The organism is Providencia rustigianii DSM 4541 (genome assembly GCF_000156395.1).
In the GTDB taxonomy this organism is placed as follows: Bacteria; Pseudomonadota; Gammaproteobacteria; order Enterobacterales; family Enterobacteriaceae; genus Providencia; species Providencia rustigianii.
Map to the genome: position 1 here is coordinate 939,291 of NZ_GG703817.1, position 115,343 is coordinate 1,054,633.

82 protein-coding genes (2 of these 82 cut by a window edge) are annotated in these 115,343 nt (G+C 40.5%); 32 read left to right on the forward strand and 50 right to left on the reverse strand.

From position 1 onward, the window contains the following. Positions 1 to 243 carry the final stretch of a YccS family putative transporter gene (gene yccS, locus PROVRUST_RS04590; protein ID WP_126436604.1) on the forward strand. It extends 1,908 nt beyond the left edge of the window, so the window shows 243 of its 2,151 coding nt (coding positions 1,909–2,151); the start codon falls outside the window, past its left edge; its stop codon occupies positions 241 to 243. Between the two features lie 70 nt (positions 244 to 313). Here yccS and PROVRUST_RS04595 read toward each other — a convergent pair whose 3' ends face one another. Beyond that, positions 314 to 916, reverse strand: coding sequence for a TfoX/Sxy family DNA transformation protein (locus PROVRUST_RS04595; RefSeq protein ID WP_006813544.1), 603 nt, complete (start codon positions 914 to 916; stop codon positions 314 to 316). A 234-nt stretch (positions 917 to 1,150) separates the two neighbouring features. Between PROVRUST_RS04595 and sulA the strand changes: the two genes are divergently transcribed. Together sulA and ompA are read left to right on the forward strand one after the other, a co-directional pair. Continuing rightward, positions 1,151 to 1,672 carry an SOS-induced cell division inhibitor SulA gene (gene sulA, locus PROVRUST_RS04600; RefSeq protein ID WP_039854297.1) on the forward strand — a complete coding sequence of 174 codons (522 nt, stop codon included), beginning with the start codon at positions 1,151 to 1,153 and terminating at the stop codon, positions 1,670 to 1,672. A gap of 354 nt (positions 1,673 to 2,026) precedes the next feature. Further along, positions 2,027 to 3,088 (forward strand): porin OmpA, encoded by a 1,062-nt coding sequence (gene ompA / locus PROVRUST_RS04605; protein WP_006813546.1) that lies wholly within the window; start codon positions 2,027 to 2,029, stop codon positions 3,086 to 3,088. A 142-nt stretch (positions 3,089 to 3,230) separates the two neighbouring features. On the opposite strand, the gene matP is transcribed toward ompA, so the two are convergent. Next, positions 3,231 to 3,692, reverse strand: a complete 462-nt coding sequence (gene matP / locus PROVRUST_RS04610) for a macrodomain Ter protein MatP (protein ID WP_006813547.1) — start codon at positions 3,690 to 3,692, stop codon at positions 3,231 to 3,233. 173 nt (positions 3,693 to 3,865) lie between these two features. Here matP and PROVRUST_RS19150 point away from each other — a divergent pair, with 173 nt between their 5' ends. The 3 genes from PROVRUST_RS19150 to fabA all read left to right on the forward strand — a co-directional run bounded on the left by PROVRUST_RS19150 (position 3,866) and on the right by fabA (position 6,590). Then, entirely contained in the window at positions 3,866 to 4,042 is a 177-nt protein-coding gene (locus tag PROVRUST_RS19150) for a GhoT/OrtT family toxin (protein ID WP_071599532.1), read from the forward strand. 195 nt (positions 4,043 to 4,237) lie between these two features. After that, complete coding sequence (locus tag PROVRUST_RS04615) at positions 4,238 to 5,974, forward strand: AAA family ATPase (RefSeq protein WP_039854298.1); 1,737 nt, start codon at positions 4,238 to 4,240, stop codon at positions 5,972 to 5,974. Between the two features lie 97 nt (positions 5,975 to 6,071). Further along, entirely contained in the window at positions 6,072 to 6,590 is a 519-nt protein-coding gene (fabA, locus tag PROVRUST_RS04620; RefSeq protein ID WP_006813549.1) for a bifunctional 3-hydroxydecanoyl-ACP dehydratase/trans-2-decenoyl-ACP isomerase, read from the forward strand. A 126-nt stretch (positions 6,591 to 6,716) separates the two neighbouring features. Here the strand turns inward: fabA and rmf are convergent, their stop codons facing one another. The 6 genes from rmf to rlmKL all read right to left on the reverse strand — a co-directional run bounded on the left by rmf (position 6,717) and on the right by rlmKL (position 14,733). Next, the gene (gene rmf / locus PROVRUST_RS04625; RefSeq protein WP_006813550.1) at positions 6,717 to 6,887 is read right to left on the reverse strand and encodes a ribosome modulation factor; all 171 of its coding nucleotides are present in this window, start codon (positions 6,885 to 6,887) and stop codon (positions 6,717 to 6,719) included. Between the two features lie 308 nt (positions 6,888 to 7,195). Further along, entirely contained in the window at positions 7,196 to 7,750 is a 555-nt protein-coding gene (pqiC, locus tag PROVRUST_RS04630; protein WP_006813551.1) for a membrane integrity-associated transporter subunit PqiC, read from the reverse strand. Next, positions 7,750 to 9,399, reverse strand: a complete 1,650-nt coding sequence (pqiB, locus tag PROVRUST_RS04635; protein WP_006813552.1) for an intermembrane transport protein PqiB — start codon at positions 9,397 to 9,399, stop codon at positions 7,750 to 7,752. Before pqiB ends, pqiC begins: the two co-directional genes overlap by 1 nt. Continuing rightward, positions 9,396 to 10,670 (reverse strand): membrane integrity-associated transporter subunit PqiA, encoded by a 1,275-nt coding sequence (pqiA, locus tag PROVRUST_RS04640; protein WP_071599533.1) that lies wholly within the window; start codon positions 10,668 to 10,670, stop codon positions 9,396 to 9,398. Before pqiA ends, pqiB begins: the two co-directional genes overlap by 4 nt. Positions 10,671 to 10,704: 34 nt before the next feature. Next, positions 10,705 to 12,612 (reverse strand): ABC transporter ATP-binding protein, encoded by a 1,908-nt coding sequence (locus PROVRUST_RS04645; RefSeq protein WP_006813554.1) that lies wholly within the window; start codon positions 12,610 to 12,612, stop codon positions 10,705 to 10,707. A gap of 12 nt (positions 12,613 to 12,624) precedes the next feature. Continuing rightward, complete coding sequence (gene rlmKL, locus PROVRUST_RS04650; protein ID WP_006813555.1) at positions 12,625 to 14,733, reverse strand: bifunctional 23S rRNA (guanine(2069)-N(7))-methyltransferase RlmK/23S rRNA (guanine(2445)-N(2))-methyltransferase RlmL; 2,109 nt, start codon at positions 14,731 to 14,733, stop codon at positions 12,625 to 12,627. Between the two features lie 98 nt (positions 14,734 to 14,831). Here rlmKL and PROVRUST_RS04655 point away from each other — a divergent pair, with 98 nt between their 5' ends. Continuing rightward, positions 14,832 to 15,956: a YcbX family protein gene (locus tag PROVRUST_RS04655; RefSeq protein WP_039854300.1), complete on the forward strand. Its 1,125-nt coding sequence runs from the start codon at positions 14,832 to 14,834 to the stop codon at positions 15,954 to 15,956. A 179-nt stretch (positions 15,957 to 16,135) separates the two neighbouring features. Here PROVRUST_RS04655 and PROVRUST_RS04660 read toward each other — a convergent pair whose 3' ends face one another. From PROVRUST_RS04660 to pepN, 3 genes are all read right to left on the reverse strand, one after another. Further along, complete coding sequence (locus PROVRUST_RS04660) at positions 16,136 to 16,681, reverse strand: cell division protein ZapC (protein ID WP_006813557.1); 546 nt, start codon at positions 16,679 to 16,681, stop codon at positions 16,136 to 16,138. A 274-nt stretch (positions 16,682 to 16,955) separates the two neighbouring features. Then, positions 16,956 to 17,966, reverse strand: a complete 1,011-nt coding sequence (gene pyrD / locus PROVRUST_RS04665; RefSeq protein WP_006813558.1) for a quinone-dependent dihydroorotate dehydrogenase — start codon at positions 17,964 to 17,966, stop codon at positions 16,956 to 16,958. A 293-nt stretch (positions 17,967 to 18,259) separates the two neighbouring features. Continuing rightward, a complete protein-coding gene (gene pepN, locus PROVRUST_RS04670; RefSeq protein WP_006813559.1) occupies positions 18,260 to 20,878 on the reverse strand; it encodes an aminopeptidase N in 2,619 nt (872 codons plus the stop codon). A 458-nt stretch (positions 20,879 to 21,336) separates the two neighbouring features. Between pepN and pncB the strand changes: the two genes are divergently transcribed. From pncB to PROVRUST_RS04690, 4 genes are all read left to right on the forward strand, one after another. Beyond that, a complete protein-coding gene (gene pncB, locus PROVRUST_RS04675) occupies positions 21,337 to 22,551 on the forward strand; it encodes a nicotinate phosphoribosyltransferase (protein WP_006813560.1) in 1,215 nt (404 codons plus the stop codon). Positions 22,552 to 22,760: 209 nt separating this feature from the next. After that, the gene (gene asnS / locus PROVRUST_RS04680) at positions 22,761 to 24,161 is read left to right on the forward strand and encodes an asparagine--tRNA ligase (protein ID WP_006813561.1); all 1,401 of its coding nucleotides are present in this window, start codon (positions 22,761 to 22,763) and stop codon (positions 24,159 to 24,161) included. A gap of 561 nt (positions 24,162 to 24,722) precedes the next feature. Beyond that, entirely contained in the window at positions 24,723 to 25,835 is a 1,113-nt protein-coding gene (locus tag PROVRUST_RS04685) for a porin (RefSeq protein ID WP_282666980.1), read from the forward strand. 305 nt (positions 25,836 to 26,140) lie between these two features. Next, on the forward strand, positions 26,141 to 27,331 hold the full coding sequence (locus PROVRUST_RS04690) for an amino acid aminotransferase (RefSeq protein ID WP_039854302.1): 1,191 nt from the start codon (positions 26,141 to 26,143) through the stop codon (positions 27,329 to 27,331). A 59-nt stretch (positions 27,332 to 27,390) separates the two neighbouring features. On the opposite strand, the gene PROVRUST_RS19540 is transcribed toward PROVRUST_RS04690, so the two are convergent. The 9 genes from PROVRUST_RS19540 to cmoM form a co-directional block, all read right to left on the reverse strand. After that, the gene (locus tag PROVRUST_RS19540; protein ID WP_006813565.1) at positions 27,391 to 37,638 is read right to left on the reverse strand and encodes an anthrax toxin-like adenylyl cyclase domain-containing protein; all 10,248 of its coding nucleotides are present in this window, start codon (positions 37,636 to 37,638) and stop codon (positions 27,391 to 27,393) included. A gap of 221 nt (positions 37,639 to 37,859) precedes the next feature. Then, positions 37,860 to 38,507: an MBL fold metallo-hydrolase gene (locus PROVRUST_RS04700; protein ID WP_006813566.1), complete on the reverse strand. Its 648-nt coding sequence runs from the start codon at positions 38,505 to 38,507 to the stop codon at positions 37,860 to 37,862. A gap of 39 nt (positions 38,508 to 38,546) precedes the next feature. Further along, positions 38,547 to 39,095, reverse strand: a complete 549-nt coding sequence (mepK, locus tag PROVRUST_RS04705; protein ID WP_006813567.1) for a peptidoglycan L,D-endopeptidase MepK — start codon at positions 39,093 to 39,095, stop codon at positions 38,547 to 38,549. Positions 39,096 to 39,411: 316 nt separating this feature from the next. After that, on the reverse strand, positions 39,412 to 41,139 hold the full coding sequence (gene ldtD / locus PROVRUST_RS04710; protein WP_006813568.1) for a L,D-transpeptidase: 1,728 nt from the start codon (positions 41,137 to 41,139) through the stop codon (positions 39,412 to 39,414). 352 nt (positions 41,140 to 41,491) lie between these two features. Beyond that, positions 41,492 to 42,205, reverse strand: a complete 714-nt coding sequence (gene aphA / locus PROVRUST_RS04715) for an acid phosphatase AphA (RefSeq protein WP_006813569.1) — start codon at positions 42,203 to 42,205, stop codon at positions 41,492 to 41,494. Between the two features lie 182 nt (positions 42,206 to 42,387). After that, the gene (gene mukB, locus PROVRUST_RS04720) at positions 42,388 to 46,827 is read right to left on the reverse strand and encodes a chromosome partition protein MukB (RefSeq protein WP_006813570.1); all 4,440 of its coding nucleotides are present in this window, start codon (positions 46,825 to 46,827) and stop codon (positions 42,388 to 42,390) included. Beyond that, positions 46,824 to 47,552, reverse strand: a complete 729-nt coding sequence (gene mukE / locus PROVRUST_RS04725) for a chromosome partition protein MukE (RefSeq protein WP_006813571.1) — start codon at positions 47,550 to 47,552, stop codon at positions 46,824 to 46,826. The genes mukB and mukE overlap by 4 nt, the downstream gene beginning before the upstream one ends. Continuing rightward, complete coding sequence (gene mukF / locus PROVRUST_RS04730; RefSeq protein WP_006813572.1) at positions 47,533 to 48,858, reverse strand: chromosome partition protein MukF; 1,326 nt, start codon at positions 48,856 to 48,858, stop codon at positions 47,533 to 47,535. Before mukF ends, mukE begins: the two co-directional genes overlap by 20 nt. Continuing rightward, positions 48,855 to 49,643: a tRNA uridine 5-oxyacetic acid(34) methyltransferase CmoM gene (gene cmoM / locus PROVRUST_RS04735; protein WP_006813573.1), complete on the reverse strand. Its 789-nt coding sequence runs from the start codon at positions 49,641 to 49,643 to the stop codon at positions 48,855 to 48,857. Before cmoM ends, mukF begins: the two co-directional genes overlap by 4 nt. Before the next feature lie 292 nt (positions 49,644 to 49,935). Between cmoM and elyC the strand changes: the two genes are divergently transcribed. Then, positions 49,936 to 50,742, forward strand: a complete 807-nt coding sequence (gene elyC / locus PROVRUST_RS04740; protein ID WP_006813574.1) for an envelope biogenesis factor ElyC — start codon at positions 49,936 to 49,938, stop codon at positions 50,740 to 50,742. A 62-nt stretch (positions 50,743 to 50,804) separates the two neighbouring features. Here elyC and kdsB read toward each other — a convergent pair whose 3' ends face one another. The 13 genes from kdsB to seqA all read right to left on the reverse strand — a co-directional run bounded on the left by kdsB (position 50,805) and on the right by seqA (position 65,988). Beyond that, entirely contained in the window at positions 50,805 to 51,551 is a 747-nt protein-coding gene (gene kdsB, locus PROVRUST_RS04745) for a 3-deoxy-manno-octulosonate cytidylyltransferase (RefSeq protein WP_006813575.1), read from the reverse strand. 4 nt (positions 51,552 to 51,555) lie between these two features. Continuing rightward, a complete protein-coding gene (locus PROVRUST_RS04750; RefSeq protein ID WP_006813576.1) occupies positions 51,556 to 51,735 on the reverse strand; it encodes a Trm112 family protein in 180 nt (59 codons plus the stop codon). 145 nt (positions 51,736 to 51,880) lie between these two features. After that, on the reverse strand, positions 51,881 to 52,096 hold the full coding sequence (locus tag PROVRUST_RS04755) for a cold-shock protein (RefSeq protein WP_006813577.1): 216 nt from the start codon (positions 52,094 to 52,096) through the stop codon (positions 51,881 to 51,883). Between the two features lie 408 nt (positions 52,097 to 52,504). Then, positions 52,505 to 53,479, reverse strand: coding sequence for a tetraacyldisaccharide 4'-kinase (gene lpxK / locus PROVRUST_RS04760; protein WP_006813579.1), 975 nt, complete (start codon positions 53,477 to 53,479; stop codon positions 52,505 to 52,507). Further along, the gene (gene msbA / locus PROVRUST_RS04765; RefSeq protein ID WP_006813580.1) at positions 53,472 to 55,220 is read right to left on the reverse strand and encodes a lipid A ABC transporter ATP-binding protein/permease MsbA; all 1,749 of its coding nucleotides are present in this window, start codon (positions 55,218 to 55,220) and stop codon (positions 53,472 to 53,474) included. Before msbA ends, lpxK begins: the two co-directional genes overlap by 8 nt. A 38-nt stretch (positions 55,221 to 55,258) precedes the next feature. Beyond that, positions 55,259 to 57,574, reverse strand: coding sequence for a DNA internalization-related competence protein ComEC/Rec2 (locus PROVRUST_RS04770; RefSeq protein ID WP_071599534.1), 2,316 nt, complete (start codon positions 57,572 to 57,574; stop codon positions 55,259 to 55,261). Between the two features lie 309 nt (positions 57,575 to 57,883). Further along, positions 57,884 to 58,171, reverse strand: a complete 288-nt coding sequence (gene ihfB / locus PROVRUST_RS04775) for an integration host factor subunit beta (protein WP_006813582.1) — start codon at positions 58,169 to 58,171, stop codon at positions 57,884 to 57,886. A 54-nt stretch (positions 58,172 to 58,225) separates the two neighbouring features. Beyond that, a complete protein-coding gene (gene rpsA / locus PROVRUST_RS04780) occupies positions 58,226 to 59,899 on the reverse strand; it encodes a 30S ribosomal protein S1 (RefSeq protein WP_006813583.1) in 1,674 nt (557 codons plus the stop codon). A gap of 171 nt (positions 59,900 to 60,070) precedes the next feature. Next, on the reverse strand, positions 60,071 to 60,757 hold the full coding sequence (gene cmk / locus PROVRUST_RS04785) for a (d)CMP kinase (protein WP_006813584.1): 687 nt from the start codon (positions 60,755 to 60,757) through the stop codon (positions 60,071 to 60,073). Positions 60,758 to 60,953: 196 nt separating this feature from the next. Continuing rightward, positions 60,954 to 62,228, reverse strand: coding sequence for a 3-phosphoshikimate 1-carboxyvinyltransferase (gene aroA / locus PROVRUST_RS04790; RefSeq protein WP_006813585.1), 1,275 nt, complete (start codon positions 62,226 to 62,228; stop codon positions 60,954 to 60,956). Positions 62,229 to 62,367: 139 nt separating this feature from the next. Beyond that, positions 62,368 to 63,456: a 3-phosphoserine/phosphohydroxythreonine transaminase gene (gene serC, locus PROVRUST_RS04795; protein ID WP_006813586.1), complete on the reverse strand. Its 1,089-nt coding sequence runs from the start codon at positions 63,454 to 63,456 to the stop codon at positions 62,368 to 62,370. 292 nt (positions 63,457 to 63,748) lie between these two features. After that, entirely contained in the window at positions 63,749 to 65,383 is a 1,635-nt protein-coding gene (gene pgm / locus PROVRUST_RS04800; RefSeq protein ID WP_006813587.1) for a phosphoglucomutase (alpha-D-glucose-1,6-bisphosphate-dependent), read from the reverse strand. 56 nt (positions 65,384 to 65,439) lie between these two features. Next, entirely contained in the window at positions 65,440 to 65,988 is a 549-nt protein-coding gene (seqA, locus tag PROVRUST_RS04805) for a replication initiation negative regulator SeqA (RefSeq protein ID WP_006813588.1), read from the reverse strand. Between the two features lie 224 nt (positions 65,989 to 66,212). On the opposite strand from seqA, the gene PROVRUST_RS04810 reads away from it, so the two are divergent. From PROVRUST_RS04810 to PROVRUST_RS04845, 8 genes are all read left to right on the forward strand, one after another. Further along, positions 66,213 to 66,989, forward strand: a complete 777-nt coding sequence (locus tag PROVRUST_RS04810; protein ID WP_006813589.1) for an alpha/beta fold hydrolase — start codon at positions 66,213 to 66,215, stop codon at positions 66,987 to 66,989. Between the two features lie 201 nt (positions 66,990 to 67,190). Beyond that, on the forward strand, positions 67,191 to 69,278 hold the full coding sequence (locus PROVRUST_RS04815; protein WP_006813590.1) for a peptidase domain-containing ABC transporter: 2,088 nt from the start codon (positions 67,191 to 67,193) through the stop codon (positions 69,276 to 69,278). Positions 69,279 to 69,295: 17 nt separating this feature from the next. Further along, positions 69,296 to 70,624: an HlyD family type I secretion periplasmic adaptor subunit gene (locus tag PROVRUST_RS04820; RefSeq protein WP_039854306.1), complete on the forward strand. Its 1,329-nt coding sequence runs from the start codon at positions 69,296 to 69,298 to the stop codon at positions 70,622 to 70,624. Positions 70,625 to 70,627: 3 nt separating this feature from the next. Next, entirely contained in the window at positions 70,628 to 72,718 is a 2,091-nt protein-coding gene (locus PROVRUST_RS04825) for a type I secretion system permease/ATPase (RefSeq protein WP_006813592.1), read from the forward strand. A 173-nt stretch (positions 72,719 to 72,891) separates the two neighbouring features. Continuing rightward, positions 72,892 to 73,185, forward strand: a complete 294-nt coding sequence (ybfE, locus tag PROVRUST_RS04830) for a LexA regulated protein (RefSeq protein ID WP_006813593.1) — start codon at positions 72,892 to 72,894, stop codon at positions 73,183 to 73,185. 152 nt (positions 73,186 to 73,337) lie between these two features. Continuing rightward, a complete protein-coding gene (gene fldA / locus PROVRUST_RS04835) occupies positions 73,338 to 73,865 on the forward strand; it encodes a flavodoxin FldA (RefSeq protein WP_006813594.1) in 528 nt (175 codons plus the stop codon). A 229-nt stretch (positions 73,866 to 74,094) separates the two neighbouring features. Further along, positions 74,095 to 74,541 (forward strand): ferric iron uptake transcriptional regulator, encoded by a 447-nt coding sequence (gene fur, locus PROVRUST_RS04840; protein ID WP_006813595.1) that lies wholly within the window; start codon positions 74,095 to 74,097, stop codon positions 74,539 to 74,541. Positions 74,542 to 74,973: 432 nt separating this feature from the next. Continuing rightward, positions 74,974 to 75,498, forward strand: a complete 525-nt coding sequence (locus tag PROVRUST_RS04845) for a bactofilin family protein (protein ID WP_248696622.1) — start codon at positions 74,974 to 74,976, stop codon at positions 75,496 to 75,498. An 87-nt stretch (positions 75,499 to 75,585) separates the two neighbouring features. On the opposite strand, the gene ansB is transcribed toward PROVRUST_RS04845, so the two are convergent. Further along, positions 75,586 to 76,629: an L-asparaginase 2 gene (gene ansB / locus PROVRUST_RS04850; protein ID WP_006813597.1), complete on the reverse strand. Its 1,044-nt coding sequence runs from the start codon at positions 76,627 to 76,629 to the stop codon at positions 75,586 to 75,588. Between the two features lie 216 nt (positions 76,630 to 76,845). Between ansB and ycaO the strand changes: the two genes are divergently transcribed. The 5 genes from ycaO (at position 76,846) to PROVRUST_RS04875 (ending at position 84,322) form a co-directional block, all read left to right on the forward strand. After that, entirely contained in the window at positions 76,846 to 78,600 is a 1,755-nt protein-coding gene (gene ycaO / locus PROVRUST_RS04855) for a 30S ribosomal protein S12 methylthiotransferase accessory factor YcaO (protein ID WP_006813598.1), read from the forward strand. Between the two features lie 331 nt (positions 78,601 to 78,931). Further along, on the forward strand, positions 78,932 to 79,789 hold the full coding sequence (gene focA, locus PROVRUST_RS04860) for a formate transporter FocA (RefSeq protein WP_006813599.1): 858 nt from the start codon (positions 78,932 to 78,934) through the stop codon (positions 79,787 to 79,789). An 89-nt stretch (positions 79,790 to 79,878) separates the two neighbouring features. After that, positions 79,879 to 82,161, forward strand: a complete 2,283-nt coding sequence (pflB, locus tag PROVRUST_RS04865; RefSeq protein WP_006813600.1) for a formate C-acetyltransferase — start codon at positions 79,879 to 79,881, stop codon at positions 82,159 to 82,161. A gap of 257 nt (positions 82,162 to 82,418) precedes the next feature. Next, positions 82,419 to 83,186 (forward strand): pyruvate formate lyase 1-activating protein, encoded by a 768-nt coding sequence (pflA, locus tag PROVRUST_RS04870; RefSeq protein WP_050767605.1) that lies wholly within the window; start codon positions 82,419 to 82,421, stop codon positions 83,184 to 83,186. A gap of 302 nt (positions 83,187 to 83,488) precedes the next feature. Continuing rightward, on the forward strand, positions 83,489 to 84,322 hold the full coding sequence (locus PROVRUST_RS04875) for a BPSS1780 family membrane protein (protein WP_006813602.1): 834 nt from the start codon (positions 83,489 to 83,491) through the stop codon (positions 84,320 to 84,322). 172 nt (positions 84,323 to 84,494) lie between these two features. On the opposite strand, the gene serS is transcribed toward PROVRUST_RS04875, so the two are convergent. The 5 genes from serS to lrp form a co-directional block, all read right to left on the reverse strand. Beyond that, the gene (serS, locus tag PROVRUST_RS04880) at positions 84,495 to 85,787 is read right to left on the reverse strand and encodes a serine--tRNA ligase (protein WP_006813603.1); all 1,293 of its coding nucleotides are present in this window, start codon (positions 85,785 to 85,787) and stop codon (positions 84,495 to 84,497) included. Positions 85,788 to 85,890: 103 nt separating this feature from the next. Beyond that, positions 85,891 to 87,234, reverse strand: a complete 1,344-nt coding sequence (locus PROVRUST_RS04885; protein ID WP_006813604.1) for a replication-associated recombination protein A — start codon at positions 87,232 to 87,234, stop codon at positions 85,891 to 85,893. A 25-nt stretch (positions 87,235 to 87,259) separates the two neighbouring features. Beyond that, on the reverse strand, positions 87,260 to 87,880 hold the full coding sequence (lolA, locus tag PROVRUST_RS04890) for an outer membrane lipoprotein periplasmic chaperone LolA (protein ID WP_006813605.1): 621 nt from the start codon (positions 87,878 to 87,880) through the stop codon (positions 87,260 to 87,262). 88 nt (positions 87,881 to 87,968) lie between these two features. After that, complete coding sequence (locus PROVRUST_RS04895) at positions 87,969 to 91,688, reverse strand: DNA translocase FtsK 4TM domain-containing protein (protein WP_006813606.1); 3,720 nt, start codon at positions 91,686 to 91,688, stop codon at positions 87,969 to 87,971. Between the two features lie 425 nt (positions 91,689 to 92,113). Beyond that, positions 92,114 to 92,608 (reverse strand): leucine-responsive transcriptional regulator Lrp, encoded by a 495-nt coding sequence (lrp, locus tag PROVRUST_RS04900; RefSeq protein ID WP_006813607.1) that lies wholly within the window; start codon positions 92,606 to 92,608, stop codon positions 92,114 to 92,116. A gap of 536 nt (positions 92,609 to 93,144) precedes the next feature. Between lrp and trxB the strand changes: the two genes are divergently transcribed. The 6 genes from trxB to infA all read left to right on the forward strand — a co-directional run bounded on the left by trxB (position 93,145) and on the right by infA (position 100,867). Next, positions 93,145 to 94,107, forward strand: coding sequence for a thioredoxin-disulfide reductase (gene trxB, locus PROVRUST_RS04905; protein WP_006813609.1), 963 nt, complete (start codon positions 93,145 to 93,147; stop codon positions 94,105 to 94,107). 142 nt (positions 94,108 to 94,249) lie between these two features. After that, positions 94,250 to 95,932, forward strand: a complete 1,683-nt coding sequence (locus PROVRUST_RS04910) for a DUF7057 domain-containing protein (RefSeq protein ID WP_006813610.1) — start codon at positions 94,250 to 94,252, stop codon at positions 95,930 to 95,932. A 333-nt stretch (positions 95,933 to 96,265) separates the two neighbouring features. Beyond that, the gene (cydD, locus tag PROVRUST_RS04915) at positions 96,266 to 98,032 is read left to right on the forward strand and encodes a heme ABC transporter permease/ATP-binding protein CydD (RefSeq protein WP_006813611.1); all 1,767 of its coding nucleotides are present in this window, start codon (positions 96,266 to 96,268) and stop codon (positions 98,030 to 98,032) included. Between the two features lie 2 nt (positions 98,033 to 98,034). Further along, the gene (gene cydC, locus PROVRUST_RS04920; RefSeq protein ID WP_006813612.1) at positions 98,035 to 99,777 is read left to right on the forward strand and encodes a heme ABC transporter ATP-binding protein/permease CydC; all 1,743 of its coding nucleotides are present in this window, start codon (positions 98,035 to 98,037) and stop codon (positions 99,775 to 99,777) included. Positions 99,778 to 99,785: 8 nt separating this feature from the next. After that, entirely contained in the window at positions 99,786 to 100,505 is a 720-nt protein-coding gene (gene aat / locus PROVRUST_RS04925; protein ID WP_006813613.1) for a leucyl/phenylalanyl-tRNA--protein transferase, read from the forward strand. A gap of 143 nt (positions 100,506 to 100,648) precedes the next feature. Further along, positions 100,649 to 100,867 carry a translation initiation factor IF-1 gene (gene infA, locus PROVRUST_RS04930; protein WP_006813614.1) on the forward strand — a complete coding sequence of 73 codons (219 nt, stop codon included), beginning with the start codon at positions 100,649 to 100,651 and terminating at the stop codon, positions 100,865 to 100,867. 64 nt (positions 100,868 to 100,931) lie between these two features. Here the strand turns inward: infA and clpA are convergent, their stop codons facing one another. Beyond that, positions 100,932 to 103,217, reverse strand: a complete 2,286-nt coding sequence (gene clpA, locus PROVRUST_RS04935) for an ATP-dependent Clp protease ATP-binding subunit ClpA (protein WP_006813615.1) — start codon at positions 103,215 to 103,217, stop codon at positions 100,932 to 100,934. A gap of 31 nt (positions 103,218 to 103,248) precedes the next feature. Beyond that, positions 103,249 to 103,569 carry an ATP-dependent Clp protease adapter ClpS gene (gene clpS, locus PROVRUST_RS04940; RefSeq protein WP_006813616.1) on the reverse strand — a complete coding sequence of 107 codons (321 nt, stop codon included), beginning with the start codon at positions 103,567 to 103,569 and terminating at the stop codon, positions 103,249 to 103,251. Between the two features lie 625 nt (positions 103,570 to 104,194). Here clpS and PROVRUST_RS20485 point away from each other — a divergent pair. Continuing rightward, positions 104,195 to 104,476, forward strand: coding sequence for a DinI-like family protein (locus PROVRUST_RS20485; RefSeq protein ID WP_006813617.1), 282 nt, complete (start codon positions 104,195 to 104,197; stop codon positions 104,474 to 104,476). Positions 104,477 to 104,516: 40 nt separating this feature from the next. Here the strand turns inward: PROVRUST_RS20485 and PROVRUST_RS04950 are convergent, their stop codons facing one another. The 9 genes from PROVRUST_RS04950 to PROVRUST_RS04990 all read right to left on the reverse strand — a co-directional run. Beyond that, positions 104,517 to 106,085 carry a phage tail fiber protein gene (locus PROVRUST_RS04950; RefSeq protein WP_006813618.1) on the reverse strand — a complete coding sequence of 523 codons (1,569 nt, stop codon included), beginning with the start codon at positions 106,083 to 106,085 and terminating at the stop codon, positions 104,517 to 104,519. 61 nt (positions 106,086 to 106,146) lie between these two features. Then, on the reverse strand, positions 106,147 to 107,163 hold the full coding sequence (locus PROVRUST_RS04955; protein WP_006813619.1) for a DUF6453 family protein: 1,017 nt from the start codon (positions 107,161 to 107,163) through the stop codon (positions 106,147 to 106,149). After that, complete coding sequence (locus PROVRUST_RS04960) at positions 107,160 to 110,426, reverse strand: TipJ family phage tail tip protein (protein ID WP_006813620.1); 3,267 nt, start codon at positions 110,424 to 110,426, stop codon at positions 107,160 to 107,162. The genes PROVRUST_RS04955 and PROVRUST_RS04960 overlap by 4 nt, the downstream gene beginning before the upstream one ends. A gap of 2 nt (positions 110,427 to 110,428) precedes the next feature. Continuing rightward, the gene (locus PROVRUST_RS04965) at positions 110,429 to 111,085 is read right to left on the reverse strand and encodes a tail assembly protein (protein ID WP_071599535.1); all 657 of its coding nucleotides are present in this window, start codon (positions 111,083 to 111,085) and stop codon (positions 110,429 to 110,431) included. Continuing rightward, a complete protein-coding gene (locus PROVRUST_RS04970) occupies positions 110,989 to 111,717 on the reverse strand; it encodes a C40 family peptidase (RefSeq protein ID WP_006813622.1) in 729 nt (242 codons plus the stop codon). The genes PROVRUST_RS04965 and PROVRUST_RS04970 overlap by 97 nt, the downstream gene beginning before the upstream one ends. Positions 111,718 to 111,725: 8 nt before the next feature. Beyond that, positions 111,726 to 112,424 (reverse strand): phage minor tail protein L, encoded by a 699-nt coding sequence (locus PROVRUST_RS04975; protein ID WP_039854314.1) that lies wholly within the window; start codon positions 112,422 to 112,424, stop codon positions 111,726 to 111,728. 65 nt (positions 112,425 to 112,489) lie between these two features. Next, on the reverse strand, positions 112,490 to 112,903 hold the full coding sequence (locus PROVRUST_RS18975) for a superinfection immunity protein (RefSeq protein WP_006813624.1): 414 nt from the start codon (positions 112,901 to 112,903) through the stop codon (positions 112,490 to 112,492). A gap of 71 nt (positions 112,904 to 112,974) precedes the next feature. Continuing rightward, on the reverse strand, positions 112,975 to 113,301 hold the full coding sequence (locus tag PROVRUST_RS04985) for a phage tail protein (protein WP_039854317.1): 327 nt from the start codon (positions 113,299 to 113,301) through the stop codon (positions 112,975 to 112,977). 81 nt (positions 113,302 to 113,382) lie between these two features. Beyond that, positions 113,383 to 115,343, reverse strand: the 3' portion of a protein-coding gene (locus PROVRUST_RS04990) for a phage tail tape measure protein (RefSeq protein ID WP_006813626.1). It continues 1,012 nt past the right edge of the window; 1,961 of the gene's 2,973 nt are visible here — the last part of the coding sequence; the start codon falls outside the window, past its right edge — the gene reads right to left on this strand; it ends in the stop codon at positions 113,383 to 113,385.

Here is a 115,343-nt window from a genome sequence, read left to right on the forward strand (position 1 = left end):
GATAATTTAGCGTTATTGAATGATGCGATTTGCTATATTGAATCCTCAATCCAAGTGACCTCTCTAGACCCTGCGATTGTGGATGAAAAATCAGAACATTTGAGACAAAGCCTGCTAAATAGGATTGACCATATTTCCAGTGACGATGATGAAAAAACTATACTTATCATGGAACAAACCAAACTACTGGTTGAGCTAATCCCTGAAATAAAATCCATGATTCAACAAATTAGTTTGTCATAAAATAAACTGATGAGCGGGTATTAAAATCCTAATAAGGCGATATACCCGCTCCTTTTGTACCTACTAAGCACTAACTCACGTTATTAAACCATTTGATCAACTCTTGCTTTGCTCGAACAGGTAAAACTTCGCTGTGACATCCCTCTATTGCAGCCGCTAATCCTATTAATAACTTAACACTTAGAGTTTGTTTTCCATGTTGTTTAAGCTTTAAAAAACAGGCTTTTGCCCCTATCATAACGAGCTCTTCAGCACGAAATATTCCTATTTTACCTAATGCACGCTCCATCGACATATTCATATTGGGAAGATCTTTGATACGTACCGTTGCTGATGCTTTCTTTTGCGCTTCTTCATGTGCTGAACGATAAGCCAATTCAATAATATGACTCAATATTTCCACATTTGACCAAGCATTCTCTGGTAATTGATAATAACGTAACTCTAATGGAACCCCTTTTTTGCTGTATATCAGACGGTTTAAGCCTACTGACTCAAAATAACTTCGAGCAAACAAACATCCCCGCACATAAAATTGCCCATCTAATACCAGTCCTACTAAAATATTGTTGATACATAAGCAGTATCCACCAAAATGATTTCTCTTTTTTAACTCACCAAATTGCTTCAGCGTTTCTTGTAAAAGAGAATTTTTTTCCTTCTGTAATGACATATTTCTCAGTTCCTTCTGTTACCAAAATCACCATCTTCCTTGAAAAAATAAACGATAAAACTCTTTGCTTTTACAAACAATTACGACCTCTTAATTTTGAGAGTTTCAGTCATAAATGCCAAGCATAACTCAGATAAAAACCCCAAAGTTGCGAAGCGCTTTGTAAAAATAGCCTTGATATTGGATAAATATACAGTTACTGTATGTTCATACAGCATTGTAACGAGGTGAATTATGAGTATCTATTCTTGGAACAACACTACAGAACATTCTCTTAATAGTTATACGCAAGCGATCCCATCTACGGGTAATGTAAGCGACTCAATGCAACAAGGTATGGTTAGTGAATTGGTGTATGATGAACAGCACCCAATTATGGACTGTATACTGCTGCCAATGCTACGTCAGCTTGGTATTCAATCACGCTGGTTACTGTGGTTAAGCCCCAATAAGAAATTAAGTAAGAATTGGTTAGAACAAGCAGGTCTTCCGGTTAATAAAATCATGCAACTTAATCAAATGCACTCAATTAACTCTGTTGATGCCATGGAAAAAGCCTTGAGAAGTGGTAATTACAGCGTCGTATTAGGATGGTTGCCAAAAATAAATGAACAAGATTTTATTCTTTTGCAAGCCGCTGCCAAAGAAGGTCATTCTATCGGATTCATCATGCGCCCAGAAAAAAATTATAATATGGCTACGACGGAGCTAAGACCACAAAATCATTTAAAGATTCATTCTAGAAGCTATCATTAACTCAGAATAAGATTTATCTTACCAAACTTTACCTTTTGTAATATTTAAGTAAAAACAACACTAAAAAGCATTGTAGATCAATTGGATAGAATACATTAGGATTATAGCCAAAATATATATATCTCTATGATTTTTACACTAAAAAAAGACTTTTTTTAACCTTTCTTGCTGGCTCTACTTGTATCTTTTGGAGTTCGTTGTAGACTTTAGCCTGTTAAGCTTATGGCATTATTTTTTTACTTTTCGTAAATTTTTGTGGATAATGCCAGCTGAACCTAGCAATTAAATTAAACCAATGGCAAATAATAAGGCTCACGAGGCCAAGCCAATATTGGATGATAACGAGGCGTAAAAATGAAAAAGACAGCTATCGCGGTAGCAGTAGCGGTTGCAGCGTTTGCAACTGTTGCGCAAGCAGCTCCAAAAGATAACACTTGGTATACTGGTGGTAAATTAGGTTGGTCTCATTATGAGCACGCTAAATTTACTGATGAAGCTGGTGATACTGTTGGTACCGGCAAAAAAACTCGTGACCAATTAGGTGCGGGTCTGTACGCAGGTTACCAATACAACCAGTACATGGGCTTCGAAATGGGCTATGACTGGTTTGGTAAAATGAAGTATAAAGGCACAAACCCAGGAAGCGTGTCTTCAATGGGTGTGTCTTTAACTACTAAACTGAGCTATCCAATCATGGAAGACTTAGACGTTTATACACGTCTGGGTGGTATGGTTTACCGTACAGAAGCTAAAGTTAACAATTCAGGTAAAGAAACTGACACTGGCGTTTCTCCAGTTTACGCACTGGGTGTTGAGTATGCTATTACTCCAGAATTAGCAACTCGTTTAGACTACCAGTGGGTTAGCGGTATGGGCGACAAAGACAACATCGGTGTTAGCCCAGACAACGGCATGCTGAGCGTTGGTCTTGCTTACCGTTTCGGTCAAGAAGCAACTCCAGTTGTAGCTCCAGCAGTTGTTGCTGAGCCAGCAGCGCCAGTTGTTGAAAACAAACGTTTCACTCTGCGTTCAGACGTTCTGTTTAACTTCAACAAAGCATCTCTGAAACCAGAAGGTCAGCAAGCGCTGAACGAACTGTACAACGAACTGAGCAACATCGATCCAACTCAAGGTCGCGTGTTAGTAGTTGGTTTCACAGACCGTATCGGTTCACAAAACTACAACCTGCCACTGTCACAAAAACGTGCTCAGTCAGTAGTAGATTACTTAGTTGCTAAAGGCGTTCCAGCAAGCGCAATCGCTGCTGAAGGTCGTGGTAAAGAAGATCCAGTAACTGGTAACAAATGTGACGCAGTTAAAGGTCGTGCAGCTCTGATCGAATGTTTAGCACCAGACCGTCGCGTTGAAATCGAAATTCAAGGTACAACTGAAGTTGTAGCTCAACCAGGCGCTTAATTTATAGCCCTAGTTTGAATTTTGAACTGAATATAAAAAACCCCAATTTATTGGGGTTTTTTTTTGATTAAAATTTTTAATTCCAACCTATCTATCGCTCTTTTTTATTATTATTTTTGCTACATGACTCCTAACATACACATTACTTCTCTTTGCTTTCCCCTAAGATCGCCTGTAGATCGTTCTTCAATAAACTCATTTGGCTTTCATATTTATCTTTATGCTCAGCATCTTCAATTAACTGAATAATCGTCTCTGAAAGCGTTTTATTACGCTTTGAGGCAAGATTTGACAGCCGCTGCCATACCGAATAATTTAAATCGATAGATTTTTTCCGCGTATGTGGATGCTCCGCATTAAAATGACGCTTACGTCTTGCCCTGATACTTTGTTTCATGCGGTTATCAAGCTGAGGATCCATATGATCTGTAATCCACTTCAATACAGACACTGGGCTATTTTCCATTTTCAACAACAGCTCAATAGCTTCTTGCTCCGCACTTCTCTCTATATAGCGGGTGATTGTTTCTCCACCCCTGGATTTTTTTACCAGATATTCCCATTTCCAGCCACATTCAAGATTTTCAAGCTGCTGATATTTCATAATTTTTCCTGAAGAAAATCACACTTACCATTATATTAGCAATATTATAAGAAAAATGCTCAATGTGGATGACATTAAACCTAGCGCCAAAAAGCCAACATAAAGAAAATAACAGTAATTGAAAAAAGTAGTGTACAATTCGGATCCATACGTTAACAAATTACTAAAATCGCATGTCCACTTTTGAACACATACTCCTCATCTATGGGATTGGAGGCGTATGCTCTATGTTATTCACCCTGCTGGTAACCAAAGATCCTAATTTTTATATGAGACTACTGAGTGCCATACTTATTGGCTTAACATGGCCTATGAGCTTACCAGTCGTACTTATGTTTTCTTTATTCTAATCGATATTTCAACAATTATTGCTGCAAGATTGGCTCCTAAAGGCTAATATAACAATCTTGACTTTAAGGTATCTTAAGGTCACTAATTTGCCTGAAACCGTATATAAAACAGACAAAATCGAAATAAACTCAGGTATACGCGCCCAGCTAATTGGCAGGCATTATTGATAACCATACTAATAGCAGATAATTATAGTGATCAGTCAAGAACTAACATGGCAAGGCCTAACGCCTAACTTATCGTCTTTCCAGACAAAATTTGTCTCTTCAGCGACTTTAACACCTTCAACGCTGTCTGATATCCAGCCAAGATTATTTGATGGAATGCAGCGTTTCGTTCACGAATATGCACAAACACGTTTTATGTTCATCAAGTCTGATGAAAGCGAAGAATACTTAAAATTTTTCGCGGACTCGATCACGCCATTATTAACTGAAACTAAAACGATACACGGAGATTATCAACTCTCTGAGGGCAAGCTGTCATATCAATGGAAAAGTGATATTCAAAGCCGATTCTCTACCCGAGACAAAATAGCCTATCGTGAATGGATAGAACCAGAGCAGCTGTTTGGCTATATCACTCCGACGATGAATTTAGTTCCTGGTTTACTACATCAAATTAATGGGGGCGTACTAGTCATCTCCGCGAGCGCTTTCGTAACTCAACCATTGATGTGGACTCGCTTAAAAAATATGGTGATGCGCCGTCAGCTAGAGTGGCTACCATACAGTGAGAATCAAACCCTACCGATTGATGTTGAGCCTCATCCACTGGAACTGAAAGTTATTATTGTCGGAGATCGGCTGACTCTTGAAGAGTTTGAGCTGGCTGCACCTGAATTATTTGAAAGTGCCATTTATGGTGAATATGAGCCATTAATGTTCTTTGAAGATGAAGATCAATTAAGTCTATGGATGAACTTCGTCAAATTCATTATCAACAAAAATAAATTACCTGAGATTGCTGCAGATGGCTGGCCTTCATTAGTCATACAAGCGGCTCGTAGCTGTGAAGACAAATATAATCTTCCTCTTGATATTCACTGGTTAACACGACGTTTAACAGATGCATCCCATTATTCCACTGAAGGCTTATTGACCCGCGATTCATTTGCTCAAGCAGAAGAAAACCGATTATGGCGTCATAGCTTCCTTGTAGAACGGAATCAGGATGACATCCTGCAAGAACAAGTACTCGTTAAAACAGAAGGTGAAATGGTTGGGCAAATTAATGGCTTATCCGTTTTACAATATCCAGGATATCCTGATGCTATTGGTGAACCTTCGCGGATCACTTGTGTGGTTCATCTCGGGGATGGAGAATTTACCGATGTAGAGCGTAAAGCTGAATTGGGTGGAAATATCCACGCGAAAGGCATGATGATCATGCAAGCTTACCTCAACTATGAATTAAAATTGGAGCAACCACAGCCATTCTCCGCATCTATTGTTTTTGAACAGTCATACGGTGAAGTTGATGGCGATAGCGCCTCATTGGCTGAGCTATGCGCATTAATTAGTGCATTATCATTACAACCCATCGACCAACAAATTGCCGTAACAGGCTCCGTTGACCAATTTGGTTATGTCCAGCCAATTGGGGGAGTAAATGAAAAAATCGAAGGATTTTATGATATTTGTGACAAACGTGAATTAACGGGTAATCAAGGCGTCATTATTCCAATGTCTAATGTTCGCCACTTATGCCTAAAAGAAGACGTTATTGATGCAGTGAAAGAAGGCAAATTTCATATTTGGCCTGTGGAACATGTTGCTCAAGCAGTCACCCTTCTCACTAAACAGCCCTATTTTGAGCAGCAAGTTGAAGGTGATAATGTACACCTGTTAGCTTTAATTCAAGAACGCATAAATCAAGCCAACTCGCCTGATAAAGCAAGATTACCTTGGTTTTTAAAATGGCTTGGCTAAGTAAATATTGAGTAAATTTTAGCAGATCGGAGTTGTTCAGCGTACAAGTGTAAGCTATCCTGTTGGCTTACACATAGATAAAGGCTATCTGAAGATCATGGTTGATAAACGCGAATCCTATACAAAAGAAGATTTAGAGGCTTCTGGAAGAGGCGAATTATTTGGGGAAAATGGTCCTCCGCTACCATCAGGTAATATGTTGATGATGGATCGTGTCATCAAAATGACCGAGGATGGTGGTACATTCAACAAAGGCTATGTAGAAGCAGAACTGGATATCAATCCAGACCTTTGGTTCTTTGGCTGTCATTTTACGAATGACCCTGTCATGCCGGGCTGCTTAGGTCTTGATGCAATGTGGCAACTAGTTGGTTTTTACCTTGGCTGGTTAGGCGGAGAAGGTAAAGGTCGCGCTCTCGGCGTTGGTGAAGTTAAATTCATCGGTCAAGTATTACCTACTGCGAAGAAAGTCACTTACCGTATCAATTTTAAACGTGTGATTAACCGTAAATTGATTATGGGATTAGCTGATGGTGAGGTTCTTGTTGACGGTAAACTGATTTATACCGCAAATGACCTGAAAGTCGGTCTATTTAAGGATACGAGCGCGTTTTAATTATCCGCTTATCCCTAAAATGCAAACCTCCGCAAATGCGGAGGTTTATAATTGGATCGATTGTTCTAAATTAACTCCCCGAAACGGTTCAAGTTTTTAATCTAAAAAATCATAATGACTGGTAAGCTAAACGGCAACTGCCGCTCTATCCTCCATCGCTTTTCGCCAGCCACCGAGCCAATGCGAGCGCGCATCAATTGCCTGATATGGGCATAGCTCTTTAGAACGTCCCGTTAAACCTGCTTGATAACCTCGAGATAAAGCTCTTTCTAAACGGTCTCGCTTCTGTCTTTTCATGCCTTACTTCCCTCATCATTAAAATGGAAAAGAAAACAGTATCTATTTTCAGAATAGATACACTATACAAATAACGTTCGTTGATGAGAAAAGCAAGTAAAGAATTTTATATTAATGTCATAAATGCTGTAAATGTGATGTGTGTGGAGTGGTATTTATAACTGGCTGATATTTCAATAAATACTATCTTAATCATTATTTATCATTCAGTTATACTAAATTAAATATTTTATTCTTAACCATTGAAATAAAAATGCACCACGTTTTTAGCGCAGTGCATTTTATTCAAATCGAGTCATCAATAAGAATTATTTCTTACTAATCTCTTTAGCAATATCACTGGCGACTTGTTGCCAACCACTCGCTAAAGTGCGAACTAATTCTGGATACCCATCTTCCGATTGGTCTAATTGGATATCAAAATTACGACGTACAATACTGTCACCTTGGATTAAGGTCCAAAATCCTTGAACTAGTACCTTACCATCATAGCGACCATTAAATGCCGTTAACGTAATATCTAACGTCTCAGGCGAATTTTGTAAGGGTTGCAATGAAATTAATCGGTCAGGTAATGCAGCCGATAATTCACGAACCATTGACTGGCCTAGCTGCTGCTCTAAAGGACTCGCCCATAAATGTGCACTCGCATTGGTATAAGCAACATCCGATGTTTGATATGTAATCCCATTAGAGGTCAATACATCAGATAAAGTCACTCGCTGTAACCAAACCTGACCTTTGCCCATCACCACCGCTTGTTGTGCCTCAGGCGCTTTCATCGGTAGTTGGTAATACATTTTTTCTGGGGTGCTACTGCATGCAGCCAACAGTAAAACAGCGATTGATAATAAATATCTCATTACTTTTTCACTCCTTTAGGCACAACGTCCTTGGTTGGCTCAGCTTCGAAAACTAATGCATTGCTCTTGTTATTTAACGTACGTAATAATGGCTGAACTTCACGTAAAACTTGATCTAAACGTTGCATGTCATCGACCATTTTATTGTAGGCAGGTGAACCCGGTTGGAAACCTTGCATCGTTTTATTCATTTCCTGCAACGATTTTTGCATATCTCTCGGTAAACTTTGGAATTCTTTGCTATTCATCAGTTTATTCAACTGAGTAAACATCTGATTCGCTTCTTGAACCAGTTTTTGACCTTCTGCTAATGTTTGTGTCGTTTGCTTCAGCATTGGCTCAATTGGCATATTGTTGATCTTATCAAGAACCGCAATAACCTTCTGTTGGATTTGCGCTAAGCCACCGCTGTGGGTTGGGATGATTTTATAACCGGCAATCACATATGGTCCTTTATATTCAGGAACATCAGGAATGAAGTCTAGGTCAATATAGAGTGCCCCAGTTAATAAATTGCCTGATTTTAATGACGCTCTCAGCCCATTTTTCATTGCCAGATTCAATTCATTTTTTAGATTGAAATCTTTGCCAACATCTTGAGCAAAACGTTCCGGCTCAATATGAATTAGCACTGGAATTCGGAAATTATTATCCAGTGTTTGATCTAGACCCGGCGTATAGAAAGGCACTTGAGCTACGGTACCTAGGCGAATGCCTCGGAATTCAACGGGTGCCCCCGGCTGTAGTCCACGAACCGAGTCTGAGAAAAACAGGACAAAATCTTGGTATGTCGTGTACAGAGAATCTTGAATACTTGTTTGATTGTCAAATAGCTGGAATTCAGCATTCTCTTTAACAGCGTCACCTGGAATCCAACCTTGTGGAACATCAAAGCTCACGCCGCCAGTCAATAATGTCGCTACAGAACCCATGGAAACATGAACCCCTTGGGATGACATATCGAATGCAATACCGCTATCTTTCCAGAAGCGCACATTGCTACTAATCAATTTGTCATAAGGAGCATTAATAAATAATTGGTAGCGCATATCACGCTTATCCATGTCGAAACTACTGGTTTCAACCGAGCCGACACGATATCCGCGAAATAAAACGGGGTCTCCGGCATTAAGCTGCCCGGCCTTATCACTCGACAAAATGATCCGTTTGCCTTTTGCATCTGGTGAAGCTAACGGAGGTGTATCCAATAGCGTAAATTCGAAATGTTCTTTTGAGGCAAGTCCCGGCTGCAATTCTATATATGCACCGGAGAGCAAGGTTCCAAGACCTGAAACGCCATCACGGCCAATGGTCGGTTTCACAATCCAGAACGCGGAATCTGTACGCAGTAAGTCTTCCATTCCACTGTTTAGTCTTGCCTTAATGATAACGCGACTAAAATTAGAATCTAAGGTAACGCTTTCCACGACCCCGATATCAACACTGCGACTTTTAATTTTTGTTTTACCCGCTTCAACCCCTTCTGCACTGTAAGTGATCAACGTCACTTCAGGACCTTGATGGCTAAAATGGTAAAACAGGATCCAAGCACCAATTAATAAAGTTACAATCGGGATCACCCATACTGGTGACCAACTTTTTAACTTACTCACTTTGGCATTGCCCTGTGGTGTTTCTTGATCTGTCACCCTGTAGCTCCTTCTTGTTCAACAGTCTTAACTGCACTTCTCTTCTCACAACGATCCCATGTTAAGCGAGGATCAAAGGTCATTGCCGAAAACATCGTTAAAATCACGACCACACCGAAGAATATCACTCCCGGTGCAGGGACGATGTTCATAAGTTGCCCCATTTGAACCAATGCAGTCAAAATGGTAATCACAAACACATCAATCATTGACCAGCGGCCGACATATTCCACTAGCTCATAAATAAAATGCATTCGATGAGGATCGCGATTTCCAAAGCCTTTTGAATCAAGGCACAACCACGCAATCCCAATCATTTTTAATGTTGGAACCATAATACTGGCAATAAAGATAATCATCGCAACAGGAAATGAGCCATCTTCCCAAAGCAACAATACGCCATCCATGATAGTAGAGTGGATATCACTCCCCAGCGTATTAGTCGTCATCACTGGCAATACGTTAGCCGGAATATAAAGCAGGATCGAGGTGAATAGCAGCGCTAGCGTCCACTGTATACTTTGGTTTTTACGTACACCACCATGGGAATGGCAACGAGGACACTGAGATTGGTCGGCGGGCAGAATTGCTGTGCATACTAGACATAGCCTTGCATCTTGACTGATCCCAGTCTGCCCGACTTTCAGCGGCTTATGCAGCTTCGGTGCAGCTTCAATGCGATTCCATAACCAGTGACGATCCAAACATTGGAAAGCACGAACTTGCATCATGCAAAATGCACAATACGGTAAAAAGCTCGCCCCAATACCAATATCACCATAGGCGATTAATTTGACAAAACTGACTAATACACCCGCCAAAAAAATCTCGGCCATACACCAAGACTTCATTTGAAATAGAATGCGGGTAATCACTACTTTTACCATTTTGGGCAAGTGAACTTGTAACCCTAAAAGGATAATAGTCACCATGCAAAATGCAGGAATAATTAAGGAAAAAAGGAGAAAAAACAGTGCTAAACCGCTATATCGAGTGCCTAATATAATTTCGACGATTTGAATCATCGAAATTTCATTTTCAATCCCCGCAGCCCCCATTTTTACAAATGGGAAAAAACACGCAACCACCAGCATAATTAATGCACTAAATGCATATGCTGCGGGCTGTTTATAGGGATACCGCCACTTAGATATTAGCGTCGTTTCACAGCGCGGACACGTGGCTTTATTGCCCTGTTCCAATTCAGGAACGGCAACCATCATGTCACACTGAGGACAGAGCACATGTTCATGGGACGCATGGGAACACAAGGTGTTTTTTCTCCTTTATATTTTTTATCGTTTATTAGCTATTTTTCAATAGCTCTAGCTCCTGCCAACGATCAAACGCCTGTTCTAATTCCTGCTCTTTAGCGGCGAGAGTACTTAAGGCCTTCTCAGTCACATCATGAGGCTGATTAAAGAAATCTGCATCCCCAATTTGAGCTTGAAGCGCTTCGATATCCCCTTCAAGTTGCTCTAATTTTGCGGGTAACAGCTCAAGCTCACGCAGTAAGTTATAACTTAATTTATTTGTGCGCTTCGGTGCTTCTTTTGATTTTGTCTCTTTTTCTGACGTCGCTACTTTACTTGTTTGCTCAGATTTCAGACTCACGGTTTGTGCTTTTTGTTTTTGAGCGTCGAAATATCCACCAACAAAACGTTTAATTTCACCGTTACCATCGAAAATCCAGCACTCGGTAACACTGTTATCCACAAACTCTCTATCATGGCTAACAAGCAAAACAGTACCTTGATAACCATCGACTAACTCTTCCAACAATTCTAACGTTTCAACATCGAGGTCATTGGTTGGTTCATCAAGAATCAATAAGTTACTTGGTTTTAAAAATAAACGAGCCAGTAATAGCCGATTACGCTCACCACCGGATAAGGCTCTGACTGGAGTCATCGCCCGTTTTGGTGGGAACATAAAGTCTTGTAGATAACCCAATACATGGCGAGGTTTTCCATTAACCATCACTTCTTGCTTACCTTCAGCAAGGTTATCCATGACAGTTTTGTCTGGGTCTAAAGCTGCGCGATGTTGATCAAAATAAGCAACTTCTAATTTCGTTCCACAATGCACGCGCCCACTATCTGCTTGCAAATCACCCAACATCAAACGTAACAGTGTGGTTTTACCACAACCATTCGGCCCCACCAATGCAATTTTATCACCACGTAATACTTGTGCAGAAAAATCCTTAACTAAAACTTTTCCATCAACTTGATAATTAACATTTTCAAGTTCAAATACAATTTTACCTGAACGAGCCGCTTCGCCCACTTGCATACGAGCAGTCCCCATGACTTCACGGCGTTCTGAACGTTCATTTCGTAATGCTTTTAATGCTCGAACTCGACCTTCGTTGCGGGTACGTCTCGCTTTAATTCCTTGGCGTATCCAAGTTTCTTCTTGGGCCAATTTGCGGTCAAATTCTGCATTTTGCATCTCTTCAACGCGTAAAGCTTCTTCTTTACTAATCAGATAATCGTCATAGTTACCCGGCCAAGAAGCAAGCTGACCACGATCTAAATCGATAATGCGTGTTGCCATGTTGCGGATGAATGAGCGGTCATGGGAAATAAATACAATGCTACCTTGGAAATCTTTCAAAAAGGTTTCCAGCCACAAAATAGTTTCGATATCTAAGTGGTTCGTTGGTTCATCTAAGAATAAGACGCGAGGATTGCTCACTAGCGCTCGTCCTAATGCTGCTTTACGTAACCATCCACCCGATAGAGAGGATAATTCCGCATCCGCAGGTAATCCCAGTTTTTTCAATACATCATTGATGCGAGAATCTAGTAACCATAAATTTAAATTATCTAAAACTTCTTGCAGATCCGATAATTTATTTAAATTCTTTTCGCTTGGGTCTGTTTCCACTAATTTAAGTTGATGATGGTAATCCTTGAGGTATTTCGCCTGCTCAGCAACACCTTCGGCAACAAAATCAAAAATAGTTCCTTCCACATTACGCGGTGGATCTTGCTGTAAACGAGCAACAATCAGATCTTGTTCGTAAATCAATTGACCATCATCTAATGGTTGTTCTTTGGTCAACACGCGCATTAGAGTTGATTTCCCAGCCCCATTACGCCCGACTAAACAAACGCGTTCATTATCTTCAATATGTATTTCAGTATTATCTAACAAGGGTGCATCACTGAATGCCAGATATGCACCAGATAAATTAATTAAAGCCATTAATCCTATTCCTTACTCTGCGTGGCTAATTAACCAGCAGTTATGTATTTGACGGTTACGTGCGAAATCTTCTGAACGTGTTTTAGCCGTGATTTCTTGTGCTTTTAAGCCAAGCTCGTTCAATGCATCCATATCCATTTTGAATCCACGCTTGTTGTTTGAGAACATAACGGTTCCCCCACGACGTAGCATACGTTTTAAATGGGTTATCAGTTGTACATGGTCACGTTGAACGTCAAAAGTTCCATCCATACGTTTTGAGTTAGAGAACGTAGGTGGGTCGATAAAGATCAAGTCGAATTGCTCATCCGAATTCGCTAACCAACTCAAGCAATCCGCTTGCATTAAACGATGCTGGCGACCTGTTAATTGGTTGGCTTGTAAGTTTTTCTCTGCCCACTCTAAATAAGTACGGGACATGTCGACGGATGTCGTACTTTTTGCCCCACCTAAACCAGCATGAACCGTTGCTGTGCCGGTGTAGCAGAATAAATTTAAGAAGTCCTTACCGCGACTCATTTCCCCTAATAGGCGACGAGCAATCCGATGGTCAAGGAATAACCCTGTATCGAGATAGTCAGTTAAGTTAACCAGTAACTTAGCGTTATACTCGTTCACTAAAAAGAAATCGTCTTTCTGTGCTAATTTCTCATATTGCTGCTTACCTTTTTGACGCTGACGCGTTTTTAACACTAATTGATTTGATGTCAGCTCAAGCACATTCATGGTCGCAGTGATCACATCGAATAGACGCTGGCGAGCTTTACGCTCATCCACCGTTTTAGGTGGTGCATATTCTTGGATCACCACTTTGTCACCGTAAATGTCAACCGCGACATTATATTCAGGTAAATCGGCATCATATACACGGTAACAATCAACGCCCTGTTGTTTTGCCCACTTGCTCAATTTTTTGTAATTCTTACGGAGACGGTTCGCAAAATCAGGGGAAATTTCAGCAACTGTTTCTGAAGGAACATCGGCTAATTGGTAATTTTTCTGTACACAATCCAATGGGCCATTTTTCGCTTTAAATTCGCGTTCTGAACGTAGCTGTAAACAGCTTAATAACTCTGGTGACCCACTAAAAATCGACAAACGCCAGCCAGGGAAACGGGCTTTAGCAACCCGACCAAGTTGGCTGTGCAATGCAATTAAGGCAGGCTCACTTTCCAGACGTTCTCCGTATGGAGGGTTGCTGAGAATTGTTCCCTTAATATCTGTTTTTACTGGATTTTCCAGTGCTGCGGCATCACCATGATTAAAGGTAATTAAATCTTGTAAACCTGCACGACGCGCATTAGCACGCGCCATATCTAACACACGCTTATCGATATCAAAGCCATAAAAACGTGAAGTTGTCTCTTTTAAGCCCTGACGAAAACGAACTTGTGCTTCGGTCACTACTTCACGCCATAATTCAGGATTATGTTTTAACCACGCATTGAATCCCCAATGCTGACGATATAAACCGGGCGCTCTATCCGCAGCCATCATCGCCGCTTCAATTAATAACGTTCCTGAGCCGCACATTGGGTCAATCAGTGGGGTATCTTTTTGCCAACCAGAACGGTTAACAATCGCCGCCGCTAATGTCTCTTTTAATGGCGCCTGACCTGCAAGATCGCGATACCCACGAATATGCAGTGAGTCACCGCTGAGGTCTAATGCAACACTCGCGCGTTCTTTATTCAAATAAACGTTAACGCGAATATCTGCTTCTTGGCGTGCCACATCAGGACGTTGGTCTAATTTGCGAACAAAGCTATCCACGATGGCATCTTTGACTCTCAATGCACCGTATTGGCTATTGCGGATCTCTTCGTTAGTTCCCGTAAAATGCACCACAAATGTGTCATTCACAGAGAATATTTCTGACCAGTCGATTGCTTGCACACCAAGATATAAATCAAGGTCATTGTAGACATCAAAATCATTCAGAGGTAATAGAATACGGGATGCCAATCTGCTCCACAGCAGACTCTGATACATCACCCGGTCATCAGCCTGAAAATAGACACCCCCTTGTGCAATTTTGCACTGGCTAGCTCCAAGAGCTTCCAATTCCGTTTTCAGTAGTTCTTCCAGGCCTCGAGCTGTGCTGGCAAACAGAGAATTCATAGTATTTATTACCGATTTCGATGAAAAATTGTTGCGCATTATAGCTAATCTCATGCACTTGTCATAAAGTTGCTGAACAACAATTATAGGATTAAAAAATGATCACGCTTTCGCGCCTTTATACACACCCGGTCAAATCAATGAGAGGCATCCGCTTATCCCACGCATTTGCAGATACAAGCGGGCTAACATTCGATCGTAACTTTATGGTCACCACATTAGAGGGTAAGTTTATCACTGCGCGAAAATATCCGCAGATGTTACTATTTACGCCCGCGATGCTCAATAATGGGCTCTATCTCAGAGCACCAAATGGCGAAAGTGCTAGCGTATTGTATCAGGACTTTGGTCAGAAACAGAGTCCCACAGAAGTTTGGGGGAATCATTTTCATGCACTTATTGCCCCTGATGCAATAAATACTTGGTTAAGTACCTTTTTTGATGAGCCAGTACAATTACGTTGGCTAAGTCCTGAGCTATCTCGCCGCGTCAAAAAACACCATGAAGTCCCCCTCTCTTTTGCCGATGGTTACCCTTTCTTATTAATCAATGAAGCCTCAGTGCAAGAGTTACAACGCCGCTGCCCAGCGAGTATTAAACTTGAGCAATTCCGTGGGAACTTAATTATTACGGGTGCTAAACCCTTTGAAGAAGATACATGGCAACGAGTCCAAATCGGCGAAATTATTTTTACATTGGATAAGCCTTGTAGCCGCTGTATTTTAACCACAGTCAGCCCAGAAAAAGGCATCAAACATCCTAATGCAGAACCTTTAGCAACCTTGCAAACATTCCGAATGGATGACAGTGGCGATGTTGATTTTGGTCAAAATTTGCTCATTGAAAATACTGGCGTGATCCGGGTAGGTGATACTCTGACTGTACTCGAAACGAAATCTGCAAAGCAATATCCACTACGAGAAAGAGAGGTTCCAGTTGCGCAGACCACTCAAGTATCGCCGAGTAAAATTAGTTTAATGTTTGAAGAGACTGAATATGAAGGAAATACGGAGCACGTAATTCTTGAACAGCTGGAATACCATGGTTTATCCATTCCTTATTCTTGCCGCGCTGGGATTTGTGGTCGTTGTCGTATCTCGCTCATAGAGGGCGAAGTCACGCCGTTAAAGCAAAGTGCAATAAAGGAAAATGGTGATATTCTCGCCTGCAGTTGTATCCCCAAAAGTGCGATTAAGTTGGCATTTATGAAAAATCAAAACTAGTATCTAATGCCCAATAATCCCATTAAAGAATTTATTTTTCTAATGGGATTAGAAAATGAGATAAATTAAAAATATTACTATTTTCATATCACAGATAAGTAACAATTTTTATAGCTTTATATTATCTACCCATCTCTTTTTCAAATAATCTATTTCTGACCATGATCATTCATGATCTATTAAATAGCATTTACATAAAGCTGACGCTTACTCTTAGATTGATAATGCGCCATTCGATCATTCATGATCTTAATTGGATCGCAAAACCGTAAAGTTCGATCGGGTAATTCAAGTGATGACTCAGCTAATAAACATAAACTTGCAGAAGCACCTGCTTCAGCAATAATAAATGTTGAATAGGTATTCGTATTTTCTAAGCAAACTTGAATTAACTGACCTTGAGTTGGCGCATCAATATAATGAAACGATTTAAAATACCAACTTTTCGGCATCTGAGGTTTTAAAAAACGATAAGCAACAAGACTATTTAAGACTAATTCAGCGCGTTCTTCATGACTAATATTTAGCCTCTTTGCCTGCTCATCAAATAGATAAAATTCCCCAGCATCTTCAATACTAAAAGGCATTTCATTACGTGCAAAAGACGTTAGCATTTTAGCTGGAAAACACGACCGGAATATCATGCCGTTGGCGAGATCTAACATCACTCTGTCATGGTCACGATCAAAATACCAACGCCAATGATCATCAGGTTTAATATTCATAAACGATCCTTTAGCGATTTTATAGGCAAATAAAATTTTAAGTTGATCCTTAATTAGGATCTTACCTAAACATAAACTTAATTATATCCTAGCGCCTAAAAGATTAAGACATACGACAGACTGATTAACATAGGCAAACTACGCAGGTAAATAAATTACTAAATAAAAAATATATGCGTAACCTGTCACTTCATGGATATAAAACTAGGTTTAATATTAATATAGGATAAAAGGGGGAATAAATAAACCCCCTTGTATAATAAATCATCATTTTTTAGATATGATTAACAATATTCTTTATTAATTTTGGTCCATGATAAATAAAACCAGAATAAATTTGGATTAATGAAGCACCCGCTTCCATTTTTTCTCTTGCTGCGGTTAATGAATCAATTCCGCCCACACCAATAATAGGAAGCTTGCCATTTAATTCGCGAGAAATAAGTTTAATCACTTGGGTACTTTTTAATTGTACCGGACGACCACTTAATCCCCCAGCTTCATTACAGTGATTTAAACCTTGAACTAATGAGCGATCTAGCGTGGTATTCGTGGCAATAACGCCATCGATATTATGTCTTACCAAGCTATCTGCCACTTGAATAATTTCTTCTTCTGTTAAATCAGGGGCTATTTTCACTGCAACTGGAACATATTTTTGATGCAATGATTGCAACTCAAGTTGCTTAGCTTTAATACCACTGAGTAAGTCATCCAGTGCTTCGCCATATTGTAATGTACGTAAACCCGGAGTATTCGGTGATGAAATATTAATCGCAATATAACCTGCATGGGTATAAATCTTATCCATACAAATCAAATAATCATCTTTACCCTGCTCAACTGGCGTGTCTTTATTTTTACCGATATTAATCCCGAGAATCCCACCGTAAGTTGATTTTTTGACATTCTCAACGAGGTTATCAACACCTTTATTGTTGAACCCCATTCGGTTAATAATCCCTTCAGCTTCCACCACTCTGAAAAGCCGTGGCTTATCATTACCCACTTGCGGGCGTGGGGTGACCGTGCCTATTTCTATAAAACCAAACCCCATCGCACCAAATGCATCAATGCATTCGCCGTCTTTATCTAAACCTGCGGCTAAACCTAATGGATTTTTAAAGGAAAGTCCCATGCATTGAACGGGTTTGGTAGCAACAGATTGACGGAGAAGAAATTGGAGAGGGGAATTATTTAAACGCTGAAGCTGGCGGAACGTTAACTCATGGGCTTTTTCAGGATCAAACTGAAAGAGTGCCTTTCGGGCAAGATGATATAGCATATCTATTAACCTATTTTCTGTCTAAGTGCGATTGAAGACAAATCTCTCAGTGCGGACCGGACTACTTAAATGCTTGGCGCGCGAAAAAACACTCACTAAACTAAGTTTATGAGCATGAAATGAGAGTGGTTTGATAAAACGCCTGCTAGGGTAACCGATATATAGGGTAATAATCCATGAAAATATCACTAAAAGTGCTATTTGATTGATTTCGATCCAATCTGGGGGATCCCTTATCAATAAAAAGCCCCTAAGTATCACTACCTAAGGGCTGTAACTGCTCAGAAACTTAATTAGCTTTCTAATGCCTTACTAATTTTTTCAAACAAATCACCCGATAAATTTTCTAGGCCTTTTAATTTTTCAAGCACATCACGCATTAAGCCTTGGCGCTTCGCATCATAGCGCTTTAAACGGATTAGTGGCTCAATCAGTCGAGAGGCAACTTGTGGGTTACGTGTATTCAGATCTACTAAAATTTCATACAGGAACTGATAGCCGCTGCTATCTTCTGCATGGAAATTAACAGGATTTCCTGACGTAAATGCCCCCACTAATGCACGAACTCGGTTCGGGTTAGTCATACTAAACGAACGGTGATTTAACAGTTTCCGTACTGTGTTAACCGTATCTTTGGATGGGTTCGTTCCTTGCAACGTAAACCATTTATCCATGACTAAACCATCATGGTGCCAACGATCATCAAAATCTGCCATCAGCGTTGCGAGGCATGGCAAGCCAGCTTCATTCGCTGCAGTTAATGCCGCTAATGAATCAGTCATGTTATCCGCACCACGATACTGTTCTTCAACCAGCTTATTCGCAAATGCATGATCTTCTGCTGCCGCTAAATATTGCAAACACGTATTACGCAATGAACGTAAAGCGATGTCTTTATGCTCAACACGATACTCCGCAATATTAATAGAACGATAGACTGCTAACAGTTCATCGAACATTTCATTCGCTAACGTGCTATGTATAAAATCAATAACGGAGTGGATCGCTACCGGATCAATCACAGTAAATAGCTCTGCAATCTCATTTTCCGATGGTAACGTTAAGATCAATGCCGCTAATGCAGGATCGATTTGTTCATCGAGCAAGATTGCTCGGAATGCATCGACAACATGCTCTGGCAGAATTAATGCTTCACCTTTATGCAATCTTTCTACATTGATTTTAGCGTAGTTATTGATTAATTGTTGCGCCGCATCCCAACGAGAAAATTCATTGCTAGCATGCTGCATTAAGAATGCTAATTGCTCATCGGTATAAGGATAATCCAACTTCACTGGCGCAGAAAACTCACGTAATAAAGAAGGCACCGGATGCGAGGTTACATGATCAAAAACAAAGCTTTGCGATGCTTGAGTCACGTTCAATACGGAGTTTACGGGACTACCTTCACGCATTAATGGGATCACTGAACCGTCTTCGCCATAAAACTCAACATCTAATGGGATGTGTAATGGCTGTTTATCCGCTTGATCCGCTGTTGGTGGCGTCATTTGGCTGACATGCAATGTATATTGTTGTTTTTCTGGTGAATATTCATCGCGCACTGTTAATACTGGCGTACCCGACTGGCTGTACCAACGACGGAATAGAGAAAGATCTACATTCGATGCATCTTCCATCGCTTGTACAAAATCATCACAGGTTGCTGCACTACCATCATGACGATGAACATATAGCTGAATACCTGCTTGGAACATCTCTTCGCCAAGTAGGGTATGGATCATACGAATGACTTCAGAACCTTTCTCATACACAGTGAGTGTATAGAAGTTATTCATTTCGATAACTTTTTCTGGGCGAATTGGGTGTGCCATTGGGCTAGCATCTTCCGCAAATTGCGCCGCACGCATCACTTTAACATTATTAATACGGTTAACGGATCGAGAGCCTAAATCTGAACTAAATTCTTGATCGCGGAATACGGTCAGCCCTTCTTTTAGACTCAATTGGAACCAATCACGACAAGTAATACGGTTACCCGTCCAGTTATGGAAATATTCATGGCCAATTACTGATTCAATATTCAGATAATCTTTATCCGTAGCCGTTTCGCTCTTCGCTAAGACATATTTAGAGTTAAATACATTGAGACCTTTATTTTCCATTGCGCCCATGTTGAAAAAATCAACTGCTACAATCATATAGATATCAAGGTCATACTCTAATCCAAAACGCTCTTCATCCCATTTCATTGCATTTTGTAGGGATTTCATTGCCCACGGAGCACGGTCTAGATTGCCTTTATCAACAAACAGCTCTAAGGCAACTTCACGTCCTGTACGCGTCACGAAGACATCACGTAGAACATCAAAATCACCCGCAACTAGCGCAAATAAGTAACTTGGTTTTGGGAATGGATCTTCCCATTTAACCCAATGACGCCCATTGTCTAACTCACCTTCAGCAATACGGTTACCATTGGATAATAAATAAGGATAGCGAGCTTTATCTGCCGTAATAGTGGTAGTGTAACGAGCTAAAACATCTGGACGGTCTAAATAGTAAGTAATGTGACGGAAACCTTCAGCTTCACATTGCGTACATAACGCATCACCAGAAACATATAACCCTTCTAAGGCACTATTTTTCTCAGGGCTGATTTCATTCACAATGCGGAGCGTAAATGCTTCCGGTAATGATTCAATAATTAGCTTACCCTGCGCTTCTTTATATTGTGTCCACGGTTGCCCATCTACTTCAAGGCTAAGTAAGCTTAAATCTTCACCCGCTAACTCAAGGGTTGATGACTGAGGATTAAGGCGTTTTACCTCACTCACTGCTGTAACGATGGTTTTGGCGGGATCAAGGTCAAAATCAAGAGAAATTTCTGTAATGGTATAATCAGGCGCTTGATAATCCTGACGATATTTTGCTTGTCTTAACTGAGTCATAGATAACCTTTTTTGGTTCGTTATATCCGTGTCATAGTCTCTTATTGCTATATACAATACTATAAGACGTGGCAATGTGAATGGGTTTGAGAAACATTTGCATCACAAAAATCGATGTTTTTCTATTATGTCCTTCCAAATTTATACCGTGAGTATCCAACTTTGTGGCAAGCGAGTTTGCTTGTTGGTGCTATTGCCCTATCAAATATTAATTTACATGTTAGTATCATTAAGTGATTATTGTTCTTAACATGTTATTCCATTATCAATGGGACGGCCCTTAAACCAATAATCCCATTTATAGCGTTGAACTCAAAAATTAATTGGGTGGGTTAAAGTTGAATAATCCTCATACAACATAGAGATAGAATAACACTTCAATCTTTTGGTAAAGCGGGTATACTTTTTCAACTTTAACGATTTAGCAATTAGTAAGCTCCGCGAGGAACTCTGCGCGCATGAATTTAGACGTAACACCGATTATTACATCACTGCTTGATACTGATGCTTATAAGCTTCACATGCAACAAGCTGTTTTTCACCAATACAACCAAGTCCCTGTTGTTGCTGAATTTCGCTGTCGTAGCAGTGATATTTTAGGTGGTTATGCCAACGAGATTAGACAGCAAGTTCAATTAATGGCTCAGCTTTCTCTCTCGGATGACGAATTTGGCTATTTACGTACTTTGCCATTTTTCACCGATGATTATCTCGCATGGCTAAAAACATTCCGTTTTAATCCCGATCAGGTGGTAATCAGTGTTGCTAATGATGGGCAACTTGCTATCCGCATTCATGGTCCATGGCGTGAAGTGATTATGTGGGAAGTTCCTCTTCTTGCATTGGTCAGTGAAATCGCCCAAAGAGATAGACACCCTACAATTTCCAGCCAAGATGCTGTGAATCAGTTGCGTAAATTACTAGCACTGTTTTATCAGGAAGCTTCAGGGCATCACCTCGATCTTTCAGGCTTTAAGCTAATGGATTTTGGTACGCGTCGCCGTTTCTCTTATGAAGTGCAATCCGCCATTGTTGCCATGCTTAAGCAAGAGTTTCCGTACTTAGTTGGTACCAGCAACTACAAGCTGGCGAGAGAACTTGACTTATCCCCTGTAGGCACGCAAGCCCATGAGTGGTTCCAAGCGCATCAGCAAATCAGCCCAGAACTTGCCAATAGCCAACGTGAAGCGCTACAAAGTTGGTTAGATGAATATCCAAATCATCTTGGCATCGCACTAACCGACTGTATTACGATGGATGCATTCTTACGGGATTTTGATGGCGAATTTGCAAAACGCTATCAAGGACTGCGCCATGATTCTGGGGATCCTATCGAGTGGGGAGAAAAAGCGATTGCTCACTACCAAAAACTCGGCATTGACCCACACACGAAAACATTAGTGTTTTCTGACAATTTGGATCTACAAAAAGCATTAGAATTATATCGCTATTTCCATCAGCAAATTAATCTGGTATTTGGTATTGGCACCAGACTGACCTGCAATATTCCCAATGTGGTCCCGCTTAATATCGTGATTAAGCTGGTGGAGTGTAATGGTAAGCCCGTTGCTAAATTATCGGATAGCCCCGGTAAAACCATCTGTGAAGATGATGAATTTGTTAATCAGCTACGCAAAGCTTTTGACCTTCCTAAAATGGAAAAAGCCTGCTAAAACCAAATTAATAGCCCGATAACGATTTTTTACTTGTTTCCTGTCGAATGGCAAGTAACATAGCAGATTACCCCTGAAATATGGGATTTCGGAACCGATGTCGGGTTTACTGGTTTTATTCCTATAATGGCACGTCACTATTGACGATACTAAAGCAGTAAACCCCGTCATCTCATCTTGTTAACATTATTTAAAAGAGAGTAATTTTTATGATCGTTGCGCCTGTAGTCGATGTACTGCAAGGCCGTGTGGCGGTGGGCACTGAAGTCACCGTTCAAGGCTGGGTACGTACAAGGAGAGATTCAAAAGCTGGTTTTTCTTTCCTCGCCGTTTATGACGGTTCATGCTTTAACCCATTACAGGCTATCATCAATAATAATTTACCTAATTATAATGACGAAGTCCTGCATTTGACCACTGGCTGCTCTGTTGAGGTCACGGGTGTTGTTGCCGAATCTCAAGGTCAAGGTCAATCTTTTGAACTGCAAGCAACAGCGATTAAAGTGGTTGGCTGGGTTGAAGATCCTGATACTTACCCAATGGCACCAAAGCGCCACAGCGTTGAGTTCCTACGTGAAGCTGCTCACTTGCGCCCACGCACTAACTTAATCGGTGCTGTTGCCCGTGTACGTCATACCTTAGCGCAAGCTCTGCATCGTTTCTTTGACGAACAAGGCTTCTTCTGGGTATCTACCCCTCTGATCACCGCTTCTGATACTGAAGGTGCGGGTGAAATGTTCCGTGTATCCACGCTGGATTACAACAATTTACCGCGTACAGATAAAGGCGAAGTGGATTTCAGCCAAGATTTCTTTGGTCGCGAAGCGTTCTTGACTGTTTCTGGTCAATTGAACGGTGAAGCTTACGCTACCGCATTAAGCAAAGTGTATACTTTCGGTCCAACTTTCCGCGCGGAAAACTCCAACACCAGCCGTCACTTAGCCGAATTCTGGATGTTAGAACCTGAAGTGGCTTTCGCCAACTTAGATGATATCGCAGGTTTGGCAGAAAAAATGCTGAAATATGCCTTTAAAGCGGCATTAACTGAGCGCCGTGATGATTTAGAATTCTTTGCTGAACGTGTCGATAAAGATGTCATTGACCGTCTGGAACGTTTCGTAAATTCTGATTTCGCTCAAGTCGACTATACCGACGCGGTTAAAATCTTAGAAACCTGTGGCCAAAAATTCGAAAACCCAGTTTACTGGGGCGTGGATTTATCTTCGGAGCATGAGCGCTACCTTGCAGAGCAGCACTTTAAAGCGCCGGTAGTAGTTAAAAACTATCCGAAAGATATTAAAGCTTTCTATATGCGCCTTAACGAAGACGGTAAAACCGTTGCCGCCATGGATGTATTAGCGCCAGGTATTGGTGAAATCATCGGTGGTTCACAGCGTGAAGAACGCTTGGATATGCTGGATGCACGTTTAGAAGAAATGGGCATGAATAAAGAAGACTATTGGTGGTACCGTGATCTGCGTCGTTACGGCACCGTGCCTCATTCAGGCTTCGGTCTTGGGTTTGAGCGTTTAGTTGCTTATGTCACTGGCGTCGGCAACGTGCGTGAAGTGATTGCATTCCCACGAACCCCAAGAAATGCCTCATTCTAATCGGCTGAGTTTATCGCCTTTATAATATGGCAATCCGTATCGGGTCGATGTTACTGGCCCGATATTATTTATAAGCGGTATAATTTTTGAATAAATAATTTATCACCACACTTTATTTGAGATCTAAATCACATTTTTTCGTTTATAGCTTTATATCTTATGCTTTTAACGACAATCTAGATTCCATCTAAGAATAATCTGCTTTTCTAGCTTTACCACGCTTATTTAGCTGCGCACTTTTTACTCATCGGATAATCATTTAGTTCGAAAAAAGTTCAATTTGTCTTTCAAAAAAGTTCCCTCATTTTTGTAAAAAAAATTAAACTGGTACGATGAGTGGTTATTTTTTGCTCTATTTTTTACATTTTGAAACACCTTGTTACCATTTGTTTCAGAATCTTCGTTTTTGTAGCATTTTGGGGGTAGATAAATTTGTCTACCAATGGAACACTGGACGCCGACTAAAGACGACACTAATCTCTCACAAATAGTTCAAAAGAAATTTATGGATTATTTTTGGCAGTGGCAGGTGTCCGAATAACACCAATGAGGGTAATAATAATGATGAAGCGCAATATTCTTGCAATGGTTATTCCAGCTCTGTTAGCTGCAGGCGCAGCAAACGCAGCAGAAGTATATAACAAAGATGGCAACAAATTAGACGTTTACGGTAAAGTTGACGTACGTCACTACTTCGCTAACTCAGAAAGCGGCGAAGACGGCGACGATTCACGCGTTCGTTTAGGTGTTAAAGGTGACACTCAAATCACTGACCAACTGACTGGTTTTGGTCGTTTCGAGTGGGAAACTAAGACTAACAAAACTGAAGGCAACAACGACAACAAAAACCGTTTAGCTTACGCTGGTCTGAAATTCAAAGACTTCGGTTCAGTTGATTACGGCCGTAACTACGGTGTTGTTTACGACACGAACGCATGGACCGACGTATTCCCATTATGGGGTGCGGACACTATGGCTCAGTCAGACACGTTCATGACTCAGCGTAACCGTAACCTGTTAACTTACCGTAACAACAATATGTTCGGTTATGTTGATGGCCTGAGCTTTGCCCTGCAATACCAAGGCAAAAACACTGATTCTAACAAATCAGGCGTTGACAAAGCAGATAAAGACAACGGCGACGGTTACGGTTTCTCTACCGCTTATGACTTAGGCTGGGGCGTAACTCTGGGTGGTGGTTATTCTAACTCTGCTCGTACTGAAGCTCAGAAAGCTATTGGTTCTACTGCACGCGGTGAACGCGCTGAAGCATGGAACGTTGGTGCGAAATTTGATGCTAACAACGTTTACTTAGCAGCTATGTATGGTCAAACTCTGAATACAAATCACTATGGTGATTTAAACAGAATTGCTAACAAAACTGAAAACGTTGAGTTAGTAGCTCAATACCTGTTCGATTTCGGTTTAAAACCATCTATTGGTTATAACCAATCTAAAGGTAAATCTTTAGGTTTCACTAGCAAAGCTGGTGACAAGTATGAGAACCAAGATTTAGTTAAATATATCTCTGTCGGTTCTTACTACTACTTCAACAAAAACATGTCTGCAGTTGTTGATTACAAAATCAACCTGCTGAAAGACAACGACTTCACTAACGAAGCTGGTCTGATGACAGACAACGTAGTTGGTCTGGGTCTGGTTTACCAATTCTAATTATCCGTTAACGGATAATCTGAAAGCAGTAAACAATGTTTTTGAAAGGCAGCGCTTCGGCGCTGCTTTTTTTATTGCTATAAATTATTGTTATAAATCACCTTACTTTCTGAATTTATTGGTCTAAGTTACTGGCTTACCTTCAATTTATGGTTAAATTTAAGGTAATTAGTGCCTAGCTCACAAGATCACACCAATGTTTAGCAAAACGATTGGCAAAAACGCTTTCCCACGTTAATCTGATGACTCGACATTATCCGTTGCACCTCTTTTCAGCTAAACCACAGAGTTTTGGAATCGACAATATGTTTGAGAAAATCATTTCTGCCCCAGCTGACCCTATCCTCGGTCTTGCTGATACTTTCCGTGCTGATCCTCGCGATAACAAAATTAACCTCGGTATCGGTGTCTACAAAGACGAATCGGGTAAAACCCCAGTTCTCGATACGGTCAAAAAAGCCGAAAAATTCCTGCTAGAAAACGAAAATACCAAAAACTACCTGGCGATTAGCGGAATGCCGGAGTTTGGTCGTGTTACTCAAGAACTGCTGTTCGGCGCTAATCATGAAATCGTGACGTCTAAACGCGCGCGTACCGCACAAGCACCCGGTGGTACCGGTGCCCTGCGTATTGCAGCCGACTTTATTGCAAAACAAACTAACGCTAAGCGTGTTTGGATCAGCAACCCAACATGGCCTAACCATAAAAATATTTTTGAAGCTGCTGGTCTAGAAGTTCTGACCTACAACTATTACGATGCTGCAAACCATGACATGGATTTTGATGGCATGCTCAACAGCTTGTCATCTGCGGTTGCAGGGGATGTGATCGTCCTGCATGGCTGCTGCCATAACCCAACCGGTATCGACCCAACACCTGAACAGTGGACTAAGCTGTCCCAACTGTGTGCGGAAAAAGGCTTACTGCCGGTTTTCGATTTTGCCTACCAAGGTTTTGCCAAAGGTTTAGATGAAGATGCTGAAGGCTTACGTATCTTCACCAAAAATAACCCAGAAATGATTGTGGCTAGCTCATTCTCTAAAAACTTCGGTTTATACAATGAGCGCGTCGGCGCTTGTACCATCATTGCTAAAGACAGTGATAATGCAGAGCGTGCATTTAGCCAAGCTAAAGCCGTTATTCGTGCGAACTACTCTAACCCACCAGCACACGGTGCTGCGGTTGTCACAACAATTCTGTCTGATGAAGCGTTGAAAGCTGAGTGGATTCAAGAACTGACTGCAATGCGTGAACGTATTAAACGTATGCGCCAGCTACTCGTTAAAACATTGGAAGAAAAAGGCGCTAAACAGGACTTTGCGTTCATTATTAACCAAAATGGTATGTTCTCCTTCAGTGGACTGACTAAAGAGCAGGTAGAGCGTCTACGTAGCGAATTTGGTATCTATGCGGTTAGCTCCGGACGCATTAACGTAGCGGGCTTGACGCTGGAAAACATGGTTCCATTGTGTGATGCCATCGTAAAAGTGCTATAAACACATAAATTATTTTATACGTATAACTAAAAACACCCCATAAGGGGTGTTTTTTATATCTATAGGCTATTCACGTTATTTAAAAAACGCTGAGCATGAGGAATTGCTCCCCAACAATTTTGTTTATACTCAGACGCAGAGGAAGGGTCATAGCTATTTTCATGTTCAATACGTTGTTCAACTAACAGTTGGACTAATAGGTTAAATGTATTATTTGCCTCAGAGGTGGAAAAAGCAGCATGATTATTGATATGTTTCACATCTAAAAGGCTGGTGACATTCATTGGACTGTCTTTAAACATAATCGATACAGTTCGCCCTTTTTCAGATTTAAAGGTCATTTTAGATAAACCTTCAGATACTTTTTCATACTCCGCATCTTGTTTGAAGTTAATTAATATCACTTGGTTCACACCATAGTAATCCTCAATAGCTACATTCCCCTCGGAGTTTCCATCGATAATGTAAAGGTCATTCCCTATTCCTCCCATTAATCTATCACTGCCATGAGTGGAAATAAGGACATCTTGTCCTTTCCCTCCTTGTACAATATCATTTCCCTGACCACCCCATATAACATTTTCCCCCCCAGACACAAATAGTAAATCATTTCCCCGTCCTCCTTTGATAATACGCCCCTGTTTACTTTGGTCACTGATCCTGTCAGATCCATCTTGCGCTTCGATAAACCATTGTCCTCTAGGGGTATTAGTCGTGAGGTTTAAAATATTTGCTCGTGGTGTTACATTTATAGGTTTTAGTATATCTTTCTGCACAATATATAACTCATTAGCGGGCTTCCAATCATCCGCTAGGCCTAATCGCTGTGCTGTAGTGAGTTTATTAGCGAAGTGCTGCGTCAGTGACTCTAACCCATTTTTAAATAACTCTTTATGGGCTGCCGGGGGCCCATCGAGTAAATGAACGACTACCGAGCTTTCATTCTCCACTTTAGGTTGCTTAATCTGTACAAAATGTCCACTATTCGACAAATAAATATGGTAAGTATGCCCATCATCATCGGTTTTAATTAGAAAATGCGCATCAAAATTAAGCAAAAATATTTGATTATTCCCCTGGGTATCATCGATGTAAGTCACGCCTTCTTTATTTCCATCAATGAGATAGTCATCATCGCCAGCGCCACCCATCAAGACATCAGTTCCCTGGTCCGATAGCAATAAATCCCGGCCCTCCCCTCCAGTCAAGAAATCATCCCCCACTCCCCCATAAAGCACATTATGACCTTTTTCTGCTCTAAGGGTATCATCGCCATCGCCACCCAGCAGGACATGGCTCATTGCGCTATTGTCAATAATGGCATCATTACCGGCTAGACCATCTATCACTCTTTGCTTAGAAATATAGCCATGAGGAATAATAATCTTGTCATTATCGCCGGTAGCTTCATTGACTGTTATTAATGGCGTAATGGTTCCCTGCTCATCATTCCAGTTTATGGTAAATAAATGGCCATGTTTATCTTGGATCAGAACTGCATTACGTGTTTTTTCATTAACCTGATTAAATCGAATAGCTAACTGTGTCTGTAAAAATCGATCTTTTAATATCAGCCGAGAACCTTTCATTTTTAATTGATAACCATTCACCACCGGCAACAATAAAATGACTTTATCTTGATCGGTGTATTGGTGATGAACTTCTGAGAAATCAAAAATAATATCTCCATGCTCATAATCTAATTCACTAATTTGATAGGCATCTTGTCCTAAACTCACCTTTATTTGGCTACCCGACTTAACATGAGAAACAATGTTATTTTTTTCATTACCTCTATAGGTTAAATTCGTTGCTGCCCCCATGGGCAATAACGTTCCCCATGACGGAGAAACATAGATTTGTTTTCCATCAATGATTAATTCTCCTTTGGCCTCATCAATCAAAAGAGTTTTGTTATCTGAACTATGGAGCTGATCATTAACTTGCAAATAATGAATATTGAATAACTTATCACGATAAACAGACGGAGTTTCTATCGCTAAATGGCTCAATTCGCTCGTTAAAATAAACCCATCATGTGTACGTAAGTGATAGTGATGCCGAGCTTCTCGACCTTTTGACGTTGAGCGGTAAATATTTTTTAATTCCAGCGTAACTTGGCTATGAATATTAGTGAAAACGTATCCATCGATTTTTTCTGCCGGTAACTGGATTTTTATATATAAGTGGTTTCCCTCAACATACACATCATGTATTTCTTTTAACGAGTAATTTAGGCTCACAATGCTGGATGAATCTGTCGTTTCATCAATCGTGATCATTGCGTTATAATGCTTCTCATTTTTTAAATACTTAGATTTAACCGCGTTTTTCCTATCAATAGCTTTTGTCTGACGATTAAACTTATATCTTGTATAATATAAGTCATCAACATTCTGAGCCCAGACAAAACGTCTAATCTGATAACTGTCGCTACCATTTCCTCCATTAGCATAGCCTTGGGTCAAAATAAGCTTATCGTCACCGTCGTGACCATATAGAGTATCTATCCCTAACCCACCATCTAAAATATTATGATTTTCATCGCCTTGTACTTCATCATTAGTGTTTCCACGAACGACTATATGCTCAATACTATTTAAGTGTGCAACATAAATAGTCTCCTGATGATCCTCTCGTTGATAACTTATCTGGTTCTCATTTAAATTAACTTTGGCACGATATTCATCAGGTAAGTTATCAATAATTAACGTATCATTGCCTTGCTGACCATCCAAAAACTTTGTGGGTTCATTTCCTCGATAACGTAAAGATGCAAGACTGTTATCCCGCAAATAAAAATAATCATCATGCTCACCACCCGCAAAATACTTTTCTCCTGACAAAATTAGGAATGCATTTTTACGATTCTGGAAACCAATAATCAGATCATTTCCAGTGGCGCTATTAAAACTGCTCCCGCGGCTATCCCTATCATTCAAATACCAACTAATTTTTCTTTTATCATCAACTAAATGCTTGCTATCACGCTGATAACTACCCGAAAAAATTGTTTGCCCTAAAGGTCCAAATTTAGTTTTTTTAGAAAAAAAACTCAATTGCTCAGGATTGGAGCGTCCTAATTGCTCTTCAATAGGCAACTTTAAATCTGTATCTTGAATCTGATGCCTATTTTTAAATTGTGCCAACAATGGGTTTGAATAGCCGGGATTAAACGAATATCGTTCATCCGATGATTCGCTACCAACACGTTTTAGCTCAAAAGTTTCTTTCAATTCTTTTTTATATGGCGAGACATATCCATGACTACCTTGACCTTTACGCCCCGCTTTTCCATCATAAGTTAATATATAGGAATTCAATAATAAGTTAGCATCTTGTAATGTATATGATGGAGCCCCTCGTTTGGTAAGGCGCATCTCTCCAGTGTATAGTCCAGTTTTTACATAACCAAGTGTTCCACCAAAATAATCACCTTGATTATCCACTAAATAATAACGATCGATTTCCTGATAAGTAGGCTTGTCAATAACACTGAGATGATGGTCAAAACCTACATGACGTAATGATTGTTCAAAATGATGAAGGTCAATATCCCAATCAGAATGCTTGAATGAATCAATGTATCGCTTAATAATGATTTCTTGTTGAGTTCGTTGAGTCGGATCTAAACCTAATGCTCCGCGGATACCTTCTTCTAGCTCACGGTCCCAACTAATATCAATATCTGCCTTAATATTTTCAACTGCACGCCGTCCGTTATAAATCCAGCCACCCACAATTAAAAGACCACCTACAACCAAACCGACAACAGGAATAGTAGATGAAGAGACCAAAACACCAACAACAGTCACCCCATTGATAACAAAACTCGCAATAGAGAAAGAGGCATTCACAATCAAATCTTGGCGCTGCTTTGGATCGGTCACACTATCTAGCTTAGATAAATTATCATATACTTGATAGGCATCAATACCCATACCAACTAGGTTAAATACAACAACGACCCCTGAAGCAATTCGACTTTTGGTTAATGAAGAGGCACTATTATTGCTAGCTATTTTCAACAAAATGGGCTGCAAAATCATATCGCCGTAATTGAAAAATGCGGAGCCACAGGAGATATAAAGCTGTTTTTCTAATTCAGCATACTCTTCTGCCGTTAAATCAGGGTTGTTGAGTTTATTCAAGAGGCTGGAAATACTGATTAATGCTTGAGTCATTCCAGCCCCCCCCATCGTTTGACCTGCACGAGATCCAATACGCTGAAATAACGATAATTTTTTCCCTGTTGTATTTAAGTCAACTACTAATGCAGGTAACCGTTGTGTATCATTAATATCCGGAGCTGCTTCAATTATTTTAATTTGTTTTTTGTAAACAGCGCTCGTCGTAAAATCTATCTCATTATCAATAATCGGATTATTATCATGCTTGGCACGATAAATTATTTTTAATAACGCATGGTCTGACTGACTGCCCTCAAGCATCGCCAATTCAAGTGATAATTTATTGCCATTAATACGAGCATTTGCATCCCAGCCTATTTGTTTCGTATGTGCTAAAGTAATCGCTTCTCCATCAACGGTTACCCCTAAATTTTGTAATCTTGCTAATGCAATTTTTTCACCATAGAATGTCACCCAGCAGTTGGCTGGTGACGTGGTTTCTATTTGCTGAGCAATAATATTTCGTTGAGACGCTAAATCACCGAATAGTTTTCTATCACGAATATCGACATATTCTAGGTCGGCTCTAAAATGGCCTTTTTCATCTTTATTCAACCCCGCATGCTGCCCACGAATTATTTTCTTACCGTCGTCTAGCATGATCTCTTCATTGAAATAATCTCGTATTAACTGAAAGAAACTTTTTTTAGCCATGTAATGGTCACTAAGTGACACACTAACCTGCAGGCCATTAGGATCAAATAAACTGTATTGTTTAAGTCCATTTTTTGTAATTTGACTAATCGTGAAAGTGGTATTTTTCCCTTTGATAAACAATAGGCTATCGTTATCATTATGATAATAGGTATTACTTGTCGATAGCGTATCTAAAATAGATTGATCCGCCGATAAAATTCCTTTCTTTGAATAGCGATTTTCCACTTCAGAGATGTAATGCTGAATTTGATGTAATGCTTCAGCTTCCGTGGTAGAAAGTGTTCCTTGCTGCTGTTTTTGTAAGAACTCAGCACGTAGTTCAACTAAATCACGAGCTTGATCAACACCAAATAACTGGTGTTCTATACTTAGAATCAATCCTATATTTTGATCAAATGTCGAGGAATAACCACTATTCCTTATCCAGCCATGATGAAATAGGCTGATTTGTCTACCATCAGGTTGATTATTTTGCTGATTGAGCAGCTGTCTAAATTGTTGATGTTTTTGCCGTTGACCATCACGATATATCTGCAATACCTGTGCTAAAGTTAAGTTTTTTAAACCGCTTTCCTCAATGTTGTCTATATGAAGGCTGCTAAGCATTAATAGTTCATCATTAAGCCGTGTATACGCATTAGCATTTGTCACTAATGCGATAATTTCGCTACGATTAACCCCATATATTGAAGGATATAACACTTTTAATTGCGCAATAGAGCGCTCACTTAAATGATTTATCATCGTTGGGTCATGATGTAAGCCTTGCAAAATTATTCTGAGATCCGCAGCTTGTCCTTGTAGTGAAGCTGCTCGTGGTAATTCAAACAACGCATCAAAATGTGCTTTATTTTCTGTTAGTTCATAGGAAAGATAACGATTTATTTCCATATTGAGCAATGGATCATTAACTACAATTTTTATTTTATTAACATCTATCTCCCCAGTATCATCCATAAAATATGTCTCCATATAAGGATGCTCAGTGAGCTGAATTCTATTCACATCAATTTCTTTTAACGCAATGCGCTCGAGTAAAGATTGCACCTTTTGATGATTAGTTTGGCTAAGCACTGAGCTATCTGAATTGATAAAGGGCCTATTATTAGTGGGTACAACGGTTTCACGGGTAAACTGGGTTATGACCGAAGCATTCACGCCATGCTGCTTTAAATGAGCAGATAAATCTGCTGCAAACTGATGGTGTTCAGCACTTGTTGTGAGCATCTGAGGGCCAATAGAATGGAAGAAAATACTCTCAGGTGATATCACTGGGTATTTTTGTTTTACCGCAACCAACCCTGCTAATAAATTTTGTGTTGGCTTTCTAATAACCTCAGAATCCCCAATAACCGTCCATTTTACGGGCTTTTGGCTTTCAATTAACGAAGGTATCTCTGACTCACCATATTCAATAGTCCACTTTTTATTATCGATATCCATCTGGAAAATAATGGTATTTTTTGCATTCTTTGCGGCTATCTGTTCTGCAACTTGCCTCCCTTTAGGACTACCAACCACTCGAATAACAACAGATACCGAATTATCCTCTGGCATGACATTAGCTGCTGCAATCTGCTGGATATTAGTGCTGTTCACCATTTTCCATATTGGAATAGATTTCATACCAAGTTCATTGAGTCTCGTAGAAAAATCTCGATGAAAACTATTAGGCAAAATACCTTGATATCGTTTTAATTCACTGACGAATAACTCATACGCCTTCGGGTTATAAGCCACTTTCTTGATCAAATCAAAATCGAGCTGTCGTGTACCTAAATCTCTAAATGCTCCTAGCGGGTCAAGCTCAAGGCTATTATTTAACTGTGATAATGTAATTTCACCACGGCGTAGTTCATTGATGAAATATAATGTCGATGAACTTTTATTAATTCTAACTTGCTGGGTATCAACATTAAATTGATAGATAAATTTATAACCTTTAGTACCTACAGAATCATTGCTACTTCCATCAGCCTTAACAAATTTATTTCCTAAATAAATATTTTTAAGTAGGCGATTATAAGCTGTAATCGGCATATTCAAGTTATGCTCAGATAATGCTGCGGTTGCTCTCAGAGCAAAATTTTCATTAATTCCACCACGCCCTAAATTACATCCCATTAATACCAATTTTGATGGTTGATTATTATTTAAGACTTTCTTTTGTAAATAACGAATCGAATCAGAAAATTGTCTAGCATTCACATCAGCATATAATGTAGGCTGATTACTCCCTAGATAACTCCCATGACCAACCGTTATCCACCTTACTTTCCCTGAATCTAATCTGGAAATATCTCCGTGCAAAATTTTATATTGTTTCGTTTTCAAATTGAACTGAATGACCATCGAGTCATCTGGGTGCTTCGAAAATGCATTTGCCGCCGCATTTGTTGATGCATTATCCCCTTCAAGTTGAATGATCACATTGTAACCATATTCTGTAGGCTTTATAGTTCTTGATATTTCAGCATCCAGCTCCTTAGCAAGACGATATTTCAACATTGGGTCTAACCAGGTATCAATAGAGTCGGTTGCTATGGATGATTCCCCTGACAATAAAAACACATTATGTTGTTTTATTTCATCCAAATAGACATCATCAAATCCCTCGTCTAATTGAGATATTGGTTTACCGAGAATATTTTCCATTTCGTTATCATAAGCTCGGTTACTTTTCCTAATTCCTTCATATCCAAAACCATCATTCAACTCATTAGCAAGACTTTTCTTTCTTGCTATTTCAATACGCCCCTCAATAAAGCTTTCTGATATTTTTCTTTTAGGATCAAAATACTGTCCATTATCACCTTCATTCCATATTTTATTTAAGGGAGCCCGATAGCCTTGATTAATTAACAACTGTTGAAAATTAGATAGTTGCTCTGCATTATTGATAATAATAGCGCCTTGCGCGTTCATCTGAAAATAAGTGGAAATAGATTCAGATGCCCCTGTCAATGCATTTCTACCTTTCAATTTTTCAGGAAGGAAAAAAGTAATAGGAAAATTGTCGTGCATCACACTCGCAGGGTTCGCATCGTCTGCACCATGATGAATTAATTCCATACCATCTGTCCGACCAAGCCTTCGATTTAGCTTATTTTTTATTTCTTTAATTTTGCTATTTGTAATGCCATTATCTCGCCCCTCTTGTTTATTATATTCCGCTTCATTTTCATATAACGCTTTCTGATATACCGTTAATTCATCATAATTAATACCACTCTTCCATTCTGCCCAGCTTGGCATTTCCGTCACTTTGGCATAGTGTTCTAATTCCGAAATCGGAAAAATAATACTAAAAAGATCATAATCAGCCGTCATCGATTTTCCTGTTTTAGGATCACCAATAACATAGAATGGCTTTATTTCTCCCTCTTCCTGATGATAAAGTTGCCAAAAATCACCCTCACCATGAGACGATTTTTTTAGATAAAAAACAATCTCTTTCCCATCAAGTAATGATATTACTTCACTATAACCAAGCTCATTCATACCTCTTGAAGGCAAAATAGCTTTATGCTGTAAAAGCTCATTTACTCGTTCTGAAGAAATTTCAAGCACAACGGAAATAGCACTTCCTTCGTTAAGAGATTTTTGGATATATTGGTTGTACTTATCAACATCTTCCCTAGCTGATTTCTTAGCAAACTTTTGAGAAATAGGAATAAAGCCTGCATGAGGCCCCCAATCAGAACTTTTTCCTTTGATAGCTAAACCTTTGCTACTGTAATATCCTGACTCTATTAAATTTCTAGACTTCAGGTCAACAGGACGAATACCAATAATAATATTTTCGTCATTGGCAACCTGATTGATGGAATGTTGATGAGATACGGGAATCCCAGAAATAATCGAAGGTTTCGTGTCTGTTAGTGGCTTTAAATGTAAATTAACACTATCATAATCCTTGCTAACTAAATCTATATTATTTTCCTTTCGTGAAACATTATTTAATGTGCTAACATCAAAGTTTTTACCAACAGAATAAACTTTACTACCACTTTGTGAAATCACAATATCACCTGATAACGTTGATAGTGAATCTAAATTTGCATTGATGGTTGAAGTTAATTCTGTTATATCAAGTATATCAGTATAAATATATTTAGAGTTATTTTTTAAACTCAGTTTAACCTTAACAAATTCACTATCGAAAAATAATTCTTTATATTTTAATTTATTCTCCCTATTTTCATCCAAATAAATATTTTTTCCTTCTTCAGTAAACAGTAACGTTTCTGTCATATGAAGATCATTAACATTAATATCTTTTAATGGTTTCTTTGTAGACTCTAAGAGATCAAATTGGGTAAAATTAATCAAGAAATCATTATCTTTCTTTTTAAAAAGATAGAATTTCGATTGCTGGCTAACATATTTATGAAGAAATTCACTAAAATCGTTTTTTTTATGATTTTTTATTATACCTATATTAGGATCGAAAAATAGATAATCCCATGACTTAGTATCCGTGTTATATTTTACAGATATTGCCATTGCGTGATTAGGACTTGAAAATTCAAACAATAACTGTTCACGACTTGTTTTGATGTGGTTATTTATCTTATCAATAAATTTATTTACTGTTATTTCTGTTCTAGCACTTGTTCTATCAAGATAGCTATGATAATAATCATTAATTTTAACTCCATTATTTGAATTAAATTTTTCTTGCTGATGATAATTATCCCATTGAATACTTTTAGATATCATTTCTCTGAAAAAATTTGCATCATCGAGAGTAAAGTCATTATTTTGTAAGTTATCTCTATTATTAAATTTTTTATAGAATGAAATAAACCAAGGATCTGATAATAATTCAGCACCTTTTCCACTCTCAAAAAAAACAGAGTCTTTACTAAGTGCACTATAAAAATCATTAATTTTTATTCTTTGTAACTCGTACATATAATCGACATATTTCTTAGCGATCTGATTTTTTCGATAATAAATTTTATATGCTACTTTATTCTTATCTATTGATTTACTCATATAATTTATTAATGAATCCCCTTCAATGGGATAATCAAAACCTTTACTTAATAAGTCTCCTTCAATTCCTGAATTAATTTCAATACCTTGAGTAAATATTACATCTCTCATTGATTCATTAAGTAATAAAGAAGCATGTATTTTTAAGGCTTTATTTTTTACTTTACTAATGTGACTTTCATTTTCAGAATCACTATTAATTATTGACAGAAAATCATTCATTTTATGAAAATATTTTTCATTTTGATCTATCGTACTGTAGGCTAAAAAAGCATAAGAAAATCCATAACAATAACCGCCTGAATTTGAATAATTTATACCATTTACTGTTGTCATTTTATTTAAAATTTTCACATTGTTTTTTTTAAAAAAAAATTTTATCCATTTATTTCTATAATCATTAGAATAATCAATAAATTCTTTCTGAATAAATTTTACGGCGAGATGATTCTTTTTCATAAATATCCTTATTAAAATGAAAATAATGATTCATTACATGATTTGATTACAATTAAAATTTAAATCATATTTAAAATATCAAACGTATCAAATTTTGTCAGATAAATAGTATAAAATTAAGACGGACTTTAGCGTCAATTCTGATTAGTTTTTTTGATAACTATAAAAAAAACCCTAGTTGGGGTTTTAATTGAAATAAAATGTCAACATCGATGGGATAATCACCAAACTGGCAATTCATCCTGCAAGAAAGGATTACTAATGCGTTCATGCCCTAATGTAGACATGGGACCATGACCCGGAATGAATTGATATTCGTCGCCGAGTGGCAATAGTTTATTTTTGATGGAGGAAATTAAATCCTGATGGTTTCCACGCGGAAAATCACTACGACCAACCCCACCTTTGAAGAGCACATCCCCCATAGAGATCAATTTATCCCCATGGTTCACAAAGACAATGTGACCAGGCGTATGGCCAGGGCAATGGAGAACATCAAATTTAATGTTGCCACAAGAAACACTATCCCCTTCTTCCAACCAATGGTCGGGCGTGAAGTCTGGGCAGTCTCCAATATTAAACATCGCATTTTGCTGAGCAAGATTTTCAATCCAGAAAGCATCTTCTTTTTGTGGACCATAAATAGGCACACCGAAATGCTTCGCGAGAGGTGCTGAGGCACCAATATGGTCAGAATGACCATGGGTAAGTAGAATTTTAGTTAACGTTAATCCGAGGGATTCAATCGCGTTAATGAGCTTTTCAGTTTCACCGCCGGGATCAACGATAACCGCTTCCATTGAATTGTCATCCCAAATAATATGGCAGTTTTGCATAAATGGCGTTACTGGGATAATAGTGTATTTCATCGAACAATTACTCCGTAATCTGTGTCACCTATACACAGATTACCATGTTCTGACTGGTCCTGTATCAATATGAATAAAATTGCTCTTCGGATAATAACCGACACCGCCTGCACTCATTTTTAGCGCAGCCTTACGTACATTACTGAGTTGTAAACCTTCGATATGGAAATCCATCGCTTGACCACGAGTATGGTAGCTTTGTTTTGCCACACCAGAACTCTTACGGCGAAGTTCATTATTGGTTTCTAATGAGCGATAACCTGAAATCAATTGAACAGGTTTATTGATGCCCATCATCATCTGTAATATATAGATTTGGTCAAACAATTTAGGATCGATGGTTTTTACTTTATCGCTACGATGATCACGGAAAAGGTGATTCAAGCGAGCCAGCTCCGATTTGTTATAACGGCGACCATCAAAAAATTCAGTCTTTAAAAATTCTCCAGTATGAATATTCTGGAAACGTAAAATTCTTGGTCGTGGGGTACTCATTGCAGCAAGTACATGATTTGGTAATAGGCTTAAGCCGATAGCAGCAGCACCAATTCCCAACCATTTTCTGCGGTTTTGGTCAATCATATCCATAGGTGATAACTCAGGTGTTAATCAATTCGACAAAAATACATTTCAACCTGATCAGTCTAGCAAATGATATTTGGCTTAAACGTATAATTATGTAAAGAATTGCGTAAATTAAGGAAAATTCATCACATTTATGCAAAAAGGTGAGTGAAATCACTTAAATCAATCTCAATGAGAATAATACAACAATTCGATTACATATATATAAAAGCACAAATTATTCATTTGAAAAATATAATTTATAAGAATTATTTGGAATACTTGTGAAATACAATCTTTATGAGTTCAGGGAACCGAAGTTCCCTGACGAATTAAATCATTAACGTAAAATAGTCTTGATTGCTGGAAGATACTTATCTACATTATCAATGCTACCATCGTATTGATAAATATCTGCACGATATTGCGGCTGCTGATCCTTATCTACCCATGCGGTTTGGTAATAGAGGTAGACTGGGATTCTGTCAGGAATATTCACATAACGTGTTGAACCGTCTTTTAATGCACCATCAATTCGCGTTTGAGCCCAACCTGCATCCCCTAACAAAATAGTGGCTAATTCGCTCGCTTTATTTACACGAACACATCCAGAACTGATTGCTCTAGCATTCTTGTTAAACAAGCTGTGGTTAGGCGTGTCATGCAAATAGATAGCATCCGAACTCGGCATGTTAAATTTATAACGCCCTAAAGAGTTCGTTGGCCCTGGTGCTTGTCTAATTCGATATGGGAAGTTAGCTGGACTCATATTCTCCCAATCGATGGAATAAGGATCCACTTCATAGGCATCCTGCCCCCATCCAGAATAAACTGTATACCCCTTGCGGCTAAAATAACTCGGATCGACCTTACCTTTTGGCGCGATATCTTTACGCGCTAAACTTGTTGGGACACTCCAAGGTGGGTTAATCACCACATTATTCAGTGCACTGCTCATTATAGGCGTTTTACGATCAGCTCGACCTACAATCACTTTAGAATCTAAAATGATTTCATTATTAAGATAAAAATCTAACGTATAAGCGGGAATATTAACCAAAATACCCGTTCCACTACTTTCAGGAACAATCCGTAATCGTTGAATATTTAATGCCATTAGTCCCGCTTTTTGTTTAGGCTGCATATTCAGCCAAACCCGCGTTCCACGCCCTATAACGCCATCAGCTTCTAAACCATATTGAAGCTGGAATTTTTTTACTGCTTCCACTAACTCGTCGTTATAAACACGAGCATTAGCTGTCACTTTCGCTATTTCTTCTGGTGGTGCAGATGCATCAATGGCTTCACCGATAACGGAAGCATCAAGTAGCCCATCACGCACTAAGATTTCACGCAATGTGATAACATCATCACTTGCCTGCCCCGGTTTTAGGGCTTTCGTGCTCGTGATTTCTAGTGTGTCTTCAGGCAATGTAAGCTGCTTCAGCATTTCTTTACGCATTGGCTGATACATTGTATGTTTCGGAGCTTGCGCTTTAACCCACTCAGCTAATCGATGTTCAGATATTGCATCGAGCCAAGGTTTCATTTGAGATGTTGTCGGTGCAATGATCTTATAAGGGCGGCTGGTATATAGCCAATACTGACCATTAGTATCAATAGCCGCCAGATACTGTAAATAACCCAGCATAGCGTCAGACAAAATTGCATCACGCCCCAGCTCACTCAATTGACTATTTTCTAATAACAGCAACCATTCACTAAACTGCGGCTGAAACCCCGCGAGAGCGAGTTCTGCTAATTGTTGTTGGAATTGACTAATTGCCGTTTCATCTTGCCACAGCAATTTCATCTGATTATCGGCATACACCCTGGCCAGTTGTTCAGAAAATACCAACTTGGTGTCAGCAGGTAATGATTCAGTGATTTTTGCCAAGCTGTCTTTTGGCATTACCGTTTTTACCTCATCTGCAATAACTGCTTGAGGTTGTTGAATTTCAATATTGCTTTGCTGCGCATTTTCTTGTTCAGAAAAAGCAGGAAATTGTAGTGCCATCAGCCCACATATTACTGAGACCTGCAGAGCTTTCACTCTTCTCTTTGCCATACATCCACCTTAAGTTACTACAGGAATAACATTATTTTTTATTATAGTGACTATTTGATTATATTTAATTTTGACGAGAATGTTATAGGAATAGACTAATTTTGTCTTTATCGGGAGTGAAGAGCGATTGATTCCGAAATATTCATAAACCGAGGTGAGAAATAGAATTATTCTTATTTCCGGTGAGTTACGTAATAACAAACCGATTAAATCATGACAATTGAAAATTTAACGAAATAAACAATGTTAAATAAGTTAAATTTAACGAATTAGTGACCATTAAATTGATTAATGGATAAGTTAAAATAATTAAAGGTGAACATGCACCTTTAACTATTAAAAATTCAAAATATTAATATTCTGAGTTGATCACAACTTCCTCACCAAAACGACCTGCTTTTGGTAATGGTTGATAAGAGGAGTTGGCCGCTCGAAGAATTCGGATACCGCGAATATTGAGCTCATTAGCTGCAGCAATGTCCGCATCTGCATCACCATAATAGATAGTTAGTTTATGATCACGCATCCAGCTTACTTTATTATTTTTACCTGGCTCATCCCCTGCAAAAATAACTGAATTCATTTTATCAGCAGGAATATGTAACCCTTCTTGTACATATTTGGTCACTGTTTCAGTTTTAGTCTGAGTACGACCGGTAATGAAATAAACTGCATCGCCACGCTCTAAGTGCATCTTGACTAAATCAACACCTACTTGTTTTGGCATGCTGAATTTATCCCACTCGTTATTCATTTTTTCCCAAAACTGAGGATTTTTCAGATAGCTAAAATCATTTGGTGAAAATTCAATTTTACCTCTGTAAAAACCTGGGCTAGAGAATAAAACCGTATCATCAATATCAAAACCGACTGCCATAGGTGCCTTACCCTCTAAGCTTTTTTTAATTTGCTCAATAGACACCCAATGCACTGGCTGTTGCGCGGCTAATTCAGCAACAGTCACCCCTGTACTGACTGTTTCTGGCATTGGTAGCTTAGCTTGAGAAGTTGCTGTAAAGCTCAGCGCCAATGCAATTGCGCTTAATGTCAGTGTTATTTTCTTCATAGTTGATCCTTATAATAATGTATTTTCGTGATTAACTACTCACGGAGTGTAATCATAGAGTTTTTCATTACATAAAAATGAGATTTGAATCTCATTGCAGGTCATCAACTATTGATGATACAAAAACAAAAAACCGACACAGTTTCCCATGTCGGTTTTTGTTATTTAAAGTATAAAGGGCGTTATTGAGGCAAAGCCTGTGCTACTGGCACATCTTGACCAAAACCTTTTAAACCCACTACGTGAACATGCTCCGTATTACCTGTCACCTTACGTACCAGTTTATAGGTTGTTCCTTTCTCTGGACTGATATTTTCTGGTGCTGCAATAATTAATTGCATTTCCAATCGGTCACACAGTTCGAATAACGTCGCAATAGATTTTGCATCTAAACGCGCCGCTTCATCCAAGAACAGTAAACGACATGGCGTAATATCTTTCGCACGTAATCGGCGGGATTCTTCTTCCCAGCTTTGAACAACCATCACCAAGATGGACATCCCCGTACCAATAGCTTCCCCCGTAGAGAGTGCGCCACTTTCTGCTTTCAGCCAACCATCTGAACCCCGGTTGACTTCAACATCTAACTCTAAGTAGTTACGATAATCTAACAGCTCCTCACCAATGGTCTGTGGCAAACGTTGCCCCATATCCATTTGAGGATTCAAACGCTGATACAATTTCGCCATCGCTTCAGAGAAGGTTAAACGCTGACTGGTGAACAGGTCTTGGTGCATATCGCTTTCTTCCGATAGCACACTGAGCAGCAATGCATGGCTTTCGCGAATATTGACATTCAGACGAACCCCTTTCACCTGACCAAAGGATACCGCTTGCAGACCTTGGTTTAGCATCCGAATACGGTTTTGTTCTCGCTGAATTGTTTTACGAATAATGTTCGCAACACTCTTCGAGCTAATAGCCAGTTTTTGTTCACGGGCAGTTAGCTCTTCCGTCAAGCGTGCCAACTCGATTTCCATCTGTTCGATTGCATCAATTGGGTCATCAGTACGAATAATATCTTGGCGAATACGTTCACGCAGGTGCTGATATACCGCGATAAAGAACTGAATTTTACGCTCTGGATGTTTTGGATCTTCAGATAAACGCAGTACATCGCGTAAATGTTCATTATCAGCGACCGCTAAACGTAATGCTCCGAGCGCCTTATCCGACATAGAACGTAAGCTATCACCGTCCGTATACGCTAGCTCGCGACGATGTAAACGACGCTCAACACCGTTATCTTTCACTAATCGCATTACGGCACACCAACCCGCTTTAGCAGAAACAACTTGCTCGCGGATTAGGTAATAATCTTTTTCTAACTTACGTAGGCGTTTTTGTAAATTATCCATTTCAGCTTCACATAATGTCAGCTGTTTTTCTAATTGGTTAATTCGGGTACGGTTCGCCATCACTGATTGATGCAGTTCATCACGACGAATACTTGCTCGCTCTTGTGCATCAGGATCAGCTTTGACGCCAATTTCCTGCATTTCTGCTTCAAGCTCTTTAAGCATCTCTTGTTTTGTCTCAAATGAGCTACGCAGAGAAGCAAAAACTTGATGATATTGGGTACTTTGAGCTTGATGTTGACGCAACTGTTCACGCGCACGTGTACGTTCAGCTTCGGCATGCTCTAAACGTTGACGCAGTTTTTCGTTGAGATCAGCATTTTCATTCACCATCCCCGTAGAGTCACTGTAACTATAGTGAGCTCGACGCTGAACGACTTCAACTAAAGCAAAGGCTTGCTGTTTGGCTTGCTGCTGAGTATGTTTTGCTAACTCGTAATCTTTACGTAGTTGGTCATGTTGCTCAGGGTCGCTCAATAACACAGTGACTATTGGCTCTAATTTTGCCAGATTATTACCGTATTTATTGAGGAAATGAGCCGCCTCTTCGGCTTCAGAAAGCTCTTCGCGGATCTCTTCGACTCTATCCGCCAGCGTTTCATCCATCAGTAAATTAACTTGAGGTAGTAAGCGATTGAGCGTCAATAAGCTCTCTTTACCTTGGGTAAATTGCTGACGTTGCTGTTGAGTTTGTTCTTCAAACTGAGTTAATGCACGCTCTAACTCAGTACGTCTTTGATTTAATGTGCGAATTTCTGCTTCAGGATCAGCTTCAAACGCAACAGAGATATGCTGACCAATAAAGCGGCTAAAGGCTTGGTGAGCACGCTGAATTTTTTGTACATCAAACGATAATGTCGCATAACGTTCAGATAACTCATCACGTTCTGCACTTAATGATTCCAAATGACTTTCACGTGCTGCACGGCCAAATAATGGCAGCTCAGGGTAGCGAGAATAACGCCATTGACGCTCTGATGAACGAACGAGTACCGCATTTTCAAACTCTTGAGCATCAAAAACGCTGTCATCAAAGGATTGAGGATCCCCCTCGATAAAATACACGTCATCAGGGCAATCTTGTAAGCTTTCTAGTTGGCTACGTACCACGGAAAGATCTTGCACCACGATACCATGACGAGCTGGACCATACAGTGCCGAAAAATAGGCGGCATCTTCGATGGTAATATCATCATAGATTTCAGATAGCAGCATTCCATTAAAACGCTCAGCTAATGCCAGCATTCGGCTATCTTCCGCACCACTCGGCTGGCTTAAACGTTCAATTTGCTTTTCCAGTTCGCGGCGTTGTGCAGAAACTTCATCACGTTCAACGGTGATCTCCCTTTCTTGCTCCAGAAGCTGCTGCATATACTCAGTCACTTCTGTGCTATTTTCAAAGGTTTCACCCGATTGTTCATTCAGTTGTGTGAGCGCTTCTTGCGCCATAATCCACGCTGGTGCTTTAGCGGATAACTGACTAATTCTTTGGCGAATTTGCTCTAATTCTTGACGCATTTCCATACGTCTTTCGCCACTTTCACTGACGCCAAGACTCAATTCTTCTTGTAATGCTTCTAACTCAGCCATCAGCCCGTCTAATTCATCCGGCTCATAACTTTGTCCATGACGCTTACAGAATTCATTGAGTACTTTTTCAGCATTTTTTTGGCTATCTAAGCGCTGTTGTAGTTCAGAAAGCTGCATGCGTAATGGCTGAACACGCTCAGCTAAGTGCTGTTGTGAAGACCAATCACGCAGCAAAGTGCGTGCTTGCTGATAAGCCTCTGAACGGCTAACGTCACCTACCATGGTTTTCACCAACTGATAAGCTTGTTCAAATTGACTATGAGCGGCATCAGCCACGCTCATTTTTTGTTCTAAGGCTAATAAACTTTCCGTCGCTTGCTGCTCTTTGGCTTCAAACGTTTCTAGCCATTCGTCTGCATTTTCAATTGTTAAATCAGGTAACTGACATAATTCTCGAGCACGATTTAGCGCATGTAGAGCTTGCTGATATTGAATCGCTCGGGTTTGTTGAACGTCGAGGGCTTGCTGATAATCGGCTAACTGGTTTTTCAGTTCGTCCACTTCGATTTCAGCCGCTTGAGCTCGGGTATCTAATTCTTCTTGCTTCTCAGTGGCTTCAGCTACCACTTCACTTTGTTCTTCAAGACGATATGTGAGTTCTTCAATATCGGCTTGATAACGATCGATTTTTTCTTGTTGGCGTAATGCCGCCTGCACCAGATTTAAATGGTCGCTAGCTGCCTGATAATCTGCTTCGATCTCTGTCGATGCTTCAGTCTGTTCATTCAGCTCCCGTGCCATTTCAACGCTACGCACTTGCTCAATACGCAACTGTTTTCGGCTGCTATACAGCTCACTACGGGCGGCCAATGCACTATCTAAATGAATACGACGCTCATTAGAGTGACGCATATAGTCAGCAGAAACGTAGTCTGTGGCTTCATGAATCAAGTGCTTAAATAAATCACGATCTGATTGGGTAACGCGAATGGCTTCCAGCGTTAAACGGTTTTCACGTAATGCCGCTTCCATATCTTGGAAAGCCTTACGGACCCCGCTATTTTCAGGCAATAAATAGTCACGTAATGAACGAGTTATCGCACTCGAAATACCACCGTACAGTGACGCTTCAATGAGACGATAATATTTACTACGATCTCCCGCAGAGCGTAGGCGTTTAGGCAATACACCCAGTTCAAATAATACAGAGTGATAATCGGTAATTGAGTGAAACTGTTTAAACAGGATTCCCTCTTGTTTTTCTAAGCGATCTTTTAAGTCATTCAGTGGGATGACTTTTGCCTGACGCCCTTCAAAGACTTCCGTTAAAATCTCAGTTGGAACAGTTGCTAACGGTACCCCTTGGATCATAAATGGCTTGATATCGACTTTTTTGTCACGCCCAGCAACTTGCTGTAAGCGAACTCCAACCATAACTCGCTGATGTTTAGAGTTTAGAACATCCAATACTGCATAACAGACACCCGGACGTAGTTTTCCGTGTAAGCCTTTATCTCGAGAACCTGATGTTGCCCCAGCCTCAGTGGTATTACGGAAGTGCAACAAGGTTAAGTCAGGGATCATCGCGGTGATAAATGCCGCCATGGTGGTAGATTTTCCCGCACCGTTCCCGCCTGATAGCGTGGTCACTAATTCATCAAGGTCAAAGGTTCGAGCAAAGAAACCGTTCCAATTCACTAGCGTCAATGAGCGAAATTTTCCGCGTTCAATCATTCTTGTTCATCCTCATCACTTTCAGCCAGATCTTGACTCTCTTCGGTATCTTCATCATCGCTATCACGCAGAGATAATTCTCCTTCAAGGGATACCGCTTCACCGTCACGGATCATGCGCAATTGCGCTTCCTGCGGACTGTCGCCACTGCGCACATCTGCACCAAAACGGAATACAGATTCATTAATAATAAATTTACCTGAATCATTTTGTAGGAAATAGACCATTCCCAAACGGCGTAACCGGTTTAAGGACGTTTTGAGTTTTTCCTGTAATTTTTGCTTATCAAGGTCAGAACCCGTAGAACGCTGATTCACAAATTTCAATAATTTGTTTTCATCCGCCAGTGATAAGAGCTCTTCGAAAAGCTCTTGTGACGTAAAAATACCTTGGTTGGTTAAACGTTCAGGGCTGAGATAGAGGTAGCACAGAATTTTACCCACCATCATATCCAGTTCAGAAAGTACAGAACGTGGAATCAGTGTGGTTGAGCGCGGACGTAAGTAGAAGAAACCTTCTGGAGCACGGATCAATTCAACATTATAACGTGAATAAAATTGCTCTAAGGCTTCCTGAAAATCCATTAAATATGCGTGATTATCAAGGTCATCAATACTAATGTGACGACCCGAACGCAATTGGCTATCTAGCTCGGGGAAAATAGGATTAGCTAGTGCTTGAGCCAGCTTAACTGGCATATATTGTTCAATATTTGTCGATGACATGTGCCTGTACCTTGGCTCCGTGCTCATTAATAGCTCGCCATTCTGCCGGTAATCCCGCCAGATCAGCCTCTGCGATACCTAATTTTACAGCTTGATCGATAATAATACGCGCAACATCGAAGTGACGTTTATACGGGTATTGCTTCAAGTAACTCTGTAATACGTTGCCAATGTCCAACGGTTTTTTGTCGGTTTTATAGAACGCGAGTTGCGCTTCAATTAACGCCGCCAGTTGGTCATTGAGTTCGCTAAACTCTTCAAACTCCAGATCAGGTGGAAGTTCCCCCATCACCTCTTCATCATGCAGAGACAACTCTTCATCACGCATATCAAATAACCGATCCGCATTGGTATAGGTGAGCGCCCAAGGGCTATCGAGATATTGCTGCACTGACTGACGTAAGCGTTGAGAAAATATACGGTTTTTATCCATATCAATTGCGGTACGGATAAATTTATGTACGTGGCGGTCATAACCAATCCATAAATCTATAGATTGCTGTCCCCAGCTCACGATACGGTCTAATTTATTTTGTAAATCAAAGATTAATCTATCAACCATTTCAGAGAATTGTGGCGCATTCATATTCGCCTCTTGGATACGCAGCAAGTTAGCTTGTAGCTTGTCTCCTGCTGCTTCCAAGGTATCTTGTAGCTCTCTTAACGTACCAGATGTTTCTGACAATAACTGTTCACAGTTCGCAATAGCTGCCTGCCAATCCTGATTCAATAGGGATGCAATATCTTCTTTGACGCTGTTTTGCTGCTCATCCATGATGCGCTGTGAAAGGTCAATACTGTCAAAAATTTCAGCCACTGAATATTTCAATGGTGCGAAAACATGGCGATGCCAATAGAATTCATCGCCACCTTCTTCTGCTGATTCTGCTGCTCGTTGTAGCTCTCCCGCCACAATTGATAGCTGCATAGACAGTCTTAAGGTTGAAAATTCACGCTGACGAATATAATAATCGCTGATCCCGATACCAAGGGGAGTTAGTCGATAAATCGCATTGCCTTCAACAATGTCGCTGGCAAAACGGTTGAATATTTTCTGGCGAACCATGTCATTGATGGCGTTATTCGCTCTGACAGCCAGTGATTCTGTGGTCTGCTCGAAACCTTTACAGACTTCACGAAATGCATCCACCAGCTCCCCTTCACTCATTTCACCATTGACCCGCTCACTGTTAAGAACAGCAACCGCTAGCAAAAAAGCTAAGCGTTCTGCAGGTAGGGAAATCGCAAAATCATTTTTTCGTGCCCAAGACACGAGTTCAGGGACGGTCTGGGAAAAATCACTCATAAATCGTCCTTTTGTGTTTGTTTGCGTGCCATGACATGAATATATCGTCCCATGCTGATATAGGGTTCTTCACGACAATATTGTTGTTCTAGCGCTAATAACGCTGGAAAATCTTTTTGTTGTAATTGTCTACTTTGCAAATAGTCATGAAACACTCGAACACCACTTTTGCCTAAAATGTCCATACCACAGCCGATTAGCCACTCATCAACCTGCACAGGGAAAAGTGGGTTTTGTGGCGACAACGAGCGTTTGCGGCGACGTTGAATATGGGGAGTTGCAAGATGGAAATTACCTAAAATTGCATTGCGCATCACCAAGCCATTTGCATTATAGAACATGACAGAAAATATGCCCTCTGGTCTGATTATATCTGCCAGTTGCTCTAATGCATATTTTTGATCGCTAATCCATTCAAGAACCGCGTGAAAAAGTACAAAATCGACGGGTTTATCGAGATGTTGAGCAATATCTTGTACGGCACAATGAATGAAGCTGATATTCTCGCTAATTCCTTGCTCATCAGCAAGTACCGATGCCCGTTCCAGCATTTCTTCGGATAAATCGCAAAGAATAACTTGATGACCCATTGCAGCAAGTTTTCGAGAAAAATGCCCTTCACCACCACCCGCATCTAATATACGTAAGCGTTGCCCTTGAAAATGAGTTTCAAGTAACTGGCTAATATCTTGCCAAACCACCGCTTCACGGATTTTCCCTTTTGTCGTTCCATAAATATTTTTTGCAAATTTATCGACAATATCATCAAAGTTGCGGTCTGCCATGGGCTATCCAATTACCTATAATTTGTTATCTACATCTCATCAGCCGATTAATCATCCTACATTATCAAAAATCAATTCCTTCTCATCATGATGACGATGAAAATAGTTCAAACTGGGAATTGGTCCACAAAATGAATAATGTTTATTCCGAAGAAAATCAGATGATCAAGGCGGCGATTATAACAGATAATCGCCCTGTTTTTGCATAGTACTTTATTTTGCATAGCATTTTATTACTGATGCGACTACATTTTACCAAACGACTTTCAATACCTTTGATACGGGTACTTTTATGCTATTTCTACTCAAAAAATATATTGGCTCCCTCTTGATGCCATTGCCGTTACTTTTAATCATCGGGATAATTGGGTTAATTTTACTGTGGCTTACCCGTTGGCAAAAAAGTGGCAAAACCTTGGTCACCGCCAGCTTATTGATGATTGCGTTACTCGGCTTGCAACCTATTTCTGACCGATTACTTGCCCCCGTTGAAAGTCAGTATAATAAACGTTATGAGCTAATCACCGATAACCCACCCTCTGATGTTAAATACATTGTCGTTCTCGGGGGCGGTTTTACTTATAATCCTGATTGGAGCCCAAGCTCTAACTTACTCAGTAATAGCCTGCCACGCGTGACTGAAGGTGTTCGTTTATATTTACAGCATCCAGGAAGTAAGTTGATCTTTACTGGTGGGAAAGCCAGTAGCTCAAAAAGTAGTGCAGAAGTCGCCGCGATGGTTGCACAATCATTGGGGGTCCCAGCACAAGATACCCTTCCATTGACCGAGCCAAAAGATACCCAAGAAGAAGCTTTTGAGGTGGAAAAAATTATTGGTAAACAGCCATTCTTATTGGTAACGTCAGCAAACCACTTGCCTAGGGCATTAAAAATGTTTACTAGCCGAGGAATGCAACCCTACCCAGCTCCCGCCAACCAATTGGTCATCACTAGTGAGATCAATCCTTGGGAACGCTATATTCCTTCTTCTTTCTATTTTAGTCACAGTGAACGCGCATGGTACGAACTACTCGGTTCAATTTGGTGGCATATCAAACCCGACAATATTCAACCTCTTGATGAAGATACCGCTGAATAAAAAGCAAAAAAGGTGTAGCTCATTGAGTTACACCTTTATTTTAATTTTACTGAAGCAGAATATTATGCCTGAAATTGCTGTCTGACTATTTCTAAGTCCTCAGGGGTATCAACTCCCGCACCTGGTGCTTTTTCAGCAACTGCAACATGGATTTTCTCCCCATACCACAGTACTCGCAACTGTTCTAACATCTCTATTTTTTCTAATGGGCTAGCTTCCCACCCAATATAGCGACGAATAAAACCTGCACGATATGCATAAATACCAATATGACGTAAGAAAGTATCGCCAATGGTCTCTTTACTCACGGCAAATTGGTCTCTATTCCAAGGAATAGTTGCGCGAGAAAAATACAGGGCATAGCCGTCTTTATCCATCACAACTTTCACCGCATTCGGGTTAAAAGCTTCTTTGGCGTCATGAATTGGTACCGCAAGTGTACCCATATTGGCTTTGCTACCCTGAAGATTTTGTGCAACTTGGCGAATTATTTCTGGCGGAATCAATGGCTCATCACCTTGGACGTTAACAATAATTTCATCGTCAGCAAAACCATAGGTATCGATAACTTCCGCTAGTCGCTCAGTTCCAGATTGGTGATCGGGATTCGTCATACAAGCTTCACCACCCGCTTTAATGACAGCTTTAGCAACATCAGGATGGTCTGTCGCAATGATCACTCGACTTGCTCCTGATTTAATCGCTTGCTCCATCACTCGCACAACCATCGGTTTACCATGAATATCCGCTAGAGGTTTACCGGGTAGGCGTGTTGAAGAGTAACGAGCAGGAATTATGACGGTAAACATGTTATTACTGTCCTTCGTCTAGAGCGATTTTACGAGCTTCATTCTCTAATAAGACAGGGATCCCATCGCGAATTGGGTAGGCGAGATGATCAAATTTGCAGATTAGTTCGAGATTTTCTTTGTTGTAACTTAGCTTGCCATGGCATGCAGGACAGGCAACGATTTCAAGTAAACGGTGATCCATGCTTTCTCCCAAATGGATTTAAACTCACTTGGCGTCAGGATATCACATGCAGATATCACCGTTAACTCTAATCTTGCACTATTAAGATCTCCTGCGGAAGATGAGAGAATAAGGTGCAGGAGAAATAGTTCTGTTAATTATTTAATTAGAAAGTAATAACGTCTCTTGCCGTTATACCATCTGAATTACGAGTAACAGAGAACTCGACGTTTTGGCCTTCGGATAGTGATTTGATTTTTTTGTTCGCAAGTGATTTAGTTGTCACGAAAATATCATCGCCACCATTGCACGGTGAAATAAAACCGTAACCTTCTTTTGCGTCAAACCATTTAACTCGACCCATATGTAATTGAAAATTCATGTTGAAACTCCTTCTCGTTCCGAGAACAATATTTTTATATTTGTATCATTACTCTCTACTTGTTACCCCATTTAATATTGCCGATCTATTAACACAATTAAGAGTAATTAACTTAACCAATCTATGCATGAAATAATTATGCATATTATATAACGACCCAAGTATGGATTTTAGACACCACACAACAACCGTAAACTTAACAGTCTATTTTGACATTATGATGACAATACAATAGTAGTATAAGTAGGTATTGCGAGGATAAGTGACTAACTCAAGAACGGGTCGTAAAAGTACAGTTAGTAATAATCCATTTATTAATGTATTGCAACTTGATACATAATAAGTGGATCAGCATCACATTGCGGGTATTATTATCTGAAATAAATCTGGAAAGCAAGCGTTTTTATTTCAGATAAGTGATTTTATTTCACTTAATATTCTTTTTTCGCCAAATTGTTCCAATTTTGCATCCACTGGAAGATACCACCAATTACTTTGGGCAAAAGATTGGCATTTCACTGCATCCTTTTCCGTCATAAGTAAATTATGGGAGTCGTCAGCTAAACTTATCAATTGCTGTTGACTATAAGGTTGATGGTCAGAAAAAGCATAGGTACGAACTAAAGAAATACCTTTGTCAGCCAAAGAGGTAAAAAAACGAGGTGGATGTCCAATACCAGCCATGGCGATAACTGAATGCAACTCCTGAACCGAACGCTTCTCTCCAGTGAGTAAATTGACCGCGACATTTCCGTGAAGAGACATTAAGATTTCATTTTCTTGTGGAACCCCACCATTGACGATTAAAGCATCAACAGTTTCTAATCGACCCGCTCTTTCACGCATCGGACCCGCGGGTAGCCACCATCCATTTCCAAAGCGACGTTGCCCATCAATAACCACAATTTCATAATCACGCTGCAAGGCGTAATGTTGAAGACCATCATCAGTGATGATGATATCTAACTGAAAATTACTGATTAGTGCTTTGATAGCATCACTACGCTTAGGTGCAACGGCGACAGGAACTTTCGTGCGATGATAAATCAATACGGGCTCATCACCTGCAGCTTCAGTTGTTGTATCATGCTTAAGGATCAGAGGATAATTTTCTGATTTTCCGCCATACCCGCGAGATACTACACCAACGCGAATACCCTGCTGAGTTAATGACTCTACAAGCCAAATCACCACAGGGGTTTTACCATTTCCCCCTGCAGTTAAGTTGCCTACCACAACGACTGGGATAGGCGCTTTCCATGAACGAAATAATCCAGTTTTATAGCCAACATGCCTTATTTTCGTGATCAATCCATATAGGAAAGATAACGGCAGAAGCAAGATATATAGCCATGATTTACCGGACCAAATTCGTTCAATCATTCTTAAATTGGATCCTATGTAACTGAGCGTAAGCACCATTTTCCGCTAATAGCATTGCATGGGTGCCTCGTTCAATAATATGACCATCTTGAACTACAAGAATTTCATCCGCATTCTCAATCGTTGATAAACGGTGAGCAATGACCAGTGAGGTTCTATTTTTCTGCAATTCATTCAATGCAGCTTGAATAGCACGTTCAGATTCGGTATCCAATGCTGAGGTTGCTTCATCCAAAATTAGAATTGGAGCATCACGTAATAATGCGCGAGCAATCGCAATACGCTGGCGCTGACCACCAGATAGCATCACACCGTTTTCACCAATAACCGTATCTAGCCCATTGTCTAATTTGCTAATAAAGTCCATGGCATACGCCATTTCAGCCGCTTTTTCAATTTCTTCTCGGCTATAGCGTCCACCCGTTGCATAAGCAATATTATTTGCGATGGTGTCATTAAATAAGTAAACGTGCTGTGAAACGAGAGCGACTTGGCTACGCAGAGATTCTAACGTGTAATCGCGAATATCATGACCATCAATACGGATACTGCCTTTATCGATATCATAGAAACGCGTAATTAGATTCGCAATTGTTGATTTACCTGAGCCAGAGCGCCCTACTAAAGCGACTGATTTTCCTGCCGGTAAAGTGAATGACACATTTTCTAATGCAGGGTGTTCCTTAGTTGCATAAGTGAAGGTCACAGAATCAAATTCAATATCGCCTTTAACATCACTCAGTACTTTAGTGCCCTCATCTTTCTCTTTTTCGGTATCTAAAATAGCAAACAAGGTTTGGCAAGCGGCCATGCCACGCTGGAATTGAGCATTCACGTTAGTCAGTGACTTTAATGGACGCATCAAAGCAAACATAGAAGAGAAAACCACACCGATAGTACCCGGAGTCAACGTATCCATAATTTCAGGAAAACTTGCGGCATATAACACAAAAGCTAAAGCCAATGAGGCAATCATTTGAACAATAGGATCAGAGATAGCAGATGCGCTGACCATTTTCATATTTTGGCGACGCATATGATTACTGACTTTATCAAAGCGTTCAGTTTCTACTTTCTGGCCACCAAAAATTAAGACTTCTTTGTGGCCTTTTAGCATCTGCTCTGCACTCGTCGTTACCTGTCCCATGCCTGTTTGCATGTTTTTACTGATTCGACGAAAACGCTTAGATACTATTCTGATCGCAATTGATACCACTGGAGCAATCACAATTAAAATAAGCGACAGTTGCCAGCTATAGTAAAACATCAAACTAAATAAACCGATGATATAGGCACCTTCACGGATAATTGTGATCAACGCACCCGATGCAGAAGAAGCAACTTGTTCTGAGTCATAGGTAATACGAGACAATAGAGTCCCTGTAGACTGCTGGTCAAAATAACTCACCGGCATTCCCATCATATGACCAAACAATTTACGGCGCATGCTCATAACCACTTTCCCGGAAACCCAAGAAACACAATAGGTTGAGACAAAGCTTGAAGCACCACGGACCACCATCAAGCCTAAGATTGCAATTGGTAGCCATTTTAACGTGTCATTATCTGCTTTACCAAAGCCTTCATCTAATAATGGTTTCAATAAGGAAATCATAAACGCATCACCAGCAGCGTTAATGATAAGAGCGATTGCAGCGACAATTAATCCCGCTTTAAAAGGGGCTATGGTTGGCCATAAGCGGCTAAATGTTTGTTTTGTAGAAAGGTCTTTATCATTCATTCTTTTATTACCAGACTTAATGTAAGCGCACTATTCTACTAGGGAAATGGCCGATCGCCAAACCACAGATGATACCAACGGGGATGTATTTCCTGCCTATATCGTAGAATTTCCATTTTTTCTTTTTTAAAACAAATTGTTATCTGACCAACTTCTGCTGTATTTAACCATTTAATATTGTCATTAGTATAGCGGAAGTAAACTTTGTCTGAGGGTATTTTCCATGGGCTATACCGCGCAGAGGAGACTAACGCTATCCGTGGTTTTACTGTTCTAAGTAATAATGCGGTTGAGGATGTATTACTACCATGGTGAGGTGCAAGCAATATATCAGAAGCTAATTGATGTTGATATTGCGCGACAAGGGCTTTTTCCCCTTCTTTCTCTATATCTCCTGTTAGCAATATCCGTTGATATCCATCATCAAGTTGAATCACGCAAGAATCATTATTATGGGACTCAATTGATAATTTTTCTGGCCACAGGACATCAAATTTCAGTTTTCCCCATTTCCAGCTCTGCCCTTGATAGCAAGGTAAATGCTGATTCTCACCAAAACTACTTCGAATATTTACCCATGGATATTGCTGAGTAAGATCATCTACTCCCCCAGTATGATCTAAATGGTTATGACTTAATATTATTCCTACAGGGGTAATTTGGTGATATTTAACATAGGGGATAATCTGTCGTTTTCCATTGCTTCCCCCTTGCCAACGATTTCCTGTGTCATACAGTATTGCTAATTCCCCTTGTCGAATAACAACAGCTAAACCATGCCCCACATCAAGTAACGTCAAACACCAATCATGAGATTCATGTTTACTCGCCGTTTTATTCGTAAATAACAAAGCCACGATGCAGCTTAACAGCCCAATGTAATTTTTATGCCAATGAAATAAAATCGCGAATAGTAATCCCCAAAATAAAAAAATCACATACCAAGAAATCGAATTAATCTCTAGCCAGTACCCTTCCAAGAATATTAATGGTCGTAAACTAAACACAAGAACTTCATCAATGAGTTGAAAAGCCAACTCTTGCCAATAATTTATTGGCAAGAGAAATAAGCTAAAAATTGTCGGGACAACAATCCATGTCACAATAGGAACAAACCATAAATTGGCAAATAGGCTCATCAAATTAATACCGCCAAACAATAAAACCTGGATAGGTATCAATAAAATCAATAAGCCAACTTGTAAATGCAATAAAGGTGCAATTTTGCCAATGAATGGGCGATAACGAATATTATCAGACAGTGGGAAAATTTTAATCCAGTATAAAATGGCTAATACAGCAAAACTCGATAACCAAAAACTATCCGAAAGAATAGCTAGTGGGTCAATCAACAAAATAAAAGCAACACTCCATAATGCCCATTGCCATGGGAAGCAATAAAATGGCTGCTGCCGAATGTACGCCCATAGCAATAATGCAAGAAAAGCCCGAGTCGCTGGAATAGCAAAGTCAGAAATCCACGCATACAAAAATGCAAAGAGTAGTCCAGAGATCATCGGGATATTTTCATTAATCCATTTTGCCGGAAAAAAATATTGTGCCAACCAAATAAATCGATATCCGATCAGATACGCAATACCAATATGTAAACCAGATATTGCAATCAAATGAGTTAGCCCCGTATTCTGTAATAACTGAGAATGCCCTTCCGTCAATAATCCCCTTTCACCAAACATCAATGCATAAATAATGCCCGCATTAGCGAGAAAATGTAATTTATCACTAAAATGATTTATTACATTTTGTCGTAAAGAACATTGAGGATTTACTAGCTCTAATTGTTGACCTTTTAATGAGCCAATTATCCTCTGAGATAGCAGGTAACGCTGCTGATTAAAACCTCCCTCATTAAGAGAAGAGTGCAGTGGATTCAATTTTCCATTAATTAGCCAGCGCTGCCCTGCACATACTGATATAGAAGAGTTTCCCTTCCATTTCCACGTTGCATACAACGGTGGAAAGACCCTTTTACCTTCAATTTTATCAATACTAACTGTGAATTTTTTTTCTGACGTATTGACAGGAATACTGACAATAGTAATTTGTAATAGATGTGAAGTTCCAGAAAGAGATTCTATTTTTCTCCTTATGTCTTCACCATGCCAGCATCCCCACGAAAAGCTAATAACCACGACTACACACAAGCGAATAAATTTGTTTCCCCGGATAAATAGCACAATCATAAATAGCATAATGATTACGGCAATATTGTTTGTAATATGGGGTAGTTGAGGAATAAACAATAATGGTAATACTCCCCCAATAATTGCCAGTGCCACCTCTGAGTAAGACAGTATTATTTGATTCTTTCGCGTTAACCAACCTTTATTCATTGTCGACTCGTTCCCTTCGTGCTCTATTTTTATAGGGTAACGACAGCATTGATGTTTATACATTCGGAACAAAAGCTACTGTGTAGCTGTTTCCAAAGTCAGTGAGTGTTTTGCTGTTTAGCAAAAATAAATTGTGAAGCTGCTCGTAAAACAGACTATTTGTTGGCAAATGACGAGAGGAAAAATGGTTGGGATGAGTGAGAAAAGAGTCAGTAAAGGGATCAAAGTAAGCGTAAGATTGACATAAAAAAACAGCGCTATATGAAACATAAGCGCTGTTTTGTCGTAATAATTAAGATTTACAGTCGATTATTGACCGTAAATATTTACACGGTCACGTAATTCTTTACCCGGTTTGAAGTGGGGAACGTATTTACCTTCCAGTTCCACTTTATCACCAGTTTTTGGATTACGGCCAACACGCGGAGCACGGTAGTGAAGAGAAAAACTGCCGAATCCACGGACTTCAATACGCTCGCCACTAGCCAGCGTATCAGCCATATGCTCAAGTATTTCCTTTACAGCTTCCTCAACGGTTTTCGCTGAAAGATGAGACTGCTGGCTAGCCAGTCTTTCAATTAACTCAGACTTGGTCATAGTACCTCCCTAAACTACCGTCACAAAGGGGTAACCGAAGTTACCCCCACTTAATTATTCGCCTTTAGCTGCTTTGAAAGCTTCAGCCATTGCATTGTTACCAAATGCAGTATCTTCTTGTTTGTTCACAGCTGCGACAGCATCTTTTTCATCAGATTCATCTTTAGCACGAACAGACAGGTTGATTACACGGTTTTTACGATCAACACCTGTGTATTTAGCTTCAACATCATCACCAACGTTCAGAACCAGAGTTGCATCTTCAACACGGTCACGTGAAGCTTCTGATGCACGCAGGTAACCTTCAACGCCCAGAGTCAGCTCTACAGTTGCACCTTTAGCATCAACTGCGATTACTTTACCAGTAACGATTGCACCTTTCTTGGTTGCTGCCAGGTAGTTGTTGAATGGATCTTCAGCTAACTGTTTAACGCCCAGAGAAATACGCTCACGCTCTGCGTCGACTTGCAGAACAACAGCTGCGATTTCGTCGCCTTTCTTGTATTCACGAACTGCTTCTTCGCCTGTAACGTTCCAGGAGATGTCAGATAAGTGAACCAGGCCATCGATGCCGCCGTCCAGACCAATGAAGATACCGAAGTCAGTGATTGACTTGATTTTACCTTCAACGCGGTCACCTTTGTTGTGAGTCTCAGCGAATTGCTGCCATGGGTTAGATTTGCATTGTTTCAGGCCTAAAGAGATACGACGACGTTCTTCATCGATATCCAGAACCATAACTTCTACAACATCACCAACGTTAACAACTTTAGATGGGTGGATGTTTTTGTTAGTCCAATCCATTTCTGAAACGTGTACCAGACCTTCAACGCCTTCTTCGATTTCCACGAAGCAGCCGTAATCAGTCAGGTTAGTAACGCGACCAGTCAGTTTAGTACCTTCTGGATAACGTTTAGCGATTGCGACCCAAGGATCTTCGCCCAGTTGTTTCAGACCCAGAGAAACACGAGTGCGTTCACGGTCGAATTTCAGAACTTTAACATTGATTTCATCACCAACGTTGACGATTTCGCTTGGGTGTTTAACACGTTTCCAAGCCATGTCAGTGATGTGCAGCAGGCCGTCAACACCGCCCAGATCAACGAATGCACCGTAGTCAGTAAGGTTCTTAACGATACCTTTAACTTCCATGCCTTCTTGCAGGTTTTCCAGCAGTTGATCGCGCTCAGCGCTGCTTTCAGATTCAATTACAGCACGACGAGAAACAACAACGTTGTTGCGTTTCTGATCCAGCTTGATTACTTTGAACTCAAGCTCTTTGCCTTCCAAGTGAGTAGTATCACGAACTGGGCGTACATCTACCAGTGAACCTGGTAAGAACGCACGAATGCCGTTCAGTTCTACAGTGAAACCACCTTTAACTTTACCGTTGATAACACCAGTAACAGTTTCAGCTTCTTCGTAAGCTTTTTCCAGCATCAGCCATGCTTCATGACGTTTAGCTTTCTCACGAGACAGAATAGTTTCACCGAAACCATCTTCTACTGCATCCAGCGCTACATCGATTTCGTCGCCAACTTGGATTTCTAGCTCACCCTGAGCATTTTTGAACTGTTCTACTGGGATAGCAGATTCTGATTTAAGACCTGCGTCTACCAGTACTACGTCTTTATCGATAGCAACTACTGTACCGCGTACAATAGAACCAGGACGAGTTTCAATATTCTGCAGGGATTCTTCAAAGAGTTGAGCAAAAGATTCAGTCATATTAATGATCTTCAAGTGTTTTTAATTAACGTCCACATAGCTTCCCGCCAAATGGGGTTGTTTCACATACCCAACAACATTCCATGTCATAAGGTTTTAGCCATGCTAGAAAAATAACCAGCATGGAGGTAATTGCGTATATTATCTAATTATAAGCCAAAATACAGCCTATTATTGCGATAATTGTAGAATTTTTTTAGCGTAGGTGCGTGCTTTTTCAATAACTTCCTCAATAGACATACTTGTCGAGTCCAGCACTAACGCGTCTTTCGCAGCAACTAAGGGGGCCACTGAACGGTTACGATCTCGATAGTCACGTTCTTGTATTTCAGCTAAAAGTCGCTCGAAATTAACATCAAATCCTTTTTCTTGTAGCTGCTTCATCCTGCGATGAGCGCGCTCTTCAGCCGAAGCATCCAGAAAAATTTTCACTGGTGCGTCAGGAAAAACGACTGTTCCCATATCACGACCATCGGCAATCAATCCTGGAAGAGTTCTAAATGCGCGCTGACGTCTTAATAACGCTTCTCTCACTCGAGGGAAAGTGGCAGTTTGTGAGGCTGTATTTCCGACTGTTTCGGTTCTAATTTCGTTAGAAACATCTTCCCCTTCAAGAATGACTTTTAAACTATTTTCTTCAGGGACAAAGCGCACGTCCAAATTTGCAGCTAAAGGTACTAATGCATCTTCGGATTGGATATCAACATGATGATGCAAAGCCGCTAATGCTAAAACGCGATAAATTGCACCAGAGTCTAATAATTGCCATCCAAATTCATTTGCTAATGCTTGGCAAAGTGTACCTTTGCCTGCTCCGCTAGGTCCATCAACGGTAATTACAGGGGCGATTGCCACCATAAAAAAGTCTCCTTTTCTGCAAATAGCCTTAGCTACCCGCAATTAAAATCTGTGGGGACATTATACCTACTCATCGATTTTGTGAAATAAGCAGGTTGATATGTTAGAAATAAAAATAGTAGAGATTGAGAGAAAATACAGAAAGGATTTCGATGGTTAATATATGCCTGTCGTACACCAACCATCGAATAACAAATTAACTTAAACGCGCTAATTGCTGAAAATAGTCAGGGAATGTCTTAGCCGTACAACCCGGATCAAGGATTGTTACTGGAGTATCTGACAATGCAACTAATGAAAAACACATCGCAATCCGGTGATCATTATAGGTTTCGATGTCTGCATGCTTAAGATGTTTAGGTGGAACAATGCGAATAAAATCATAACCCTCTTCAACTTCAGCACCTACTTTACGTAGTTCAGTTGCCATGGCATAGAGCCTGTCAGTTTCTTTCACACGCCAGTTGTATATATTGCGGATCACCGTTTCGCCTTTCGCAAATAAAGCCACAGTCCCAATAGTCATCGCTGCATCAGGAATAGTATTCATATCCATGTCGATACCGTGAAGCGTATCGCGCTCACATTCAACATAGTCATCCCCCCAGCGAATTATTGCGCCCATTTTTTCTAGAACATTAGCGAATTTGGTATCACCTTGTAAGCTGTTACGGCCAATACCCGTGACGCGAACCACACCACCTTTAATTGCAGCGGCAGCTAAAAAATAAGATGCTGAAGAGGCATCCCCCTCAACAAGGTATTCCCCTGGAGATTGATACTGTTGCTGACCTTTAATAATAAATTTCTGATATTGTTGATTATCGACGTCTACACCAAATGTTTTCATCAGTGCTAACGTGATGTCGATATAAGGCTTCGAGACTAAATCACCCACAATAGTAATGACCGTATCTTGTTGCGCTAATGGCGCAGCCATGAGCAACGCCGTTAAAAACTGGCTAGAGACAGAGCCGTCTACCGAAATTTCGCCCCCCATAAAACCGCCTCTTAAACGCATTGGCGGATAATTTTCTTGCTCAAGGTATTCAATATGAGCACCACCTTCTCTTAAAGCATCAACGAGATGCCCAATGGGGCGCTCTTTCATTCGGGGTTCACCCGTTAAGATAATATTATTGTTACTCAACGACAGTGCAGCTGTTAATGGGCGCATCGCCGTTCCTGCATTACCTAAAAAAATTTCAAGTTCGCCTTGATGAAATAAACAGCCATTAATCCCTTCCACACGACAGCGGGTTTTATCATCCGATAACTGAAAACTAACACCCAACTGGCTTAATGCATTCAGCATATGGCGAATATCATCACTGTCTAACAAGTTAGTGAGTACCGTCGTTCCTTTAGCCATAGCTGCTAATAAAAGTGCGCGGTTGGATACACTTTTTGACCCTGGCAGGTTAATCGTGCCATTAATTGAAGAAATTGGTTGTAATGTCAGGGATTGCATAAAAAGTGTTTTCTCCGATGTGATTTCCGACTGTTCTCATTATTTAATTCGTTTTGATTGGAACTAGGGGAACCGATCAGCCCATCCTGAGCTGATCGGTTTTTGGTACTTGGTACTTAATAATTGGTACTTAATATTTTTATGCGTGATGACGCTCAAACTCAGCCATAAAATCGACCAATGCCTGAACACCCGCTAGTGGCATCGCATTATAAATGGATGCACGCATCCCACCAGATACTTTGTGGCCTTTTAATGATAAAAGACCTTGATTCTTAGCATCCTCGATAAACGTCGCATCCAATTCAGGATTTTGCATTTGGAACGGAACGTTCATCCAAGAGCGATTTTCTACCGCTACACGGTTAATATAAAATTCGCTATCATCAATTGCGCTATATAGTAATTGAGATTTTTCATAATTGCGTTTTGCCATCTCTTGCAACCCGCCCTGCTCTTTAAGCCATTTGAAAACCATACCCGCTAAATACCACGCAAATGTCGGTGGTGTATTAAACATAGACTCATATTGAGCTAATACTGTGTAATCAAATACTGATGGTGTTTGAGTCCATGCTTTGCCCAATAGGTCTTCACGGATGATCACTATCGTTAAGCCCGCAGGACCAATGTTTTTCTGTGCGCCCGCATAGATAACACCATAACGGCTAACATCAATAGGCTTTGATAAGATTGATGAAGAATAGTCTGCGACGACAATTTTATCTGCGGGGAAATTTGGCTCTTCATGAATAGCCAAGCCACCAATGGTTTCATTTGGGCAGTAGTGAATATAGGCTGCATCTTTACTTAATGGCCATTCACTCATTGGCTTAATACTTAAAACACCGTTATCATCTTGAATCACATCAATAATATTTGGAGTACAGTATTTTTGAGCCTCTTTCGCCGCTGATTCTGACCAATAGCCACTAACAACATAGTCCGCTGTTGTTTTATCGCCTAATAGATTCATGGGTAAAGTCGCAAAGTGAGCTCGTGCACCACCATGACAGAATAAAACCTTATAGTTATCTGGAATATTCAATAAGTCGCGTAAATCTTGTTCTGCTTCTTTCGCTACTGCAATGAAATCTTTTCCACGATGGCTCACTTCCATCACAGAAACACCCAGACCTTTCCAATTACATAATTCTTGTTCTGCACGACGCATGACTTCAACAGGTAGCATTGCTGGACCTGCGCTGAAATTATAGACCTGACTCATTGACCTTACCTACCTTAAATTTTGTTAGTTAACATCACTCAGATACTTAAAGTTGTATCATCACGAGTCCTCAGCTGCAATGGTTATTACGTATAGGTAAAAAAAAAGAAAAGGTCATTTTTGATGAGCGAAAAAGAGAACAATTTTGTTAATAGCGTCACATAAACCACTATCATAATTTTATGAGGAAAATAATAATAAAAAAGACAGAAAATCCCGAAACACCTATTTTAGGCACTTCGGGATTAATCAGTAAATTATGGGCAGATTATTTTCTACATCGAGAAAATAATTAGCTGATAACCTTATTAACAATTTCAATAGCTTCTTTTTCAATCAAGTGAAGATGTTCTTCACCACGAAAACTTTCGCAATAGATTTTATAGGCTTCTTCTGTGCCTGATGGCCTAGCCGCAAACCAACCATGATCTGTCATGATTTTTAGCCCGCCGATCGGTGCACCATTACCCGGAGCTGTCGTTAAGCGCTGAGTAATTTTATCTCCAGCCAAGGTATCTGCCGCTACCATTTCTGGGGAAAGTTTACTGAGTTTAGCTTTCTGCTCATGGGTCGCTTTGGCTTGAATACGGCTATAAATTGGAGCACCAAATTTTTCAGCTAATTTATTATAACGCTGTTGAGGATTTTCCCCTGTTATCGCAGTAATTTCCGCAGCTAATAGGCATAAAATAATGCCATCTTTGTCTGTAGACCATGGGGTTCCATCAAACTTGAGGAATGAAGCTCCTGCACTCTCTTCGCCACCAAATCCTAAGCTACCGTTAAAAAGCCCTTCGACAAACCATTTAAAACCGACTGGCACTTCAATTAATTCCCGTCCGATATCATTAACCACTCGATCAATCATCGCGCTAGAAACTAATGTTTTACCAACAGCAACATCTTTGCCCCACTGAGGACGGTGTTGGAACAGGTAGTCAATAGCAACCGCTAAGTAATGATTTGGATTCATTAAACCATTCGGTGTGACAATACCATGACGATCATAATCAGGGTCATTAGCAAAGGCTAAATCAAACTTCTCTTTCATTCCGAGTAAACCAGCCATCGCCCAACGGGATGAACAGTCCATGCGGATCACTCCATCATGGTCAAGAGGCATAAAACGGAAAGTTTGATCCAATTGGTCATTCACTATTTCTATATCAAGCTGGTAATATTCAGCAATTTTTTTCCAATACTCGATACCAGAGCCACCTAGCGGATCAACGCCAATTTTTAACCCCGACTTTTGAATTGCCTGCATATCCACAACATCACCTAATGCACGAACATAAGGCATGACTAAATCTTGTTCGGTAATATAACCACTCGCCATCGCATCAGAAAAACGTAAATGCTTCACGCCTTCTAAGCTATTTTCTAATAACTGATTTGCGTGCTTTTCAATCACCGATGTTAGATCTGTATCCGCTGGACCGCCATTTGCAGGATTATATTTAATCCCGCCATCTTCAGGTGGGTTATGAGATGGGGTAATTACAATTCCATCAGCAATATTTTGATGAGCTTGGTTATAACTTAAAATGGCATGGGAGACCGCAGGTGTTGGTGTAAAACCATTTTCTTCTTGTACTACAACATGAACCTGATTAGCAGCTAATACCTCAATCACTGTAATGAATGCAGCTTCCGATAGCGCATGAGTATCTTTAGCTACATAGCATGGTCCCGTTACACCTTGCTGCTTACGTAGATCAGCGATAGCTTGCGCGATAGCTAATATATGGTTTTCATTAAAGTTTTTACGTAGAGCACTTCCACGATGTCCAGAAGTCCCAAATTTGACGGCCTGAGAGGCGTCACTTGGTGTTGGCTGCTGCGTATAGTATTGAGCTGTCAGTTGTGCAACATTAATCAAATCACTTTGAAGTGGAAGCTGCCCTGCACGTTCATGAATTGCCACTTGTTATCTCCCAAAGCACTGATGCTCAGCGTCAAACACCAGTGACTTCTCAATGTTTAGATAGTATTACTCACTTTTTCGATGACATTCGCTGGGAATTTCATCTCTTGCATAATCGCATCGACCATACTGCGCTTACGATTTGTATTCGTATTGGTAATCACCCAATATGGCGTACCTGGGATATGGCGAGGCTTAGATTGCTTACCTGCCGCCAGTAGAGTTTGCTCATCCCCTGCAAAATATACGCGAGTACGCCCATGCATTGACTCTGTTGCACTTTCAAAACTCTTAGCATCTAAGCTATATAGTGTTGACAGAATAAGCATAAAACGATCAATCGCTTTATTTTTTTCCGCGTATGCGTCAGAAAGTAATAACTCCCTGATCACTCTCACTGGATTCTGCTCAACAATTTTTGGATTCAAAACCGGTGCAGCCTGTGGCGCTGACGCCTCTAGATTAATTTCTTTTGCGGGTACTGGCTGCTGCGCGGATTTGAAATTCAACATACGGCGCAAAATATCCGATGCACTTTCACCGATATGCATTGTATGGCTTGCAATATAGCGGTAAAGCTCTTCATCAACTTCTATCGTTTTCATTTTTTCCCAGTACTTTTTTAAACTAAAATTCGCGCCAGATTATAAGCCAGATTTGAAAAAAACAAAACAATTAAAATTTCAATAACTTAAAACGAACAGCTGGTTAAGTTTTATGAAATTTCAGTAAGTTATACCCTATTGAAGTGAGTGAAATTTGGTTTTTAGATACAACCATGCCATGATAAGGCTTCCCATCTGACAGATAAGTTTATCGTAGTCCAAATATGACCGAGTTACTAAATTACACAATCCATAAACCTAATGAACCAATCACTTCAACCCCAGTGGTGCTGATCCATGGGCTATTTGGTGATCTGAATAATTTAGGCGTTTTAGGCCGTGACCTACAGAATTACTTCGATACAATTCAAGTGGATGTACGAAATCATGGTGATTCATTCCGTTCATCGGACATGGAATACCAGCAAATGGCAGAAGATATTATCCGATTAGTTAAATCTCTTGGTTACCACAATGCTATTTTGATCGGTCATTCGATGGGTGGAAAAATAGCCATGGCAGCTAGCGAAATTGCACCTGATTTTATTGAAAAAATCGTCGCCATTGATATTGCTCCCGTTGCTTATCAAGTACGCCGTCACGATGAAATCATCGCAGCACTAGAAGCCGTAACACAAGGTCAAGCTAAAACCCGCCAAGAGGCCAGTATCATTATGCGGGAATTTATACCAGAAGATGGAGTGATTCAATTTCTATTAAAATCATTCCGACAAGGTGAATGGAAATTTAACCTGCCATCTTTAAAAGCGAATTATGAAAAAATTATTGGCTGGAAGACTGTGCCTGCATGGAATAAACCCGTACTATTAATTCCTGGTGGTAACTCGCCTTATGTTCAAGCTGAACATCGTGAATTAATTGCAACACAATTCCCTCAAGCCAAAGCATGGGTTGTGGCTGATGCTGGGCACTGGGTACATGCAGAAAAGCCTGAGCATGTCTTACGCGCAATTCATCGTTTCTTAGCGATTCCCAAATAAATTCCCATCTGATATTGTGGTGTTTTTTCATCCAATATCAGATGATATTTCCTTTCTTTATTGAAAATCCCCTCAACAATAAGACTAACTTCAATACACTTGTAATTATGATAATTGTATTATCGTTCTTGAATAAATATTTATTTTTAAGCCCATAAATACATCGGTACAATCAAATATCAAGGATGACTACTAAGCACAATGGACAGTGTTAAAGCACAATCAACAACATATTTTATTGGGATCATAGCTAAACTATCTAACGAAATAGACTATGATGAATTTAAACAAACCACAGCTAATATTTCAAATTATCATGATTATATTAAATTAATTAAAAATAAATATTCAATTAAATGTATTAATAAACACCAAGCTAATAAGCTAATCAATAAAATATCTACTCCTGCAATTTTATACGATACATATGGACAAGCATTTCTTCTTGCCAATCATAATCAAGATCAAGTCCTCATACAGCGATTTGGACAGTGTCCTCCAGAAATTTTAACCTATAAAGAATTAGAAGAAATATGGAATGGTGATTGGTTAAAAGTTAAAATTAAACAAGAAAAATTTGATATTTCATGGTTTCAAATTGAATTCATGAAGTACCGTAAAATAATTATTTTGGTCTTGGTTTTTTCATTTATCTTGCAAATACTCGCCTTAGCATCTCCTATTGTTATGCAAGTTATTATGGATAAAGTACTCATTCATAGTAATTTTATGACTCTCGACTTATTAATTTTAGGTTTGATTATTGCCGCGATAATTGAAGTTATATTAAAAGGATTACGAGAGTATATTTATAATCACACAGTTAATCGGATTGATATTACATTAGGATTAAAGCTAGTTAATCATTTATTACATCTACCTATTCCATTTTTTAAAAATCGTCAAATTGGCGCTATCGTTACTCGAGTTAAAGAACTCGAAACTATTCGAGAATTTTTGACTAGTAGCTTTTTTACTTTATGTGTTGATGTCTTGTTTTTATTTGTTTTTGTCTATGTGATGAGCCTACTGTCTAGTTCCCTCACTTGGCTATTTTTATGCTCAATTCCCTGCTATTTAATTGTCGCTTGGTGGCTAACACCCAAGATTGAAGCTGCGGCTCAGCAGCAATTTGCAAACATTGCTATAAATACATCATTTTTAACCGAAAGCATTAATGGAATTGAAACAGCGAAGAGCCTCTCTATTGAGCCAAACTTCACTCGTCGTTGGGATCAGCAAACAGCCGATATGAGCCAAACTAATTTTGTCTCAGGGCAAATATCTTCACGCTCAGAGCATATTGTGATGGTCATTGAAAAAGTCACCAGCGCAATTATTTTATGGGTTGGGGCCGCTGAGGTTCTCGCTTTACAGCTGACTATAGGGCAATTTATTGCTTTTCATATGATGGTCAGCCATGCCAATCAACCATTAGTTAAGTTGGTAAAATTATGGGGAGATTATATTCGAACTAAAGTTGCCATCGAAAAACTATCCCAAATAATTAATTTACCTATAGAACAGAGTAAACAAGAAAAATACCTTCAGCTCACTGGCGATATCCAATTACATAATCTTAATTTTCGTTATCAACCCAATATGCCGTATATCCTGAATGACTTTAGCTTATCGATCAAAGCCGGGGAAACATTGGGAATAGTCGGGACATCTGGCTCAGGGAAAAGTACATTAGCACGCTTAATTTTACGTCTCTATACGCCAGAAAAAGGCGCAATTTACTTGAATGGAGTGCCCATATCATCGATAAGTTTGAAAATATTAAGAAAACAAGTAGGCATCGTTCTGCAGGAAAACTTTCTATTTAATCAATCTGTTTTCCATAATATTGCACAAACTTCACCAAACGCATCAATGGATCAAGTCGTCCATGCAGCAAAAATGGCAGGGGCTCATGATTTTATTCTTAAACTTCCCATGGGTTATGACACTCTATTGGCTGAAGGAGGTTCTTCGCTATCAGGAGGACAACGTCAACGTATCGCTATAGCCAGAACATTATTATCTGACCCCAAAATCATTATTTTTGATGAAGCCACCAGCGCCCTTGATGATGAATCGCAAGCCGTAATTCAAGAAAATATGCAAGAAATAGCAAAAGGCCGAACTATTATCACGATTGCCCATCGCTTATCAACTATTCGTAACCACCAACGAATTATCGTCATGCAGCAAGGTAAAATTACCGAGCAAGGTAGCCATCAACAATTAATTGATAACGATAAATTTTATAAGCATTTATGGACATTACAACAGTCCCTAAAATAATCACATGGATGTGAAATATGAAACCAAAATCATCAAAAACTTGTTATAACAGTTTTTTACCCTCCCATTTGGCAATTTTAAAAACGCCTCCCTCTTATTTAGCTTTTACCCTAGCGGTTACTATCAGTATGGGCGTATTCATTGCATTAGCTTGGTCTTATTTTGGAAAGCTGGATATTCAAGCGACAACACAAGGAAAGTTAATTGTCTCAGGAAGAACCCAAACTATCCAAGCTTTTGAACTAAGCCGCTTACAACAAATTCATGTAGAAGATGGTCAACTTGTTCAGCAAGGTGACCCATTGCTGAGCGTCAAAGTACTCGGTGTTGATCAAGATATTTTAAGTTTACATTACCAAAAGAATTTTCATGCTAGTGAACAATTAATTCATCATGCGCTGATTCACCAGCAACATATTGAAGATACGCCACAATATATGCAGCTATCACTAACAGAACAGAAGAGAACTCAACTCAGTTATCAAACAATAAAAAAAGAATATGAAACCTTATTAAATGAAATTACCAATGAACTCCAACTTAACCGTGTTAATTATCACGCTAGAGAACGAGAACTCAAAGATATCAACACGTTAATGGGGAATATTAGGAAAAGGTTGAATGCTCATAATTCCCTTAGCCAAAAACAGCTGATTAGCCAAAAAGAGTTCTTAGAACAAGAGCGCGAGTTATTAATCGCTAAGAAAGAAAAAACCACCAAACAATCTGAGCTATCTATATTAGATAGTCAGCATCATTCTTTACAAGAAAAACTGGAGCGGATTAAAGCACAAAAATACCAAGAATGGCATGAAAAAGCACAGCAAGCTGAATTTAAATTCGTCTCACTGGAACAAGAATTGATTAAAAATCAAGAACGGAATCAATTAGAAGTGATCCGAGCGCCTGTTGATGGAACAGTCCAACAAATAACAACATATACCCTTGGGGCTGTATTACAACCCGCCCAACAATTAATGGTAATAGTCCCAAATAACCATGTTCAATTAGCTGAAGTAAAAATACTTAACAAAGATATTGGCTTTATTCAAGAAGGGCTAAAAGCTGACGTTAAAATCGATGCATTTCCATATACTCGTTATGGCACGATTGAGGGTGAGCTACTTTCTATCTCTAGAGACAGCACGTTGGATGAGAACTTAGGCTTAGTTTATTTAGCACAAATTGGTTTAACTAAAAAACAATTATTGGTGGAAGGAAAGCAAATTGAGTTAACCCCCGGTTTATCGATTGTTGCAGAAATTAAAACCGATAAACGTCGAATCATTGATTACTTACTCAGTCCAATTAATGAATATACATCCACTGCGATGAGAGAGAAATAATCGATGGAAGCGATAAATAATCACGGCTTGGAAGCCTTAGTGTGGATAGCTAATCATTATCAAAAAAACGTGACTAAAGAACAACTAATGCATGCCATTGGTATGCAAACTATTTCACCGACTGATTTAGAGCTCAGAGAATGTGCTCAAGTCATTGGCTATGAAACTCAGCAAGTTTCCCTAACCTACCAGCAATTGGCTCAAATCCCACTGCCGGCACTGATTTTTATCGATCAGCAATGGCATATTTTAACTCAAAACCAGCCATTGACCGTGATGTCAGCGCAAGGAAGTGAAATAGTCCAATGGCAGGATAATAATCAATTAGAATACCCCGTACTGCTCATTAAAGAGCAACTTGAGCCGGAACAAAAAAGAGCTTTTGGAATCGGTTGGTTTATCCCATCAATTATTCGTCAACGCTTTAAACTGAAAAATATTTTCATATTAGCTGCAATTGTACAGTTATTTGCCTTAATCAGCCCTTTATTATTTCAAAATCTTATTGATAAAGTTTTAGTCGGGCGCAGCTTACCAAATCTGCATATACTCGCTCTAGGAATATTGGCTATTGCTATTGCAGAACCCATCTACAGCTTTATTCGAAATAAAATATTTAGTCATACTAGTTCCCAAATTAGTGCAGAACTATCAGGTAAGATTTATCGCCATCTGATGGCATTACCACTAAATTATTTTACATTAAGACCTACGGGAAAAATTATTGCACGAGTTCGAGAGCTAGCCCATATCCGCCAATTTTTAACAGGCTCAACTCTCATGCTGTTTATTGATTTTATCTTTGTCATTTTATTTATTGCCGTGCTCTTTTCTTATAGCAGCATAATGACATGGCTATTAGTTGGCTCGATGGGTGTCTTTTTTATTCTTTGGATGATTTTAGGCCCCGTCATTCGCCAACAAACCGAGAAATCTTATCAAGCTGATGAAAACGGACTAACTTTTCTAACGGAATCCATTAGCGGTATTGAGACGATTAAAACCACCGCAACTGAGAAATATTTTTATCAACGCTGGCAAAAAATACTCAGTAAACAATTAACCCAAAACTTCAAAGTATCCATACGCAGCGTAATTGCCACTCAGTTGATGACATTGGTCAGTAAAATCACAACGGCTCTGTTACTGTGGATTGGTGTTAAAGAAGTGCTCAACGGTAACATCACGCCAGGTGAACTCGTCGCCTACAATATGCTGAGCGCTCATGTGACTCAACCTGTATTACGCTTCGCACAAATTTGGCAGGATTTTCAACACACCATTATTTCACTACGCCGAGTTGGCGACATTTTAGATAAACCCATTGAGAACGAGCGAAAAGGTATTGCCAGCTCAGCTACCATCCAAGGCCAAATTGAGTTTCAAAATATTCGCTTTCGTTATCAGCCAGAAACCCCTGAAGTATTAAATAATCTTAGCTTATCAATTAAAGCAGGAGAATTTATTGGGATAACAGGGCCTTCTGGTTCGGGGAAAAGCACCCTAACCAAACTATTACAGCGGTTATACATTCCACAGCATGGGCAAGTTATTGTCGATGGTATGGATTTAGCCGTCGCAGATACCGTCGCACTACGTCGACGAATGAGCGTGGTATTACAGGAAAGTACTTTGTTTGTCGGAACAATTGCAGAAAATATTCGATTAAGCCTACCCCAAGCCAGTGATGAGCAAATTATTCGAGCGGCAAAATTAGCTGGAGCTTACGATTTTATTATGTCTTTACCTGACAATTTTAATTACCCTTTATCAGAAAAAGGACTCAATTTATCTGGGGGGCAGCGACAACGGATTGCTTTAGCTCGCGCCCTACTCACTGAACCCGATATATTGATCCTCGATGAAGCGACATCAGCCTTAGATTATGAATCAGAGTCTGCCATCATGGCAAATATGCCAATGATAACTGAAGGGCGAACAGTCATTAGTATTGCACATCGGCTCAATACTATTATGGGGGCTGATAAAATTTATGTCATTCGCGATGGCGAAGTTGCAGAAGCAGATACTCACCAAAACCTGCTAAAACGAAATGGAATTTATGCCAGTTTATGGCGGCAGCAAACCCACTAATCAGATTAAAAAAGCATCACAGTCGATATTCGTGATGCTTTTTTCATAAAAGAGTTCTTTTTTTAATCTATTAAATAGCTTAGCTAAGCATACACCTATAGCACTAGGGATTCAGCTAGGGTATCATTGCGCGCTGAATTACTGGCACACCCCTTCCTTTAGCAATAGTAGATATGGCAAAAGAACAAACTGATCGCACCACACTGGATTTGTTTGCTGAAGAACGCAGGCCTGGGCGACCAAAAACTAGTCCGTTATCGCGGGATGAGCAATTACGAATCAACAAGCGAAATCAACTAAGACGAGATAAAGTCAAAGGATTACGTCGCGTTGAGTTAAAATTAAATGAAGAAGCTGTCGCGGTCTTAAATCAGTTAGCTGAAGAGAAAAACATAAGCCGTAGTGAGTTAATTGAAGAAATTTTAATGGCTCAACTTGAGCAGGTTAGTGAAATAGTTAACCGCTAGCTTCATCTGAATAAATCACACAAATTTGACAGACTTACACCGGGTTTTTCGCCAAAATAAGGCGTAAATTGTACCTATTTTCGTTCTATTTTAGTTTTAGCGATAACAGAAAATTTTTCCGTCCGCTAGAAAAACAAGAGGTTAATCACTTTATGGCAGTTATAGGCATTTTCTTCGGAAGTGACACAGGTAACACAGAAAATATTGCCAAAATGATCCAAGAAAGATTAGGCAAAGACGTAGCAGAAGTCCACGATATCGCTAAATGCACAAAAGAAGATATTGAAGCTTTTGACATTCTACTGCTTGGCATCCCAACTTGGTACTATGGTGAAGCACAATGTGACTGGGATGATTTCTTCCCAACTCTGGAAGAAATTGACTTTAATGGCAAGCTAGTTGCATTGTTTGGTTGTGGAGATCAAGAAGACTACGCTGAATATTTCTGCGATGCGATGGGCACTATCCGTGACATTATCGAACCTCGCGGTGCCGTGATCGTTGGCCATTGGTCAACGGAAGGTTACCATTTTGAGGCTTCTAAAGGAATGGCAGACGACAATCACTTTATTGGTTTAGCCATTGATGAAGACCGTCAACCTGAGTTAACGGAAGAACGTGTAGACGCGTGGGTAAAACAAATCTCTGAAGAAATGTCTCTGGCTGAAATTCTTGGTTAAGAATGACATTAGTTGCCAATTAAAAGCGTGATCCAGCAGATAAGATGTCGATTAGATATCCTATTATGGACACGCTTTTTGAACATCATCAAAATAATGAGACAATGCATGGTTTCTATTTTTATTTTCCATGCCTATAATTGTAAATCAGTTTAGAAGACAACTGGATTTTTGTTAAAAATGTCTCATTATTGTTAAATTTATGATTTAAGATACAGGACAAACCCGCATGACAGATAATAATAAAGCATTGAAAAATGCAGGACTCAAAGTCACTCTTCCGAGATTGAAGATTTTGGAAGTACTTCAGGAGCCTGAGTGCCATCACGTCAGCGCGGAAGATCTCTATAAAAAGCTGATCGATATCGGTGAAGAAATTGGTTTAGCGACGGTATACCGCGTATTAAATCAGTTTGATGATGCAGGCATTGTAACTCGTCATAACTTCGAAGGTGGCAAATCTGTATTCGAATTGACCCAACAACATCACCATGACCATTTAATCTGCTTAGATTGTGGTAAAGTGATTGAGTTTACAGATGAGTCGATTGAGTCACGCCAAAGAGACATTGCAACACGTCACGGAATCAAACTGTCTAATCACAGTTTATATCTATACGGTCACTGCGCTGAAGGTGACTGCCGTGATAATGCGGATGCTCACGAAGAAAAATAGTCACTTCGTGATTAATAATTTCTAATAAAGCTGCTCATTACTGCAATAAGCACTTTAATATTAAAATACCCATCTAATGTTTATTAATGGGTATTTTCACTTATATCTGCCAATAAACTTCTCCTTTTCATTCTAAATTTGTGTATCTGCGGCTATTTATAAAAAATAAACAACTTAATTTCCTCAGATAAAACTGAAATTATCTTCTATTCTTTAAATTGTTCTGTACTATTTTAATTTAAACTTATTATCAAATTAATGTGTAAGAGATTATGGAATGAAAAAACATATCTATTTCTTAATACTGGTTTTTTCTTCTGGCTTCTTACTTTGATAGCGTGGTTTTTTAGATATTCAACGGTTGCCATCATTGCGTTCATATCTTCAATCATCTGTTTAGCTTTATATTTCAATCATAAAAAGGTTAGCCACATGTTCAACAAAAAGCAAAGTAAGTCAGAACCCACCCCTACTATCAATAGAGAAGAAATCACATCCCAAGTAATAGAGGAAAAATCATTAGCATCAACGCCAGTGATTAGTGAAGACAAAACCAATACCGTTATTGCTCGCGATGTTATTTTTGAAGGAAATATTACCTCCAATGAACAAGTCCATATTTATGGAAAAGTAATTGGCAATATCGTAGGTAAAAATAACACAGTTAAAATTATGCAAAACGGCCATGTTACCGGCAATATAACTAGCAGTGAATTATTAGTTAATGGCAAAGTTGAAGGTGAGTGCCTGTCCGAAACCATTAATATAGATACTAATGGTGAAATATACGGAACCATCCGTTATTCGAGTCTATCGATTAAAAAAGGGGGAGTATTCTCCGGTCATGCAGAAGTAAAATCAGCCACCAAAACTAACGATAATATCACCGTATTTAAAGAAAAATTAAAATTGGATGAACACCTTCAAAACCTAACGCCAGATGTTGGTTCACTCTAATTTCGATAAAATATGCTTACTTAATAGAAACGCATTCATATTAATGAAGTAAAGGCGACATTGATGTCGCCTTTACTTTAAGACAAATTAGTATTGCTCAAACATTTCCTGGATTTTTTTCGGATCTTTAGTTTGAGTTAAGGCTAACTGAAGTAAAACTCGTGCTTTTTGTGGACTTAATCTTTCTGATGCGACAAAACCATATAAATTATCATCAACTTCTGCATTACGCGTTGTATAGCCAGTTGGTACTCGGCTTGAGCGCACCACAACAATATCGTCTTTAGCAGCATTGGCTAAAGAATCGAAAATAGTTTTATACATATTTCCGTTACCTACACCAGCACTCACGATCCCCTGCACACCTTCTTCACGTAATGCTTTAACTGGAGCAGCTGAAGCATTGGCATAATTATAAACAATACCGACCGCAGGCAATTTCTCTAACTTACTCACATCAAAAGCGGCTTTATCACTACGAGGTTGAGCCGCTTGATAGTAGGTTACTTTTCCATCATGAATAAACCCTTCCGCACCACCATTGACTGCATCGAACGCTTGAACTTCCGTGGTGCTCATTTTCATGACATTGCGACCTTGGATCACTTTGTCGTTCATTGCCATCAATACGCCACGATCTCCTGCTGACTTGTCTGATGCTAAAATAACCGCATTATACAGGTTAAGAGGGCCATCAGCCCCTAATGCAGTAGAAGGTCGCATTGCCCCCACCATCACAATCGGTTTTTTACAAGATGTAGTTAAGTCAAGGAAAAACGCGGTTTCTTCCATGGTATCAGTACCATGAGTGATCACAAATCCATCAGTTTTATTACAATCTTGGTTAATTTTTTTAGCTAAGGTCAACCAAACTTGGTCATTCATGTCTTGAGAGCCAATATTAACTAACTGCTCACCACTCAGATTTGCAATTTTTTTGGTCTCAGGAACTGCGTTTAACAACGAATCAATCCCAACTTTACCCGCTTGGTAGCTTGACCCCGTCGCCGATTCTCCACCACCAGCAATTGTTCCTCCCGTTGCCAATACAGTGATATTAGGCTGTGCAAATGCAGATACGGCAAACAGTGAAACCAGTGTCGCTAGTAGAGCTTTATTTCTGTTTTTCATCCTATTTTCCTTTAACTCAATAAATAGCCATTTTCTAATTTAAATAAACTCACGTTATTATGTGGATTTAATCTCAGAGTGTTGTGACCTACTTTGTCATTTTAATAAATTTTAATTTTCCACTATGACATTGTCTTGAATAAAAAGCGTGAGCAGTAAAGGAAAAGCCCGTATCATAGTCAATATCTGAAACATGCCATTTACAAGTGACTGACAATGAGCCAAACATTTATTCCCGGCAAAGATGCCGCTCTCGAAGACTCCATTAATGCATTCCAAACTAAGCTACAAAAATTAGGTTTTGATATAGAAGAAGCCTCTTGGCTAAATCCTGTGCCAAATGTTTGGTCGGTTCATATTCGAGATAAAGAGTGTGCGCTATGTTTCACCAACGGTAAAGGTGCTAGCAAAAAAGCGGCATTAGCCTCAGCATTAGGTGAATATTTTGAGCGTTTATCCACAAACTATTTCTTTGCAGATTTTTATTTAGGTAAATCCATTGCTGAAGGTGATTTTGTTCATTACCCTGATGAGAAATGGTTCCCACTGCCTGAAGATGACAGCCTACCACAAGGCCTGTTAGATGAACGTCTAGTCAAATTTTACGATCCCGATAACGAGCTCGCTGCAAGTCAATTAATAGACTTACAATCGGGTAATGAAGAGCGCGGCATCTGCGCTTTACCATTTACTCGTCAATCTGATAATAGCACTGTGTATATACCAATGAATATTGTCGGTAATCTGTATGTTTCTAATGGTATGTCTGCGGGAAACACGGCGAATGAAGCTCGTGTTCAAGGGCTATCTGAAGTCTTTGAACGTTTCGTAAAAAACAAAATAATTGCTGAAAGTATTAGCCTACCAACTATTCCTGATGACGTAATGTCTCGTTATCCTGGCGTTGTTGAAGCTATCAATACACTGGAAAAAGAAGGCTTCCCAATTTTTTGTTACGATGCCTCTCTGGGTGGGCAATTTCCAGTAATTTGTGTGGTTCTATTTAACCCACAAAACGGAACCTGCTTCGCTTCCTTTGGCGCTCACCCTGACTTTGGTGTGGCATTAGAACGAACAGTCACTGAATTACTGCAAGGTCGTGGCCTGAAAGATTTAGATGTCTTCAACGCACCGACTTTCGATGATGAAGAAGTGGCAGAACATACTAACTTAGAAACTCACTTCATTGATTCAAGCGGTTTAGTTAGCTGGGATCTATTCAAAGATGATGCTGATTATCCATTCGTGGACTGGAGTTTTAAAGGCTCTACAACTGAAGAGTTTGCAACTCTGATTAGTATTTTCAATAAGCTAGATGCTGAAGTATATATTGCTGACTACAATCATCTGGGTGTCTATGCTTGTCGTATTTTAGTGCCGGGAATGTCTGATATTTATCCTGTTGAAGACCTGCACATTGCCAACAATGCCATGGGGGCTTATTTACGCGACACCATCATGAGCTTACCTGATAGCACATGGGAAAAAGCCGATTATCTGGCCCTGATTGAGCAATTAGATGATGATGGATTAGATGACTTCACCCGTGTACGCGAATTGCTAGGTTTGGCTGTAGGTAAAGATAATGGCTGGAGCAATCTGCGCATTGGTGAATTAAAATCGATGTTAGCACTAGCTGGTGGTGATCTTGAGCAAGCTCTTGCGTGGGTTGAGTGGGCTCAAGACTTTAATGGTTCGGCATTTACACCTGAACGAGCCAACTATTACCGTTGCCTACAAACACTACTGCAACTTTCCCTAGAAGAAGATAGAGATCCTGCGCAATATTACAATGCTTTTGTTCGCATGTATGGCCAAGAAGCGGTCGATGCGGCATCAGCAGCGATTGCAGGTGAATCTTGTTTTTACGGCCTATGGTCAATTGATGAAAATTTAAAAGCTTTACCGGCTCATCAAGGGCTATTAGCTGCTTATGAAAAGCTGCAAAAAGCAAAACGAGCTAACGCATAAATATCTAAATACGATATTGGCCTTCGGGCCTTTATCTTTACTTAAGTAATATTTGATTTCAATCACATAATAATTATCGAAATTAATTAACATTCCTCTGTATAAATTTACTTATTAAACGTGTTTAGCCGCTCCCTATAAAAAAATTTTATAAAACTTAAAAAATATTTTTATCATTAAAATCAATCGGTTAAATCGGTTTTTGACGTTTTTTGAGCTATTCAAACCCCATTCTCTTAACACTTCATGATCCACATCAAATTTATCAGAACGCCCGTTTGTTACTATAATTGCGTGCTATAATTAATCAACTTTGTAAGAGAGTGTTAGTATGAAAGCTGACAACCCTTTTAATTTATTATCTCCTGCTGTCATGGCGCAAGTTGCTGATGATGTAGGTGTTTATAAAACGAACAAACACCCAGCTATTACCTACTTGTCAGCATTCACTGCTGGTATCTTTATCTCTATCGCTTTCGTTTTCTATATCACTGCAACAACAGGTGCAGCAAGTGCTCCTTACGGTTTCACTAAACTGATTGGCGGTATCTGCTTCTCCCTTGGATTAATGTTAGTTGTTGTATGCGGTGCTGACTTATTTACATCCACTGTTCTTACCATCGTATCTAAAGCAACGGGCAAAATCACTTGGGGAAAAATGTTCCTAAACTGGTTTAACGTCTATATAGGTAACTTAATCGGTGCGTTATTTTTTGTTTTCATTATTTGGTTTGCTGGACAATACGCTGCTGCAAACGGTCAGTGGGGTCTAAATGTTCTACAAACAGCTAACTATAAATTGCACCATACCTTTGTTGAGGCTGTGTTTTTAGGTATCTTAGCTAACCTGATGGTATGCCTAGCCGTTTGGATGAGTTATGCAGGTCGTAGCTTAACTGACAAACTGGTAGTATTGATTCTGCCAATCGCAATGTTTGTCGCTAGCGGCTTTGAACATAGCATTGCAAATATGTTTATGATCCCTCTAGCTATCATGATTAAAGAATTCGCCCCTGTTGAATTTTGGTCAAATATCAACATGGCACCAGAACAATTTTCTAACTTAACTGTTGGGAACTTTATTACCGAAAATTTAATACCAGTAACTATCGGAAATATTATTGGCGGCGCAGTGTTAGTCGGCCTGATTTACTGGTTAATGCATCTACGTAGTAGTGATCAGCATTAATCTCTCTTGATTAATGGCTATCGCGATTACAAGTACACAAAGATTTATTAAGATCCCTCAAAGATCCATTGTTAAAAGGTAAAAGTATCATGTCCGAATTAAATGAAAAATTCGCTTTAGCATGGCAAGGTTTTAACCACGGTGACTGGCAGAATAACGTCAACGTCCGTGACTTTATCCAAAAAAACTACACTCCATATGAAGGTGATGAATCTTTCTTAGCAGGCTCTACTCCAGCGACTGATAAGCTGTGGGAAAAAGTCATGGAAGGGATCAAAATCGAAAACCGCACTCATGCGCCTGTTGATTTTGACACAGATGTGGCTTCTACCATCACTTCCCATGATGCTGGTTACATTAGCAAAGAATTAGAAACGGTTGTTGGTTTACAAACTGATGCGCCTCTGAAACGTGGTCTTATCCCGTTCGGTGGTATCAAAATGGTTGAAAGTTCATGTAAAGCTTACGATCGTGCTTTAGATCCAAGTCTGAAAAAAATCTTCACAGACTACCGTAAAACCCATAACCAAGGTGTTTTTGATGTTTATACTCCAGACATCTTAAAATGCCGTAAATCAGGTATCTTAACGGGTTTACCGGATGCCTATGGCCGTGGTCGTATCATCGGTGACTACCGTCGTGTTGCACTGTACGGTATTGATTTCCTGATGAAAGACAAATTCAACCAATTCACTTCTCTGCAAGAAAGATTAGAGAAAGGTGAAGACCTGCAAATGACCATCCAACTGCGCGAAGAGATTGCTGAACAGCACCGCGCTCTGGGTCAAATTAAAGAGATGGCTGCTAAATACGGCTACGATATCTCTGGTCCTGCAACCAACGCTCAAGAAGCCGTTCAGTGGACTTACTTCGGTTATTTAGCTGCTGTTAAATCTCAAAACGGTGCTGCAATGTCATTTGGTCGTGTATCTACGTTCTTAGACGTATACATCCAACGTGATATGGAAGAAGGCAAACTGACTGAAGAACAAGCGCAAGAGCTGATTGACCACTTAGTCATGAAACTGCGTATGGTACGTTTCTTACGTACTCCAGAATACGATGAGCTGTTCTCTGGCGACCCAATTTGGGCAACTGAATCACTGGCAGGTATGGGTCTTGATGGCCGTACTCTGGTAACTAAAAATACGTTCCGTTTCCTGAACACACTGTATACCATGGGCCCATCTCCAGAGCCTAACATGACTATCCTGTGGTCAGAAAAACTGCCAATGAACTTTAAAAAGTTCGCAGCAAAAGTTTCTATCGATACGTCTTCTGTGCAGTATGAAAATGATGACTTAATGCGTCCAGACTTCAACAACGATGACTATGCTATCGCTTGTTGTGTAAGCCCAATGATTGTTGGTAAACAAATGCAGTTCTTCGGTGCTCGCGCTAACTTAGCGAAAACCATGCTGTATACCATCAATGGTGGTATTGATGAAAAACTGAAAATGCAAGTTGGTCCTAAACATGCACCAATCCTGGACGAAGTTCTCGACTTCGATACAGTGATGAATCGTATGGACCAATTCATGGACTGGTTAGCGACTCAGTATGTCACGGCACTGAACTGCATCCACTTCATGCATGACAAATACAGCTATGAAGCTGCATTGATGGCTCTGCATGACCGTGATGTTTATCGTACAATGGCATGTGGTATCGCGGGTCTATCTGTTGCTGCTGACTCACTGTCTGCAATCAAATACGCGAAAGTTAAACCTATTCGTGACGAAGATGGTATCGCTATCGACTTCGAAATCGAAGGTGAATACCCACAATTCGGTAACAACGACCCACGCGTTGATGATATCGCTTGTGACTTAGTAGAACGTTTCATGAAGAAAATTCAGAAACTGCCTACTTACCGTAACGCGGTTCCGACTCAGTCAGTTCTGACCATCACTTCTAACGTTGTGTATGGTAAGAAAACAGGTAACACTCCAGATGGTCGTCGTGCAGGCGCACCATTCGGACCAGGTGCAAACCCAATGCACGGTCGTGACCAGAAAGGTGCTGTTGCATCACTAACTTCAGTCGCTAAACTGCCATTTGCTTACGCGAAAGATGGTATTTCTTATACCTTCTCTATCGTGCCAAATGCATTAGGTAAAGATGATGAAGTTCGTAAAACTAACTTAGCAGGTCTGATGGATGGTTACTTCCACCACGAGTCTTCTATCGAAGGCGGTCAGCACCTGAACGTGAACGTTATGAACCGTGAAATGCTGCTAGATGCAATGGAAAACCCAGAGAAATATCCACAGCTGACCATCCGTGTATCTGGTTATGCAGTGCGCTTTAACTCTCTGACTAAAGAACAGCAACAAGACGTTATTACTCGTACTTTCACTAGTACTCTGTAATAATTAGCTAAGACTATAAAGTAAAATAAATTAGAGGCCCCTCCATTTGGGGCCTTTCTAGCTTAGTTAATAAGAAACTATAGCCCAGCAATTAATGGGTTATATCCTAAATAACGTAAGTCGTAGATAATCGGCAAGTGAAGATATCGGGGGTTAATATACTGAAGTATATACCCAAGTAACTCAATGTCTCCTACAGCTGAAAGTATGATGGATATTTTGGAGTACCTGCTATGTCAACCGAACAAATCATACCAATGACTGAAATTTCAACAACTTCGCCACCGGCAACATTTGGGCGAATTCACTCTTTTGAATCCTGTGGTACCGTCGATGGCCCGGGAATTCGCTTTATTGTCTTTTTTCAAGGCTGCTTAATGCGTTGCTTGTATTGCCATAATCGCGATACTTGGGATACTCATACCGGTAAGATGGTCACCGTTGATGAATTAATGAAGGAAGCGGTCACTTATCGCCATTTTATGAATGCAACTGGTGGCGGTGTTACTGCATCTGGTGGTGAAGCCATTTTACAGGCAGAATTTGTGCGTGATTGGTTCCGTGCTTGCCAGAAAGAGAATATCCATACCTGTTTAGATACTAACGGATTTGTACGTCGTTATGATCCCGTGATTGATGAATTGATGGAAGTCACCGATTTAGTCATGTTAGATCTGAAACAGCTGGATGACGAAATTCACCAAAAACTGGTTGGTGTTTCTAATCATCGTACCTTAGAATTTGCACGTTACCTTGCCAAACGTAACCAAAAAACGTGGATCCGTTATGTGGTTGTTCCAGGCTGGAGCGATGATGACCACTCTGTTCATATGCTAGGTGAATTCGTTAAAGATATGAATAATATTGAAAAAATTGAGCTTCTACCTTACCATGAGCTGGGTAAGCATAAATGGGAAACCATGGGTGAAGAATATAAACTTGATGGTGTAAAGCCACCGTCAAAAGACGTCATGGAACGTGTGAAAAATATTCTAGAAAGCTACGGTAAAAAAGTTATTTATTGATGATAAAAAGGCCCTATTTAAAATAGGGCCTTTTATTACCCGCAATATATTGCACCTATTCTAAAAAATAGAAATTTATTCAATGCTAATCCTATTTAGCTTTATAAATTCCCTCACAGTTTTGATTATCTTAAAATTGAATCAAATAACTTAATGATACTTAACCAGAATAGTCTGCTTTAATATAAATATGTTTCTATGCATAATGCAGGGTATAAGGTTGGTTACTACAAACATAATTCCAATACTTATCTATAATAAAATATTGCTAACTCATCACTACAAATAGGTTTATTTCTACCATGAATAATGAAAACTTTAGTGCGGAAAATAACACTACCCCGCCAATGAATGCACAAACTCCTTCTGATAACCTCATATTTAACCCAGAACCTCGTTCGGTAGATGCAGGTGATGGTGTTAATTGGATCAGTCAAGCATGGTCTCTGATTAAAGAAAAATTAGGTATGTGGATCCTGATTAATATTGTGCTATTTGCCATTATTATTGTTATTTCAATGATCCCATTCGTGAATTTACTGCTCACGTTTATTACTCCAATCTTCGTTGGCGGAATTATTGCTATCTGTGAAAACCAACGTAAAACCGGACAAGCTGAGCTAGGTCTGCTATTTGCAGGCTTTCAGCAGAAATTCGGCGCTCTATTCGCAGTAGGTGCGGTTAACTTTGCTGCTAATCTAGTGGGTATGATACTGGCATTCTTAGTCGCAGGCTCTGCGCTATTTAATTTAGCAATGCAAGCTAATCAATACGGTGGCGCATCTGATGCCGCAATTTTAGCCTCTAGTGGCTCTATTATGTTCGCAACAATTATCATGGCAATTGCGGGTTTGGTCGGTACGGCATTAACCTGGTTTGCTCCTGCATTGGTCATGAACCATGACTTTAAAGTGGGGGCTGCTATTTCTGCTAGCCTGCAAGCGGTGAAGAAAAACCTGTTACCGGGAATTTTATTCTTTATCATCATGGCAATTTTAATCATTGTCTCAGTGATCCCATTCGGCTTAGGCTTATTAATCTCAATGCCAATTATGTACGCAACTTACTACAGCTCGTATCGTAGTCTGTTCTTCTCTGAAGCAAAACAGTCTCAAACAAACTCGCTGATCCAGTAAGATATAATCTGATACCTAGATACATTCAAAGTATTGGCTCCACAATCGAGAATCATGTACGATGAGCGGGAAATTAACTTTCCCGCTTTTTTATTGCTATTTTTCAGTAGCTTTAATACAAAAAAGCCGCCACTGCGAACAGGGACGGCTTTCAATAAAGAGCTTATATCGGTTAACCGATATACTCTAATCCATTCATATATGGACGTAATACTTCTGGCACTTGAATACGACCATCTGCTTGCTGGTAGTTTTCCAGCACCGCGACTAAAGTACGGCCTACCGCTAAACCAGAACCATTCAATGTATGAACCAGTTGGGTTTTCTTGTCACTCTTACCACGGAAACGCGCTTGCATACGGCGAGCTTGGAAGTCCCACATATTTGAGCAAGAAGAGATTTCACGGTATGTATTTTGTGCAGGTAACCAAACTTCTAAATCATAGGTTTTGCGTGAACCAAACCCGATGTCACCGGTGCACAGGATCACTTTACGGTATGGTAGTTCCAGTAATTGCAGAACTTTTTCTGCATGACCCGTTAATTCTTCCAGTGCTTCCATTGATTTTTCTGGGTGCACAATCTGCACTAATTCGACTTTATCAAATTGGTGCATACGGATCAGACCACGAGTATCACGACCGTAAGAACCGGCTTCAGAACGGAAACATGGTGTATGTGCCGTCATTTTCAGTGGAAGAGCATCTTCATCTAAAATTTCGTCACGAACCAAGTTAGTCACTGGAACTTCTGCCGTTGGGATCAGCGCATAAGTGCTACTATCCGCTTCTTCTTCCAATGGTTTAGTGTGGAATAAGTCTTCACCAAATTTAGGTAATTGGCCTGTCCCATATAGTGTATCGTGGTTCACTAAATAAGGAACATACAGCTCTTGGTAACCATGCTTTTCAGTGTGTAAATCCAGCATAAATTGAGCCAATGCACGATGCATACGCGCAATTTGACCTTTCATTACAACAAAGCGAGCACCTGTTAGTTTCACCGCCGCAGGGAAGTCTAAACCACCTGCTAATTCACCTAAACTAACGTGATCTTTTACTTCGAAATCGTATTGACGAGGCTCACCCCAACGCGCAACTTCTACGTTGTCAGAATCGTCTTTACCGTCTGGAACCTGATCATCAGGAATATTCGGGATACTCAATGCAATATCACGGATTTCTTGTTGAAGCTTCTCTAACTCTGCTTTAGCAGTATCCAATTTTTCGCCTAATTGGTTCACTTCCAAGCGTAATGGCTCAATATCTTCACCACGCGCTTTGGCAGCACCAATCGTTTTCGATCGCGAGTTACGGTCTGCTTGCAGGGTTTCAGTTTCAACTTGTAAAACTTTGCGGCGCTCTTCTAATTCACGCAGCTTTTCCACATCAAGGGTAAAACCCCTGCGAGCCAGTTTTGTAGCAACCGCGTCTAGCTCCGTACGCAGTAAATTTGGATCGAGCATGCTTATCCTGTGATTTTGTTAGTAAATAATGGGACCTGATATAATGCGCTCCGGCATTATATATAAATTATTTTTGCTTTATAACCTTACCCCATTGCCCAGTTTAGCGATAGCGTTTTGTTACGCTAATTTGATCCTGTTGGGCTAACCAGTCGAGTTTTTCGGCAATTTTAGTTTCTAATCCGCGAGAAGTCGGATAGTAATAGCGGGTCGTCTTCATCGGCTCTGGGAAATAGTTTTCACCGGCAGCATAAGCATTAGCTTCATCGTGAGCATAGCGATACTCTTTCCCCACACCTAATTCTTTCATCAGTTTTGTTGGCGCATTTCTTAAATGTTCAGGGACATCATAATCAGGTTGCATCTGAGCATCTTTGATTGCCGCTTTATACGCGGTATAGACGGCATTACTTTTCGGTGCACAAGCTAAATAGACTATTGCTTGAGCAATCGCCCTCTCACCTTCTGCAGGACCTACTCGAGTAAAACAGTCCCATGCGGAAATCGCGACCTGCATGGCTCGCGGATCTGCATTACCAACATCTTCAGAGGCAATGGCTAATAAACGACGCGCCACATACAAAGGATCACCACCTGCGGTAATAATTCTTGCATACCAATACAGCGCAGCATCTGGGGCAGAGCCTCGCACCGATTTATGAAGCGCCGATATTAAATCGTAATAGCGATCGCCTTTATTATCGAAACGTACTGCCCGCTCACCGCTAACCTCTTTGAGTAAATCAGAGGTTAAAACTCGCTGACCTTGGCTATCAGCTTCAGCCATGTCCGCCATCATTTCCAGCAGATTTAACGAGCGCCGAGCATCACCATTGACTAACTGAGCAATCATTTTTCGGGTGCTATCAGGTAGGATAATGTTTTGCCCACCTAATCCACGGGTGCTATCACTCAATGCTTGAAGTAAAACATCTTCAATTTCACTCTCATCCAATGATTTCAATAAATAAACTCGCGCACGCGATAGCAATGCTGAATTGAGTTCAAAAGAGGGGTTTTCTGTCGTCGCACCGATAAAGGTAATCGTGCCATCTTCAATATGTGGTAAAAATGCATCTTGCTGGCTTTTATTAAAGCGGTGAACCTCATCCACAAACAAAATAGTTCTGCGCCCTGCACTGAGATTTTGGCGTGCTTTCTCAATGGACTCTCGGATCTCTTTTATGCCTGACGTGACCGCTGAAAGGCGTTCAATATCAGCTTGTGCATAGTGCCCAATAATTTCAGCTAACGTCGTTTTACCGGTTCCCGGTGGTCCCCATAGGATCATTGAGTGTAAATGACCGGCCTTAATTGCTCGAGGCAAAGGTTTACCCTGAGCAAGTAAATGCTTTTGACCGATATATTGCTCAAGAGACTCTGGCCGCATACGCGCGGCCAGAGGTTGGAATTCATTTTGTGAAAAATCGAGAGAGAGGTTTCCCACTATGTCCCCTTTTACCGCCTATTCATTAGTGAGCCTTAGAACGCTGGTCATCTAATGTGACACCTTTCGGTACCGTAAATTTAAATTTGCTTGGATCAACAGCACCATTTTTTTGCTGTTTTAATTGATAAGCGCTGGTTTGCCCATCTTGCTCAACTGCCGCAAACTTCTCAATGGTACCTTGTGGGTTAACTGTAATAGAGAAGCTTTTCAGCGTGCCATTAGTCTGTTTTGGTTTTAAATCAAAATTATTACCCTGCTGGATAATAGAATACTGTTTCCAATCTTGCGGATTGTTACGTGTAATCAGTAAAAATGGCGTATCTTGGGTCGCATCCGACAAATTAGTGACCGTCACTTGCTCAACAAATGGGTTATAAAACCATAAGTTTTTACCATCTGATACTAAGACACTTTCATCTGGCGATGTCATATTCCAGTTAAATAAATTAGGTCGCTCTATCCACAAGTCACCAACACCTTCTTGGATCAAGTCGCCTTCAGGACTGGTGACTTTCTGTGTAAAACTGGCTTGGAAACTATTGACCTTACTCAGTCGATCCTGAAGGTCTTGACTCGCATCCGCCAATACTTGGCCTACGTTTAAACTTAGGGCTAACGCACCTAATAACATCATTTTTTTCATCGAACAGAGACCTTTAAATTAATACCTCAAGAAGCGTTGTATCTTTATACACCCCTTGAATTAAACCAGCAATTGGGAGATTTCTTTATTAATGTCCCATCGATGGAGGAGCTAATACTTCACGGTTACCATTATGTCCAGGCTCACTGACAATTCCTTGGTTTTCCATTTGCTCCACAATACGAGCAGCACGGTTATAACCAATACGGAACTGACGCTGTACACCAGAGATTGATACCCGTTGCTTCTCAACAACAAACTCAACAGCTTGGTCAAACAGTGGATCAAGCTCTTCATCACCACTGTCATAACCGCCAGCACCATCACTGTCGTCACTGCATGAAGTGATGCTATCAATATACTGAGGTTTACCACGAGCTTTCCAATCATTCACAACAGCATGAACTTCTTGGTCACGAACAAACGCACCGTGTACGCGCATTGGAATTGATGAGTTCGGTGGAAGATAAAGCATATCCCCCATTCCTAGCAGAGATTCCGCGCCACCTTGGTCAAGTATGGTTCGTGAGTCAATTTTGCTGGATACGGTGAATGCAATACGCGTTGGAATATTTGCTTTAATTAACCCCGTAATAATGTCCACTGAAGGGCGCTGAGTGGCCAAAACAAGGTGAATTCCCGCAGCACGTGCTTTTTGTGCTAAACGCGCAATCAGCTCTTCCACTTTTTTCCCTGCGGTCATCATCAAGTCGGCAAATTCATCCACCATCACCACGATGTAAGGCTCTTTTTTCAATGTTGGATGTTCAATATCCATGCTATCGCCCGGCTTCCAGAATGGATCAGGGATTGGTCGATTCATCTCTGCCGCTGCTTTGATTTTATCGTTATAACCAGCAAGGTTACGAACGCCTAGTGCGGACATCAGTTTATAGCGTCGTTCCATTTCGTTGACACACCAACGCAGGGCATTGGCAGCATCTTTCATGTCGGTTACGACCTCAGTGAGCAGATGAGGAATACCTTCATAGATGGATAATTCCAACATTTTAGGGTCGATCATAATAAAGCGCACATCTTCAGGTTTCGCTTTATACAAAATACTGAGGATCATGGCGTTGACCCCAACAGATTTACCTGAGCCCGTTGTACCCGCGACAAGTAAGTGAGGCATTTTAGCTAAATCGGCAACGACTGGGTCGCCTTCAATATCTTTACCTAACACGATAGTCAGCGGCGATGGATTCTTTCTAAAATCATCGCAATCTAAGACTTCGCGTAAATAAACAGTTTGGCGTTTTTCATTAGGGAGTTCTAAACCAACATACGGCTTGCCCGGAATCACTTCAACAACACGCACAGCGGTGGTTGATAACGAACGAGCAAGATCTCGCGATAATGTTGAGATGCGCGCCGCTTTTACGCCCGGTGCTAAATCTAACTCAAAACGGGTAATCACTGGACCAGGAGAGAAGCCAACGACTTCCGCTTTCACGCGATAGTCATTTAAGCGTGCTTCAATCAATCTTCCCGTTTGCTCCAACTTGAACATATCCACCGGCTCTTCTTGCTCTGGCGGACTCGCTAGCAAGTCGAGGGAAGGCATAGGTGTCGTTGGCTTTGGCAACGGTTGGTCGTTACGGACTAAAAATGGATGGAATAAACTATCCTGCTGTGGCTGTTGCGGCTGTTGCGGCTGTTGCGGCTGTTGCGGCTGTTGCGGCTGTTGCGGCTGTTGCGGCTGTTGCGGCTGTTGCGGCTGTTGCGGCTGTTGCGGCTGTTGCGGCTGTTGCGGCTGTTGCGGCTGCGCAAAAGTTTGAGCCGGTTCAGAAGTATTTGCAACATTAAAATTATTTACAGGTGCTTCTGGTGGGATAGACACAGGAGGTGCAGTAAATGATGGCATAAATATCGGTGTGGTAGGCTCATCATCGATGAGATCATCCACAGGAGAAAAATCTTCTAAAACTGAAAATGATGAGCTTAAATCAATTTTTGGCTCTAAATCATCGTATTCACTTTCTAATGTCGGTTCATCATCTACATGAGCAGTAAAGTGATGAATATTTGATGGCTGGCTATATGCTGCTGGCGCTACAGTGATCTCATCCGATTCAGATGCAGATGGCCAACGATGCTCAATGTTAGGTTGAGTATATGAAGACGTATATACCTGGGGTATTTCCGGCTGTGGCTCAGCCTGTACTGAATGAGGCGGTGTCTCTAAGCTATGGTCATCAGAATCAATTTCACCATAACGCTGACGTTGTTGCTCCATAAATTGAAGACTTAGTAATCGTTCTTGATCTAACTCTTCGTCCGTTTTTACCTCTTCATTCCCAGGCTCTTCAGCTGAAGTCTGTTGCTGATAGGTTTGTTCACGCTGAGATGCTTCTTCTTGGCGGCGCTGCAATTCAGCATCACGCAGAGAAGGAATACGAATACCATATAATTCGCGACGAGTTGGCAAGCGTACCGGATTTGGACGCGGTAACTCTGGCTCCATATTTTTCTTAACTTGCGCATGACGATCCATTGCTGCAATCGAGATACCTGCCGCTGCCAACGCCGCTGAGTTAGCAACTCGGTCGGAGACTTCGGATACTAAAGGTTTGCCCAGATCTGAAACCTCCATTCCAACTGCCGGCGTAGATGGTGTCGCAGGCGATGTAAACGAAGGAGTGAACGTTTGTGAGGCCTCAGGCTTCGCGATAACAGGTGCTGTCGGAGTCACTTGTGGCTGTTGATTATATGGTTGTGAATTGAAATGAGTGAGCTCATCCTGCGGCGTAAATACAGAAGGCTCTTTTATCTCATTATAAGCCGCTCGTTCTTCATATTGATTCTGGCTTACCGCAGGTTGCTGATATTGATTATCGACCTGTGATTGTTCATCTTCAGGCGCATTAAAATGATAGGTTTGTGGCTCATCCGTTGCAGAGAAAGTCGGTAACGGTTCATCATCCATCGGCTGTACAACAAATGATGTAGGCTGGGATTGATGGATGCTTGGAGTCACTGCTTGTACATCTTGAGCTAATGGCTGCTTTTCAACTTGTGGTTCGATATCGTCATGAACCAATTCAGCAACAGTCGGTGCTGAAAATAGGACATCATCCATATCAATACTTTGAGCATCATGATTTGCTTGATGTTCGGCCTGCTGAGCACGTTGTAATGCGTCCTCTGTTTCTTCTACATCATAATCATACTCATCCAAATCATCCCCACGAGCACGATTCGTGAGTAATGTAATTGGTAGTAATATTCCAGCGCCCAATTTTTCAGCGATGGTCAACCATGACCATCCCGTAAATAAAGTAAAGCTAATCGCCCATAAAAATAGTAATGCTAGCGTTGCCCCCAAGGAATTAAACCACGGCATGATTGCATTACTAAATACACTACCTATCACTCCGCCTGATGCAAAATTAGGTAAATCATCGAAATTGAGTGCAGCTAAACCGCAAGATGACAGGATTAGGGCTAATCCACCAATAAGGCGTAAAGATAATGAGAAGAAATCAATATAACGGCGCTGGCTCTCATAATGATAAATGGCCCAACAGCCTAATAGCAAAATCGGCGGAATAGCAAAGGCAAGTATGCCAAAAGCAGAAAATAAAATATCGGCGCTCCACGAGCCGATACTGCCCCCTAAATTTTTAACAGGGGCATCCCATGTTGTTTGGGACCAGCTAGGGTCAGAAGGACTAAAGCTCAATAACGCCACCATTAAAAAGATAGCGCTAAGACAGATAGCCAGCAAAATGACCTCTAATAGCCGTCTGCCGCTACTGAGCTTTTTAAATTTGATATATTTATCTTCGGTATATTCTTGGCTCATTATTGTTTCTTTACTGACTGATGTTCTTACAGGCTAATGTTGTTACTGAGTAAGGGGTTACTCTATGATTATTCTACCACTAATCCCCTTAATGTGCCTGCTTTAAGCAGATTAAGGCAAATTAACACATCATAGATCCCATAAGATTCAGTATTTCATCTTACGAATGAGGATTCAAACTCTATTTAAGGTCAAAATTCTTAATTGTTTATAGCTTTAAAATCAATAAATTGAAATGAAAATTTCTGACTATTTTTGAGTATAAGACGATAAATGACTAGATAGTGTTCGAAAGAGAGATCCGCAGGATAACTCATCAGAAATGAATAGCCTAAAACGGAACAACGCTGAGTAAACTCAGCGTTGAAACTGCAGTGTGACAACAATAGGGATTGCTGTGCAGGAATAGGTGGAACAAAGTGAGATTAGCGAGTTTTAATCACTAAACGGTTACTTTGTTTAACTTCTTCCATAACTACATAGGTGCGAGTGTCGTTTACGCCAGGAAGACGTAGCAGGGTTTCACCTAGTAATTTACGATATGCGGACATATCAGGCACACGCGTTTTCAACAGATAGTCAAAATCACCTGATACAAGGTGACACTCTTGAATTTCTTCAAGTTTTTGAACTGCCGTATTGAATTGTTCAAAGACATCTGGCGCACCACGGTTAAGCGTAATTTCCACAAAAACCAGTAATGATGCATCTAAGTAATGAGGGTTTAGTAATGCTGTGTAACCAGAAATAAAACCCTGTCTTTCAAGACGACGGACACGCTCTAAACAGAGTGTTGGAGATAAACCAACACGCTTAGATAGTTCTACGTTAGAGATACGCCCATCTTTCTGTAATTCGTTCAGTATGTTCCTGTCAATACGGTCTAGGTCTTTGCCAGGACGCTTTTTATTGTCAATCATCTCTTATCTCTCTTTCTCTAATTGTTATTTTGTACATCTATAAAACCGCACCATCTGATCGCCTACTAATTTACGTTAGTATTCATCTGTGGGCCTATTTTATTCGTAATACTGAAGTTCCCGTGAACTGAAGCCTTGTTCACAATCATCACCATTATTTAGGTTAATGAATGACGTAAAGTTAATTTTCCAGTAAGAACAAAAATGCGCCATTTCCATTGACCTGCTAGATAATTAACTCTTAGATAGATGTTTTCGCAAATGCGCAGCCGATTGTCAAAGTAAATGAATAAAAATCAGTACAAGATTTCGGTTTTTTTTCCAGTAAAACGTTTCGCGGACACAATTCAGGATAATTCCTAAAAATATCACTTCGTGATTAGAGCACTTTCCCTTTCATTTTTTAACTCTTAATTGGTATTGCCTATCAGAAAAATTTGCACTACTCCAATGAATGGTTGGTTAAATCACTTTTGTTAACCCCCTATTTCTCCTACAATCGTGAATATGCTTTTTTGAGACTAAACGAGGAATTCATGAGCACAACCACACATCGCAAGTTAATCATTTTAGGTTCAGGTCCTGCTGGTTATACCGCAGCGGTTTACGCCGCTCGCGCAAATTTACACCCTGCACTGATTACTGGGGTGGAAAAAGGCGGTCAATTAACTACAACCACTGAAGTTGAAAACTGGCCGGGTGATCCTGAGGGCTTAACTGGCCCAGGACTCATGGAACGCATGCAGGCTCATGCTGAAAAATTCGAAACTGAAATCATCAATGACCATATTACTAAAGTTGATTTTCAGCAACGCCCTTTCCGTCTTTTTGGCGATGACACCGAATACACTTGTGACGCATTGATTATCGCGACAGGCGCATCAGCCCGTTACATCGGTTTACCTTCCGAAGAAGCCTTTAAAGGTCGTGGGGTTTCAGCTTGTGCAACTTGTGATGGATTCTTCTATCGCAATCAAAAAGTTGCTGTTGTTGGTGGAGGGAATACGGCGGTTGAAGAAGCATTATACCTGTCCAACATTGCCTCAGAAGTTCATCTCATTCACCGCCGTGATAGCTTTAGAGCTGAAAAAATCCTAATCAATCGCCTAATGGATAAAGTCGAAAACGGTAATATTGTTCTGCACACTGACAATACCTTAGATGAAGTTCTTGGTGACGATATGGGCGTAACTGGCGTTCGTTTACGTTGCACAAAAACAGGTAAAACTGAAGATGTCGCTGTAATGGGCGCATTTATTGCTATTGGTCATAGCCCTAACACGGGGATTTTTGAAGGTCAATTAGTATTAAATAATGGCTACATCAAAGTGCAATCCGGCACTAATGGTAATGCAACTCAAACCTCTGTTGAAGGTATTTTTGCCGCAGGTGATGTAATGGATCATATTTATCGTCAGGCAATTACTTCCGCTGGAACTGGCTGTATGGCGGCATTAGATGCAGAACGTTATCTTGATGGATTAGCAGACAATAAATAATTATTGCCTCTAGAATACTCAAGCGCCTTAATTCCACTAAGGCGCTTTTTTTATTCCCTAATTAGGAGCAAGTTTATATTACGCCTTAAATCCACTCCCTATACTCAATCCGATAACGATACTAATTAAATAAGGGAATTGCATGGATCCACAAACACAAAAAGAGCCGATTAGTCGGCTTGCTTACGTCATTATTTCGATCTTAGCCATCATTCAAGGCATCATCATTACAGCCAATTTGGATTATTCCACGCGTACCAGCATCGAATTAAGCCCAACATTGGCTTACCTACCTCTGATCTTGGCTATCTTTGTACCCTCAGTAATCAGTTTCCTGATTACCAATGCTAAACAATCCGCTTTCTATCTAAACATCATTCTCGTGATTGTTCTGGCTTGTTGGATTAATACTTGGCAAAGCGTAGATTTGGAATATTCCAGCAGTAGGGACCCCTTTTTAGTCGGTGTCACGCTAACTGTGCTAATTTTTTTCTTGTTACCCTGGATGCAGAACTACCAAGCAACAGGGACATGGAAAGCGAATTATGGTTGTTTAGTGGGTTACTATTTTCGTAATACCTTATTCGGTATTACGTCATGTGCCATTGGGGGATTATTAGCGCTTATTGTGAAGCAAGCCAGCTTCTTATTTTCCATTGTAAATCTGTCTGCTCTCAGCCATCTTCTTGACAGCGAATATACACTTTGGGTGGCATTTTTATTGGGATTTAACATCAGCTTGCTATTTCTTCGTGCCAAGCTCGTAATGCAGTTGAATAATATAGTCCGATACTTCTCTCTATTTTTCTTACCACTACTCAGCGTTGTTGCCATTATTTTCTTAATTGGCTTCGTTATATCGCTAGCAACAAATGTGCGTTTTACCTCTTCTGAATTAGGTTCAGGCACAATGCTTGGCTTTATCATTTTAAATGTCATTTTTATTAATGCCGTCTATGGTGATGGAACCCATCGTCAGCAATTTGGTGTCATTTTTAATAGTTTTGTACTGACTAGCATTGTGTTATTAAACGCATTTTCAGCCCTTTCGCTATATGGCATTTTAGTTCGTGTGAATCAATACAGTTGGAGTGTGAGCCGCCTGTATGCATTTACCATCGCGATATTCCTAGCATTAATCATCCTCTCCTACAGTATTGCCATCCTTCTCAAAAGACAGAGTTGGTCACTTTCCTTAGGTTCTATCAACAAAGTGGCAATAAGCAGCTTGATTGGCATTATCCTCATCATTAATAGTCCAATTGCGAATTTCGAAAAGATCACAGTCAACAGCATGATGTCTGCAATTGAGCAAGGAAAAATTAAGATTAACCGTACCTTGGGTTACGACCTAGAAAACCTCGGTAAACGAGGCCAAGACGCGCTCGCAAAACTGAACCAAAATCCTGAATATCAAATGCTATTGAAAACCAGTGACTATTCACCAGAAAATCAAAAGTTGCTGAAAGATGTTTTAGTGATGGCGAAAAATAGTAAACCCATCCCTCAAAGTTGGTTTTCCATGGGAGACGATATTAGTGGCAGCTGGTATTGCACCAATTATTATAGCCCTCAGAGTTGTCTTGGATTTATGGCAGATGTCAATCAAGATGGTCACGATGACATTGTGATGTGCCATAGTGAAGCTGAGATATCTAACTATGAGTGCATTATTTGGCAATCCACGGCAGACACTTGGAACGTTATCGAAGAGCAGATAACACATTTTGATGATATTCCGAGCAAAAAGGCTGCATGGGACAAACTGCTTAACGGTCAATACCAGTTAAAAACCAAAGCGTGGTTAGAAATTACAACTGAATAAATTAATAGAAATACTTTCTACCTATTCAGAGTTATTTCTTCAATAAAATGTCGGTGGCTTAACAAATCTAAATTAAGCCACCTTATTTTTCATCGATAATAACGGTAACATCCCCCGCTAACTCAAAACCTTTCATATTTAGCTTCATTATAATTTACCTTTATAAAACATATCGATAACAAAAATTGTTCTATTTAAATAACCCGTTTTTATTATGCAACATATCCCTTAGAAGCTGTTATGATAAGGAAAAATGTCGTTAGATTAGGCTTTTTTTTGCCTCGTCTAACAGTACTCAATAACATTAAAACTACACCTGCTAACTAAATCATTATGGATAAATCAAGACAGACTGAATTGGTGCGTTGGTTAAAACAACATAGCGCTCCGGCTAAACGTTGGCTCCGAATTTCTATGCTATTAGGCATTGTAAGTGGTTTACTGATTATTGCTCAAGCTTGGTTCTTGGCTGTAATCTTACAAGCCCTAATGATGGACCATATCCCCCGAGAACAATTACTCACGGACTTCGCTCTATTGATTAGCGTATTCGCCCTACGAGCTATTGTTCACTATATCCGAGAGCGTGTTGGCTTTCACTGTGGTCAAATTATCAGACAACAGGTTCGAGGGATGGTGTTAGATAAACTCCAAGAATTAGGTCCAGTTTGGGTGAAAGGTAAGCCGGCGGGCAGCTGGGCAACCATCATTTTGGAACAGATTGAAGATATGCAAGATTATTATTCTCGCTATCTACCCCAAATGTATTTAGCAGGGATCATCCCAATCATGATCCTCATTGCCATTTTCCCGTTTAACTGGGTTGCCGGATTAATTCTCTTCGTTACAGCTCCGCTGATCCCCGTTTTTATGGCGCTGGTTGGATTAGGTGCCGCGGATGCTAACCGCCGAAACTTCTTAGCATTGAGCCGCTTAAGTGGTAGTTTCCTCGATAGATTACGAGGCTTAGATACCCTACGACTGTTTTTCCGTGGGAAGGCAGAAGTAAACCAAATTCGTGAATCCACTGAAGATTTTCGTTCTAGAACAATGGAAGTTTTGCGCATGGCGTTTTTATCTTCCGCTGTTTTAGAATTTTTTGCGTCTATATCGATCGCCGTCGTGGCTGTTTATTTTGGTTTCTCCTATCTAGGAGAAATCAATTTCGGTAGTTATGGGTTAGGTGTGAGTTTATTTGCCGGTTTCCTTGCGCTCATTTTATCTCCTGAATTTTTCCAACCATTACGTGATTTAGGCACTTACTATCACGCGAAAGCACAAGCCGTAGGCGCAGCCGAATCATTGGTTACTTTACTTGAGAGCCATGGTGAGGAAAAACAGCAACAGGGAAGTTTGGTTCTGGATGACCAACCCATTCGTATTGAAGCCAAACAATTAGAAGTCTTATCCCATGATGGTGTATGCCTTGCTGGTCCCCTCGATTTTACTATCGAACCACAGCAACGTATTGCTTTAGTAGGGCAAAGTGGTGCTGGTAAAAGCTCCCTACTCAACTTATTACTTGGCTTCTTACCTTATCGTGGCTCCATTACCATTAATGGTCACGAGCTAAGCCAACTGCAACCTGAACAATGGCGAGCACTGGTAGGCTGGGTAGGTCAAAATCCACATTTACCCGAACAAACTTTGGTTGAGAATATCTGTTTAGGCAAGCCGGAGGCTTCTGACAAGGAAATTCAATCTGCGATTGAAAAAGCCTACGTAGCTGAATTTGTACCCAATCTACCGGATGGTTTAAATACCCGCCTTGGTGACTATGCCGCTCGATTATCGGTCGGGCAAGCTCAACGTGTCGCTGTAGCCCGTGTATTATTAAAACCTTCTCGTCTACTCTTATTAGATGAGCCGGCGGCAAGTTTAGATGCCCACAGCGAACAACGCGTTATGGAGACTCTGAATCAGTTATCTGCTCAGCAAACTACTTTGTTAGTCACGCATCTATTGGAAGAAACCGTCGGCTATGACCAAATTTGGGTGATGGCCAATGGGCAAATAATTCAACGTGGCAATTATCAACAACTGAGTCAATCTGAAGGGCCTTTTGCCCAACTACTTGCTCACCGTCATGAGGAGCTCTAAAAATGAAAGTATTATTACCTTTTTTAGCGCTTTATCGCCGCCATTGGTTCTTAATTTCATTAGGGATTATTCTGGCTATTGTCACGTTACTCGCCAGTATTGGGCTTCTCACGCTATCGGGTTGGTTTTTAGCAGGTACAGCGATTGTCGGTTTTCCCGGAATTTATTTCTTTAACTACATGCTCCCCGCCGCGGGTGTTCGTGGAGCCGCCATATTCCGTACAGCGGGACGCTACGCTGAACGTTTAGTGAGCCATGACGCAACGTTTAAAGTTTTAGCTCATTTACGTGTTTTCGCCTTCAGTAAAGTTCTACCGTTATCTCCCGGCGGGATCAGCCGTTTTCGCCAAGGAGATCTACTCAATAGATTAGTGGCGGATGTCGAAACCCTCGACCATCTCTATTTACGCGTATTATCACCAATCATTACCGCGTTCTTCGTCACCTTTGTCCTGATTTTTGGATTAAGTTTCCTCGATCCTCGTCTTGCATGGGTGCTCGGTGGTGTCATGCTATTTTTACTGTTCACCATGCCATGGGTATTTTATCGTGCAGGAAAACCAATTGGACGTGAGCTAACTGAATTGCGTAGCAATTATCGCACCGTCTTAACATCCGCATTGCAAGGGCAAGCTGAATTGGCGCTCTTTGGTGCAACCGAACGCTTCCGCCAGCATTTATTCGCCATTGAAAGCACTTGGCAAGCTCGTCAGCAGCAGCAAGCAGCGCTGACAGGGTTATCACAGGCAATTATTTTGGCAGCCTCTGGGTTCACTGCAACCCTCTTAATGTGGATGGCTGCGGAACATGTGGGTGGAAATACTCAACCTGGAGCCTTAATCGCACTCTTCGTCTTCTGTGCCCTTGCCGCATTTGAAGCATTAGGTCCGGTTGCCGTTGCTTTCCAACATATGGGGCAAGTTATTGCCTCTGCTACTCGCGTTTCCCAGTTGATGCATGCAAAACCTGAAGTAACCTTCAAGCCTGACGGTAAAAATCTCGATAATTTAGAAAGCTTAGTTATCGACAATGTGAGTTTTACCTACCCAGAGCAACCTTTTGCTGTTTTAAAAAACGTGTCACTGTCATTAAATAAAGGTCAACATCTCGCTTTATTAGGGAAAACGGGTTGTGGTAAATCAACCTTACTTCAACTGCTGACTCGTGCATGGGATGTGGATAGCGGAACAATTTCAATTAATGGGCAATCTATCCAAGAATACAGTGAGCTAGCGCTGCGTAGCATCATGTCGGTGGTTCCACAACGTGTCCATGTATTCAGCGATACACTGCGTAATAACTTGCTAATCGCAAATGAACGCGCGACTGATGAGCAACTCATTGATGTGTTAACTCAGGTTGGCTTAGATAATTTATTGGATAATCAGCTGAAACTAAACGCTTGGATGGGTGAAGGTGGTCGTCAACTGTCTGGTGGCGAACAACGCCGCTTAGGTATCGCTCGGGCACTGCTGCATGATACCCCACTAATCTTAATGGATGAGCCAACTGAGGGCTTAGATGCACAAACAGAGCAACAAATACTCAGCTTATTGAAACAAAAATGTGCGGATAAAACGCTGATCGTGATCACCCATCGTATGCAAGGTTTAGAGCTGATGGATACTATCTGTGTGATGGATAATGGCGAAATCATTGAACAAGGTTCTCACCAACAACTGTTAACTGCACAAGGTCGTTATTATCAGTTCCGTCAGCGTCATTTGGTTCAACAGACCCACTAAGGTGAGCCATGTACCAACTCGATGATGATTCTTATCTGTTTCCTCCCGTATCCGAAGCGATGCGGGAACCTAATGGTTTACTGGCCATTGGTGGCGACCTTTCGTCTAGAAGACTACAATCTGCATACTATGATGGAATTTTTCCGTGGTTTAACCCCGGTGAAGTTCCTCTCTGGTGGTCCCCCGATCCGCGAGCAGTTTTAAAAGTTGGTGACTTACATATTAGTCGCTCAATGAAAAAAACCTTAAAAAAGTCGCCGTATCGGATTACGATTAACCACGCTTTTCAGCAAGTCATTGAAGCTTGTGCAATTAGAGCAGAAGGAACATGGATTTTACCTTCCGTTAGAGCAGGTTACATTGCATTACATGAAGAAGGTATCGCTCACTCCATTGAAGCTTGGCATGGCGATAAGTTAGTCGGTGGGCTGTATGGCGTTAACGTAGGACACCTATTTTGTGGTGAATCGATGTTCAGTAGAATGAATGATGCATCCAAATGTGCTTTTATTACATTCTATTTTCATTTTTTGCGCTATAATGGGCAACTTTTTGATTGTCAGGTACTTAACCACCACACCGCCTCACTCGGCGCAAAAGAAATATCCCGTAGGGATTTTTTGCATATTCTTTATCGGTGGCGCGACCAACGGATCAACCCAGCTTGCTGGTTACCGCAGTCAATAGATTTGCCGAAATCATTTGAAATATCACCACTTTATAAGTGAAACTTGATGATATTTCAGTAACTTTATTCCCATTATCACTAAAGAAAGATCGCTTTAAAATGCGACACTTCTTTACTTAGTGTGGGTTTTTGGGCATTATCTTGCCCGTAAAAAACCACGGTTATTAGACTTTAGAGGATTAGATGGCCAAAGAAGACAATATTGAAATGCAGGGAACTGTTTTGGATACCCTGCCAAATACAATGTTCCGCGTTGAACTGGAAAATGGTCACGTTGTGACTGCTCATATCTCAGGTAAAATGCGTAAAAACTACATCCGCATTCTGACAGGCGACAAGGTCACTGTTGAATTAACACCTTATGACCTGACCAAAGGCCGCATTATTTTCCGTAGCCGCTGATTTCTCTCTTCAGGCAAGGCCTGACATGACCACAGGTGCATAAGACACCTGTGGTATTATTTTGTCAGATTACCGCATCCTCCGGAGAGGCCTTGTGCACGCTATTGAAGCTGTATGTCAGTGTGTTACTTGTTTCATCAAGCCCGATACTCACCGAGCCACCATTCGTTAACGAGCCAAATAATAGTTCGTTTGCCAACGGTTTTTTCAGGTTATCCTGAATAATGCGAGCCATAGGTCGGGCACCCATTGCCTTGTCATAACCTTTTTCACACAACCAACGACGAGCGCTTTGGCTCACTTCAATCGATACCCCTTTATCATCCAACTGAGCTTGAAGTTCAACAATAAACTTATCAACTACTTGGGTAATAATTTCAGGTGACAGCGAGTTAAACCAAATTATACCGTCTAAACGGTTACGGAATTCCGGTGAAAATGTCTTTTTGATTTCAGACATGGCATCGGTGCTGTTATCTTGATCCGCAAAACCAATAGAACGGCGCTGGGTTTCTTGCACACCAGCATTCGTCGTCATCACCACAATCACATTACGGAAGTCAGCCTTGCGACCGTTATTATCCGTTAACGTACCGTGATCCATCACCTGCAACAGGATATTAAACACGTCAGGATGCGCTTTTTCGATCTCATCTAACAGCACCACAGAGTGTGGGTGTTTGATGACCGCATCAGTGAGTAAGCCACCTTGATCAAATCCGACATATCCCGGAGGTGCACCAATTAATCGGCTAACCGTATGGCGCTCCATATATTCAGACATATCAAAGCGCAGCAACTTCACATCCAGTGCTTTCGCTAGCTGTACCGTAACTTCAGTTTTACCAACTCCTGTTGGTCCTGCGAATAAGAATGAGCCAACAGGCTTGTGATCTAAGCCAAGACCCGCACGATTCATTTTGATCGCTTCGGTTAATGCTTCAATCGCCTTATCTTGTCCAAAGACCAGCATCTTCAATCGAGAATCTAAAGTTCTCAAACGATCTTTATCGCTAGAAGAGACTGTTTTTTCAGGAATACGAGCAATACGAGCCACGACTGTTTCGATTTCAGGAACGCCGATGGTTTTCTTGCGTTTACTTGGCGCCACTAAACGCGTTCTCGCTCCCGCTTCATCAATAACATCAATTGCCTTATCAGGCAGATGCCGGTCTGTAATGTATTTAACCGATAAATCGACAGCCGCCTGAATAGCTTTCGCGGTGTAACGAACATCATGGTGAGCTTCATATTTAGGTTTCAGACCATTAATAATCCTCACCGTCTCTTCTGGCGATGGCTCCACAATATCAATTTTTTGGAAGCGACGAGCTAATGCGCGGTCTTTCTCAAAAATATTGCTGAACTCTTGATAAGTGGTGGAACCCATAACACGAATACGACCACTCGAGAGTAATGGCTTGATTAAGTTCGCCGCATCAACCTGACCACCCGAAGCTGCACCAGCACCGATAATCGTGTGGATTTCATCAATAAACAGAATGCTTTTGGGATCTTTTTCCAACATTTTCAGTAGCGCTTTAAATCGTTTTTCAAAGTCACCACGGTATTTTGTTCCCGCCAACAATGATCCTATATCCAAGGAATAGATCGTACACTCCTTCATAACATCAGGAACATCATTCTGCTCAATGCGCCATGCCAGACCTTCAGCAATAGCGGTTTTACCAACCCCTGATTCTCCGACTAACAACGGATTATTTTTGCGACGGCGACACAGTACTTGAATAGTACGCTCTAATTCAGCCTGTCGTCCTACCAGCGGGTCGATATTACCTTTCTTGGCTTGCTGGTTAAGGTTGGTCGTGAAGTTGTCCATATGGTCTTCTGAGACTGGCTGTTCTTCACTTGGTGGCATATTATTAGATGCATCAGATTCTGAAGATGACGAATCCTCACCTTTAATCGTGCCATGGGAAATATAATTAACGATATCGAGGCGGCTAACATCATGTTTACGTAATAAGTAGGCCGCTTGAGACTCTTGTTCACTAAAAATAGCCACCAGCACATTAGCGCCAGTTACTTCATTGCGTCCAGAGGATTGAACGTGAAAAACAGCACGTTGCAATACTCGCTGGAAACTAAGCGTTGGCTGAGTATCTCGAGTATCATTTTCAGGTAATAGAGGTGTAGTTTGAGCAATAAAATGCTCGAGTTCTTGCCTCAAAGCAACAAGGTCAACTTTACATGCCTCTAAGGCTTCCCGTGCAGAAATATTGCTTAGTAATGCTAGCAATAGGTGCTCCACAGTCATAAATTCATGCCGACTGTCTTTCGCCCGAGTAAAAGCGACATTTAGACTAAGCTCCAGTTCTTGATTGAGCATAAGCACCTCCCCAAATTGATATTAAGACTATTCAGACTTTCTCTATAGTACACAATAAAGGATATTCATGTTCCCTTGCAAAGGCATTAACTTGAGCTGCTTTTGTCTCTGCAACTTCCGCCGTATAAACACCACAGCTGCCCTTGCCTTGAAAATGCACATCTAACATTATTTGTGTAGCGCGTTCTTCATCAAAAGAAAAGAATTTTTGTAACACTTCCACAACAAAATCCATCGGCGTGTAATCATCATTATTTAACAGTACTTTATACATCGATGGAGGCTGGAGTGTTTGTTCGACCTCATTTTTAAAAATCGTGTCAGTTTTAAATGTGCCCAGAAAATCGCTCATTACTTTAATTGCTCAGTATTCTTGCTCAGTGTGGAAATACAATTTAAGCATAGTCTTTATTATCAATGGTATCCATTAGTCAAACGGACGATCAATAAAGCTAGACTCCCAACGAGTTTTTATCTGCTATTTGTCAGCTAACTCTCAGTTTATGACAGTGTACCATGTAAAGTACGATAACTTACATGACCAATATTCTGTGATCCACTTCAAATATTACACAAATTAACTTAAAACGCTCATCGGATTATTTTCAGTTTAGCTGAAATGCCAAAATCCGACTCTTGACCAAGTAAAGCTATTTACTACAGTATGAATTGCGAGCGATAAATCTCGTACTTATACCTAGTTTGCATGTGTATTTTATTCATGCGCTTAATAATAACTTAACCTATTGATTCATAATTATTAAAATGGTATTCGCTCTTGGTTTTATGTCATTTTCAACTATCATTTAACCTCTTGATTTAACGATATTCTTTAAATGGTTTTGGGGAAGTCATTTTCTTAGCCATAAGATAAATTTCACCTTATTTCTTGACCTTCATTAATATTTTACTGTATATAATCACAGTTATTATTTACCTGTTTTTGTATACAGTTTTTATGTAAGGAGAATGTGCGGATGGTTACTATTAAAGTTCGCTTTGCTGCGAGTATGAAAGGTAAGTTACCCATGGGAACTTTCGACGCATTGAGAAATGAGATCACAAAAAGATTGAGCCAGAAATACCCAGATTTAAACATCGATATCAACTGGGGTTCTCAAGCTAATGTGTCCATTGATGGTCTTGGAAAGAACGAAAAGAAAACCTACATCGAAGAAACGCTGGAAGAAATATGGAATGACGGGGATTGGATGCCTGAAATGAAAGAAACTGAGGAAGTGGAGTATTTCGATAAATGATCAGATTGCGCCAACCACTCGAGCTGGCGCACCTTAGTTATTACTCTTCTAGTTTGCTTGCTTGTTCTTGTTTGGATTCTTCCTCTAATCTCTCCGCTGCCTCACGCGCAGCTTTTTCAGCCTCTTCTTTCGCTACCCGTTCCGCTTCAATTTTCGCTAGTCGCTCCGCTTCAGCTAGCTTCTGATTGTAGATAGAATCACTTGGCATATTCACACGAACATCAATCCAGTGACCATTGGGAATATCACAAGGCTCACCCGGAGTTAACTCAACCATTTCCCCATCAACTTCTTTAAGAAATTCAGGGTAAAGCTTGAATCGCTCATATTGAATGTTCTGCGGCAAGTCATGCTTGCGATATGTAGTATAAAGTACGATATCACCATCCTCATCAGGCTCAACGATACGACCGTCAAATGGATGTGGTTTACCTTTTTCAAGTACATCATAAAGCACATACACAAGTGGAAGCTGGTTAATTCCGCATGGAATTGTGATACCACCATTAACACCTCCCCAACTAGCATCAGAGTGTAAACCAAGGACCCCATGCAGTTGATAAATTCCAGTGTGCAGTTTCTTGAGTGTTACACCCTCTGATTCATCGTTAAGTTCGATGTGGTCTGCGAATACCTTAATGATTGGGGATGCAGCTTTTATGTTACCGTTTGAGTCTTTTGTGGTATTAAGCGAGTGTAGTAAGATCGCATCAGTTTCAATATTATTCATAATGAATTTAGCGCTAACAATATACTTTCCGCTAATAACCGCACCGCCAAGCATAAACCCAATATTGTCGTTATAGTATGAAGAGAAGCCTCGGAATCCTGAAGATAAGTTATCTTTGTTGAAATTAGTGTAGCTAAAAAAACCGGTTATCTTCTTTGTGTCATCATTAACATTAAATGGACTCGCTCCGAACGGGCGACTGCCAACACCAAAATCACCGACAAGCATAGCCGTTCCAGTTCTATTTGGAATGCTAAAGATACCTAATGTTTTCTCATCTTTATCTCTATTAATGATAGTTGCCATATTGCTTTCTGCTGCTGGATTTGTTTGAAACATCACATACGAACCATCAAGTCTGATCAATCTAAGTGATGTCCAGTCATTTGTGCCGCTAACTCTGATGTTAGTGTGATTGAAGGTTGTTGGTCCTGTAACTACACCGCCTTTTTTATCAAACTTTCCATCAATCAGCTTTTTCAGAGCAATGATACTTTCTAGTTTTACCGTTTCACCCGTCGGTGTTTTGACTTCAACAATGCCGTCTTGCGTTAGCCATGCATCCATGTTGCGCAAGAAATACTGGATATACTGCTGATTCGCTAGCATCTTGCGAACACCATCGCTCATGCTATCTAGAACGAATGTCGCAATCTGATACTTCGCTGCTGAAGCTGCTACTGGCACTGGATATGTGAGGTTAATCTCTGTATCTGAATTCACTGATAACACTGTGTTCATGTACACAACGTTATTGATGAGATAGGAAATTGGGCAACCCTCCGAGATGCCGGCTAAGTTATCTTTCCAGCGCGTTCCGGTACCTTTTATTTTAGTTTGTCCTGCCGTAGTTGCGATTGTGCCTGCTTGATAAATCATATTAACTCCAAAATTTGGACGCAAAAAAACCGCTTTCGCGGCTTATCGTTGAATTGAGTATTTAGAAGTAGTCGTTGAAATCGATGCTGTAACATCCCGCATAAACGATTTGGTTGAACATAGAGTTTGCGTACGATGGGTAGCTATCTACTGTCCACATCTTAGTTGCCTGTATCCGGCTTCCTGAAACAACAAAGCCAGACATATAACAGTTTATTGAGTTCCTTTCGTTCTCCAGCCATGTATTAGGGCTATCCATGGTAAACATAGGAACACTGAACTTGCTTGTCGCCACATTGTTACTTGTATTAACAATTTGTCCGTTGTTATAAAATGGGCAATAATCTGATGAAAAAGCTACACCGCCGTTTTTATTCCAAATCGTTAACCCATCTGCGGGTTGTAAATTCAATCCATACGCAAAGATAACCACATAAACGTACCCTGCATTTCTCGCAATGACTCTGGAATTGGGTCTATCATAGCGAAGCACCTGACCTGACGATTCCGGTCTTAAAAAAACTAATGCAGATCCGCGATTAGGGATATCAGCCGGTATACTCCAATACCCTTTACTGTATTTATCCACATCGATATAAATCTTTTTGCGATATACGCAGTAAGCTACCGTGGATTCTTGCGTGATTGCTCTGAAATTATCAATCGCGGCATCTAGCTGCGAGTTAATAAACAAACCGTACGAATCTTGCGGCGCTTCCTTCAGTACGCCATACAAGAAAAAGTGGGAGTTACCATCACTCCCCGGCAACCAACCTGAATCACCGCCCCACCAGTCATAGTTACAATAGAATGTATCGCCCGACACCCAATAGCTTCCGATACTCACGCCCTGCACCGAACCATAAGCCAGAAAGTGGCATAACGCTGAAGGTACAATGACCACATTGTATTTCGACATTCCTGGTACATTAACAGACTTATTTTTTTGATACGGCTGTGGGCTGAGTGGATGAATAACAATATGCTTTAGAAAGGTTAGCGGATAAGAGTTGTTAGTGATTTCAATCGGTTTCCCGCCGTCTTTAGGGTTTATGAATAGCCCATAATCATCACTCATGCTGGACGCCTCCCCACTTTCACGGCCCATCTTCCATTTTCGTCATAGACTGTCATTCCGGTACCATCGACTAACACCCGACCTGCATCCCCAACGATTTTAAAATCCCCGCTGATGAGTAGTTTGTTAAACTCCGCGTCGCCCGTTTTAGCGTCAATATTAAAACCAACTTTGCTGGGAACGTAATTTCCTGACGTCATTTTGTCAGTCACAACTACGCTATTTAGCCAAGCCTTATCAATAAACGTTTCTTTCATGAAAATTTGACCATCTTTCATGTACATAAACGTTTCAAATTTACCGTTTGTAGGGTTGATGAATGCAAAGTTATTCGCCATAAATCCGATGTAAGTGCTGACTTTCCCTGCCTTCACTTCGGCACTAATAACCATCCCTGCTTTGTAGAATGTTTTGTTGTACCAAACACCGGCGTTCACATCCCAAGTAGCATACCCTTCACCAGTAGCCGTAAACTCAGTTGTTGCCTTCGTATCAATAAGCGCACTTTGCTCACCAAATTGAGCTTGTACCCGAGTTTGTGATTCTGAAAATGCTTTATCCAAACTTGCAATAGCTTTGTCGTTTTTAATGACTCCAGCTTGAACCCCTTCAATTGAAGCTGTGATCTCAACAATAGATTGAGCCCATGCCAACTCAGCGCTAGCAAACACACGATCCAAGCGCTTAATCTGCGCCATTGATTCGCCGTGTTTTGTGAACAAATCTTGCTGAACTTCAAAGGTGGCGGCACCATTTATCAAGCTAGCTTCATTGAGCCAATTAAGCTGTTCCTCCAGCCTTTTTCCGGCTTCAGTAGTCATGAAGCCATCACCAAGCATATCAATGATTTCATCTGTTTTGGTTTCCGGTGCGCCGCTCGCTTCAACGAATTGCGATTTACCAACCGGGTTAACGCTTCTGACATACACGTAATAAACTTGACCTGCTTTCAGATTGCGTCCCTGAATAACCCACATAGTGCCATTACCCAAGTATTCAGCCAGTTGCTCAACATCATTAATATTGGCTATACGCTTAACTGAAAACCAGAATTCATATTGCAAACGTAAAGCGTTCTGACCACCAACATACGGGATCACCCCTAAACTAAAAAACCCCGGAGTCACTTCAATATGCGATGGTGGCGGTGGTGGGTTAATGTCAAATGACACTGTTGACTGGTCACCCTTTTGCCCATCCTTGTTTTGTGGAGATACCGATAATAAATAGTTACCTTGCGGTAAATTACCGATTCTATATCGATTTTCTTGTGTTTTAGCAGTACCGACAATGCGACCGGCTTGAGTTAGCTTCAGAATAAAATCAACACCGCGGACTGCAGTTGTTGTCGTCCAGTTTGCTTCCACTTGCCAGCTATCACTATCAGGACTCACTTCAACAGATAAGTTTTCTACCGGTGGAATATAACCGCCTAGCGGGGTGTCGGGTAACGGCTCGAACGTGACGCCCTGATCAACGATGGACTCCTTTTCTGGTATATGCTGAACAGCAATAACCCCATAGCTTCCATCGCCTTTATCCGTGATTGTTATTGCTCTAAACAGCCGTCTTGCTAGCACGGATTGCCCTAACGCCCAGACAGTCCCATGTCTTACTCCATTTGGAAGAGATTCAACCTTAATCTGATTACTTGATGGATAGCTGACTGCCTTTACTCGCTCTGGCTTTCCGGCTCCGTTGATTACCGAGATCATAGTGATCCCCGTTTTTGGCGGTTCAATATCACGGTCAAGGGTTAATATTTTTTGCACAGTATCGACCTGCAATAAGCGGCCACCAATCTGCTCACCAACCCAGTCATTGTCCATGACTTCAATAATGTCACCGGGTGTATGCCTTAAACCTTCAGCGCCTACATCGAATTCAACCGTTTGAGTTTCTAATTTTTCAGTGAGCAGGATCCACAACCCATGACGTCTAGCTTGCCCTCGACTAGTGCAGCCAAAGGCATCAACTCTTAGTACATTGGGACCAAATTGAGCGACCAAACCGTCATCGGAAACTTGTTCAATACTCGTTTTCCAACCATTTTCAGGGTCAATGAATCGCACCTCAATGATAGTATGCCTAGCTTTTAATGGACTAAAACTATAGTTAAATCGCCCATTCACAACGTTAGCATTCGTGTATGGCCAGACAATATCACTAGGTCTATCTTGAACAAAAGTAAGCTGCTGACCATTCCACACAGGCATAATACGCATCATTGAGCATAAGTCGCTCATATAGTCATAGGCTTTACGAATATCAGTAAGATAGGCATTGCACGTCATTCGTGGCTCTTTGTCACCAAACCCATTCGGTACTAATTGATCACAATACTGTCCAATCATATAGAGCGCAAACTTATCAACTTCCGAAATTTTCAGGCGCTTCCCAAGGCCAAAACGTTCGTTGGTAAGTAGGCTATACAATACCCATGCAGGGTTATTCGTGTACGCAGGTTTAAACGAGCCACTCCAAATTCCCTTGTAAGTACGTGTTTCAGGATCGTAGTTATCTGGAACCTGAATGATTAACCCTTTTACAAGATAATTTCGACTAGGATATTGATTGCCAAATTGCTCACTTTCAAATGTCAGTCCAGCAACCGCCGACCCCGGATACGTTTGAGTGATATCTGTGATTTCAGTATAACTTGACCAAATAGTATTGTTTTGTAGCTTATCGCTAGTGCTATCCGCTGTTAAACGAACCATTCGGATGCTAAATGGTGGTGACGGAAGATTATCAAGTATGACAGCCATCAAGTAGGGTGAATTGCTACGTTTCCCTCGAATCGTCACATTCTTCTCTGTTACCCAAGACCCGCCACGCTGTATTTGAATTTGCAGATCAACCGATGTCCCAACGCGGTCACCATTATCTTTAACTTCAACTAAAGCTTGTGTCCCGAAGGTCAAGCGAAGACGGTCGATGTTACGAGAGGTAATTGTCCTTGTGACCGGGGTGCTTTTCTTCACTTCAATGCTAACAGGCGTTTCACTGGATGAAGATGAAAAACCTTCTAACGCGGGCTGTTCCAGCGTTCCAGATACCCACTGAGCCGTCATACCATTGACATTACTGTTACCCGATGAGTCGATAACTGGAGTATTGTTTAAGTAAACTCCCTTGAGATCCCCAACGGGACCTTCAATAGGCCCCTCGCTGACTAAATCAATAATGGACAGTTTTTGTCTTGATGTTAAGTCATTTGGTGCTTCATACGGCGTATGTTGCTTACCACCATTTTTACCCATGATTACGTCTCCCCACTACCGCCGTGTTTACCTACATCAATATCTTTTGCATCACCGTCATCCATAATTTCAACAGCCTGAGAAATAACCCGAGAACCGCACATGATTTCACCGTATGCCACCGGAACAGGCATCCCTTGCGCTACTGAGTTTTCTAAGTTGCTGAAATAGGTATTTCCCTTCTCTTCTTCCGATCGGGATAAATTAGGCGACTTGGGCATCGGCGTTAGCATTTGAGCTACTCCACCAATCATCATCGCGGCACCAGCCAGCATCATCGATGCACCAAAGCTCCAACCCGCAGGGTTCCACCATCCCACCGCAAGAACAGCAGCGCCGGCAATAAACTGAAAAACACCACCGTTTTTTGCGCCTTCAATGCGAGGAACAATGTGAATAACGGCATTTGGCATTAATGGCTCATGAATACGTTGATGAAGTTCATCTGGTGAAACATCGGACCCGCTGATGCGGATGTGGTACCAACCTTCACTGAAGTGTTTTTTTAGATTGGGAATTTGCAGAAATAAGGCATGTAAACCTTGTACTGCAGTATGAATATTTAAATCGAAGCGGCGTCCAAATCGTTGGAGATCCCCGTAAAATCGGATGGTGACCATTTTCGGTAACGCCAAATCGAATGCGTCATTTTTTGCCATCTTTCGTTGTAGACCTCGCGCTTACTCAGTTGGTTAGGGACATGATGCAGAATAGTTTGATTACCAAGATAAACAGCGGCGTGATTGGCTCGTGAACTGGCATAGCAACACAGAATAATATCTCCTGGTTGAATATCCCTTTTCACTTGTTTGAAACCATTATTTGTTAGGTTCTCAAGGTACAAATCTTTACCTTGTCGCCACCAGTTATCCTCTCTAACAAAATCAGGAAGTAAATGACCAGCTAAAAGATAAGCATCACGAAACAACCCATAACAGTCAGTGGTTCCATGCTTAAAATCACGTCCGAGTAATAATGGAACAGCGTCAAACTTGATGATTTTTTCATCACAAACTAACCACCAACTCAATGCTGTTTTTAATTGATGCGCTCTGTCAGAAGCGCTAAGGAATGGCTTGCCATTTGGATGGCTGTGTACAATGGCTACAACCTCGCCACGCTGGCTAGCTTGAATATAGTCTTCAGCAGAGATTGAGAAATAATTTTCAGGATCCGCGTGTTGATTTACACAAGGAAGATACATTTCCATTTCATCGATACGAATAATCAAACCGCACGATTCCTGTGGCGCCATGCTTTTTGCATGCTCCAGAATGTCATGTTCTATCATGGTATTCCTTACTGGCTTAGGCGGGATGAAGACAAGAAGCAGCCAATTCTGTCAGTGTTGTTTCTAAGCTTGCAATCTGATAAGCGTTTGCCACATTTATCTTTGCTAGGATCCTTGGTTGGATTTCCTAACTCGTCGGCAACCGGCTCACCTGCGTAACCACACTCTTTAGAGCGATAACTCCACGGGCAAACATCGGATAAAATCACTCGAGCTGGAACAGTGGCGCCATCCGTCTCACTGGGCGCAGCAAGTTCAAACGTTGCTGTTTCAGAATTTAAACTAGTCAGTTGCTCAATGACCCAGCGAGAAACAACCTCTTGAGATGGGTCAGCATTCTCGTTACCACCAGAGAAATTGATTTCATCTAAAAATCGCGCGCGAACTTTTCTGCGGATAACATTGCCACCAGCCCCCGAATTCAATCGACTAGCAATGCCTGTCACGAGCCCAAATAAATTGGAAATAGTGATACTAGGTCGACTTGATGGTCCTTTCCCATTAAATGAAAAACCCTCACCCGAAATAGGGTAAGGGTCATATTCAAGCCCCTGCCAAACAATGGGTTTTAGTAATTCATTGGCGCCATTGTGAAAGCGGTACCGCGTTCCACCAATGTTGGTTAAATCAATTTCATAGAGTTCGATCTCTGCATCACTTTCAAGTTCGGTAATAGAGATTAGCAACTCAGGAGGAATGTTTTGCATTATTGCTCCCATAAAAAAACCAGCCGAAGCTGGTAATGTGAATGCTTAATATTGACGAATACTAATTACTCTTTAGAATGAATATCGCTTCCGCAATGTTTACATTTAATTGCTGCCTCTAAAATATCTTCCGCACAATAAGGGCACTGCTTCACTTTTCTTTTATCTGTCCCTAAATCTATTTTAGTTACAAAATCATTATTATTTTCTTTTTTATCACCCAAAGCCCAGACATAAGCAACAACCCAACCAATAAATGTCCAGCCAAGTAAAATATTTATTGCTAAAATTTGATTAAATTTTGGATGACCTTTGATTTTAGCCTCAATGGAGGGCAGCACATATAGCAAAGGTGCAACAATAAAGAATGACAATGAAACAATCTTTCCAAAGTCATTTAAACTATGGGATGGTATTTGCCCCATTGAAAAACTATAAAAAACAAGAAAAATTAATATAAGAAGTCTTAATATAAACATAGCAACCTCAGGTAAATATGATTGCTATTATCTTAACCAAATAACGATAAATGAAAAGCCATTCTGCTGAATTATACAACTTCCTCAAATTCTGCACTTATTGATGTACGTAAGTTACCTGAGTCTGATGACCATTTTTTGCAAACGACTTTAATAGCTTGCTTTGATTTTTCTGGTTGAAATAAAAAGGAAGTAATGCCTCCATGCTTAGTCAAAAAAGCCAATACCTGATCTGCAACACTAGGTTTCAGCGATAGTGTGATATTGAATTTTTTTAGCTGGTAATTCATACCGTCTGGCTGACGCTGCTCATACCCATCACCAAAACGGACTGCTTTTATCCTTGGAGTGAAATCTGTTTTCATCCCCGGCTTTATTAGCCAACTGAATATTTCCATTATGCCCTCGTTCAACATTATGAAATTACATATAATAAAGCCCCCAGTTTGGAGGCTTTATCTAATTCCTAGCATTAACTATTAAAATGCCCCACCATCACGACGCTGAGTTCTCATGTAATCCTCTATCCCCTTTTTAGCAACATCATAGACCGTTTTAAGAGCTTGCGGTCCAATCTCTCCATTACTACCATCGTTTTGAATAGTAATATGGTTAGTTTGATAAAAACCACCAGCATTTTTATTGGCATTGGCAGCTACAACACCTAACTTTCCGTCAATACCACGTCTAAGTGGTAAAATTGCTTCTGGTCCTGCTTCACCCATTAGCCCAGCACCTCGAGCAAATGGAAAAAGAGTGGGTTTTGATACAATCTGCCCACTGTATGCACTTAGCCCAGGAGTGTTATAGACGCCACCATTAGCATTAGCAACAACTGACCCGCCACCAAAACCAAACGCTTCAAACCCCTTAACAAGGGACATTTTCAACGCTATCTCAGTCAACATTTTTAATATTGACCTAGTGAAGTCTCTAAAACTAGACTCTCCACCAGTTAACGTTTCAGCCAATTGTGAACTAAAGCCATTTAATGTCGCTGAAGTAACACTTTGAATTTGAGCGTTTGCATCGAGCGCTGAGTCCCTATAGTCGCCCCACGCCGTTTTCATGCCAGCAAACCAATCTTGACGGGCTGCATCTTCTTGCTTGAACGTTTCCATTTTTGAAGCTTGAACTTGTGCCCATTGAGGCTCGCCACCATAAGCAGATCTTAGTTGCTCAATCTCTAAAGCTCTTTGAAGCTCACGAGATGATAAGCCCAATGATTCAGTAATAGCCCTTTGTCTTGCCTCTTGCTGTTTTGCATATTTATCAGCTTGGTCGCTAAGTTTATTAAGGTACTCTTGACGTGATACTTGGTCACCAACTTCTGCGAGTGCTTTTTTATTTGCAAGGATGCTTTCTTTGTTTTTTAGCAAAGATTGCTCATCAAGAGATAATTTCCTTTTTTTACCGGCTTCTTCTAGAACGCTAAACTTAGCCTGCTCTAGTTGAAAGTTTTTCCGTTGTTGGCTGATGAAATCCGTTGTACTGGCATGTTGCTGGAGAAGTTTTAGCTGAGCTTGAAGTGATGTTAGTTCAGCCTGTGAAGACTCATCTTGCCTTATGCCAAGATCTGGTCTGTAAGCCTTTCCTTTTGGAGTTTTAGGCGTTTCCCTCGATAGCTCCTTCTTATATTTGATTTCCTCACGCTTAATCGCCTCATCTATTACACCTTTTGATGCTCCAGAGCTTTTAATTTCAGCTAGTCTTTTTTGATGTTTTTCCTCTGCATTCTCGTAATCACTCTTTAGTTTTTGATCTGCAAGGAATATCTTTTTCTTACGATCCTCTTCATTTTTTTCAGCTTTATCTATTGCAGCAGCCAAATCGCTTTGAAATTTAGCTTCTTTTAATTCTACTAATTTTTGTTTGCGCTCATCCATTCCAAATGAATAAATTGAGCCGTCAAATCTTGATATGTAATCTTCCAGCCTCTTAATTTCATCATCAACCCCCATATCTCTACCAAGGTCGCGCATTTTATCAATAGCTTCTTTCGCTGCGTCACCAACCCAATTCCATGCAGATTCTAAATACCCTAAGTTATCTGCTATCTGCTTGGTACGCTCCTTCATTGAATCAGCGTAGGCTTCCATGGCAATTTTGGTAGCATCAGTTCTTTTACCTTGCTCTTCTAACGTCGCTATTTGCTCCAGCTGCGTTGCAGTAAGAAAATGCATTGATTTATCGAGTTCCATCACCGCTTGAACTGGCTGATCTTTAAGTCGCTGAAACTGCTTAATTGTCTCATCGACGGATTGTCCAGTAGCTTTTTCCATCTTGGCTGCAACGCTGGCAACCATATCAACTTGAGCACCACTAAATGAGCCAGTACCAACAACTTGAGCCAAGGCATCAGCCATTTTGTACTGAGTAATTCCCTCGCCAGATAACGATTTAGCCAGATCGTTTAACTGCCCCTTGGTTTTTGCTGCGT

Excerpts from the sequence above, each read along its gene's own strand:
- ompA (WP_006813546.1), top strand. The coding sequence starts at position 2,027 with ATGAAAAAGACAGCTATCGCGGTAGCAGTAGCGGTTGCAGCGTTTGCA.
- cydD (WP_006813611.1), top strand. The coding sequence starts at position 96,266 with ATGGATAAATCAAGACAGACTGAATTGGTGCGTTGGTTAAAACAACAT.
- focA (WP_006813599.1), top strand. The coding sequence starts at position 78,932 with ATGAAAGCTGACAACCCTTTTAATTTATTATCTCCTGCTGTCATGGCG.
- aphA (WP_006813569.1), bottom strand. The coding sequence starts at position 42,205 with ATGAAGAAAATAACACTGACATTAAGCGCAATTGCATTGGCGCTGAGC.
- PROVRUST_RS04645 (WP_006813554.1), bottom strand. The coding sequence starts at position 12,612 with ATGGCTTTAATTAATTTATCTGGTGCATATCTGGCATTCAGTGATGCA.
- cydC (WP_006813612.1), top strand. The coding sequence starts at position 98,035 with ATGAAAGTATTATTACCTTTTTTAGCGCTTTATCGCCGCCATTGGTTC.
- aat (WP_006813613.1), top strand. The coding sequence starts at position 99,786 with ATGTACCAACTCGATGATGATTCTTATCTGTTTCCTCCCGTATCCGAA.
- mukE (WP_006813571.1), bottom strand. The coding sequence starts at position 47,552 with ATGTCATCGACAAATATTGAACAATATATGCCAGTTAAGCTGGCTCAA.
- PROVRUST_RS04910 (WP_006813610.1), top strand. The coding sequence starts at position 94,250 with ATGGATCCACAAACACAAAAAGAGCCGATTAGTCGGCTTGCTTACGTC.
- matP (WP_006813547.1), bottom strand. The coding sequence starts at position 3,692 with ATGAAATATCAGCAGCTTGAAAATCTTGAATGTGGCTGGAAATGGGAA.
- PROVRUST_RS04970 (WP_006813622.1), bottom strand. The coding sequence starts at position 111,717 with ATGATAGAACATGACATTCTGGAGCATGCAAAAAGCATGGCGCCACAG.
- PROVRUST_RS19150 (WP_071599532.1), top strand. The coding sequence starts at position 3,866 with ATGTCCACTTTTGAACACATACTCCTCATCTATGGGATTGGAGGCGTA.
- clpA (WP_006813615.1), bottom strand. The coding sequence starts at position 103,217 with ATGCTCAATCAAGAACTGGAGCTTAGTCTAAATGTCGCTTTTACTCGG.
- pflA (WP_050767605.1), top strand. The coding sequence starts at position 82,419 with ATGACTGAAATTTCAACAACTTCGCCACCGGCAACATTTGGGCGAATT.
- aroA (WP_006813585.1), bottom strand. The coding sequence starts at position 62,228 with ATGCAATCCCTGACATTACAACCAATTTCTTCAATTAATGGCACGATT.
- PROVRUST_RS04985 (WP_039854317.1), bottom strand. The coding sequence starts at position 113,301 with ATGGAAATATTCAGTTGGCTAATAAAGCCGGGGATGAAAACAGATTTC.
- pncB (WP_006813560.1), top strand. The coding sequence starts at position 21,337 with ATGAATTTAGACGTAACACCGATTATTACATCACTGCTTGATACTGAT.
- pflB (WP_006813600.1), top strand. The coding sequence starts at position 79,879 with ATGTCCGAATTAAATGAAAAATTCGCTTTAGCATGGCAAGGTTTTAAC.
- PROVRUST_RS04955 (WP_006813619.1), bottom strand. The coding sequence starts at position 107,163 with ATGAGTGATGATTATGGGCTATTCATAAACCCTAAAGACGGCGGGAAA.
- pepN (WP_006813559.1), bottom strand. The coding sequence starts at position 20,878 with ATGACTCAGTTAAGACAAGCAAAATATCGTCAGGATTATCAAGCGCCT.
- PROVRUST_RS18975 (WP_006813624.1), bottom strand. The coding sequence starts at position 112,903 with ATGTTTATATTAAGACTTCTTATATTAATTTTTCTTGTTTTTTATAGT.
- clpS (WP_006813616.1), bottom strand. The coding sequence starts at position 103,569 with ATGAGCGATTTTCTGGGCACATTTAAAACTGACACGATTTTTAAAAAT.
- rpsA (WP_006813583.1), bottom strand. The coding sequence starts at position 59,899 with ATGACTGAATCTTTTGCTCAACTCTTTGAAGAATCCCTGCAGAATATT.
- mukB (WP_006813570.1), bottom strand. The coding sequence starts at position 46,827 with ATGATTGAACGCGGAAAATTTCGCTCATTGACGCTAGTGAATTGGAAC.
- ihfB (WP_006813582.1), bottom strand. The coding sequence starts at position 58,171 with ATGACCAAGTCTGAGTTAATTGAAAGACTGGCTAGCCAGCAGTCTCAT.
- asnS (WP_006813561.1), top strand. The coding sequence starts at position 22,761 with ATGATCGTTGCGCCTGTAGTCGATGTACTGCAAGGCCGTGTGGCGGTG.
- PROVRUST_RS04685 (WP_282666980.1), top strand. The coding sequence starts at position 24,723 with ATGATGAAGCGCAATATTCTTGCAATGGTTATTCCAGCTCTGTTAGCT.
- PROVRUST_RS04820 (WP_039854306.1), top strand. The coding sequence starts at position 69,296 with ATGAAACCAAAATCATCAAAAACTTGTTATAACAGTTTTTTACCCTCC.
- PROVRUST_RS04690 (WP_039854302.1), top strand. The coding sequence starts at position 26,141 with ATGTTTGAGAAAATCATTTCTGCCCCAGCTGACCCTATCCTCGGTCTT.
- PROVRUST_RS04770 (WP_071599534.1), bottom strand. The coding sequence starts at position 57,574 with ATGAATAAAGGTTGGTTAACGCGAAAGAATCAAATAATACTGTCTTAC.
- PROVRUST_RS20485 (WP_006813617.1), top strand. The coding sequence starts at position 104,195 with ATGGTTACTATTAAAGTTCGCTTTGCTGCGAGTATGAAAGGTAAGTTA.
- ycaO (WP_006813598.1), top strand. The coding sequence starts at position 76,846 with ATGAGCCAAACATTTATTCCCGGCAAAGATGCCGCTCTCGAAGACTCC.
- trxB (WP_006813609.1), top strand. The coding sequence starts at position 93,145 with ATGAGCACAACCACACATCGCAAGTTAATCATTTTAGGTTCAGGTCCT.
- PROVRUST_RS04975 (WP_039854314.1), bottom strand. The coding sequence starts at position 112,424 with ATGCAAAACATTCCTCCTGAGTTGCTAATCTCTATTACCGAACTTGAA.
- PROVRUST_RS19540 (WP_006813565.1), bottom strand. The coding sequence starts at position 37,638 with ATGAAAAAGAATCATCTCGCCGTAAAATTTATTCAGAAAGAATTTATT.
- PROVRUST_RS04750 (WP_006813576.1), bottom strand. The coding sequence starts at position 51,735 with ATGGATCACCGTTTACTTGAAATCGTTGCCTGTCCTGCATGCCATGGC.
- msbA (WP_006813580.1), bottom strand. The coding sequence starts at position 55,220 with ATGAATGATAAAGACCTTTCTACAAAACAAACATTTAGCCGCTTATGG.
- PROVRUST_RS04810 (WP_006813589.1), top strand. The coding sequence starts at position 66,213 with ATGACCGAGTTACTAAATTACACAATCCATAAACCTAATGAACCAATC.
- ybfE (WP_006813593.1), top strand. The coding sequence starts at position 72,892 with ATGGCAAAAGAACAAACTGATCGCACCACACTGGATTTGTTTGCTGAA.
- PROVRUST_RS04895 (WP_006813606.1), bottom strand. The coding sequence starts at position 91,688 with ATGAGCCAAGAATATACCGAAGATAAATATATCAAATTTAAAAAGCTC.
- PROVRUST_RS04845 (WP_248696622.1), top strand. The coding sequence starts at position 74,974 with ATGTTCAACAAAAAGCAAAGTAAGTCAGAACCCACCCCTACTATCAAT.
- ansB (WP_006813597.1), bottom strand. The coding sequence starts at position 76,629 with ATGAAAAACAGAAATAAAGCTCTACTAGCGACACTGGTTTCACTGTTT.
- PROVRUST_RS04660 (WP_006813557.1), bottom strand. The coding sequence starts at position 16,681 with ATGAATATTAAACCTGATGATCATTGGCGTTGGTATTTTGATCGTGAC.
- fldA (WP_006813594.1), top strand. The coding sequence starts at position 73,338 with ATGGCAGTTATAGGCATTTTCTTCGGAAGTGACACAGGTAACACAGAA.
- cmoM (WP_006813573.1), bottom strand. The coding sequence starts at position 49,643 with ATGGCAGACCGCAACTTTGATGATATTGTCGATAAATTTGCAAAAAAT.
- PROVRUST_RS04960 (WP_006813620.1), bottom strand. The coding sequence starts at position 110,426 with ATGGGTAAAAATGGTGGTAAGCAACATACGCCGTATGAAGCACCAAAT.
- elyC (WP_006813574.1), top strand. The coding sequence starts at position 49,936 with ATGCTATTTCTACTCAAAAAATATATTGGCTCCCTCTTGATGCCATTG.
- PROVRUST_RS04815 (WP_006813590.1), top strand. The coding sequence starts at position 67,191 with ATGGACAGTGTTAAAGCACAATCAACAACATATTTTATTGGGATCATA.
- PROVRUST_RS04595 (WP_006813544.1), bottom strand. The coding sequence starts at position 916 with ATGTCATTACAGAAGGAAAAAAATTCTCTTTTACAAGAAACGCTGAAG.
- lpxK (WP_006813579.1), bottom strand. The coding sequence starts at position 53,479 with ATGATTGAACGAATTTGGTCCGGTAAATCATGGCTATATATCTTGCTT.
- kdsB (WP_006813575.1), bottom strand. The coding sequence starts at position 51,551 with ATGTTTACCGTCATAATTCCTGCTCGTTACTCTTCAACACGCCTACCC.
- pyrD (WP_006813558.1), bottom strand. The coding sequence starts at position 17,966 with ATGCTATATCATCTTGCCCGAAAGGCACTCTTTCAGTTTGATCCTGAA.
- PROVRUST_RS04825 (WP_006813592.1), top strand. The coding sequence starts at position 70,628 with ATGGAAGCGATAAATAATCACGGCTTGGAAGCCTTAGTGTGGATAGCT.
- cmk (WP_006813584.1), bottom strand. The coding sequence starts at position 60,757 with ATGGTGGCAATCGCCCCTGTAATTACCGTTGATGGACCTAGCGGAGCA.
- PROVRUST_RS04655 (WP_039854300.1), top strand. The coding sequence starts at position 14,832 with ATGATCACGCTTTCGCGCCTTTATACACACCCGGTCAAATCAATGAGA.
- seqA (WP_006813588.1), bottom strand. The coding sequence starts at position 65,988 with ATGAAAACGATAGAAGTTGATGAAGAGCTTTACCGCTATATTGCAAGC.
- ldtD (WP_006813568.1), bottom strand. The coding sequence starts at position 41,139 with ATGGCAAAGAGAAGAGTGAAAGCTCTGCAGGTCTCAGTAATATGTGGG.
- mepK (WP_006813567.1), bottom strand. The coding sequence starts at position 39,095 with ATGGATATGATTGACCAAAACCGCAGAAAATGGTTGGGAATTGGTGCT.
- mukF (WP_006813572.1), bottom strand. The coding sequence starts at position 48,858 with ATGAGTGATTTTTCCCAGACCGTCCCTGAACTCGTGTCTTGGGCACGA.
- PROVRUST_RS04700 (WP_006813566.1), bottom strand. The coding sequence starts at position 38,507 with ATGAAATACACTATTATCCCAGTAACGCCATTTATGCAAAACTGCCAT.
- pqiC (WP_006813551.1), bottom strand. The coding sequence starts at position 7,750 with ATGAGATATTTATTATCAATCGCTGTTTTACTGTTGGCTGCATGCAGT.
- PROVRUST_RS04965 (WP_071599535.1), bottom strand. The coding sequence starts at position 111,085 with ATGGCAAAAAATGACGCATTCGATTTGGCGTTACCGAAAATGGTCACC.
- PROVRUST_RS04755 (WP_006813577.1), bottom strand. The coding sequence starts at position 52,096 with ATGAATTTTCAATTACATATGGGTCGAGTTAAATGGTTTGACGCAAAA.
- PROVRUST_RS04950 (WP_006813618.1), bottom strand. The coding sequence starts at position 106,085 with ATGATTTATCAAGCAGGCACAATCGCAACTACGGCAGGACAAACTAAA.
- fabA (WP_006813549.1), top strand. The coding sequence starts at position 6,072 with ATGGTTGATAAACGCGAATCCTATACAAAAGAAGATTTAGAGGCTTCT.
- rmf (WP_006813550.1), bottom strand. The coding sequence starts at position 6,887 with ATGAAAAGACAGAAGCGAGACCGTTTAGAAAGAGCTTTATCTCGAGGT.
- rlmKL (WP_006813555.1), bottom strand. The coding sequence starts at position 14,733 with ATGAATTCTCTGTTTGCCAGCACAGCTCGAGGCCTGGAAGAACTACTG.
- fur (WP_006813595.1), top strand. The coding sequence starts at position 74,095 with ATGACAGATAATAATAAAGCATTGAAAAATGCAGGACTCAAAGTCACT.
- serS (WP_006813603.1), bottom strand. The coding sequence starts at position 85,787 with ATGCTCGATCCAAATTTACTGCGTACGGAGCTAGACGCGGTTGCTACA.
- sulA (WP_039854297.1), top strand. The coding sequence starts at position 1,151 with ATGAGTATCTATTCTTGGAACAACACTACAGAACATTCTCTTAATAGT.
- lolA (WP_006813605.1), bottom strand. The coding sequence starts at position 87,880 with ATGAAAAAAATGATGTTATTAGGTGCGTTAGCCCTAAGTTTAAACGTA.
- serC (WP_006813586.1), bottom strand. The coding sequence starts at position 63,456 with ATGAGTCAGGTCTATAATTTCAGCGCAGGTCCAGCAATGCTACCTGTT.
- infA (WP_006813614.1), top strand. The coding sequence starts at position 100,649 with ATGGCCAAAGAAGACAATATTGAAATGCAGGGAACTGTTTTGGATACC.
- PROVRUST_RS04875 (WP_006813602.1), top strand. The coding sequence starts at position 83,489 with ATGAATAATGAAAACTTTAGTGCGGAAAATAACACTACCCCGCCAATG.
- lrp (WP_006813607.1), bottom strand. The coding sequence starts at position 92,608 with ATGATTGACAATAAAAAGCGTCCTGGCAAAGACCTAGACCGTATTGAC.